This is a genomic window from Pseudoalteromonas sp. Of11M-6 (assembly GCF_022347905.1).
Taxonomy (GTDB): Bacteria; Pseudomonadota; Gammaproteobacteria; order Enterobacterales; family Alteromonadaceae; genus Pseudoalteromonas.
This window is the reverse complement of sequence record NZ_JAKRFW010000010.1, coordinates 1-115,343: the sequence shown is the minus strand read 5'-3', so window position 1 is coordinate 115,343 and position 115,343 is coordinate 1. Positions and strand designations below refer to the sequence as shown.

93 protein-coding genes and 1 pseudogene (1 of these 94 running past the window's edge) are annotated in these 115,343 nt (G+C 43.6%); 38 read left to right on the top strand and 56 right to left on the bottom strand.

Features of this window, described 5'->3' with window-relative positions:
- The 6 genes from MHN32_RS07395 to mtnA form a co-directional block, all read right to left on the bottom strand.
- On the bottom strand, positions 1–524 hold the 5' portion of the coding sequence (locus MHN32_RS07395) for a serine hydrolase (protein WP_239421404.1). Its footprint begins 118 nt before the window's first position; the window shows 524 of its 642 coding nt (coding positions 1–524); it begins with the start codon at positions 522–524; its stop codon lies off the left edge, out of view.
- 42 nt (positions 525–566) lie between these two features.
- Positions 567–995 (bottom strand): GNAT family N-acetyltransferase, encoded by a 429-nt coding sequence (locus tag MHN32_RS07390; protein ID WP_227386750.1) that lies wholly within the window; start codon positions 993–995, stop codon positions 567–569.
- Positions 996–1,159: 164 nt separating this feature from the next.
- Positions 1,160–2,653: a hypothetical protein gene (locus MHN32_RS07385; protein ID WP_239421403.1), complete on the bottom strand. Its 1,494-nt coding sequence runs from the start codon at positions 2,651–2,653 to the stop codon at positions 1,160–1,162.
- Positions 2,654–2,824: 171 nt separating this feature from the next.
- A complete protein-coding gene (locus MHN32_RS07380; protein ID WP_239421402.1) occupies positions 2,825–3,880 on the bottom strand; it encodes a helix-turn-helix transcriptional regulator in 1,056 nt (351 codons plus the stop codon).
- A gap of 277 nt (positions 3,881–4,157) precedes the next feature.
- On the bottom strand, positions 4,158–6,101 hold the full coding sequence (locus MHN32_RS07375; RefSeq protein ID WP_239421401.1) for a S9 family peptidase: 1,944 nt from the start codon (positions 6,099–6,101) through the stop codon (positions 4,158–4,160).
- A 91-nt stretch (positions 6,102–6,192) separates the two neighbouring features.
- A complete protein-coding gene (mtnA, locus tag MHN32_RS07370; RefSeq protein WP_239421400.1) occupies positions 6,193–7,224 on the bottom strand; it encodes an S-methyl-5-thioribose-1-phosphate isomerase in 1,032 nt (343 codons plus the stop codon).
- A 120-nt stretch (positions 7,225–7,344) separates the two neighbouring features.
- On the opposite strand from mtnA, the gene mtnK reads away from it, so the two are divergent.
- A complete protein-coding gene (mtnK, locus tag MHN32_RS07365) occupies positions 7,345–8,547 on the top strand; it encodes an S-methyl-5-thioribose kinase (protein WP_239421399.1) in 1,203 nt (400 codons plus the stop codon).
- A gap of 74 nt (positions 8,548–8,621) precedes the next feature.
- Here mtnK and MHN32_RS07360 read toward each other — a convergent pair whose 3' ends face one another.
- Complete coding sequence (locus tag MHN32_RS07360) at positions 8,622–10,403, bottom strand: DUF885 domain-containing protein (protein WP_010606875.1); 1,782 nt, start codon at positions 10,401–10,403, stop codon at positions 8,622–8,624.
- Between the two features lie 384 nt (positions 10,404–10,787).
- Here MHN32_RS07360 and MHN32_RS07355 point away from each other — a divergent pair, with 384 nt between their 5' ends.
- The 11 genes from MHN32_RS07355 (at position 10,788) to hemB (ending at position 20,493) form a co-directional block, all read left to right on the top strand.
- A complete protein-coding gene (locus tag MHN32_RS07355) occupies positions 10,788–11,789 on the top strand; it encodes a GGDEF domain-containing protein (RefSeq protein WP_239421398.1) in 1,002 nt (333 codons plus the stop codon).
- Positions 11,790–11,907: 118 nt separating this feature from the next.
- Positions 11,908–12,663 carry a bifunctional demethylmenaquinone methyltransferase/2-methoxy-6-polyprenyl-1,4-benzoquinol methylase UbiE gene (ubiE, locus tag MHN32_RS07350; RefSeq protein WP_010376465.1) on the top strand — a complete coding sequence of 252 codons (756 nt, stop codon included), beginning with the start codon at positions 11,908–11,910 and terminating at the stop codon, positions 12,661–12,663.
- A gap of 8 nt (positions 12,664–12,671) precedes the next feature.
- A complete protein-coding gene (locus MHN32_RS07345; protein ID WP_206473458.1) occupies positions 12,672–13,286 on the top strand; it encodes an SCP2 sterol-binding domain-containing protein in 615 nt (204 codons plus the stop codon).
- Position 13,287: 1 nt separating this feature from the next.
- On the top strand, positions 13,288–14,892 hold the full coding sequence (gene ubiB, locus MHN32_RS07340) for a ubiquinone biosynthesis regulatory protein kinase UbiB (RefSeq protein ID WP_211867286.1): 1,605 nt from the start codon (positions 13,288–13,290) through the stop codon (positions 14,890–14,892).
- A gap of 60 nt (positions 14,893–14,952) precedes the next feature.
- On the top strand, positions 14,953–15,189 hold the full coding sequence (tatA, locus tag MHN32_RS07335) for a Sec-independent protein translocase subunit TatA (RefSeq protein ID WP_010376470.1): 237 nt from the start codon (positions 14,953–14,955) through the stop codon (positions 15,187–15,189).
- A gap of 6 nt (positions 15,190–15,195) precedes the next feature.
- Positions 15,196–15,507, top strand: coding sequence for a Sec-independent protein translocase protein TatB (gene tatB / locus MHN32_RS07330; RefSeq protein ID WP_010606879.1), 312 nt, complete (start codon positions 15,196–15,198; stop codon positions 15,505–15,507).
- A 110-nt stretch (positions 15,508–15,617) separates the two neighbouring features.
- A complete protein-coding gene (tatC, locus tag MHN32_RS07325) occupies positions 15,618–16,361 on the top strand; it encodes a twin-arginine translocase subunit TatC (RefSeq protein ID WP_010606880.1) in 744 nt (247 codons plus the stop codon).
- A complete protein-coding gene (locus MHN32_RS07320; RefSeq protein ID WP_239421397.1) occupies positions 16,358–16,858 on the top strand; it encodes a hypothetical protein in 501 nt (166 codons plus the stop codon). The genes tatC and MHN32_RS07320 overlap by 4 nt, the downstream gene beginning before the upstream one ends.
- Positions 16,858–17,634: a TatD family hydrolase gene (locus tag MHN32_RS07315; RefSeq protein ID WP_235368364.1), complete on the top strand. Its 777-nt coding sequence runs from the start codon at positions 16,858–16,860 to the stop codon at positions 17,632–17,634. Before MHN32_RS07320 ends, MHN32_RS07315 begins: the two co-directional genes overlap by 1 nt.
- Positions 17,635–17,642: 8 nt before the next feature.
- Positions 17,643–19,481, top strand: a complete 1,839-nt coding sequence (locus tag MHN32_RS07310; protein WP_235368363.1) for a diguanylate cyclase — start codon at positions 17,643–17,645, stop codon at positions 19,479–19,481.
- Between the two features lies 1 nt (position 19,482).
- Entirely contained in the window at positions 19,483–20,493 is a 1,011-nt protein-coding gene (gene hemB / locus MHN32_RS07305) for a porphobilinogen synthase (protein ID WP_235368362.1), read from the top strand.
- Between the two features lie 47 nt (positions 20,494–20,540).
- On the opposite strand, the gene MHN32_RS07300 is transcribed toward hemB, so the two are convergent.
- From MHN32_RS07300 to agaR, 7 genes are all read right to left on the bottom strand, one after another.
- The gene (locus tag MHN32_RS07300) at positions 20,541–20,930 is read right to left on the bottom strand and encodes a hypothetical protein (RefSeq protein ID WP_235368361.1); all 390 of its coding nucleotides are present in this window, start codon (positions 20,928–20,930) and stop codon (positions 20,541–20,543) included.
- A gap of 244 nt (positions 20,931–21,174) precedes the next feature.
- Positions 21,175–23,262: an elongation factor G gene (fusA, locus tag MHN32_RS07295; protein WP_095728810.1), complete on the bottom strand. Its 2,088-nt coding sequence runs from the start codon at positions 23,260–23,262 to the stop codon at positions 21,175–21,177.
- Between the two features lie 224 nt (positions 23,263–23,486).
- Positions 23,487–24,638 carry an N-acetylglucosamine-6-phosphate deacetylase gene (nagA, locus tag MHN32_RS07290; RefSeq protein ID WP_235368360.1) on the bottom strand — a complete coding sequence of 384 codons (1,152 nt, stop codon included), beginning with the start codon at positions 24,636–24,638 and terminating at the stop codon, positions 23,487–23,489.
- Positions 24,631–25,539 carry an ROK family protein gene (locus MHN32_RS07285; RefSeq protein ID WP_239421396.1) on the bottom strand — a complete coding sequence of 303 codons (909 nt, stop codon included), beginning with the start codon at positions 25,537–25,539 and terminating at the stop codon, positions 24,631–24,633. The genes nagA and MHN32_RS07285 overlap by 8 nt, the downstream gene beginning before the upstream one ends.
- Positions 25,536–26,654: an SIS domain-containing protein gene (locus MHN32_RS07280; protein ID WP_045987836.1), complete on the bottom strand. Its 1,119-nt coding sequence runs from the start codon at positions 26,652–26,654 to the stop codon at positions 25,536–25,538. Before MHN32_RS07280 ends, MHN32_RS07285 begins: the two co-directional genes overlap by 4 nt.
- Positions 26,651–27,940 (bottom strand): D-tagatose-bisphosphate aldolase, class II, non-catalytic subunit, encoded by a 1,290-nt coding sequence (locus MHN32_RS07275; RefSeq protein ID WP_239421395.1) that lies wholly within the window; start codon positions 27,938–27,940, stop codon positions 26,651–26,653. The genes MHN32_RS07280 and MHN32_RS07275 overlap by 4 nt, the downstream gene beginning before the upstream one ends.
- A gap of 11 nt (positions 27,941–27,951) precedes the next feature.
- Positions 27,952–28,722, bottom strand: a complete 771-nt coding sequence (agaR, locus tag MHN32_RS07270) for a transcriptional repressor AgaR (RefSeq protein ID WP_235368357.1) — start codon at positions 28,720–28,722, stop codon at positions 27,952–27,954.
- Positions 28,723–28,977: 255 nt separating this feature from the next.
- On the opposite strand from agaR, the gene MHN32_RS07265 reads away from it, so the two are divergent.
- From MHN32_RS07265 to MHN32_RS07255, 3 genes are all read left to right on the top strand, one after another.
- Positions 28,978–30,348, top strand: a complete 1,371-nt coding sequence (locus tag MHN32_RS07265) for a Gfo/Idh/MocA family oxidoreductase (RefSeq protein WP_174170234.1) — start codon at positions 28,978–28,980, stop codon at positions 30,346–30,348.
- A 103-nt stretch (positions 30,349–30,451) separates the two neighbouring features.
- The gene (locus MHN32_RS07260) at positions 30,452–33,301 is read left to right on the top strand and encodes a TonB-dependent receptor (protein WP_239421394.1); all 2,850 of its coding nucleotides are present in this window, start codon (positions 30,452–30,454) and stop codon (positions 33,299–33,301) included.
- Positions 33,302–33,339: 38 nt separating this feature from the next.
- Entirely contained in the window at positions 33,340–34,629 is a 1,290-nt protein-coding gene (locus MHN32_RS07255; RefSeq protein ID WP_239421393.1) for a DUF3472 domain-containing protein, read from the top strand.
- Here MHN32_RS07255 and MHN32_RS07250 read toward each other — a convergent pair.
- Genes MHN32_RS07250 through MHN32_RS07225 form a run of 6 tightly spaced genes read right to left on the bottom strand, consistent with a single transcriptional unit; the run spans position 34,626 to position 41,236 of the window.
- Positions 34,626–35,330 (bottom strand): response regulator, encoded by a 705-nt coding sequence (locus MHN32_RS07250; RefSeq protein ID WP_174170232.1) that lies wholly within the window; start codon positions 35,328–35,330, stop codon positions 34,626–34,628. The two genes, MHN32_RS07255 and MHN32_RS07250, sit on opposite strands and share 4 nt — an antisense overlap.
- A gap of 2 nt (positions 35,331–35,332) precedes the next feature.
- Positions 35,333–36,961 (bottom strand): sensor histidine kinase, encoded by a 1,629-nt coding sequence (locus tag MHN32_RS07245; RefSeq protein ID WP_239421392.1) that lies wholly within the window; start codon positions 36,959–36,961, stop codon positions 35,333–35,335.
- A 21-nt stretch (positions 36,962–36,982) separates the two neighbouring features.
- Positions 36,983–38,491 (bottom strand): tripartite tricarboxylate transporter permease, encoded by a 1,509-nt coding sequence (locus MHN32_RS07240; RefSeq protein ID WP_010606897.1) that lies wholly within the window; start codon positions 38,489–38,491, stop codon positions 36,983–36,985.
- A gap of 3 nt (positions 38,492–38,494) precedes the next feature.
- The gene (locus MHN32_RS07235; protein ID WP_239421391.1) at positions 38,495–38,971 is read right to left on the bottom strand and encodes a tripartite tricarboxylate transporter TctB family protein; all 477 of its coding nucleotides are present in this window, start codon (positions 38,969–38,971) and stop codon (positions 38,495–38,497) included.
- A gap of 60 nt (positions 38,972–39,031) precedes the next feature.
- Positions 39,032–39,994: a tripartite tricarboxylate transporter substrate-binding protein gene (locus MHN32_RS07230; RefSeq protein ID WP_239421390.1), complete on the bottom strand. Its 963-nt coding sequence runs from the start codon at positions 39,992–39,994 to the stop codon at positions 39,032–39,034.
- Positions 39,995–40,006: 12 nt separating this feature from the next.
- Complete coding sequence (locus tag MHN32_RS07225) at positions 40,007–41,236, bottom strand: porin (protein WP_239421405.1); 1,230 nt, start codon at positions 41,234–41,236, stop codon at positions 40,007–40,009.
- 1,489 nt (positions 41,237–42,725) lie between these two features.
- Here MHN32_RS07225 and MHN32_RS07220 point away from each other — a divergent pair.
- The gene (locus MHN32_RS07220) at positions 42,726–44,135 is read left to right on the top strand and encodes a sensor domain-containing diguanylate cyclase (RefSeq protein WP_239421389.1); all 1,410 of its coding nucleotides are present in this window, start codon (positions 42,726–42,728) and stop codon (positions 44,133–44,135) included.
- On the opposite strand, the gene ylqF is transcribed toward MHN32_RS07220, so the two are convergent.
- The 5 genes from ylqF to MHN32_RS07195 form a co-directional block, all read right to left on the bottom strand.
- Complete coding sequence (gene ylqF / locus MHN32_RS07215; RefSeq protein WP_239421388.1) at positions 44,132–45,076, bottom strand: ribosome biogenesis GTPase YlqF; 945 nt, start codon at positions 45,074–45,076, stop codon at positions 44,132–44,134. The two genes, MHN32_RS07220 and ylqF, sit on opposite strands and share 4 nt — an antisense overlap.
- 685 nt (positions 45,077–45,761) lie before the next feature.
- The gene (locus MHN32_RS07210; RefSeq protein WP_239421387.1) at positions 45,762–47,162 is read right to left on the bottom strand and encodes a hypothetical protein; all 1,401 of its coding nucleotides are present in this window, start codon (positions 47,160–47,162) and stop codon (positions 45,762–45,764) included.
- A 204-nt stretch (positions 47,163–47,366) separates the two neighbouring features.
- Positions 47,367–47,930 (bottom strand): phospholipase, encoded by a 564-nt coding sequence (locus MHN32_RS07205; RefSeq protein ID WP_239421386.1) that lies wholly within the window; start codon positions 47,928–47,930, stop codon positions 47,367–47,369.
- Positions 47,927–48,706 carry a Fic family protein gene (locus MHN32_RS07200; RefSeq protein WP_239421385.1) on the bottom strand — a complete coding sequence of 260 codons (780 nt, stop codon included), beginning with the start codon at positions 48,704–48,706 and terminating at the stop codon, positions 47,927–47,929. The genes MHN32_RS07205 and MHN32_RS07200 overlap by 4 nt, the downstream gene beginning before the upstream one ends.
- Positions 48,707–49,168: 462 nt before the next feature.
- Positions 49,169–51,052: a methyl-accepting chemotaxis protein gene (locus MHN32_RS07195; RefSeq protein ID WP_239421384.1), complete on the bottom strand. Its 1,884-nt coding sequence runs from the start codon at positions 51,050–51,052 to the stop codon at positions 49,169–49,171.
- A gap of 84 nt (positions 51,053–51,136) precedes the next feature.
- Between MHN32_RS07195 and MHN32_RS07190 the strand changes: the two genes are divergently transcribed.
- Together MHN32_RS07190 and MHN32_RS07185 are read left to right on the top strand one after the other, a co-directional pair.
- Positions 51,137–52,297 carry a porin gene (locus MHN32_RS07190; RefSeq protein ID WP_239421383.1) on the top strand — a complete coding sequence of 387 codons (1,161 nt, stop codon included), beginning with the start codon at positions 51,137–51,139 and terminating at the stop codon, positions 52,295–52,297.
- A 104-nt stretch (positions 52,298–52,401) separates the two neighbouring features.
- On the top strand, positions 52,402–53,043 hold the full coding sequence (locus MHN32_RS07185; protein ID WP_010606909.1) for an alpha/beta fold hydrolase: 642 nt from the start codon (positions 52,402–52,404) through the stop codon (positions 53,041–53,043).
- Here MHN32_RS07185 and MHN32_RS07180 read toward each other — a convergent pair.
- On the bottom strand, positions 53,040–53,249 hold the full coding sequence (locus MHN32_RS07180) for a hypothetical protein (RefSeq protein WP_010376516.1): 210 nt from the start codon (positions 53,247–53,249) through the stop codon (positions 53,040–53,042). The two genes, MHN32_RS07185 and MHN32_RS07180, sit on opposite strands and share 4 nt — an antisense overlap.
- Before the next feature lie 403 nt (positions 53,250–53,652).
- Between MHN32_RS07180 and MHN32_RS07175 the strand changes: the two genes are divergently transcribed.
- Positions 53,653–54,126 carry a Dps family protein gene (locus MHN32_RS07175; RefSeq protein ID WP_010376518.1) on the top strand — a complete coding sequence of 158 codons (474 nt, stop codon included), beginning with the start codon at positions 53,653–53,655 and terminating at the stop codon, positions 54,124–54,126.
- 252 nt (positions 54,127–54,378) lie between these two features.
- On the opposite strand, the gene MHN32_RS07170 is transcribed toward MHN32_RS07175, so the two are convergent.
- The 7 genes from MHN32_RS07170 to MHN32_RS07140 form a co-directional block, all read right to left on the bottom strand.
- Positions 54,379–56,436 (bottom strand): S9 family peptidase, encoded by a 2,058-nt coding sequence (locus tag MHN32_RS07170; RefSeq protein ID WP_174170219.1) that lies wholly within the window; start codon positions 56,434–56,436, stop codon positions 54,379–54,381.
- A gap of 130 nt (positions 56,437–56,566) precedes the next feature.
- Positions 56,567–59,719 carry an efflux RND transporter permease subunit gene (locus MHN32_RS07165; protein ID WP_174170218.1) on the bottom strand — a complete coding sequence of 1,051 codons (3,153 nt, stop codon included), beginning with the start codon at positions 59,717–59,719 and terminating at the stop codon, positions 56,567–56,569.
- Positions 59,720–59,734: 15 nt separating this feature from the next.
- Entirely contained in the window at positions 59,735–60,901 is a 1,167-nt protein-coding gene (locus MHN32_RS07160; protein ID WP_010606916.1) for an efflux RND transporter periplasmic adaptor subunit, read from the bottom strand.
- Positions 60,902–61,144: 243 nt separating this feature from the next.
- Positions 61,145–63,520 (bottom strand): ABC transporter permease, encoded by a 2,376-nt coding sequence (locus MHN32_RS07155; protein ID WP_239421382.1) that lies wholly within the window; start codon positions 63,518–63,520, stop codon positions 61,145–61,147.
- Positions 63,521–63,522: 2 nt separating this feature from the next.
- On the bottom strand, positions 63,523–65,907 hold the full coding sequence (locus MHN32_RS07150) for an ABC transporter permease (protein ID WP_239421381.1): 2,385 nt from the start codon (positions 65,905–65,907) through the stop codon (positions 63,523–63,525).
- A gap of 10 nt (positions 65,908–65,917) precedes the next feature.
- Positions 65,918–66,622 carry an ABC transporter ATP-binding protein gene (locus tag MHN32_RS07145; protein WP_010606919.1) on the bottom strand — a complete coding sequence of 235 codons (705 nt, stop codon included), beginning with the start codon at positions 66,620–66,622 and terminating at the stop codon, positions 65,918–65,920.
- Positions 66,623–66,632: 10 nt separating this feature from the next.
- Positions 66,633–67,874, bottom strand: coding sequence for an HlyD family efflux transporter periplasmic adaptor subunit (locus MHN32_RS07140; RefSeq protein WP_239421380.1), 1,242 nt, complete (start codon positions 67,872–67,874; stop codon positions 66,633–66,635).
- A 263-nt stretch (positions 67,875–68,137) separates the two neighbouring features.
- On the opposite strand from MHN32_RS07140, the gene MHN32_RS07135 reads away from it, so the two are divergent.
- Complete coding sequence (locus tag MHN32_RS07135) at positions 68,138–70,642, top strand: zinc-dependent metalloprotease (protein WP_239421379.1); 2,505 nt, start codon at positions 68,138–68,140, stop codon at positions 70,640–70,642.
- Between the two features lie 88 nt (positions 70,643–70,730).
- Here the strand turns inward: MHN32_RS07135 and MHN32_RS07130 are convergent, their stop codons facing one another.
- Complete coding sequence (locus tag MHN32_RS07130) at positions 70,731–71,345, bottom strand: PQ-loop repeat-containing protein (protein ID WP_239421378.1); 615 nt, start codon at positions 71,343–71,345, stop codon at positions 70,731–70,733.
- Between the two features lie 462 nt (positions 71,346–71,807).
- Here MHN32_RS07130 and MHN32_RS07125 point away from each other — a divergent pair, with 462 nt between their 5' ends.
- Positions 71,808–73,610: a PKD domain-containing protein gene (locus MHN32_RS07125; protein ID WP_174170213.1), complete on the top strand. Its 1,803-nt coding sequence runs from the start codon at positions 71,808–71,810 to the stop codon at positions 73,608–73,610.
- 78 nt (positions 73,611–73,688) lie between these two features.
- Here the strand turns inward: MHN32_RS07125 and MHN32_RS07120 are convergent, their stop codons facing one another.
- The 6 genes from MHN32_RS07120 to MHN32_RS07095 form a co-directional block, all read right to left on the bottom strand.
- Entirely contained in the window at positions 73,689–76,502 is a 2,814-nt protein-coding gene (locus tag MHN32_RS07120) for a hypothetical protein (RefSeq protein WP_239421377.1), read from the bottom strand.
- A 151-nt stretch (positions 76,503–76,653) separates the two neighbouring features.
- Positions 76,654–76,890 (bottom strand): hypothetical protein, encoded by a 237-nt coding sequence (locus tag MHN32_RS07115; RefSeq protein ID WP_010606925.1) that lies wholly within the window; start codon positions 76,888–76,890, stop codon positions 76,654–76,656.
- Between the two features lie 58 nt (positions 76,891–76,948).
- Positions 76,949–78,220, bottom strand: a complete 1,272-nt coding sequence (locus tag MHN32_RS07110) for an ATP-binding protein (protein ID WP_239421376.1) — start codon at positions 78,218–78,220, stop codon at positions 76,949–76,951.
- Positions 78,198–79,547: a sigma-54 dependent transcriptional regulator gene (locus tag MHN32_RS07105; protein ID WP_010606927.1), complete on the bottom strand. Its 1,350-nt coding sequence runs from the start codon at positions 79,545–79,547 to the stop codon at positions 78,198–78,200. Before MHN32_RS07105 ends, MHN32_RS07110 begins: the two co-directional genes overlap by 23 nt.
- 61 nt (positions 79,548–79,608) lie before the next feature.
- The gene (locus MHN32_RS07100) at positions 79,609–80,460 is read right to left on the bottom strand and encodes a D-hexose-6-phosphate mutarotase (RefSeq protein WP_239421375.1); all 852 of its coding nucleotides are present in this window, start codon (positions 80,458–80,460) and stop codon (positions 79,609–79,611) included.
- 161 nt (positions 80,461–80,621) lie between these two features.
- A complete protein-coding gene (locus MHN32_RS07095; protein WP_174170207.1) occupies positions 80,622–82,580 on the bottom strand; it encodes a methyl-accepting chemotaxis protein in 1,959 nt (652 codons plus the stop codon).
- 267 nt (positions 82,581–82,847) lie between these two features.
- On the opposite strand from MHN32_RS07095, the gene MHN32_RS07090 reads away from it, so the two are divergent.
- Positions 82,848–84,143: a porin gene (locus tag MHN32_RS07090; protein WP_239421374.1), complete on the top strand. Its 1,296-nt coding sequence runs from the start codon at positions 82,848–82,850 to the stop codon at positions 84,141–84,143.
- A 101-nt stretch (positions 84,144–84,244) separates the two neighbouring features.
- Here MHN32_RS07090 and asnB read toward each other — a convergent pair whose 3' ends face one another.
- From asnB to MHN32_RS07065, 5 genes are all read right to left on the bottom strand, one after another.
- Entirely contained in the window at positions 84,245–86,260 is a 2,016-nt protein-coding gene (gene asnB, locus MHN32_RS07085; protein ID WP_235368336.1) for an asparagine synthase (glutamine-hydrolyzing), read from the bottom strand.
- A gap of 9 nt (positions 86,261–86,269) precedes the next feature.
- On the bottom strand, positions 86,270–87,340 hold the full coding sequence (locus MHN32_RS07080; protein WP_010376561.1) for an aspartate carbamoyltransferase: 1,071 nt from the start codon (positions 87,338–87,340) through the stop codon (positions 86,270–86,272).
- A 109-nt stretch (positions 87,341–87,449) separates the two neighbouring features.
- Positions 87,450–88,871: a sodium:solute symporter family protein gene (locus MHN32_RS07075; protein WP_239421373.1), complete on the bottom strand. Its 1,422-nt coding sequence runs from the start codon at positions 88,869–88,871 to the stop codon at positions 87,450–87,452.
- Entirely contained in the window at positions 88,868–89,299 is a 432-nt protein-coding gene (locus tag MHN32_RS07070; protein WP_174170203.1) for a hypothetical protein, read from the bottom strand. Before MHN32_RS07070 ends, MHN32_RS07075 begins: the two co-directional genes overlap by 4 nt.
- 142 nt (positions 89,300–89,441) lie before the next feature.
- Positions 89,442–90,689, bottom strand: a complete 1,248-nt coding sequence (locus MHN32_RS07065; protein ID WP_235368335.1) for a Zn-dependent hydrolase — start codon at positions 90,687–90,689, stop codon at positions 89,442–89,444.
- 233 nt (positions 90,690–90,922) lie between these two features.
- Here MHN32_RS07065 and MHN32_RS07060 point away from each other — a divergent pair, with 233 nt between their 5' ends.
- The 9 genes from MHN32_RS07060 to MHN32_RS07020 all read left to right on the top strand — a co-directional run bounded on the left by MHN32_RS07060 (position 90,923) and on the right by MHN32_RS07020 (position 101,046).
- Positions 90,923–91,321: a YbaN family protein gene (locus MHN32_RS07060; protein WP_010606936.1), complete on the top strand. Its 399-nt coding sequence runs from the start codon at positions 90,923–90,925 to the stop codon at positions 91,319–91,321.
- 123 nt (positions 91,322–91,444) lie between these two features.
- Positions 91,445–93,241 carry a S8 family serine peptidase gene (locus tag MHN32_RS07055; RefSeq protein ID WP_239421372.1) on the top strand — a complete coding sequence of 599 codons (1,797 nt, stop codon included), beginning with the start codon at positions 91,445–91,447 and terminating at the stop codon, positions 93,239–93,241.
- 11 nt (positions 93,242–93,252) lie between these two features.
- Positions 93,253–93,675, top strand: a complete 423-nt coding sequence (locus MHN32_RS07050) for a hypothetical protein (protein WP_239421371.1) — start codon at positions 93,253–93,255, stop codon at positions 93,673–93,675.
- A gap of 452 nt (positions 93,676–94,127) precedes the next feature.
- Positions 94,128–95,564, top strand: coding sequence for a lipopolysaccharide biosynthesis protein (locus MHN32_RS07045; RefSeq protein WP_010606939.1), 1,437 nt, complete (start codon positions 94,128–94,130; stop codon positions 95,562–95,564).
- Positions 95,565–95,577: 13 nt separating this feature from the next.
- Complete coding sequence (locus MHN32_RS07040; protein WP_010606940.1) at positions 95,578–96,645, top strand: polysaccharide pyruvyl transferase family protein; 1,068 nt, start codon at positions 95,578–95,580, stop codon at positions 96,643–96,645.
- Positions 96,635–97,693, top strand: a complete 1,059-nt coding sequence (locus MHN32_RS07035) for a glycosyltransferase family 4 protein (RefSeq protein ID WP_239421370.1) — start codon at positions 96,635–96,637, stop codon at positions 97,691–97,693. Before MHN32_RS07040 ends, MHN32_RS07035 begins: the two co-directional genes overlap by 11 nt.
- Positions 97,694–98,806: a glycosyltransferase gene (locus MHN32_RS07030; protein WP_239421369.1), complete on the top strand. Its 1,113-nt coding sequence runs from the start codon at positions 97,694–97,696 to the stop codon at positions 98,804–98,806. It begins immediately after the preceding gene.
- Between the two features lie 57 nt (positions 98,807–98,863).
- The gene (locus MHN32_RS07025) at positions 98,864–100,030 is read left to right on the top strand and encodes a nucleotide sugar dehydrogenase (RefSeq protein ID WP_010606943.1); all 1,167 of its coding nucleotides are present in this window, start codon (positions 98,864–98,866) and stop codon (positions 100,028–100,030) included.
- 11 nt (positions 100,031–100,041) lie between these two features.
- Positions 100,042–101,046 (top strand): NAD-dependent epimerase, encoded by a 1,005-nt coding sequence (locus MHN32_RS07020; protein WP_010606944.1) that lies wholly within the window; start codon positions 100,042–100,044, stop codon positions 101,044–101,046.
- 181 nt (positions 101,047–101,227) lie between these two features.
- Here the strand turns inward: MHN32_RS07020 and MHN32_RS07015 are convergent, their stop codons facing one another.
- The 4 genes from MHN32_RS07015 to MHN32_RS07000 all read right to left on the bottom strand — a co-directional run bounded on the left by MHN32_RS07015 (position 101,228) and on the right by MHN32_RS07000 (position 105,233).
- A complete protein-coding gene (locus MHN32_RS07015) occupies positions 101,228–101,767 on the bottom strand; it encodes a carboxymuconolactone decarboxylase family protein (protein WP_239421368.1) in 540 nt (179 codons plus the stop codon).
- Between the two features lie 452 nt (positions 101,768–102,219).
- The gene (locus tag MHN32_RS07010; protein ID WP_010606946.1) at positions 102,220–103,095 is read right to left on the bottom strand and encodes a retropepsin-like aspartic protease; all 876 of its coding nucleotides are present in this window, start codon (positions 103,093–103,095) and stop codon (positions 102,220–102,222) included.
- A gap of 66 nt (positions 103,096–103,161) precedes the next feature.
- Complete coding sequence (locus MHN32_RS07005) at positions 103,162–104,541, bottom strand: HAMP domain-containing sensor histidine kinase (protein ID WP_237116730.1); 1,380 nt, start codon at positions 104,539–104,541, stop codon at positions 103,162–103,164.
- Positions 104,538–105,233: a response regulator transcription factor gene (locus MHN32_RS07000; RefSeq protein ID WP_235368327.1), complete on the bottom strand. Its 696-nt coding sequence runs from the start codon at positions 105,231–105,233 to the stop codon at positions 104,538–104,540. Before MHN32_RS07000 ends, MHN32_RS07005 begins: the two co-directional genes overlap by 4 nt.
- A 475-nt stretch (positions 105,234–105,708) precedes the next feature.
- Here MHN32_RS07000 and MHN32_RS06995 point away from each other — a divergent pair, with 475 nt between their 5' ends.
- Entirely contained in the window at positions 105,709–106,410 is a 702-nt protein-coding gene (locus MHN32_RS06995; RefSeq protein ID WP_010606949.1) for an NUDIX domain-containing protein, read from the top strand.
- A gap of 21 nt (positions 106,411–106,431) precedes the next feature.
- On the opposite strand, the gene MHN32_RS06990 is transcribed toward MHN32_RS06995, so the two are convergent.
- Positions 106,432–107,289 (bottom strand): LysR family transcriptional regulator, encoded by an 858-nt coding sequence (locus tag MHN32_RS06990; protein ID WP_010606950.1) that lies wholly within the window; start codon positions 107,287–107,289, stop codon positions 106,432–106,434.
- Between the two features lie 89 nt (positions 107,290–107,378).
- Between MHN32_RS06990 and MHN32_RS06985 the strand changes: the two genes are divergently transcribed.
- From MHN32_RS06985 to MHN32_RS06970, 4 genes are all read left to right on the top strand, one after another.
- Positions 107,379–107,609 carry a DUF2798 domain-containing protein gene (locus tag MHN32_RS06985; RefSeq protein ID WP_010606951.1) on the top strand — a complete coding sequence of 77 codons (231 nt, stop codon included), beginning with the start codon at positions 107,379–107,381 and terminating at the stop codon, positions 107,607–107,609.
- Entirely contained in the window at positions 107,590–107,889 is a 300-nt protein-coding gene (locus MHN32_RS06980; RefSeq protein WP_010606952.1) for an antibiotic biosynthesis monooxygenase, read from the top strand. The genes MHN32_RS06985 and MHN32_RS06980 overlap by 20 nt, the downstream gene beginning before the upstream one ends.
- A gap of 180 nt (positions 107,890–108,069) precedes the next feature.
- Positions 108,070–108,465, top strand: a complete 396-nt coding sequence (locus MHN32_RS06975) for a hypothetical protein (protein ID WP_130165171.1) — start codon at positions 108,070–108,072, stop codon at positions 108,463–108,465.
- A gap of 156 nt (positions 108,466–108,621) precedes the next feature.
- Positions 108,622–108,870, top strand: coding sequence for a hypothetical protein (locus MHN32_RS06970; protein ID WP_239421367.1), 249 nt, complete (start codon positions 108,622–108,624; stop codon positions 108,868–108,870).
- 29 nt (positions 108,871–108,899) lie between these two features.
- Here the strand turns inward: MHN32_RS06970 and MHN32_RS06965 are convergent, their stop codons facing one another.
- The 5 genes from MHN32_RS06965 to MHN32_RS06945 form a co-directional block, all read right to left on the bottom strand.
- Complete coding sequence (locus tag MHN32_RS06965; protein ID WP_239421366.1) at positions 108,900–110,168, bottom strand: AAA family ATPase; 1,269 nt, start codon at positions 110,166–110,168, stop codon at positions 108,900–108,902.
- A gap of 6 nt (positions 110,169–110,174) precedes the next feature.
- Positions 110,175–110,798, bottom strand: a complete 624-nt coding sequence (locus MHN32_RS06960; RefSeq protein WP_239421365.1) for an RNA ligase family protein — start codon at positions 110,796–110,798, stop codon at positions 110,175–110,177.
- Between the two features lie 169 nt (positions 110,799–110,967).
- Positions 110,968–111,297, bottom strand: coding sequence for a phosphotyrosine protein phosphatase (locus MHN32_RS06955; RefSeq protein ID WP_237116724.1), 330 nt, complete (start codon positions 111,295–111,297; stop codon positions 110,968–110,970).
- A complete protein-coding gene (prfH, locus tag MHN32_RS06950) occupies positions 111,287–111,931 on the bottom strand; it encodes a peptide chain release factor H (RefSeq protein WP_239421364.1) in 645 nt (214 codons plus the stop codon). Before prfH ends, MHN32_RS06955 begins: the two co-directional genes overlap by 11 nt.
- A complete protein-coding gene (locus MHN32_RS06945; RefSeq protein ID WP_239421363.1) occupies positions 111,928–113,100 on the bottom strand; it encodes an RNA ligase RtcB family protein in 1,173 nt (390 codons plus the stop codon). The genes prfH and MHN32_RS06945 overlap by 4 nt, the downstream gene beginning before the upstream one ends.
- 412 nt (positions 113,101–113,512) lie before the next feature.
- Here MHN32_RS06945 and MHN32_RS06940 point away from each other — a divergent pair, with 412 nt between their 5' ends.
- Complete coding sequence (locus MHN32_RS06940) at positions 113,513–114,403, top strand: hypothetical protein (RefSeq protein ID WP_239421362.1); 891 nt, start codon at positions 113,513–113,515, stop codon at positions 114,401–114,403.
- 71 nt (positions 114,404–114,474) lie between these two features.
- Here MHN32_RS06940 and MHN32_RS06935 read toward each other — a convergent pair whose 3' ends face one another.
- Positions 114,475–114,861, bottom strand: a complete 387-nt coding sequence (locus tag MHN32_RS06935; RefSeq protein WP_010606954.1) for a hypothetical protein — start codon at positions 114,859–114,861, stop codon at positions 114,475–114,477.
- A 384-nt stretch (positions 114,862–115,245) separates the two neighbouring features.
- Here MHN32_RS06935 and MHN32_RS23835 point away from each other — a divergent pair.
- Positions 115,246–115,343: pseudogene (locus tag MHN32_RS23835) on the top strand (transposase); the annotation flags it as partial.

The window sequence follows — 115,343 nt, the reverse complement described above, 5'->3', positions numbered from 1 at the left end:
ACATTAAAATCCCAATTGTTATACCACCAATACTTGCTTGGCTTATAACTACCTCTAGCTGGCTTGTTTAATCTCATTTCATTATTTTCGGCGGCTGCAGGAAGGTAGACTCCAGACCGAGACGATATAACATCAAAAACCTTTGCTGATAGTTCTTGATCAGTCAGCAATGAGTTATCATTACAGTTTAGATCTGCAAGGCTTGCTTGAAAGTTGATAGAACTAGAGTGAATCCCATATAGTGCACTCAATAAGCTCTTTCTAATCGAATGTATAGGAAACCTTCGGTCATTCTCCCCCCAATCTATAGCAATGGCGCCATCTTTAACTACTAAAAGCGCTGAGAAGGACTTCTTATTGTAAAACTTTTTAATTTTATCTAATCGCTCTAAAGTAAAGCCAGCCTGTTCTGGAGATTTGTAATGAAGCCAAGTAACATCTGGGTATATTTCAGCAGCAAACAAATAACTTGAAACAAAAAAGTTAATAAAAACAAAAAAAATAAATATTTTAATTTCAAACATTGCACAAGCCACCATTAAAACCCCAAATAAAAAACATTTTTATTATAAAAACTTGCACATACCAAAACCTAACTGACTACCATCCCTTTCTAAATATCCATATTTTTTGTAGAATGTTTCTTTACCATTTGCGGAAAAAAGTCCTACTGTAGCTCCAGCGTTTGCATTTTCTGATAAATACATCTCAATTTTTTCCATTAACAAATTTCCAACTCCCATACTTTGATATTTAGGGTCGACAATTACGTCTTGAATGTAATAAAACATAGCTCCATCACCAATCACTCTTCCCATTCCTATAAGCTTTGAATCTAATCTTGCAACGACATGAAACAAGGTGTTTGCCAATGCTTTTGAAGCTGTCTTTGTATCTTGTTTTTCCCAACCTACGATACATCGTAAATCAATAAACTCCTTTACTTTTGGCGCGTTATGTTGAATTTTCACATCTAAAATCGATCTTTCTTTCATAAAAATATAATCGCTCACTTAATTTTATAAAACCAAACACAAAAGCAGAATTTTAAATTCATGACGAGCCACCTACTTCACTTAAAAAGGACTAACACATTTAAAAATCAACTTATCTCAACACCACACTAAAAATAAAAATTATAAATTCAACAAAGTTAGATCTATAAACTACTTCCTTTCCCTAAAACAAATTCTTCCCATAACAATTTCTGACTTTTAGTAGCTAAGCTATCTCTGAGCAGTTTCCTACCATTATATTTCAGCCCCATTAATTTCGCGGCGTCATAAAATGGAATAACATTAGGAACTGTTACATAATCCTTAAACTCTAAGGCTATTGATTCTCCATATAATTTACTTACTGATTTATATAGCTCATTCAAATTCATCTCTTTTCCACCTCTTGGATAGTTTTGTAGTAAATATCTCCACAGCTCATCTAAATTTCGTCTCCCTTCACTTTTGGCTCGGATTTTGAAATCAAGAGTAAGAGCTGCAATCATGCCTCCCCAATAAACAGTGGTAGATTTATCAGACTTATCAGCACCAGCACTAATCAGAGTTAACTTTCCATCGGCTTCAGCTTCATATTCTTTCATTCTATATAAAATACCATCTAAAAATTCAGACTCATTTTTTATACCTATTCTTAATAGTGCAAGTTGAGAAGCATACTCAGCTCCAAACCCCTCATTAAACCATTCATATAATGCGGACTTATCACCTTTATCATCAACTTCTAACTGATTGAATGCGAAACCGTGAAACAGCTCATGAGCAACTAGCCGTGAAATACCCAAGGGGATTTTGCTACTTTTATCTAAAAGTTTTTTGTCAGCTGGACCTACCGATATTGATATTGCTTTGCCCATGACTTCCCCTCCTCCATCATTACGATCTGAAACTATAAGAACCATTCTAGATTTTAAAGGTGATTGATATTGAGCTCCGTAATATTGAAAAAATTGGTCAACTTTCTGATTTATATCGTCAACCATTTTACGAGTATATTCACCTGAAAAAGCCGTTCTTAGTTGTACATTTCCTACTTTAAAAGAACCTTGAGTATGCTCACCCGCAAAGAATGCTGAGTTTTGCAGATCACTCGTCCCCTCCACGTAGAATTCAGTTGTACTATCATTAACACTTTCCCAAGGAGTAGTAATGGCCCAAGAATTGGGGGTTTCAAATTTTATATTTACTTTTTTACTTGGCTTCCCTGCAATAAATAGAGCACGTCCAGCCCACATTACACCATCTTCTGTTGCATAAGCAGCTCCATTATCACCAAATTTTATCTTAGGAATTACTGTGTCGTGTCCTAAAACGACATCATATGACAAAGTAATCTTTCCATTTTCGTATCCAATTAGTTCCCATTTACTATTTTCAACCTCAGAAATCTGAATAGTTTCTCCATCTGAATTTAATACTGTGAGGTTTCTTACAAATCCTCCCCAGCCATTTTTCAAACCATGAACATTTTGCTCATTCATGGAAATAACATGACCATGTGGGAAAAGAACTGCTTTAACTTTCGCTATTCTGGGGTTGTTCTTAGTGATAAAAACAGTGTAATGATCAGCTAATGCTGGAGGTGAAAAAAGCAAGGTGTAAAAAGCAAAGGAAAGTGTAACGGCTATAGTTTTGAACATATAAAACCTACAAAATAGTGTTTATCTTACGACTAGCATTGAAGCAGCCTTCAATTAGCATTGGAGACGGCTGGTGCACTTGGTAGTCAAATCGAATTTACAACACTATCCGTTTTTTAATTAGTTCTGTCTTCCCAAATCATGATTTGGGACTAAATAGGACCGGTTAACTTACTGTTTTTGTGAACTTCGGTATTTACTAGGAGTCATTCCTACCGTAGATTTGAATGTACTATAGAAAACAGATTTTGAGTTAAAACCTGAATCAAAAGCTATTTCTAAGATACTTTTGTGAGATTCTTGTGGCAGAACAATTTGTTTCTTAACTTCATTGACTCTCATGTTGTTAATGAATTCACAAAAGTTATAACCTGTGGCAAAATTTATAGACCAAGAAACGTCTTTCAACTTAAAACCTGTTTCATTCGCAACTTCTATTAGTGATAACCTTGGCTTTTTATAAAGCTCTTTTTCTAATACTACTTTTGTAATATCCTCACATAATTGTTGTGCTAATTTTAAGTTAGATTGTTGTTCACATTCTAAAACTTTCACCTTCAAGTCTTCATAGGGAACCATATCATCAAATAGCTCAGGTTGATGAGCAGTTTTAACTACTAGAAAACACATCAAAAGCAGCGCCACCAATACATCAATAAAATACCAACCAGCCTTTATCTCAATGGCGTTAAATGGCTGCAAATTTAACCTTAAAAGATCTACTAGAGCAAAGATAAAGAAAACATAAATTATCTTGTTAACCCAATCTAACTTTAAGGACAGTGCGTCAGAGCGGACGGCCATTGATATGGAGTGATATCGCTTTATTAGCTTTAAAGAAGCAATTAAGTAGATAATTTGACTAAAGGTAGCAATCAAAATAATAAGCTGGACATGTTGCGTGAAGGGTAATGCTAAAATTGCAGGTGCCACATGCAGAAACTTTAATTTAGAAGCTATAGGCTTTTCATTAATTATCCATCTAACTAAAAAGTAGACTATTGGCCCTTTAATTAGTGTAAAAATGGGAGTTACTATATACCCATCTTGACCTCGTGTTTCTTCATATAAATTAAATATCATTAAGATAGAATAATATATGAAAAGAAATAAGACGCCTCGATATCTATCCATTTTCCAGACTAAAATCACTCCTAACACCGAAACCACTGTAAAAACTATTTGCAAGATGTTTACTGGCTGCAACTGAACGGTTTGTGAAAACATCGATTCCCTTATTAATTTATATAATCGGTAGTGCCTATTGCGCTCTATTGCAAGAAAATTAATCTGCATCGTGAGCATTTGAAGCTGTCATAATGAATGGCTAAGCTTTGGATAAAGCATAACCGATTATGTGTGATTTCACCTAGCATGTGGCGTGATTTTGAACTGTTCTTGAATTTAAAAAGCTTTGCTCAGTTCGAATAAGATAAGTATTGAAGGTGTTAGTTGAGAAATATAATAGCCAGCATCAATTGCTGGCTATTATTGTACTTTATTACTATAACTGCATGGGCTTTTCTAAGAATGCCAGCACTTTCTTAAAGTATTTCAGACGATGTTCCGGTTTATAGAAACCATGCCCTTCATCTTCAAGTAAGTAATACTGATAAGGCTTATCAGCCTTTTTCAGTGCATCAATTAAAGATTCCGCTTGTTCAATTGGCGCTCTTTGGTCCTCACCACCATGTACGATAAGGACTGGAACCTTAAGCTTCTCGACATTATAGCTTGGAGAAAATTCCTTTAACTGCTTTTCATCGGTGCCAAGTACACGTTCTAAATATGCGACCCCTGAACTACGCTGAGCAATATCACCTTCTTCAAACATCAGTGGTAAATCATATACGCCAACCACACCTACAGCACATTGGAATAAGTCTGGTTCTAATATTGCGCTTTGCAATGCCGAATAACCACCGAAGCTCGCTCCCATAATACAAATCCGATTTTTATCAGCGATACCTTTAGAGATTAAGTCACGGGTTCCATCAATGATGTCATATTGAATTTCTTTGCCCCACTTTCTATAGCCAAGCTCTTCAAATGCATCTCCATAACCACCTGACCCTCGAAAGTTAATTTGTAATACAGCCATACCTCTGCTCGCGAGCATTTGCACTTCAGGGTCAAACTGCCAATAATCTCTTGGTCCGTGAGGTCCACCATGCGGCATAACAATCAAAGGAAGGTTTTGCTTTTCTTTACCTTGTGGTGTGGTGAGGTACCCGTGAATAGTAATTCCATCACGTCCTTTAAAACTGATGGCTTCCATCGTTGACATACTATTAGGATCAATCCAACTACGGTTTGCGACTAATAACCCAAGTTGATTTTTCTTGCTATCAAATAGATAGTAATTTCCAGGATTAATATCACTACCAGCAAAAACGATAACTCTGCTGCCATCTCGAGTACCACTTACTATGCGGATCTGATTCCCCGGTATTGAAGCTATAAGCGACTTTAGTCGTTGGCTCCATATTGAATCTTGATCTACGAACGCATACGTCGGATAATCCGGATCGAGCTCAATTGCGAAAGGAGTTTGATTAACTGGATCACGCCATATTTTAGATGGATCAACTAATTTGTCTTGGAAAAAATGCTTGAGCTTGCCAGTTTCCAGTGTCAGTTGATAAACCCCTCGCGGCTCTCCTGCTTTTGCAGCGGATAGATACGCCAATTTACCCGATTCATCAAAACCATGTAGCCAATAGTCATCAAGATCTTGTGCTAGTGTTAACTCTTTCCAGTCACTATCTTTTGTATTTTTTATAAATACAGATGTGTTACCATTATCATCAGTCGAAGCAACAGCTCTCACCTCCCCTTGATGATCTGTCAAAAAACGCCCCATCCTACGCGGAGATATAGAGACTTTTCGTCTAACACCTGAATGGACGTTGACTTCGTATACCACAGTTACTGGCTCCTTAGAGCCTGACCACGGATAAGTCACGATCAGCATTTTATCTTCATCATTGACCAAAGGGTCAAGGATGTAGGAAGTGCCATACAGAGGTGTCGCTTTTTTCAGTCGTGATCCGGTTTGAATTTCACCTTGATATCCAACTAAGTATCTCCCTCGGCTACCGTCAACATTTACACCAAATAATTCGCCATGATACTCAGGGTGATCTCGCCACCCTCGGATATACTCTTTCTCAAGTACTACACGGTTGTCGTTAACCCACTCATAACGACCGACTTGGGCATTACCGTTGAATCTCACGGCATGAATAACCTTAAATCCATCAAGCTCTAGAAAACCCAAGATACTTTTTCCTTCAGCTTTAGTGATAAAGCCTAGGTATTCACCGTTTGGTGATATTTTTACACTTGAAAACTCACTACCTTTGCTAAACGCCTCCAACGGTATGTCTTGCTGAGCAAACACAGCTGTCGCCATCAAGGAAAGAATTAAAATAAGTAACCTTTTCATCCTGTTATAACTTCTCCATTATTATTAAAAATAGTCATCACTTTAATGGGTACATTGTAACAAGAGTTTAGTCACTTCGGTAGTGTATAATTTACAAATGTTTAACTTTGTAAAACTCTCCCTTGGCAACATCCTCAGCCGTAAATAATCCAGTATCCAACACCCATCCGGTGATCAAACTCGCTGGTGTAACATCGAATGCTGGGTTATATACCTCAGCATTGTTGGGTGCCCATTGGCAATCACCAAAGCTGCCACTGACACCAGTTACTTCGCTTTTGGCACGTTGTTCAATTGGAATGGCTGCGCCATTTGGACAGCTGCTATCTAATGTTGTGATCGGGGCAACCACATAAAAAGGAATATTATGGAAATGGGCTAACACTGCTAGATTATAAGTGCCGACTTTATTCGCAAAATCACCGTTTGCCGCAATCCTATCTGCCCCCACAAAGATTCTATCGACTTTACCCGCCGCCATTAAACTCGCAGCCATATTGTCACAGATTAGCGTGTATGGGATTTGCCATGCATCTAGTTCAAACGCGGTGAGCCTACCACCTTGTAACAGTGGCCTAGTTTCATCAACCCAAACATGAATGTCACCATGTTGTTTTGCAGCATGATGAATTACGCCAAGTGCGGTGCCTACACCTGCCGTTGCCAGTGCGCCAGTATTGCAGTGGGTAAGAATATTGTCTCCCGCATTCACAAGCTCTGCACCTATGCTTGCCATACGGTCGCATAGCGCAGTGTCTTCTTCAAATAACTGTTCAGCGGTTGTGATCACTTGTTGTTGCCAATCATTCGCTTGTAACGCTTCACGCAATCTCGCCATGCAGTGCATTAAATTCACCGCTGTAGGACGCGTTGCTTCAAGTTCATCTATCGAACGAGCAATTGTGTCTTTACCTTCTCCCTGTTCGGCAAGATAACCAATTAACAAACTTGCCGCTAAACCAATAAGCGGAGCACCGCGAACCTTAAGTGTCAGAATTAGCTCGCTCATCGTCGCAACGTCGCGGCATTCATGCCACACCTGTTGATGTGGCAGTAAGTATTGATCCAATACCTGTACCACGCCCGATTCGAATTTAAGACTACGTGCAATTAAGGTTTTCATGACATCCCGCTCTTTCAAAGTGTACTAATGATATTTTACATCAAGATCTAAAGAAGTATAGACATCTAAACATTTAAAAATATAGAATGCCAATAGCAAATATCCACAAGGTGCAGAAACATGTCGAGCTACATTGCATTTGATGCAGAAAAAGTTATTGATTACATTACTAATTTAGGAAGTTTCTTTGATAAAGATGCAACCTTATCTTGTTATGAGTTTGGTGATGGCAATCTGAATTTGGTTTTCCGCGTGCAAGATACGCAAGAAAATAGCATCATCGTCAAGCAAGCTTTGCCTTACGCTCGATGTGTGGGTGAGAGCTGGCCACTGACGTTAGACAGAGCCAGAATTGAAGCTAGTGTGTTACAACGCCATGGTGAGATCTGCCCAGATACCACAGCAAAAGTGCTGCACCACAATACAGAGCTTGCGGTAACTGTGTTGGAAGATCTTGGTCATCTACGCATTTTGCGCGGTGAATTAAACCAAGCGAACACCTTTGCAAGACTCAGCAAAGACGTCGCAAATTACCTAGCAAAAACCAGCTTTTATCACTCAAGTTTTTACTTAACACCGAGTGAAAAGAAAGCCCTAGTCACCGAGTTTACTAATCCTGAGCTGTGCGCAATCACTGAAGATTTGTTCTTCGACGACCCATACCGCGATGCTGAAAGAAACAACTTTCCAGCCGCATTGCAATCGTCTGTGGAAATGCTAAGAAACAATAAGACGTTATTAGTTGAAGTGGCAAAGCTCAAAGCCCAGTTTCTCAATGCTCCAGAAACCTTGCTCCACGGTGATGTCCATACTGGTAGTATTTTCGTCGATGCCAAGCACACTAAGCTAATCGATCCTGAGTTTGGCTTTTTTGGCCCCATTGGCTTTGATTTAGGCTCATTTATCGGCAATTTATTGCTCAACTACTGTGCCCAACATGCTCGTATTAACGCTCTGCCAAAACGTCGAAATATGCAAGTGTATTTACTCGATAGTATCGCCACCACCCTATCTAACTTCTATGTAACTTGGCTTGAACTGGCAAAAACACAAACACGCGACCTGTCATTGCAAGCAGATGGCTACGCGGAATACTTCCTCACTAAGGTATTGCAAGACGCGGTTGGTTATTGTGGGTGTGAATTGATCCGCCGCACCATTGGTCTCGCACATGTTGCGGACATAGATGCGATTGAAGATGAAGATGCACGCTTAGCGGCACAACAGCGAGCGCTGCACTTAGGTGAACAGCTCATCATTAATGCCAATAAATGCCGAACGACTGATGATGTGTATCAGCTAATTATTAGTTTTGTAAACTAAACTAGCTTAGGCTAATAAAACAAAAAAGCCCAACGTCTTTACTTTGGGCTTTTTTATTAAATGGATAATCTCGATTACTTACGTGCTTGATTCATCGTGGTTTCAATATATTTGTCGATTTGATCTTCAAGCACAAACAATGGTACAGAACCATGACGTAAGATTTGATGGTGGAACTCACGGATATCAAACTGATCGCCCAGTGCTTTTTCTGCTTTGCGACGTAGCCGCTTAATGGTTAGTTCACCAATTTTGTATGACAGCGCTTGAGCCGGCCAAGAGATATAACGATCAGTCTCCGTTTTAACATTATGTAAGGACAATGCAGTGTTGTCTTTCATAAAGTTCATCGCTCGCTCGCGGCTCCAACCAAACATATGCATGCCAGTGTCTACAACCAAACGAGCCGCTCGCCACATCTCGTAGGTTAAGCGACCAAAATCACTGTAAGGATCTTGATAAAACCCGGCTTCGATACCCAAAAACTCAGAATATAGCCCCCATCCCTCACCAAAAGCAGAAATATATTCGTTACGACGATATTCCGGTAGATAATCAAGCTCGGCATTCAAGGAGATCTGCAAATGGTGACCAGGCACGGCCTCATGTAGAGTCAATGCTTCTAATACATACAACGGGCGCTTATCCAGAGCGTAGGTATTTACCCAATAATAGCCAGCATCAGTATCGCTACGTGCACCAGAGTAACGCCCGGTTGTATATTTAGGTGCAATGCTCGCAGGCACTGGAGCGACACCGTATGGCTTTCTTGGTAATGTATGGAATAGCTTAGGTAGCTGGGCATCCATCTTCTTTGCTATATATGCAGCTTCTTTAAGCAGCGCTTCGGGGGTTTTAGCATAAAACTGTGGATCGGTTCTTAAGAACTGCACAAAGTCGGCAAAAGACCCCTTAAAGCCCACTTTTTTAATGATTTTTTCCATTTCTGCACGGATCCGAGCCACTTCTTTAAGACCAAGCTCGTGGATCTCTTTTGGCGTCATATTCGTGGTGGTGTAGTATTTAGCACGATTCGCATAAAACGCTTCACCATTTGGTGTCGAAGAAATTCCAATTTCAGTTCTAGCCGCAGGACGATACTCATTGACAAAGAAATTAAGGTAATTTTGATATGCAGCGATCACATCACCTTGAATAATCTTTTTGGCACGCTGTTGCAGCGCTTTAAATTCAGCATCAGGTAAACCCGCTTGGTTTTGTGTAAACGGGCCATAAAACTCAGATTTTGTCACATCATCAACGATATAGGCTTCGATAGAACTTTCATAACCTTCAAGCACAGCTTTCGGCTGAGTCAGACCAATCGCCATACCTTCTTTCATCCAGTCGATATTTTGCTTGAAATAACGAGGAACTTGCTGCAAACGTGCTAAATATAGCTCGTAACCAGCACGTTTCTTAAAGTCATGACTCGAGATCATAAAAGACAGACCGGAATGAAAACCATATTCAGAGGTGAGCGGCATATAGTGACTATGAAAACGATACTCATCGACGCTATTCTGCACTTGTGCACGCAAAATAGTGAGATTGATTTGATTTTCCTCACTTAGCGCTGAAGTGTCGATATTGTCGAGCTGAGCCAAGAACTGTAGACGCTGCTGATTTGTGGTCGCCAACTTTTCTGCACTGAGGTTTGGTAGCAGAAACTCTACTTTTGTATCACTGCGACCATAGGCATTGTTATCACTTCTAAATTTCATAACGCTGCCAGCTATTTGAGTAAACTCAGCGTTATTGTCACTTCCGGTAATAGCACAACCTGATAAGGCGACAGTTAAATAAACGGCGACGCTTGAACGCTTAGTCCACAGCTTTAATTTTGGTGATAACACGCTGACTTCCTCGATACGTTGTTGTTACTCAGCTCGCGATAAAATAGCCAAAAAATAATGATTATCCATCGCTCTGAGCTTTGTTATGGTGAAATGAACTTTCTGCTAGTCAAAGTAGGAGAGTCCCGTAACAGATGCAACTTAATTCGACAGAATCACGAATATCTCAGATCGAATACAATTTACTCAACCTAGTAAAAATTGATGAGAAAATCAGCAATTCAACAAAAAAATGTAAATTTTCTATTTCAAAGACAAATTTTTTACTTTTAAATTCGGACGATACAGATTAATGTAGGTCTAGTGCAATTAGGACAAGAGTTACACCGATGGAGTTGGTGGTAGTTCATTAACGTTTGATAATTAATTGTTGTGGTAAATGAAATGATGTTCCATGATCCCATGGCTGTTGCCCAAGAAAAAATGACACAGGTGTGCCTGTTTTTAGAGCAACATCATTTGCCGCCCACGCCTTTAAATTATCAGGTTGCTTATACCCATATTAGCGCCACGAACAAAGATCTCGACTGTGCCATCAACAAAGCCGTCAAAGCGCACACAAAAATAGACTGTGTATTCATTGAGCAACTCTACTATCAGTTTCTAGATCAAGGACAAAAAACACAATCTGAATTGCTTGAAGGTGTTGATTCTTTGGTGACTGAATTACACGAAAATGCAGAAACCTCTCAAAAGCAGGTTATTCGCTTTGCCCAACAAGTCAGTCAATGTGTGCATAATTTAGATGAACACAACATTCAAAAGAGTAAGCGCGCACTATCAACACTCACCAAACAAACTGAGCTATTGCTAAAACAGCACAAACAATTTAAACAAGCGTTAATAAAATCGCGTTTAGATTATGAACGTAATCAAAAGTTACTACTCGACTTACGTAAACAACACTTGTTAGACCCACAAACGGGTCTTTATAAGCGTCACTATCTTCATCAAAAAGTGTCCCTATGGCAATCGCAGCAAAAATCCGTCTGTGCGCTTTCTATCCAAGTTGATAACCTTGACGAGTTTTCAACGCGGTTTGGTGATGTTGTGGGTGAAGTTGTGCTTAATCGTATCGCCAATAATATCAAACGTTATGTCGTTGAAAGCGGCTTACCTGGTCGCACAGGAAAAAAAGAATTCACGGTTATCCTTGCCGATGTAGATTTAGATACCGCGAGTGTTATCGCGGAAAAAGTGCGTAAAGGTGTTGAGCGATTAAAGTTTGTCAGCGCGAAAGGGAAAATTCCATTACCTAATGTGTCTCTGGCCCTTGGGATAGCCCAACTTGCACCAGAGCAAGACTTTAATATGTTGGCAAAACGCGCAGGTTACGCTGCACAGAAGGCACATTCTCTCGGCCAACACTGTTATATTAGTCACTGATCCGCAATATCCTCTTTTGTTTGCATTTTCAACAATACAACACGGATAAGAAATTGCACCTACGGCTACCAATCAAGTACACTAGCAAGCATAGTTGCAGAGTAATGATGGAACCCACATGAAAGAGTCACAAGACAATACTACCCACTTTGGATACAAAACAGTCGAGACCGACAAAAAAGCCTCTATGGTTGCAGACGTATTTCATTCTGTAGCTGCAAAATACGACATCATGAATGATCTGATGTCATTCGGTATCCATCGTTTGTGGAAGCGTCAAACTATTGCCTGCTCAGGTGTACGCGCTGGTCACAAAGTACTTGATCTTGCTGGCGGTACGGGTGATTTAACCGCAAGATTTAGCGAATTAGTTGGTGATAAAGGACAAGTTGTTTTAGGTGATATTAACGACTCAATGCTTAAAGTCGGCCGCGAAAAATTACGCGACTCGGGACTTGTTGGCAATATTGAATACGTTCAAATGAACGCAGAAATGCTACCATTTGACGATAATACTTTTGATGTCATCACTATTGCCTTTGGTTTACGTAACGTAACTGATAAAGATAAAGCATTGCGCTCAATGTACAGAGTACTAAAGCCAGGTGGACGCTTACTGGTACTTGAATTTTCAAAGACAGATAATGAAGCGCTGGCAAAGCTGTATGATATGTATTCATTTACACTATTACCTGCAATGGGCAAATTAGTTGCAAATGACAGTGAGTCTTATCGCTACCTTGCAGAATCTATTCGCATGCACCCAGATCAAGAAACGCTAAAATCCATGATGGATGAAGCCGGTTTTGAACAAACTGACTACCAAAATATGACCGGAGGCATCGTCGCCCTTCATCGCGGCTTTAAATTCTAGGAGTTGCTGTGTTAGCTTCATTACTTGGCGCCGTACTTGAGACGGCTTTAAACAAAGGCCTTAAACTCTCACCTGAGCTAAAGCATGTGCTAAGTAAAGGCCAACACAAAGTACTCAGTGTTGATATTCGAGATCAAAATACTTGTTTAGCTGTGACTTACACAGGCATTAACATTCACGTACTATGCCCTTTTGATGGCGAAGCCGATTGTTCAATTAGTGCCGATTTACCAACCTTGCTTGAACTCAAAGACCCAAGCCAACTCACTGCGCTTATTCGTCAAGATAAGCTCGACCTTGAAGGGGATTTGGCACTAGCACAACTATATAGTAGTGCGTTGGCAACACTTGATATTGATTGGGCGGAGCACCTCGCCAAATATGTCGGTGATGCACCCGCACAAGTTGCCGTAGATACCTTTCATAAGTTAGCACATCGCGCAAAGCAAGATGGGCAGGTAGCCAAGGCAACACTAACTGGGTTATTTCAAGATGAGTTGAAAGTTGCACCCCATCCGCTCGAGTTTCAACAGTTTAAGCAGCAAGTGAGAACCCTAAACAATCAAGTCGAAAGTTTAAATCAACGCCTCAGCGCATTACTTCAGCAAAACAAAGGAAATTAGGTTGTCTTTACTTCGCTTGCATCAGATCACCAAAACATTTTTAACCTATGGTTTAGACGAAATCGTCCCTGCGCATAAGCAGCCTTGGTACGGTAAACTCGCTCGAGCGAGTTTGTTTTGGCTGCGCAACAAACATAAAGACAAACCAGTAGGCACACGTCTGCGCCTGGCGCTACAAACATTGGGACCGGTATGGATCAAGTTCGGCCAGATGCTTTCGACCCGTCGAGATTTACTGCCACCAGATATTGCCGAAGAACTTGCATTTTTGCAGGATCAAGTTCAACCATTTGACCCCGCGATGGCACAAAAGCTCATTGAACAAGCGCTAGAAATCGACGATATTCATGAATACTTTGCTGAATTTGAATCAAAACCGCTGGCTTCAGCCTCAATAGCGCAAGTGCATGCTGCCAAGCTACAACACAAAGAAGATCTGAAGGATGTCGTGATCAAAGTTATTCGTCCCGATATCGAAAAACAAATCCATGCCGATCTCTCTTTAATGGAGCGTTTCGCTAAAATCGTTGTCAATTTACTCAGCGAAGGAAAACGTCTGCGCCCAGTGGAAGTTGTTAGGGAATACAAAAAAACCTTACTCGACGAGCTAGACTTGATGCGAGAAGGCGCGAACGCAATTCAACTCAGACGCAACTTTGAAGACTCAGATTCACTGTATATCCCTGAGGTATATAGTGATTATTCACGTAAAAACGTGCTGGTGATGGAACGCATCTACGGTATTCCGGTTTCAGACACCGAAGCCTTGTTAGCGCAAGGCACCAATATGAAATTGCTGGCCGAGCGCGGCGTGGAAGTCTTTTTCACACAGGTCTTCCGTGACAGTTTTTTCCATGCAGATATGCATCCTGGCAATATTTTTGTCGCTCGTGAAAATCCTCATAACCCTAAGTACATTGGCATAGATTGCGGCATAGTCGGCACCTTAAACCGTGAAGATAAAAGGTATTTGGCCGAAAACTTTATCGCCTTTTTTAATCGTGATTATCGTCAGGTGGCACAGCTTCATGTGGACTCTGGCTGGGTTCCTGCAGATACCTGCGTAGAAGAGTTTGAGTTTGCCATTCGCACCGTATGCGAACCTATTTTTAACAAGCCGCTTGCAGAAATCTCTTTTGGCCATGTGCTAGTGAATTTGTTTAACACGGCAAGGCGCTTCAACATGGAAGTGCAACCACAATTAGTATTATTGCAAAAAACCCTGCTGTATGTAGAAGGTCTAGGGCGTCAGCTTTATCCGCAGTTAGATCTGTGGAAAACAGCAAAACCATTTTTAGAGCATTGGGTACAAGAGCAAGTAGGCCCTTTCGCGGTGGCGAAAAAGCTATATGCAAACTTACCATTTTGGGCTGAAAAAATGCCTGAACTGCCAGATTTGATTTATCAAAATCTCAAGCGCCGCCCACCTCCACCTGTCACACAAAAAGCAGATACTGCTACAAAGCCGCTGTTGTTAGGCTTAGCAGCGAGTAGTTTTGCAATAATATCGGGATTGAGCTTTATTTTTGACAAACCTGTCGCAAGTAGCCTACTTGCGATTATTGCCGTGCTAGTATTTATTGGCGCATGGCGTAAAACAGGGTGATTTTTTGCTCGCTAGGCGTATAATCATTATTCATAAGCAGTAAGTATCAATGGAGTTATTATGGGATTCGGTGGGATCAGTATTTGGCAATTACTTATTATTTTAGCCATCATTGTTTTGTTATTTGGAACTAAAAAACTACGCGGTATTGGTAGTGATTTAGGCGGTGCAGTTAAAGGCTTTAAAAAGGCGGTATCGGATGAGCAAACTGCGACCGACTCTGAGCCAGAAAAGTTAAAAAATACAACAACTGAGCAAGCACAACCTGTATCAGAGAAAGAAAAAGATAAGGTGTAATTCAACATGGGTATGTGGGAGTTAGTGGTCGTTCTTATCGTCGGTCTAATTGTACTTGGCCCTGAACGTCTTCCCGTTGCAATCCGCACCGTAGCGAGATGGATAAAAACGGTAAAGTCTGTCGCTAATTCAGTCAAAGCTGAAGTAAGTGAAGAGTTACGCGTTCACGAGCTACATAATAATTTAAAGAAAGCGGAACAACAGGGAATGCAAGATTTGGCCCCCGAACTCAAGCAATCCGTTCAAGAATTACAGGAAGCGGCTGAATCAGTCAGACATTCTTATAAATCAACCGAAAATAATAAAAATAAAGACTAATCAATCTACCAGTTAGATAGTTAGAATGGGTTCTAGTTTTGGATATTTAGACATCCAGCAGTACCTTTTCTCTTATCCAATTGACATTATATTCGTACGAGTCAAGTTACATGACAGAATCAGCCCAGAGTGGATTTATAGCTCACCTTGTTGAGTTAAGAAACCGCTTAATGAGAGCGTTAATGAGCGTTTTCGTTATCTTTGTTTCCTTGGTGTATTTCGCCAATGATATCTATGCGTTTGTTGCGGCGCCGCTAGTAAATAGCTTGCCTAGCAATACAACAATGATCGCAACAGATGTTACAGCACCGTTTTTTGCCCCCTTTAAACTAACATTATTCGTGTCGTTATTCGCTGCAGTGCCATTTATTTTACATCAAGTGTGGGGCTTCATCGCACCAGGCTTATATAAGCATGAAAAGCGGATGCTTATACCGATATTACTTTCTAGTGTACTACTATTTTATGGCGGGATTGCCTTTTGCTACTTTGTTGTCATGCCTATCATTCTCGGTTTTTTTACCAGTGTGGGACCGGAGATGATGACATTATCACCAGATATTAGCAGTTATCTTGGCTTTATCCTGAAGCTATTTTTTGCTTTTGGCATCGCCTTTGAAATTCCCGTTGCCATCATGCTTATATGTTGGAGTGGTATGACAACCCCTGCGAGTTTAAAAGAGAAACGGCCTTATGTTGTCGTTGGTGCTTTTGTCATCGCAATGTTTTTAACCCCCCCTGATGTTCTATCTCAAACTTTATTGGCACTACCTATGCTACTCTTGTTTGAGTTGGGGCTCATTCTAGCCAGATTTTATAGCACTAAACCACAACAACAGGAGTCAGAAGAATGAAAAAAACCATGATACTGTTTGCAGTTGGCTTTACCTCTCTTTGCGCTGCAAAGCCGAACAATACACAGGCTCTACAAGCTTGTACCCTGATTGAGAATGATTTTAAGCGGCTCATGTGCTATGACAATGTGATTGCAAATAAACCAATCACTGAAGCGCAGTCTGGCAAAGCAATCACAAGTAAAAATAAGGTAAGTGAAGCGCGAAGCGTAGAAAAAATAGAGTCGAAAGAAGATGGTTTTGGCTTAGAGCATAAAGTTAAAGCAGCAAGCGAAGAAATCGAAGAAATTACGGCTAAACTAGTTAAAACCTCTACCCAAGGCCGTAATAAAATGGTCTTCACTCTAGACAATGGCCAAGTATGGCGACAAGTTTCATCAGAGACCTTTTTTGCCAACGAGGGCGACACATTAATTATTGAGCGTGCTTCTTTCGGCTCATTTTTGATGAAAAAAGCGGGTTCAAACCGCACAACGCGAGTTAAACGAGTTAACTAATGGACAAGATGATCGATGCTGGTGTAAACCTCACCAGCTCGCAATTTTCATCCGACTTGGCCGAGGTAATTACTAGAGCCAAAGAAGCAGGCATAGAATCTATGCTAGCAATTGGCTGCGATTTAACAAGCAGCGAGCAAAGTATTTCACTCGCTGAGCAATACCAACTTTATTGTACAGCAGGTGTCCACCCACACGATGCCAAAGATGCACCTGACACGCTCTACGATGACCTCCTCACTCTTTTAAAAAGTAGCAACAAGGCTATTGCTGTTGGTGAATGTGGCTTGGACTTTAATCGCGACTTTTCACCAAGGCCAATACAACAAAACGTGTGCTTGACGCAACTGCAGCTAGCAGAAGCTATTAACTACCCAGTGTATCTACATGAAAGAGATGCGCACGATGCGCTATTTGCGCTACTGCAAGAAGTTAAAGTTCAAGGAGTACTACACTGTTTTACTGGTGACCGTACCGCACTGCGCCATTACTTAGATTACGGACTAATGATTGGCATCACAGGCTGGGTTTGCGATGAACGTAGAGGCACAACGCTGCAAGAGCTCATTCAATACATACCTCTTGACCGTTTACTTTTGGAAACAGACGCGCCGTACCTACTACCAAGAACAATTAGCCCAAAACCTAAATCTCGCCGCAATGAACCAATGTACTTATCCTATGTAGCTGAGCAAATTGCACGCTTAAAACAATGTCCCATTTCAGAAGTTATATCCACAACCACTACCAATTTTAAACAATTGTTTGTGAGGTAAAACCAATAATGCGCATTGTGTTATCTTTACTTTTATTGTTATTCAGCTCCGCCGCATTTTCTACTGTGACTATTTCTGAGTCATTTAAGGTAGAGCACCAAATAAAGTTAAGTTATACACTGAGTGAAGACGCCTCTTTAGCTAAATTGCTTGCAGCCCCAGCCGAATGGCATGAAAGCATTCAAGTTCCAAAAGGCCTCCGGCCTGTTGAGAAATTTTTATGGTTAAAGATTACAATACACAACGCGAATAACGCTCTCACACCGGTGTTAGTCAGTATAAACAATAACCTCATTGATGCGGTGACTGCTTATCATGTTAAACCAAACCATCCTATATTTACTCTTGATATGGGTGATGCGCTACCACTGATAAGACGACCACTTAAATATGAGTCGTTAGTCATTCCACTTGAGCTACAGCCACAAACGCAAAGCCATTTATATTTGCAAATCAATGATGATGGTGTGTTCAATGCACCTATTGCTATCTGGGAGCCTAACGAATACCTTCAATTTAAGAGTAAATTTAATCTTATTTTTGGGATTTTAGCAGGCTTTGTATTAGCACTCGCTTTAACTAATGCCACACTTTATTTTGTTACCAAAAGAAGTTACTTTCTATGCGCAACTTTATTCATCGCTATAATCTGGCTATTTAACGCTCATATTTATGGCTTTGGCTACCGCTACTTGTATTCTACTTGGCAGTGGTTCCAGCAGTATGGCCAAGGTGTCATGACTTTGCTGCTCAGTATACTACTGTTGCCTACTGCTAGTTATTGCGCAGAAAGAAGGTTACTCGCTCACCCTCTGCTTACACGTAAAAGAATCATTGCGGTCATAGTGAGTTTGTTCGTAATAACCGCTTTTCTGCCAGTTTCTCAGTCACTTTTATTAGCTCAAAGTATCAGTTTTATTATCGCACTAATACTTATCTACATACTTACCCGATTTAGCGATAAAAACCGCAATATCTTAATTGCGATTGCACTTTGCCACTTTATTGTGATCAGCTACCCATTTACAGTTGAACTCGGTGTTCAGTCTGGAAGCTTTTTAAATCACTTGGGGTACTTTGGTATTTTTGCGATAGAAGCGACTTTACTCAGCTATTTACTAGTACGCCTTTACATTTTTCAAAGAGACGAAAAACTGGTTAAGCAACAACAACGATTGGCGCATACCCAAGCTGAAGATGCCTTATTAAAAGAGAAGCTCAAACTCCAAGAACAAGCACAATATGATTTAGAATCCAATATTGAGGAGCGCACTTTTGAGCTACAAGTCACGTTACGAGAACTCGAAGATAAAAATCGAGAACTAGAACGGATGAACATGGAAGACCCACTCACTAAAGTGAAAAATCGTCGTTACTTCGATAAGCGCTTACAAATGGAAGTACGACGCTCAAGACGGGAGCAGACAGTACTGAGCCTCGTCATTTTTGATATCGATCACTTCAAAAAAATTAACGATAAATATGGCCACTTGGCTGGTGATCAGGCTATTTGCGAATTTGCCAATTTAATTAAGTCACACTTACGGCGACCGCATGACGAAGTGTTCCGTTATGGCGGTGAAGAGTTCATTTTACTTCTCCCAAATACAGCTGAAGATGGCGCACGTGAAGTAGCTGAGCGATTAAGAATCGCAACCCAAGAGCTCAATATCAAACTTGGGGAAAACACATTAAATATGACCACTAGCGCTGGTATATACAGCGCTGTGGTTTGCGATCCGCATAACCCACAACTTTATACGGACAATGCAGACAAAGCCTTGTATCAAGCAAAACAACAAGGCCGTAATCGCGTTGTTACTTTCAAACCTAACCAGGAGAACTAACGTGGCTCAATCAGGACTCGATCTTTTCCCCCTTACTCGTATGCGTAGAATGCGCCGCGATGATTTTTCAAGACGTCTAATGAGCGAAAGTACGCTAACGGTTAACGATTTAATCTATCCAGTGTTTGTGCTTGATGGTGAGTCTAAACGTGAAGCGATCCCATCTATGCCAGGTATTGAGCGTTTATCTATTGATCTATTAGTTGAGGAAGCCAAACAATTAGTAGAGCTAGGTATTCCTGCTGTCGCCTTGTTCCCGGTAACACCAGCAGAGCAAAAAACATTGCTCGCTGAAGAGGCATACAATCCAGAAGGAATTGCACAAAAAGCCATCCGTGCAATCAAAGCAGCATGTCCCGAGCTCGGTGTGATCACTGATGTTGCACTAGACCCATTCACAGTGCACGGTCAAGACGGTATCTTAGATGAAGATGGTTATGTCATGAATGAAGAAACCGTGGAAGTACTAGTCAAACAAGCGCTTTCGCATGCAGAGGCAGGTGCCGATATCGTCGCCCCTTCCGATATGATGGATGGCCGAATTGGCGCTGTTCGTGAAGCACTTGAAGAGTGCGGCTTTATCCATACTCGTATTATGGCCTACTCTGCCAAGTATGCATCGAGTTATTATGGCCCTTTCCGCGACGCGATTGGCTCTGCGGGCAACCTTAAAGGTGCAGACAAGAAAACCTATCAAATGGATCCTGCTAATTCTGACGAAGCATTACGTGAAGTGGCTTTGGACTTACAAGAAGGTGCTGATATGGTGATGGTAAAACCAGGTATGCCATATCTAGATGTTGTCAGACGCGTTAAAGATGAGTTTGGAGTACCAACATTCGCTTATCAAGTCAGTGGTGAATATGCGATGCATAAGGCTGCAATTGATAACGGCTGGTTGGCTGAGAAGCCTGTTGTACTGGAGTCTCTCCTAGCATTTAAGCGTGCTGGTGCAGATGGTATTTTGACTTACTTTGCAAAGCAAGCTGCTATTTGGCTTAACGAGAAGTAAGCGTCATTATTTGGAGCAGGTGAAATTTTCACCTGCACAGCTTCAACTTACCTAATCAAGCTTTCTGCTTTTAAAAGCTCATCACCATTCATTTTCCAACTAAAGAAGCGAATAATACGACCGTCATCAAGATACACTTCTGGGATACTTAAAACACCTAAGGAGCGTAACCTAATCGCCTGAATATGTTCCGCATGGATATAATGAGTCTTACCAAAAAAGTTATAGCTAACTCCCACTTTATCTATATGAAGAAAACGCTTTCCAGTTAATGATAGTGCCAATGTTGTTAGAGTAAACAACAGTAAAATTAATGTAACTATTTGCAATAATGATGAGGGAATAGCCAAGATAGAAAACAGCTCATTACCAAGCCAGATCAACGACAAAGTAAGCACGTAGAAAAGCCAGTTTATTTCCAACTCTAGGGTTCTCATTGAGTATCTCCTTTATTTACCCAACCACAATCAAATTTGAGCCCTCGACGCAATAACGTGACCCAATTTATTGAAGAAAAGCTAATGATAAAGTGCCAATGTTCCTAAAGCAAGAACTTTAAAATTAATAAAACATGAAATAATCGTGACGACTTTTAGATAGGGCATTAACGCAGTAATGCATTGAATTTAAAAATAAAAAAGGCCGCCAAAGGCGACCTTTTTATGCAAAATAAGTAGTTAATTACTTAGCTGCTTTTTTCTCTTTCTCAGCTGCGATTACCGCGTCAGCAACGTTTGCTGGACATGGTGCATAGTGTGAGAATTCCATTGAGAACTGACCACGACCAGACGTGATAGTACGTAGGTGACCGATGTATCCGAACATTTCAGATAGTGGTACTTCACCCTTGATACGAACGCCCATTGCGCCAGCTTCTTGGTCTTTGATCATACCGCGACGACGGTTAAGGTCACCAATTACGTCACCTACGTTGTCTTCTGGCGTGAACACGTCAACTTTCATGATTGGCTCAAGAAGTTGTGCACCCGCTTTAGGGATAGACTGACGGAATGCGCCTTTAGCAGCGATTTCGAACGCGATTGCTGACGAGTCAACTGCGTGGAAACCACCGTCGAATAGCTCAACTTCAACGTCTAGTACTGGGAAGCCCGCTAGTACACCTTCGTCCATCATTGACTTGAAGCCTTTCTCAACTGCTGGCCAGAATTCCTTAGGAACGTTACCACCAACAACTGTAGACTTGAATGTAAAGCCAGAACCAACTTCACCAGGCTTGATACGGTAGTCAATCTTACCGAACTGACCAGAACCACCAGACTGTTTCTTATGCGTGTAGCTATCTTCAACTTCTTGTGTGATAGTTTCACGGTAAGCAACCTGAGGCTGACCAACGATTAGGTCTACACCGTATGTACGCTTAAGGATATCTACCTTAATGTCTAGGTGAAGCTCACCCATACCTTTAAGGATAGTTTCACCTGAATCTTCATCAGTCTCAACTTGGAATGAAGGATCTTCTGCAACCATCTTACCGATCGCGATACCCATCTTCTCGTTACCACCTTTATCTTTAGGTGCAACAGCGATTGAGATTACTGGATCAGGGAAGATCATCGCTTCAAGTGTACACTCGTGCTTAGGATCACATAGCGTGTGACCTGTTTGAACGTTCTTCATACCAACAACAGCGATGATGTCACCCGCTTGTGCTTCAGTAAGTTCAGTACGCTCGTCCGCTTGCATCTCAACCATACGGCCGATACGCTCTGTTTTACCAGTTGCAGAGTTAAGGATAGTGTCACCTTTCTTCATGCGACCAGCGTAGATACGGATGAACGTAAGCGCACCGAAACGGTCGTCCATGATTTTGAACGCAAGCGCTTTAAGTGGCGCATCAGCGTCAACAGTTGCTACTTCACCAGTAGGCTCACCTGTTTCAGGATCTGTTAGTGGCTGAGGCTCAACTTCTGTAGGAGAAGGTAGGTAATCTACAACAGCGTCTAGTACAAGTTGCATACCTTTGTTTTTGAACGCTGAACCACAGAAAGTTGGGAAGAACGCAAGATCACGAGTACCTTTACGGATACACGCTTTGATTTGTTCGATAGAAGGTACTTCACCTTCCATGTATGCTTCCATTAGGTCGTCGTCTTGCTCAACAGCAGACTCAACTAGCATTTCATGGTATTCTTCAACTTTGTCCACCATGTCTGCAGGAACGTCTTGTACTTCGTAGTTTTCAGGAAGACCTGTGTCATCCCAAACGTATGCTTTCTTCTCAAGTACGTCTACAACACCACAGAATTGGTCTTCGATACCAATTGGAAGCGTCATCACTAGTGGGTTAGCACCAAGTACTTTCTCAACTTGATCAACTACGCGGTAGAAGTCTGCACCCATACGGTCTAGTTTGTTTACGAAGATACAACGAGCAACTTCTGATTCGTTCGCATAACGCCAGTTAGTTTCTGATTGTGGTTCAACACCACCAGAACCACAGAATACACCGATACCACCATCAAGTACTTTTAGTGAACGGTATACTTCTACTGTGAAGTCAACGTGTCCAGGAGTATCGATAACGTTTAAACGGTGGCCTTTCCACTCACAAGTTACCGCTGCTGATTGGATTGTAATACCACGCTCAGCTTCCTGCTCCATGAAGTCAGTAGTAGACTCACCGTCGTGTACTTCACCAGTTTTGTGGATTTTACCAGTAAGCTTTAGAATACGCTCAGTGGTGGTAGTTTTACCCGCATCAACGTGCGCGAAAATACCAATGTTTCTGTATTTCGATAAATCTGCCATTGTTTTACTCTATTTAAAGTAGAAAAATTATTCGGCGGGAGTATATCACCTCTTGTAGCGAACATCATCCTTGAAGTCGTCTAAAATGCAATCAATTCGCGAAAAAGTTTCTAATGCGAAACTTTGTGACCCATTTTTACCGTATCGCTTACTGCTAGGCCGCTGTATTTAAGAAAATTCCATTGTATTTTGTCAATTTCAGGGCGGTGAGCTTGGGTTTTTGTTTAAAATATCTGCTTTCCGAACAAGTTGGCATGCTGGACTTGGAAGGCATCATCTAGCAAAGAAAAATGCGCTATTTTACCCACTTCAATGCTACCAAGTTCGTTGTCCATATTTAAATAAGTTGCGGGTACTAAACTTGCCATATTGATGGCTTCTAGAAGCGGAATATTGGCCAATTCGGCTAAATTCTTCACTGCTTTTTCAAGTGTTAGTGTACTGCCGGCCAAACTGCCGCTGTGAGTTTTCGCCACGCCATCCTTAACCACAACTGGCATTTCACCCAATTGATATTCACCATCCTTAAGGCCACCAGCATTAATACAATCACTGATCAAGGCCACCTTATGCTGACCTTTGAGGCGGTAGATCAACTGTAAAATCGCAGGGTGTAAATGAATACCATCGGCAATCACTTCCACCAAAGCTTGGCTATCAAGTAACAACGCACCAGCACAGCCCGGCTCACGGTGATGAATGCCGCGCATGCCGTTAAACACGTGGACCCCGCCGCAGGCCCCATGTGCCAAAGCGGCATTGGTTTGCGCAAAATCCGCATCACAATGACCTAACATCACTCGCACCCCATGTTTACTTAGGTACTGTGTCATCTTAACGCCATTAGCCTTTTCGGGCGCGAGTGCCACCGCTTTAAGCGCACCATCAGCCGCGCTAATCATTTCATCAATTAAGGCTTCATCTAGCGGCTTAAAGAAAGCTTCGTTATGGGCACCTTTGTGTTTCTCGCTAAAAAACAAGCCCTCACTATACCCGCCTAGCACCTGAGCACCTGGCATCTTTTGCTTATAGGCGGCTCCAATAACCTTCATCGCTGCAATAGTTTGTGGCCACGTAGTCGTCACCGTGGTAGCCAAAAAGCCAGTGACGCCATGTTTGAGCAACGAGGTGCTAATAGTTTCTATACTGGAGAGTTTGCCATCAATAACATCGCACCCCTCTCGGCCATGGATATGCAAATCAATTAACCCAGGCCACATATCTAAATTAGAATAACATTCGGTATTATCAGGCGCTTCCGCCGCTGGAATAATCGCGTGAAAACGCTCACCTTTTATTACCGCAACGCGCGCTTCAAGGACGCTGGTAGGGGTATAGATACGACGGGGCCGAATATAACGAAGCTGTTCAAGCATGCACTTTGCTCCCTAATAGGGCCGCGCCTAATGCACCACTTGCATCACCATGCTTGGCTCTAACAATATCTGGTACTGACACCGCTGAAAATACATGAGGTTCGATGGCTTTTGGGAGCGTCTCTACAAGTTCATCGATAAGCGACATGCCACCGCCAAGCACGATAACTTCAGGGTCATATGCTTTGATTAAATTTGCAAACGCCGAGCCCAACAGATCCATATAGCAATTAAACGCATGGATTGCTTCACTTTCTCCAGCCCGCATCGCTGTGATAACTTGTTCTGAGGAACGCTTCCGCGTAGTGAAATGTTGATACAAACCGGCAAGCCCTGGACCTGCGACATAGCGCTCTAAACACCCTTGCAACCCACAGCCACACGCTAAAATAGGCAGGTGATATTTTTGCTGTAACACCGCAGAAAGCGGATGGTGGCCATATTCACCGGCGATCCCTTGGGCACTTTTATACAACGCACCATCAATGCAAAACCCGCCTCCAGCACCGGTGCCTATTATTGCCCCAAAGACCTTTTGATATTGCTTACCGGCTCCAAGACTGGCCTCTGATAACGCAAAGCAACGGCAGTCATTTTCGACCGCGATGGGCCGTACCAGTTTTGCAACGAGATCAGCCTTAACTTCTTTGCCATTGGCGCAAGGGACATTTGCTGATAGCACGCGCTGCTGCGCATTTACTATCCCCGGCATACCAATACCAACCTGTCCTTTACAACCATATTTGTCATCGGCTTGCTGCACCAAAGTGACGATTTGCGCCAAAAACGCCTCATAACTGTGCTTTGGTGTCGCCACACGCCAAGACTCTAAGCGTTGTAGCTTTTCATCAAACACCGCAATTTCAATTTTGCTCCCGCCAACATCCACTCCATAAATCATACTTCACTCCCAAATGGATGAATGACTACGCCCTGCACGACTCTATTCACTTCCCCCGACGGGCAAGGATTGTCCGGTGAAATACCGAGATTCAGCGCTTTATAGAAACTTAACTGCTGTGCAAACAACATATACAGTAATCCTTGCCACACATCTTCTAGTGGTGGCACTTTAGGACAAAGTGAATGCACCGTCATGGCTGTACCGTCACGCTGCAATTCAGCAACTAAATCCTGATCGTACAAGCTGGTATAACCATCACTTGAGATAAAACATACCACGACAGTTTTGCTATTGATAAGTGATTTTGGACCATGACGGAACCCAAGCGGTGACTCGCTCACGCTCATTACTTGGCCTGCCGATAACTCAAGCATTTTTAGCGCAGCTTCCTTTGCAAATCCCAGTAAGCAACCTGAGCCTAGATACACCAAACGCTCAAATGGTTGTTGTGCAAATGCACGGATATTTTGCTGCTCTGTCGCAGCTAACATGCTTTGCGCTGCATTGATCAACTTATCCACGGAGCCGTCATCCGCCGCAAAAAATTGTAGCGCTGCAACCATCATTGACGAATAGCTACTCGTCATTGCAAAACTTTGGTCAAGCGTAGGCTCTGGTAGCAATATACTTGTTGCATTGCTTGCCTGCTGCGCTGCTTGATGCAACTTTCCATCACGGTTGCAGGTGATAAAAAGGTGCTGGCTGTTACTAACCAGCTGTGTTACCAACTCTACGGCCGCCACACTTTCTGGACTGTTGCCAGAGCGAGCAAAAGATACTAATAAACAAGGTTTATCCGTCGCTAGGTATTGTCGTGGTGCAGCAACTAAGTCAGTTGTGCTCACAGCCCGCACACTTTGGCGCATGTGTGCATTAAGATGAGTGGCGATAGCGTCACCGATATAAGCGGATGTACCCGCCCCCGTCAAAATAACCTGAGTATCTGGGTCATCTAGAAAAGGAGCTAACTCCACCAAAAGCCTAGGCTTTATGCTCGCGACTAATTGAGCGGTTTCTTGCCACATCTGTGGCTGCTGGGTGATCTCTTTTGCTGTCCAATAGGCATTTCGTGTTTTTAATTGCGCAATTTCGTGTCCTAGCAAAGTGTTCATGACGCTTTCTCCATGGCAAAACACGCATTTGAATAGCGAGCCACAACACGCTGAATTTTGGCAATCACCAACGCTTTGGCGTCCCTTTCTATTTCACCACGGCGTACTTGTTGATATAGCTCTGGAAAATATTGGCTGATAAGCGGCAATGATAAAGTCTGCTGCGCTAGGTTTTCGAGCATAGTTGCTAACGCCTTTTGCACCGCGTCTTGATGCCAGTAATAGCGAATACGGTCGCTAAAGCTAAATTGACGCAAGAAACGGAGTTGCTGTGACTCGCCGTGATAAAAACGCTGCCAACTCGTAGGCTCTGCCAGCATGACCTCGTCCACCACCTCAACAAACTGACTATGAACATAGGGTAGTAATTGCTTTTCAATATGGTGAAGCGCGAATAATCCTTCGCGCAGCGCAAAGGTCAATTCAGGCCCGACTTTCAAAATGGCAAAGTGGTCAGCAACCAACGACTGATAAGCGCCTGCAGTTTGATAATCTGTCGAATGCGCTTCGAAAGCGATACGGTCAACGGTACGAATAAAATCTTTTAATGCACTCGCTTCATTCGATTTGTAGTCAAAAACTTGGGTGTTATCAAACTCGACACCCGGCTGCACCACCATTGCAACCACGCGTTGCCAAGCATCCGCTAATCCTTTATTTGCAAAGAGTTCACGATGGCAAGCTAGGGTTTCTTGCGCAGCAACTTGGCTGGTCGGTTGTAGACTGTCAATCTGTTCATCAGCGCCACCAGGAGGGGGAACTTCAGTACCAATCACATAAACAATATCACTACGACCAAACGTCGCAATCGCGGCTGCTTCCGCTGTTTGACACAACAAGGCAGCGCGATTAGCTACAATATCATCGCTTAACACGTCAGGATCGTCAGCACAGGGCATGCTGGCATCTAAGTGAATTTTCTTAAAACCAGCCTTCACGTATTCAGCGACTAAGTCACACGCTTTGGCCATTGCGGCTTGGCTATTTTCACTCGTCCAACAGACTGGTCCCAAATGATCACCGCCAAAAATCAGTAACTGCTTATCAAAACCAAGCTCGTCGGCCATCTCTTCGACTTTGACAATAAAATCCGCGGGACGCATCCCGGTGTAACCGCCAAATTGATTAACCTGATTGGCCGTGGCTTCAATTAATAGCAGCGTATTTTCCTGCTTGGCATATCTTATCGACGCTTCTAGCACCCAAGGGTGAGCTGAGCAAATGGCATAAATGCCTGAGTTTTTCCCTGATTTATTGGCTTCGATTAGGGCTTGAAAACGCCGCATATGATCACCTCTTAAGACGTTATTAAATGTACCTCAATTCCGGCGGCAACCAATTGCTGATGAACATCAGCTGGAATACCACTGTCCGTTACCAAAACGTCAATTTCTTCGCAGGCGATAATACGGTGTACACCTTTACGATCGAATTTACTGGAGTCCGTCACCACTATGACTTGCTTTGCAACCTTACACATCTCGCGGTTAAGCGCAGCTTCCGGTTCAAAGTGTGTTGTTACACCAACATCAACGGAGAACCCATCAACACCGAGCACCAGACGGTCAAAGTGATATTGCTTTAGCTGATCTTCTGCATGGCTGCCATAAAACGACAGCGACTTTTTACGCAGTGAGCCTCCAGTCATCAACACTTCAACGCCATCGGCTGCAACGAGCGCTTGCGCCACGTTAAGACCATTGGTCATCACCACTAGCTGTTGATGCGCGGTAAGTTGCTTCGCAACCTCTTCAGTGGTGGTTCCAGAGTCCAGAATTATAGACTCATCATTGCCTATAAGGCCCGCCACCAACTTTGCAAGCTCGACTTTCATTTGGTGATGATGATCGTGCTTTTCCGTTATGGTGAGCTCTTTGGTTAACCTAGAACTCGCAACGGCACCACCATGAGAGCGAACCAACAAACCTTTTTCATGCAGGGCATTGAGATCATTTCTGATCGTCACGGTTGATACACCAAATTGTTCTGCCAGCTCAGATACTTCTACTCGTTCCGTTTGACCAACGAGTTGAACGATTTCGTGGCGTCTTTCGATGGTGTTCAGCATGACACCTCCTTTCGTTTTGGTTGAATTTAGTCTACACAGCTTTCACTTGCTTTCAATTTATTTTTTTAACTTTAAACAAAAACAAACATAAACACCTGTTTTATAAGGATTTAAAGTTAAATTAGAAACACATTGAAAACAAACCGAAAGAATATGAAAGATATTTTTCTTGCGTTCAAAATAAAACTGCCGTAATAATAACCAAAAAATAACATTTCGTTTTTAACAACAAGAGTGAACAACTAAGAGGTTATTATGGGTGATCTAAACCGCCGGCGATTTCTTCAATCAATGGCTGCTATCGCAGCAACAAGCGCAGTGGTTGGCTGCGCGAGTAACAATAATAAGACGCCGCTTACACCAAAGCCACAAGGAAATTCAGTTCAAGGTCTAGTCGTACCGAAACTGGATGTCGTGCGAGTGGGCTTTATTGGTGTAGGTCAACGTGGTGTTGGCGCGGTAAAGCACTTTTGCCATCTTGACGGTGTCGAGATCAAGGCCATCTGCGATACGCACCAAGCAGTCGTCGATAGAGCCGTTAAAATTGTTGTCGACAAGGGTTTACCAAAACCTGCGACTTACGGCAAGAGTGATATGGACTATCGCCGCATGTTGGCGCGCGATGACATTGATATTGTGATCATCTCTACGCCTTGGAAATGGCATACGCCTATGGCGGTAGACACAATGGAAAGTGGCAAACACGCTTTGGTCGAAGTGCCAGCAGCAGTAACCATAGAAGAAGCGTGGCAATTGGTAAATACCGCAGAGCGCACGCAAAAGAACTGCATGATGTTGGAAAACGTTTGCTATGGTCGCGACGAGCTGATGGTATTAAACATGGTTCGCCAAGGGCTATTCGGTGAGTTACTGCACGGTGAAGCAGCTTATATCCATGAACTTCGTTGGCAAATGAAAGAAATTGAGCATAAAACTGGCTCATGGCGCACACATTGGCATACCAAACGTAACGGTAACCTCTACCCAACCCATGGTCTAGGCCCGGTTTCTCAATATATGAATATCAACCGTGGCGATCGCTTCGACTATATCTCCTCCATGAGTTCACCAGCGCTTGGTCGTGCAGCCTATGCTAAACGTGAATTTCCAGCAAATCATGAACGAAACCAACTTAGCTATATTGCTGGAGATATGAACACCAGCATCATTAAAACCATCAAAGGTCGTTCGATTATGGTACAGCACGATACCACTACCCCACGCCCTTACTCCCGCCATAATTTAATTCAAGGTACTAACGGCGTATTTGCAGGATTCCCCAACCGCATCGCGCTTGAAAACGGCGGGAGTAAGAGCTTTCACGAGTGGGATTACGACATGAATGATTGGTACGGTAAATATGACCATCCACTTTGGCAAAAAATGGGAGCTGAAGCAGAGCGCAATGGCGGCCATGGTGGCATGGATTTCTTAATGTTCTGGCGCATTATTTACTGCCTTCGTAATGGCGAGCCGCTAGATCAGGATGTTTACGACGCAGCTGCTTGGTCAGCGGTCTTCCCTCTTTCAATGGACTCAGTTGCAGACAGAAGTAATAGCAAGGACTTCCCGGATTTCACCAGGGGCACATGGCGCACTGCAGCACCACTAGGCATTGTCACATAACTAACCAGAGGTTAAATACGCTATCTATAGCAAGTACTAACAATGCCTGAATAAGCGCCCATAAAGCGGGCGCAATAATAACAACACTCAACAGGACAACAAGATGAAACACACTCTAAAACTGTGTGCTGTGGGATTGGCCGTGAGCTGTGCCCTGTCCCAATACGCGCACGCACAGGAAACAGAACAAAACAGCGGATCTGACGAGCAAGATAAAGCCAAGCAACAAGTCGAGAAAATTGAAGTACGTGGCGTACGTTCCAGTATCAAAGAGTCACTCTTTCTCAAGAAAAACGCCGTCGGCGTAATGGATGCCATCGTTGCCGAAGACATTGGCAAGTTCCCAGATCAAAACCTAGCTGAAGCGCTACAACGAATGACAGGTATCGCCATTACCCGTAACGCAGGTGAAGGACAAAACGTCACAGTACGGGGCCTTGGCGGGGACTTTAACGTTACCACCATCAATGGTCGTAGAATGGCATCTGAACACACAAGCCGTGACTTTAACTTCGATTTAATTGCGCCTGAAATGGTTCAAGCATTAGAAGTATACAAGTCACCACAAGCACAAACACAAGAAGGGGGGATTGGTTCGGTCATCAATATAAAAACCCGCCGACCGTTAGATATGGATGGCTTTACCCTCGCCGGAAGTGCCAAAGCCATTTACGAAGAACGTACCGGCGATACCAACCCTCAAGCCTCCTTTCTAATCAGTGATACCTTTTTTGACAATACCTTTGGCGCCCTATTTACCGCTGTTTATTCCGAGCGAACACAACGCGAAGACTCCTACGAGGGACAAGGGTTTTACGATCCAGAAGAAAATACCGACGTGCGAGTCCCTGTTGATAGTAACCGAAATGGCGAGTTAGATGAGGGCGAGAAAGTACACCCATCAATGATCCCTGGATATGTGCGCTACTCGAACTGGCAAGATAAACGTGAGCGCATTGGTGCGAGCCTAGCGTTACAATGGCGTCCAACGAATGATATTGATGTCACCTTTGATAGCTTATACTCAAGCTACAAAACCGACGGTGAAAAATATCAAATCTCTTTCGTCACCTATGATGAACCTTGGACACCGGGGATCCCAGCGGTAGGTGAATTAAAATTTAATGAAGATGGCAACGTCAACTACATTGAGTTAGTCGACGGCGCGATGGCTGAGCTACTAAATGTCTCTGAGCCTCGCAATACCGACACTTGGCAGGCCGGTCTTAACTTCAAGTGGTATGCTACCAACGATCTAACGCTTGAATTTGACGTGTCTAAGTCGCGTGCCGAGCGGATCAATGATGGCGACAACCGCTACATCGTGGCACGTGGCTTTGTGGATACTATCACTATAGATCAAACAGGCGACAACCTCCTGCCAGATGTGACCATGTCACCAGCACTTAATGCCGATCAACCCTTTGGAGCTCACTACAGCTACAACTATGGCACGGAAGTGATAAGCGATGTTGAAGAGTTAAGGCTTGAAGGGACATTTATTCCTGAATGGGAGTTTGTCAAAGACATCAAGTTTGGTTTTCATTACGGAAAGCAAACTAAAGGCAGAGACGTAAGTAAATCAGATGATCCGTCAATGTTTAGTAATGGTGGGGCTTATTTTAAAAACTCAGATTACGACAGCTTTGATAACTCAAGCGTAGAAAAGCTCGGTGGTCTTAACTTATTTAGACTACCCGCAGATGTACTTGTACCCGCCAACTTTGATAACTTCCTAGATGGTGAGCCGGGCATGCACCCTGCGCCGTGGGCAAGCTTTGACTACGACAAACTCTATGCATTTTATCAATCCATCAATGCCCAAGCCGCAGATGAAAAAATTAGAGCCACCAAGAGCCCTAAAGATTCCTACGAGCTTTCTGAGTCAACGTTTGCACTTTATTTAGAGACCAACCTAGTCGGCGAGCTGTCGGAAATGCCTTACAACCTAAACCTAGGCGTAAGAGCAATCAAAACCGAGATCACCTCTGATGGCTACGTTTTTGATTACCCAAGTCTGGTATACAACGTAGAAGAAGACGAAGATGGCGATATTATCTATCGTATAGAAGGGGATATTGCCGATTATTACTCCGATTCTTACGTAGAAGATGACTACACTGATGTACTGCCTAGCATGAACTTTAAGTTAGAAATAACAGACTCACTGTTATTTAGAACCAGCGCGGCTAAAGTTATCACCAGACCTAGCATCGATTTTCTAACCCCATATAGCTCAATTAATTTCAGTAAGTTTGAGCTTAATCTTGCCAACCCTGGGATCAAACCACTTAGAGCAGACCAACTTGATTTGGGACTAGAGTGGTACTTCTCTGATTATGGTGCGCTCACCTTTGCAACCTATTACAAAGACATTAAATCTGTTATCGCTCAGGGGCGTGTCGGTACGATAAAAGTGGGTAAATTCATAAAAGACGGCGTTGAAGTTGACGGCCCGGAATTTACCCAAGTATCTCCACGTTCGGAAGCGGGGGCAGAGATCAAAGGTTTCGAAATTGCTTATCAACAGTCGTTTGAGGAATTGCTACCGGCACCTTTTGATGGCCTAGGTATGCAAATCAACTATACATTTACGGATAGTAAATACGACGACCCCGAAAAAGATGAGCTACCGTTCGTTGGAATGTCTGAGCATTCTTACAATGCAGTTATCTATTATGAAAAGGATGACTACCAAGCGCGTATCGCTTACAACTGGCGAGATGATTATCTGAAGTATCCAGATGCATGGGGCGGCCCGGAATGGGCAGCGGATTATGGTCAGTTTGATTTCAGTGCCAGCTATAATCTTACAGCAAAGACACGAATTGACCTAAACGTGACCAACCTCACCAATGAGCGTCAATGGTCATACATTAAAACCCAAGAGCAAGTGAGCCACTTGAGCCGTTACGGCCGCAGTATCAGTTTAGGCATTAACACTTCTTTCTAATCAACATGGGGCAACGCGCCCCATTCAAGGAGCTTAAGATGAAGAATACAATAATGACACCGATACTGCTGTGCGCCTCGCTATTTGCCTCAGCGCAAGAGGCTTATATCAGCAGTTACGGCAACGCTTGGGTCAACAACGATATTGACGCCAGCAAGCAATATATAACTCAAGCAGGAATTGCCCCATGGCAGGATAAGCACCTTAGATTTAATCACTATTTTTATGCCAATAACGTTGGCACCTATACCCTCTATTTACACCTTGAGAAACCAAGTGCACCAAGTACATTGCTGGTAACGCATAACAATAAACAAGTGACGCTTAACCTCGATAGACAAAGCCCAACTAAGGTTAAAGTCGGTGACTTTGCTGTGACACAAGTTGGTTATCAAACGGTCCAAATAGCCGGTGACACATTAGCCAAAGGGCGAAACAGTACCTTCCCCGCCATTACCGGGCTCAGTCTCGATGGCGAGGCCATGACCCCTGCACCTAACTATGTCAAAGAAGACTTTTACTGGGGTCGTCGCGGCCCTTCAGTACACCTTTCCTATACCGTACCTGACAAAAAGGACTATAACTGGTTTTACAACGAAGTAACGGTGCCATCTGGCTATGATCCACAAGGTTCGTATTTTATGGCGAATGGTTTTGGCGAAGGGTACTTTGGTATTCAGGTAAACTCACCCAGCGAGCGCCGCGTGCTGTTTTCGGTTTGGAGCCCATATCAAACGGATGATCCGAGCACGATTCCTGACAATCTTAAAATCAAATTACTCGCTAAAGGCGACGGCGTTTACGTCGGTGAATTTGGCAATGAAGGTTCTGGAGGACAAAGCTATTTACGTTATAACTGGCAGCCAGATACGACATATCGCTTTTTAGTCAATATCGAGCCCAGTACGACTTATGAAGGCCATACTGAATATCGCGGCTATTTTTATGCGCCGGAAACCGGCCAATGGAAGCTAATCGCAGCCTTTAGCCGCCCAGAAACCAACACCTATGTTGCAAGACCGCATAGCTTTTTGGAAAACTTTTTACCCGAAGCTGGACAGTTTGAGCGTAAGGCATTTTATAATCGCCAGTTTTTGCGTGACACCCAAGGTAACTGGGTTGAGTTAAATCAGGCTAAATTCACTTATGACGCCACCGCCAGAAAAGGGTCGCGTTTGGATTATCAAGGTGGTGAGGAGCAAAACCGTTTTTACTTACGTAACACCGGTTTCTTCACGGGACCCACACCTTATCTCAGCGAATTCACTCGCCCTAGCAGCAATGATGCGCCAGTGATCCCATGGCAGTCACTACAGGCACACCCTTAATTTAGATGATAGCTTCTCTCTGGTCGGCCAATGCTACCGTAGCTTTGGTCGGCTTTTACTTCTTCTATACTAACCAAAAACTCTAAATAGCGCCGAGCGGTTGAGCGGCTCACCCCCACCAATTCTCCCATTTGGGTTGCTGTAAACACCTGCTTGGGCTGACTTTGAAATGCCGTACGAATTTTTTCCAAAGTAAGTGGGTCAACGCCTTTAGGTAGTCTAGCTGTACTTTGTATGCTCGCCTGTTCACTACCAAATAAGGTGTCGACCATAGATTGCGTCACTTCATTGGCACCATCCAAACACTGCTGACGCGCCTCAAAGCGAGCGAGTGCGAGGTCGAGCCGTTCCAAGATCAGCGGTTTAACTAAAAAATCACAGACTCCCAGACGGATCGCTTTTTCTAGCGTCGCCACTTCTTTTGCTGCGGTGATCAGCATCACTTCGCTTTTACAGCCTTGCTCGCGTAGCATCTTTAAAAACTCAAGACCGTTACCATCGGGTAGATAAATATCCAATAAAATTAAGTCGGCTTGTATCGCACTCAACAGTACCGTCGCGGTAGAAACATTGTCGCTACTGGCCACCACCCGATATTGCCCTTGCCTTGCGCTACTTGGTGTTGCTGGTGTCACTAGGTATTGCGCTAATAATTGTGCCACAGCTACTTCATCTTCGATGATCACCACAGAATAAGTCATTGTTATTGCTCTTTTACTTGCTTGGGAATAAAGACCGTGATCCTTGCACCAAGTAATTCAGACTCCCCAACCTCTAAAGTTCCGTGGCAGGAATCAAGATTTGTTTTTACGAGATATAAACCAACACCATGTTGGTCGCCGGACTTAGTACTAAACTGCGGCGTAAACGCCTCTTCGACATTACCAATCAGTCCAGTGCCGCTATCTTCAACATCAAAGATAATATCCTGAACCGTTTCATCCACTGTTACGACCACTTTGGCAGGCCGTAACTGTGCCGTCGTTCTCGCCGCTTCGATGGCATTATCGATGAGATTACCTAATATTGAAACTATTCGTTCCAACATCTCTTTTTGATGGATAGCGCACAGCGCACTGTCGGAACTCACCTCTAGTGCCACATTATGCTCTCGCGCTTTATGGTATTTACCGAGTAATAAGCCCGCGATCACTGGCTCTTGTATATAGGTGAGGAGGTTTTCAATTTGCGCTTGTGAGCCTTGGCTTTCTTGACCTATCAGCTCAATCGCTTTGTCATATTGTGCCATTTGGATAAGCGCGCCAATGGTATTTAACTTGTTTGAATAGTCGTGCGTTTGCACTCTCAACAGTTCTGCAAAAGCCTGTACTTTAGTGAGCTGCTTTGACACATACTCTAGTTCATCGGAGGGTCGCATACTCAGTAAAATACCTTCGTGTTGACCTTGCACTTGCAGCGCAAACCGCGATAACACCAAACGCTTGTCAGCAACAAATAGCTCAAAACCAACTAAAGGGCGATTGGGATTATGCAACAGGAAGTCGCTATGCTCTGGCAACAGATCGCTCAGGTGCAAACCTTGCTTACTCAAGCCGCGAGGCTTTTCGAGAATTTCGCACGCACGTTGATTCAAACGGCGCACGCTGCCATCAGGGTCGAGCGCGATAATCCCCGTCCGTACGGTATTCAGTATGGCCTCTTGCTCTGCAAATAAGCGCCCGATTTCATCTGGTTGCAGGCCAAAAATGGCTTGGCGGACACGTCGACCAATCCAAATTGCGGCAATGACACTGAGCAGTAACACCGCTGCAGCTCCGATAAAAACGGCAATGCTGCGCTGCAACACCAACGACTCGACGGATTGCACTAAAAAGCCTACCGAGACTAAACCAATCACCTCACCAGCGGGAGAATACACAGGCACTTTTCCCCGAATAGACTCACCTAAACTGCCCTGTGCCGTCGAGATATAACTCTCTCCAGACAGTGCGGCTTGGCTATCCCCTCCGACCATAGTGCGACCAATTTTTTGCTCATCTGGGTGGGCGATACGTCGCGTTTCGGTGTCACCAATGACGATAAAATCTGCGCCAGTTGCCTGGCGCAGCAGCTCAACATTAGTATTGAGGCGTTGGATCTGTGAGCTATCCCTATCTGTTATGAGTGCCGCCATAACATCTTCACGAACCGCCACCGCCTTAGCCAAAGCCAAGGCTTTTTCTCCCACTTCCTGGTGTAAGCTTTGCGTAATAACCTGATACACCAGCGCGGTAAATAAGCATGCTTGGATCACACACAAGCCCACAACCCAAGTGATCAGTCGCGTTTCTAAGCGTTTTGGTCTGCGTGCTAATTTTTGTGATTGCGACACACCTATTTCCTCACTGCTGGGTTACTGCGCAACTTTTCGTTGCTGGAAGTACTCTTTTAATGGGATCAACAACACTAACATGGCAAGCGCAAATATGCCTAAAGTTAGTGGCCTCTCCCAAATAAAGCTAATAGAGCCATCCGAAATCATCATGGCGCGGCGGTAATTGCGTTCGATCATATCGCCGAGAATAAACCCAAGGAGCAAAGGTGCCATCGGGAAACTCAATAATCTCAGCACCACCGCCACCAAGGCAAAACCTACCATCATAAACAAATCAAAGGTATTAAATGACACCAGATACACGCCAATCAAGCTAAAGAATAAAATCATCACCGTGAGAACTGAGCGTGGCAGAGTCAAAGCCTTTGCAAAATAAGGGATCAGTGGCAAATTTAAAATCAGCAGCACAATGTTGCCAAAATACATGCTTACAATTACCGACCAAAACACCGTAGGATTGTCCTGCATTAACGTAGGACCCGGCTGAATACCATAAGCAATCAGCGCCCCTAACATAATCGCAGTGGTGCCAGACCCTGGGATCCCAAGCGTTAACAAGGGCACAAACGACCCAGTACAAGCGGCATTGTTTGCCGACTCAGGTGCCGCTAAGCCGCGAATTTCACCACGCCCAAAACGCTCACGAATGGCTTTGGGTGCCAAATTTCGCTCTGTCGCATAAGCCATAAAACTTGCTATCGTTGCGCCAGCCCCCGGCAATACGCCAATGATAAATCCTAAAATTGAAGAGCGCCCCACAACTGGCGCCATTTCTTTCACCTCAGCGCCAGATAGTTTTGTTGAGCCAATAACGGGGGTGTCATCATCATTCGAACCTTGATTAGCTTTTTCAGGACGGATCACGTTGATCAGCGCCTCAGACAATGCAAAGGTTGCCATTGCGACCAACAAAAAGCTTACGCCGTCTAGCAAGTCCGCCTGACCAAAGGTAAAACGCTCAGTTCCAGATGAAGGGTCTATTCCCACCGTTGACAGCATCAAGCCAAATACGGTCATCATCATGGCTTTTAAAAATTGCCCTTTTGCAGAAAAAGCAGCAATCGCAGTCAAGCCCAAAAACATCAACATCACATAGTCTGGAGACTGAAAGCTTAAGCTCACTTTTGCAAGTAGTGGTGCGGCTATCATAAGCATCAACGCACCAATCGTTCCGCCAGTAAATGAAGCATAAGCGGCAATAGCCAAAGCCTTACCCGCATGTCCTTGTTTTGCCATTGGATAACCGTCAAATGACGATGCCACAGTACCAGCTACACCGGGAGCATTAATCAAAATAGAGGAAGTCGAGCCACCAAAAATTGCGCCGTAATATACGCCCGCCATTAAGATCATACCGGAGTCGGCACCGATGTTGTAAGTGATAGGGATCATCAACGCAATCGCCGTGATTGGCCCTAAGCCGGGCAACATGCCGATAAAAGTACCGACAAAGCAGCCAACAATTACGTACAGTAAGTTTTGCCACATAAAGGCCGTGGACAGGCCAACTAAAATACCGTCTAACATGGCTTAACTCCAAAACTCACCTGGAACCAGATAGATCCCAAGTAGCTGCGTCATAATGGCCCAAAACACGATAACCACAGGTACTGACGCCAATAACAAAATTTGTTTACGTCGCTCACCCATAATTAAAAAGCCACAGCCTAAAAACAAAATGGTCGAAACAATAAACCCGAGTTCCTCAAGCACACTGCTGTAAATAAGCATCAATACAATCAGTGCTGCACATTGAGCTATGGTTGCCTTGGAGATAGTCTCCGCTTCTTCACGTTTATCAAGCGCAGGGACGCCTTTAAACAGTGTTGCGGCAATCGACAAAAGACAAACAATAATGCCAATCAGCGCGTATACCTTAGGCAAAGTTGCTGAGTTTACCGCCTCGTATTCTTCAAAAGGCATAATCGGGATTTGCCAAGCAGATACCGCATAGAGTGAAAACAGAATTAAAAACAGCACTGGGCCTAACAATTCTCGGTTTAACATAGTGAATTACCCACTTTTAGGTGATGCAGTAACCTCACTGCAACCACCTATTTAATTTAATCAGCGTCTAACGAAACCCAATTCTTCCATCACCACTTTCAGCTGTGCTTCTTGTGCCTCTAGCGCCTCAATAAACTCGTGCTGTGGCTTAAATAGATTCAACCAACCGTTGCGTGCGCGTACCGCTTCCCACTCTTTGCTTTGCACCAGTTTTTGTAATCTCACGGTATATTCGTCGAGTTTTGCTTGAGGGAGATCCGGAGCCGCAAAAAAACCACGCCAGTTAACAAATTCCATGTCATAGCCTAAAGACTTCAGGGTTGGGATCTCTGGATAGTCCGCGATAGGCTCTGGCGCAGTAACAGCAAGAATGCGCGCCTGACCACTTTTTGCCATGTCGAGCGCTTCACTTAATCCGGTCGAGAGCATCTTCACCTCGCCAGACAATAAACCGGCCTTAGCTTTGCCACCGGCATCGTAAGGAATGTAACGCAGCTTACGACCATCAACGCCTGCTGCTTTTACAGCTTGTGCTGCAACGAGATGATCCATACTGCCGCGAGCAGAACCACCCGCGACTGTCACAGAGCCCGGGTTTACTTCTAGACGAGCAATCACCTCCTGCCAGCTCTTAAAAGGCGAATCATCACGCACCACGAATGCACCATAATCGGCAATTACGCTGGCAACGGGCGTTAAATCACGATAACTATAGGGGATCTTACCCGACAACGCGCGCAGCACGATTGGCGTTGAATTAACCATCAACATATCGCCTTTTTTATTGCCCGATTCAATCAAATAAGCAATAGCACGGCCGCCACCACCGCCTGACATATTCTGAAACGATGCATTGGACTCAAGCCCTGATTTCACTAACGCCTCGCCCACAGCTCGAGCCGTGGTATCCCAGCCACCACCTGGACCACCGGGAATTAAAAAGTGGGTATCCGCTAATACCTGAGTAGACATCATCGCCACGCCAGCCATTGCTAACTTGAGATGCTTTAATGCAAACTTCATAACCTGCTCCCGTTAAAATAGATACTGCAAGCGTGCAGCAAAGCCAAATCCTGAATCTTCGTCACCAACCAACGCGGTACTTCCAGCGCCTGAAACATCCGCATAGACAAGGTTAGCCATGAACTTTAAGCTGCTGGAATGGTAATAGGTACCGCCCAGTGTGTAGGCGTCGACTTGCGTGCCTTGGTTGGCGTTTTCAGCATCCATGCTGGAAATACGTGCAACCAACTCCCACGCATTTTTTACCCCTTTAGGCTGCTTAAATACCGCAGAGCTTGCGGAATATTGTTTGTGTTCACCGGTCAGGAAATAGCTCAAAGACAAGTGATAACCCGAAATATCTCCCCCATCTAATGCAGAAGTAGGGTCGAGGGTATCTAAGTTGCGTGTGGCATATTCGGCCTCAAGCATAAAGGCATTATGTTGATAAGCGAGTTCTAACCCGGCTTGTGACATGCTATCAAGGGCAACGACATCACCGCCTGCAGCATAATCCACGAGGCGCACTTTGGCTTCGCGTACTTCACCGCGAGCAAGGCGATTACCCAGCGTAGCACCGCCCATATCACGGTACGAACCCCAACCACCTAAATGCAGGGTTTTACCGGGAGTGTGTTGCGACCAAGTCAAACGCCCCGAATAGGCAAGTGCCAGACGGTCATCTTGGTCACGCCCAGATGCACCAAAGGCGTCGTTTTTATATACCCCTAACGCATAGCGAAAACCGGAATCTTTAAAATATTGATAAGCTGATGCGCCCCATCGAAAGTAAGGAGAAAACGTATCAGCGATAGAGCTGCGCTCTATGGTATTGATGTGTTTGCTGCTGGTGAGCGCATTCAGGGTGATATCTTCTCTTAATTTACCAAACTGAAAGCGCGGGCCGTTGTTCCAGCCGGTATAACGCACTCTTACAGTGACTATCTCGGCATCGCCTTCAGCAAAATCGAGTAGTAACTTGTGTTCCCAGTCGCCTTGCTCACTCTCTACATAGGTGCGGATCCGGCGCGGAAAAAAGTCGCTGGCGGCATTACCCTCATTATCGGCGCTGTATGCACCACTAAAATGGTTAAAATCGAGTTGTACACGCCCACCAAACTCAAGGTTCAGTGATTTATTGGACTGTAATTCCTTTAATTGCGCTTCTAGCTTTGCAATCTTGCTGGCTAGTGCTTCATCTTGTTGTGCCAAAACGGGGCAAGCAGTTACTGCAATTAATGACATTGCTGCAACTGGCTTCATTATTGTTGTTCTCATTGCTCTGTACTCATTTGTCTTAAACGTATTGTGACTAGCGACTACAACCTGCTATCAAGTACGAGCTTATTGTTAACCCTCAATTAACCATAGATTGCGGAAATAAGTTGATTAAGTTGAGTAAAACGCGTTTTGTGCATAAAAATCATGAGCAATATGCACAAAACCCAAAGTAGTGTGGAAATAAATAACGAGTGAAGCGAAAGTATGACTACTGCGTTAATCAAAATATCTAAGATGTGGATGATGAATTAACCTAGCTTTTCTCTGAAGCTCTGGAAACGGTGAGCCTACAAAGCTCAATATAGAATAATACTTTGCCCCCTAGAATAAGCAGAAATAAGACACACAACACACCAAAAACCATCACATTAATAAAACAATACACTCAATAAATTTAAATTTGGTGTAATTCCAATCACTTAGATCTAAATAAGAATTATTTTCAAAAAGAACGTTGACAGCCCTTCAAATCTAATTGATAATCACTATCAACAAGGCGAGAGTGACGGCTCAACTTGTTATCACAATAGTTTCTTGACCCGAAACAAGGCTGGTATCCACAACTACCAAGGACGTTAGCAGGCACTTGCATTGCTCCTCGTATTTAGACGCTAACTCCACTTTTTACTTGCTACATTGCTCATATCGGTGACGGTAGATATGAAATCAAAAAGCCCTGCTCAGGGCTTTTTTTATGCCCAAAATTTATTTTCACTTCGGTATTTCCTAGAAAAACAGCCACACTAATATTAATGAGAATTATTTTCAAAAAAGTATTGACTCATTGTTAAATCTAACTGATAATCACTATCAACAAGACGGCAACGTGTTGTTTCGCCAACTCAGTTAGTAAGGTTGATAGTTGTAAAGCCCTGTCTACCTGATGTACTCACTACCTTGAGATTGGCATTAGTACTCTAGTTTGTTTCTCGACCCTGAAACACGGCTGGCCAACGTTAATGGCTTGAATGAACTTAACTCAGTCGCCCCTAAACCTGACTAAGTTTATTCTCACAATTTACTTGCTACATTGCTCATATCGGTGACGGTAGATATGAACGTAAAAAGCCCTGCTCAGGGCTTTTTTTATGCCTAAAATTTATACCAATTTTCAACGCTTACCGAAAAACAGCTGCACAAATATTAATGAGAATTATTTTCAAAAAGGTATTGACCTAGCGGCTAATCTAATTGATAATCAATATCAACAAGAGAACATGCTCTTGCTGATTCGACCCTGAATCGTGTTGTCGGTGATGTGCTACAACGCCCCTTGATGTGTATCACTGGCAACCACTTTTTACTTGCTACATTGCTCATATCGGTGACGGTAGATATGAATCAAAAGGCCCTGCTCAGGGCTTTTTTTATGCCTACATTTTCTATCAGCGTTTGTTCAGCTGTAATGTCGTGTAATCGTTTTCTTTTACTAGAATCCGTATCATTCCATTTTTCCAAAAATAACAATAATATGAACGCTCGACGCTACCGTTATAACATGTTGTTAAGCCTGCTGCTGCTGGTAGGGTTTATTTTCACCAGCTGGATAAGTATCGAGCATGCTAAACAATCGTTGTATAAAGGGGTGAGCGATGATGCTCTGCCACTCACCAGCCATCTGATTGATTTAGATATACAAAAACGGCTTCAAGCTCCAATTATTGTTTCTCAGCAAATGGCAAATAACGTCTTTATTAAACGTTGGCTAACGTCTTCACAGCAAGACCCTGCGCTTATTTTCACCTACTTAGAAGATACTCGAGTATTACATCACGCAAAAACGAGCTTTTTAGTGGATGACAAGAACCTCACTTATTACCACTTTGATGGTAACACCCAGCAGTTAGACATCCGTGCCAAACAAAATGATTGGTACCGAGAAAGCCTGCATAGCGATGCTGACTATGCGCTCAATGTTGATATAGACCAAAGAGATAACAACGAAGCCATTGTTTACGTCAATCATAAAATAAGGCAAAACAACGATGTAATTGGCGTTGTTGGGGTTGGCATCTTATTGGCTGATTTACATAATTTAATCGAACAATACGAAGCCAGCTACGCACGAAAACTGTACTTTATTGACCACAAAGGCAGGCTATTATTTTTTAACGATCAGACTCTATCTGGCACCAGTATTCATGATCGTTTTCCAACCCAAGCAACGGCGCTGCTCAATCAATCCGAATATCAATTTCGGTTGGAAACTGACGACCATGCCGAGTTTGTCCATTCGCGCTATTTGGACTCTATAGGCTGGTATTTAATTGTTGAGCAAACAATAGATAAATCCAGTGGAATAAGCGACATACTCACAACCAATTTATGGGTAGGGAGCCTAGTCACCTTATTAATATTGGCCGTAGCGCAGTTGACGTTTAACCATTATCAAAAACGCTTAGAAAAAATGGCGAAGTACGACAAACTCACCGATACCTTTAATCGCCAAGCCTTTGAGCCACAGCTTCAGCACCATTTAGCGAAAGCGCGTACCCAATCAACTCCAGTAGTGATGCTGATGATGGACATTGACCACTTCAAACAAGTGAACGACCAACATGGCCATGTGGTTGGCGACAGAGTGCTGCAATGCTTCTCGAACGTATGTAAACGCCAGATAGAAAACAACGGTTTGTTGTGCCGCTGGGGAGGTGAAGAATTTATGGTATTGCTACCCAAAGCGACGTTAGAACAAGGAATTGCGATTGCTGAGAAGATCCATGTTGCTCTAGAGCAGGCGGAATGTGAGGTCAAAGTGACTGTCAGTATTGGCGTTGCACAATACCATATTGATGAATCAGAAGATGGTTTTATAAAGCGCGCCGATGCCGCGCTCTATTGCGCCAAACAAGGCCGGAATCAAACCAAATTCGCCGCTTAGCGGCGATTCTTACGCGCTCTTGCGCGGCGCTGACGTTTTTCGTCTTCACGCGCGGCCTTTTTAGCCTCAGCTTGTGCTCGTAACTCAGCAACCATTTCTTCTTCCGACTCTCGCATTTCCGGCGTTTCCATCGTGATCTGCCCGATAACAGCATCACGCAGTTCGTTGATTAAAATCTCCGACATCTTATGCGTATCGACCTGATTGCCGCCCTTTACACAACCACGCTTGCGGCCAGCCATCTCGATAAATGTCCAATCACAGTCCGGTAATTCGTCGAGCTTGTAACGTGCTTTTAAAAGCTCTGGATATGCACCTAGCAGATATTCAGCGGTGTAACTCGCCACTTCTTCATAATTGATAGCCGTATCGCGAATAGCACCCGTTGCCGCCAAACGATAGCCCGAGTTTTCATTCTCAACCTTTGGCCACAACATACCCGGCGTATCGTAAAGCATAATGCCGTCTTCAAGCTTAATACGCTGTTGCGCTTTAGTTACCGCTGGTTCATTACCTGTTTTTGCAACAACTCTGCCAGCAAGGGTATTGATAAGCGTCGATTTACCCACATTTGGAATACCCATGATCATGGCTTTTAGCTGCTTATCTTGACCCACTTTATGAGGTGCAAGCTTTTTGCAAAGCGCATTAATACGCTGTACTTCATTCGCCTTATCATGACCAAACGCCAGCGCTTTTACACCGCTCTCGCGTTCAAAATACTCCATCCACTGCTTGGTCAGTTCAGGATCAGCAAGGTCCGCTTTGTTCATGATTTTGATAACCGGCTTGTCACCGCGTAACTGCCCTACCATAGGATTTTCGCTACTATAAGGAATACGAGCATCCAGCACTTCAATAATGACATCCATCTGCGGCATGATCTCTTTGATCTCATTGCGCGCTTTATTCATATGCCCTGGGAACCACTGTATTGCCATTATAACCACCTGTATTAATTAACTTTAAAAGCTCATATGTTGAACACCTTGCCAAGCTCACACCTACCATATCGCCATTCGTACGAAGCAAGAGATAAGTAAAGGATACAACATAGGGTACTAAACGCTTTTAATACAGCCGCAGTACCTCATCACTAAGTTGGTTATTCTACTATAAATTGACAGTATTGGGTTAATGGCTTTGTTAGTACGACGATTCAAAGCCGCCTCATCCATATTCACCCAATCATTTTGCTAACGTATGTTCCCCATTAGGGCTGCCCTTCAGCCCTCTGATTTTTTCTAATACGTCGGGTGAGTATACAGCTCATAATCAGTGCAGGGACTGTAATTAAAATGACATAAGGTGTTACCAAGATAAGAACTGCCAAGTTTGATTCCGAAAAGTATATAATCCAAACATACATACTAAAAATCAGCATAATGCTGCCGTACAAGTAGTTTCTTACTATTTCACGAATCAACCTTATACCTTTAAAACTCAACATCAATTTGGAAAAAGCAAGTGGAGTTGACTTTGCGACTAGGTCCACCATTAATAAGTACAAAAAAGATGACAATGAAAAGTACGTACCATTAAAGGCTAAATTGACAAATTCTAAAAGTGGCAAGCTAACGAAAACAAATAGAAAAGTTAATATATTGTTATGGTTAAATTTATCATTCATAAATTTATTTCTTTTTGAATCCTAACAACATAACTATAATTATTTTTAACGTAGTTCTTAATTTTTTCATACTTTTTATTCTGCATCGACTTTACCGAGTACCACTCCAAAATATTGATACCAAACTCAGACTTTGGAGCACCGAAAACGGTTACAGCCTTTTTAAATTCCTCTACATCAGTCTCACCTTGTAAATAATAGAAACTAAAATTCTTACCATAAAGATATAAACCACTTAGGGAATCTAATTTATTTTTTGACAAGCGAGAGATAAGCCATTTATTTTCTGACAAATAACCAGCAACTCTAGTTATGTTAAACAATTGTTTTTGCTCTTTCCAAGACCCATTTCTATGTAGAAAATAGAACTCATTAACACTTATCCCATTCCTTGAATAGTATGCATGCTCTTGATCATTAACATAACCATACAACTCTTCAGAAGGGACTCTCTTAAAATCATCTAAGAATACTGACGGCTTATCATCTATATTATCTATTGAAGAAAGATAATATACATAATCTTGATAAATAGGCTGACCTTGAAATAACTTTAACGAACCATCTAAGTCAAGACCTTTTATTTTTTCTTTAAGCTCACCAAACCCTACTGCACCTATAAACTTTGCCTTTGTAAAGTCTACATCTTGATACCTACACCTATTATAAAAGTTATAATGTTTATAATTATCAAAAGCTAACTTGATCTTTTTCAATCTATCTTTTCGTTGCAATTCCTTTCTGTTAAAAACCTCGCCATAAACGCGCAAATCTATAAAATCAGAAATCACCAACCTTTCATTTATACTATAACCATCCAAGTTAACCATATCCCCTCGCAAGGAATTTGAACTGGCATCAACATTTAATTCATCTTGCAACTTTTTTATTAATTCAAACCTCTTCTTCGACAACAAGTAATTGGTCAAAGAAAAACTTCTCCCTGAAATGTATATTAACAACTCATGTTTATTACCATCATAGTATTTTTTCAATAAATCTATAAATGCTTCATCACTTTTATTCTCCAGCAAGATAGTAAGAGATGATTTTGAAACTCGATAACCTAAAGTAGCCAAGCTTTCTACATAATCATCACCAACATCATAAATCAAGGCTAATTCTAGAGTATTAAAGTCCCATCCAGTTACAATATTGTGGTGACTAGCTTCCCCTGATATTACCTTTACCACAGCATCAACAACTAAAGATTTTGTGATCTCAACTTCATCTGACTCAATATCAATATCGTTGAACCAATCCCTTTCGTAATAAACATAGGGCCTCTCAACATTTCCACCAAACCCATCAAAATAAAAGTAATTACAATTAGAAGAAAAGGAGAATGGTGAAAAAAATAAACCTATTAAAAAAATATTTTTTGATAAGTGATTCATTTTCTCGTTCCTAGATAGCCCCAAAAATAGGGGCCGTGAGTTAGCTTTTAAAATATTCGTGAATTATAGGTTTGCAAATTTGTAAATTATCGTGCCATTCATAACATGCAGATTCTTCTTGGTCCGAGTTATAATAGGACTTCCCAAAACCCTTTACTCCTCTAGCAAAAAGCGTCGCTGTTTTATTACATCTATAATTAAACTCTATATCTTTTTTCCCTTCGCAGACTTTTCCCATTTTACTTTACATGTCGCAGCCATATCTGCGTGAAATTGATCGTCACAATTCTTTTGTCCTGAATCAAGAGTAGAATAACACTTATCATGGCTGTTGCAGCTATCTCTAAAAACTCCATCCCAGCTATTAAGTATATCAATAGAACCTATTTCTGAGCTACAACCATCGACTGATATTGTTGGTTTTAACAATGGATCACAAGAGTCTGGTTTTTGATCTGCATAATTACCACAGAGCCATCGAACCTCAGCATCAAATGCTCTTGCTTCTTTTTCTCTTTGCTCAGAGCTAGAGTTATCGTACCCATAACGATCACCCAAAGTTTCAAATGTACGACTTAAATTACTAACAGAATGCCGAAATCGGCTCTTCGGAATAGCAACGCCATTTACTTGTATCCTCTCAATAGCATATGCACTTTTAAAGCCGACTGATAGCGAGTTACTATTTGATAGTTCGTAAGCATCGATATCAACATTTAATAAAGCAGCCCCTATCAGACTAAAGATCAAACTCTTTTTTATATTCATTTCATTCCTTTTATTAACTTTTCATGTAACTTATTGTGGTAATTGAAAATATGCTTTGAAATTATAACGTTACCGACTCTTCCAAATATTGGTAAGACTTCAACAACACCTTTTTTCTTAAGGTTAATATAAAAATCATCTTTTACTCCCTCTACACTTTCTATAAAAACCCCTTTATCAACCAGAACATTAAATAATTTATAAAACCTTTCTTCATCCGTCACCCTATAATCTCGCACCACATTAAAAACCAAGGATTCCTTTTCATTGTTAAAGTAATTGGTCAACTCCTTTCCCATTTCTAATAGTGTTCTTAACTCTGGAGAGTTAGCAAAACTCTCATAGGATGAAAGAGATTTAAAACATAGTTCGTTGTAAATTTCTTCAGTTTTCTTTGAAAGATGAAGTCTAGGACAATATAAGCTATACTTTTCTTCGACTAAGCTTAGAAATAAAGAGCGAGCGGTCCTTCCATTCGCGTCAATAAATGGGTTTATAGCTACAATTCTAAAATATAAAAAAAGGTTACAAGTTAAATTATTCCCAACTCTTTCCTTGTTAAATATTTTTATCGTATCGTTAATTAAAATTTTAATTTTACTGGGTTCAGGTGGTATATAAATTTTATCATTTTCACTCCTACCAACCCATGACTTATGAGTCCTATAGCCTGGAAGCTCTAAACTGAGGCTTTTATTAATTAAATAAATTTCACTTTCCTCAAGTTCCCTTCCCCTCAAACCAAAATCAATAGTTTTATAGAACTTCCCTCTCAATCTCAATATATTTTCAATTTTTATTTTTTTAATGAATAACTATAATAATCATGTAAAACCAACTCCATTGGTAGTATATTTTTTAATTGTCTAACACAGAAACTCGAAGATACATATCTGTAAATAAAGTTCTTATAATTATGATCGATCTTGCGTAGACCTAGTTGCATTAAATACCACCATTTTGTAATTACTTTACTGCTAAAGGACTCAATACAGGTACATCATCATACTTTTAACATATGTCAATTATAATTTATTTTTTGAGTTATTACTCAAATAACACTTGGATCTAGCTTTGCTCCATCCTCACCCCAAACAATTAACATTTAATTAACCTTATAATGTAATTAGAACAGAATACTGATGGATTGATAGGAAAAGACTTATAGTAGGGATACCAACGCCACAATTAAGTAATAATCCACTCAAAAGTTGAGTGGATTATTCAAACTCAAGAACTCACAACGTAAACTTAGACAGTAGCGCTTCTTGTTCATGGGCGTTTTTAGCGAGTTCTTCGCTGGCGCTGTATTGTTTGTCAGAAAAGCTGCCGACTTCGACACTAATATCGTTGATATGTATTGTATTTTTATTGATTTCTTCAATCACCACACTTTGCTCTTCTATGGCTGTTGCGATTTGAATATTGCGATCCATAAGCTCTTTTACTGCCTCTGAGATTTCTTCTAGCATATGTGTCGCTTGCTCGGTTTGTGACACACATTGCTGGGTTTTATCTCGGCTACTTCCCATAGATTGCTGAACTTGAATGGACGAGGCTTGGATCTGGTCGATCATGGACTTAATTTCGGTGGTGGATTCCTGTGTTTTTGATGCTAGAGAACGCACTTCATCGGCCACAACCGCAAAACCACGACCTTGCTCTCCGGCACGTGCGGCTTCAATTGCAGCATTAAGTGCCAGTAGATTGGTTTGTTCTGCAATGCCATTGATGACCGAAAGAATATTCTCAATATTTTGGCTGTATTCTGCAAGTTGCGTACTCAACTCGTACGATGCAGTAATATCGTCAGCCAAAGCATTAATTTGGCTTCGCGCTTTAAAGAATATTTCTTGCCCTTCGGAGGTCTTTTCATTTACAGAGGTGATAGAGCTTGCGGCTTGCTGCGCGTTACCTGCGATTTCGGTCGAGGTAGTACTCATTTCATTCATCGCGGTAGCGAGGTTTTCAATTAGGCTAACTTGTTGATCAAGTTTCTGTGAAGAATGCGTCGACAGCTCTTTGGCGGCATCACTGCTTATCACCACGTCGTCTGCACGTTCTTTTACATTACTTACTAACCCATGCAAAAAGCCCAAGAACAAATTAAATTGTCGCGCTACCGTGCCGCACTCATCTTCGTTAACAATTTTTAAGCGCTGAGTTAAGTCACCGCCCCCACTTGCCATGCCGGTGATTGCAGATTCCAAATCCCGTAATGGTTGGAGTAAGTGAATTGCTAACGTCCGTACGCAGAATACTCCAATAGCCACGGCTAAAATAGCAATGATCAGGGAGTTTATTGTAATTTCAGTCAGTGTTTTGTAGGCTTTTGATTTATCGATTAATACCGCCAAATACCAGTCCGTACCAAAGGTGTTATCAAGCGAATGTAAGTAAAACAACCTTTTGCCTTCTTTGGTATCCACTTCTTGCAACTTATCTACGCTATCTAAGCGTAAAGCTGGATATACCTGTTGCAATTTTTTGCCGTTAAATTCGGCATGTTGATGAGAAATTACATTACCAGACTTGTCGACCAAAAAGGCATAGCCCGTGTTATCAAAGTTAACCTGATTGACACTATTAGCGATGGTTTTTAGGCTTAAATCTCCCCCAATTACCCCTTTAAAATTACCGTTCACCATGATGGGAGACACCACCGACAGCAATAATTCACCTGTCGCCGCGTCTGTATATGGACTGGTATAAACGGTTTTATTTTGGTTTTTTCCAAGCTGATACCAAGCTCGCTCTCTAAAATCTACGCCCGGAGGATTTTTGCGAGCGGGGTTGTTCGATCTGAGCCCTTCCTCATTAGCCAAAGTGCCAAAAGCCAGCAAAAATTCGTTTTTAAACACTGGTGTATTCAGTGCTTGTTGAAAGTTATCATCGCTAAAGTTTTGCTCTAACTGACTTTTTATCACATTAATTTGCGTTGCTTTACCGGCCAGCCAATTCTCTATGCTCACGGCCAGCAATTGCGTGCTATCTGTTACATAGGCATGGGTTTTGGTTTTCACCGAATCGCTAACAAACCAGTAAGTAGAAAGCGTCGTCGTCGTGATGATCAATAAGATCACTATGGCAGAAGTCACAGAGAACTTAGTGCGGATCTTCATATTCAACAGCCTGAATAAAAAGTGCTCGAATATCAAAAGTGTTGTCTATAATTCGATTATTGGCAACTGAGCGATGTAAAAACCATGAATTTTACTTTGAGCAACTCAACCGCACTGATTGGCCTAGCCTGTTTACTGACTTCTTCAGTAGCTTTAGCAACCGATCGACCTGTCACCATGGCCGACATTGAAAATCTTGAGCGGCAATTAGCTGAGCTTAAAGCTCGGTTTATGACGCAAAATAGCGAACTAAAGGCCGCAGCTCCAATGGCAAAATCAACACCACAAAGTGACCCGGTAAAACCACCTAGCGAGCCCTCAACCACGCTCAAAACCTATGCCACAATACGCCCGACATTTGGCGTAATCAATCAAGATGACGCAAGTAACTGGGATGTTCGTGACGCCTTATCCCACGCAGGGATTAAAGTAACTCATGAATTTATGCCGGGCTGGCAGGCCGAACTTCATGGTGAATGGGGCATCGATCTCGCCAATGAAGGAAATTTTGGCAAGTCACGCCGTGCTTATACTGCGCTAGGTACACCGTATGGTCGATTTGGCATTGGCAAACAAAGGCCTGCACAGTATCTGTTTATTGCCGAATACGTTGATATTTTTAATCACGCCAGTAGCCCATTTGCTTACGATCCAGAGAGTATTTTTTTCGTTGATAATTTAGTCACTTACCGCTACGAATTGGGGCCAATGACGTTTATCGCCGCAGGCCAATTTAATGGTGATAAGGGCGATAATCAAACGGATTTATTCAACACTGGGTTAAGTTACGATAACGCAGGTTTACACGCGGCGATTACTTATCAACAAAACGATGTGTACGATAACGAGCAACATATTGGCGAAAACCAACTTTGGTCTGGTGCGCTGGCTTACCAATTTACCTCCCGCTTTTACGCTGCAATGGCATATCAGGACAAAGACTATCAACGCGTGGAAGCTCTTGATTCTCGACAAGGCCACACCTTTGATCTTTCGTTGGCCTATCAACTCGCAAAACACTATAAACTCAAAACCGGATATTTTGATTTTGATGACGGTTACGGCAGTCATGATCCGCTTAATCAAAGCTTCGATGGCTACAATGTTACACTTGAGTGGCTACCAACACCGCCCCTCAGAGTGCACTTGGAGTATTTGAACAAGTCCTTCGACAACCAAATCGATATGGACTCCATCTCCATTGGCTTTAGGTACGATTACAAGCAAGAGTGGCAATTTGATTAGTTAGAATAATAATTTCTAATTTGGATTGATTTATACATCAAGTATTCAAGTGAGGGTGGTACACTCGCGCAAGGCTTAGAAGTATTCAAGTTTAAAGAGGCGGTATGAACCACGCTCCTATTCCACTCAATATTACCGCGAGCGCCAAAATCGAGAGCATTGTGGTGCTACACGGCTTGTACATGTCTGGCTTTGTGATGCGGCCGCTTAGCGCTCGCTTAGGTAAATCGGGCTACCGTATTCTCAATTTAAGCTATAACACATTAACGCCAGATATTGATGAGATCTGCGCCGCTATTGATACTTTTGTTGGCGATCGCCCCGCCGCCCTCGTTTGCCACTCCATGGGAGGCTTAGTTGCAAGAGCATATTTAGAACGAGGTTCTGCCGCGAGCAAGCAAGTAAAAAAAGTGGTAACCTTGGGGACACCACATAAAGGCAGTGCCATTGCCAAGCATATGCACGACAAAGGACTGGAGCTACTGTTAAAAAACAGTGTGGAGTTTTTATTATCTAACAATCAAGATTGGCCTTTCGACGCCAAGCTTTACAGTATTGCCGGTGACTTACCCATTGGACTAATGCCACTGCTACAAAAAGGTAGCCAGTCGGATGGCACTGTGCTGTTAGAAGAAACCAAGCTCAGTGGCATGGCCGAGCACAAAGTATTTCATCTCAGCCATACCAGCTTAATATATTCCCGTGCGGTAATGGACTATATCTGCGAGCTGTTAGGGAGGCCTTAGTGCTCTGCGCTTGCAGCTACTTTGTAAGCAATCACTGCGATCAAGCCAACTAATAACGGTACTGGCGCTGCAATATAGCCAAAGGTATCTGAGTTTGCGATGCTTGCGCCAGCTAAGTGACCTACGAGCCCAACAACAAAAGCCACTAAAGCGATAACAACGACGACGAGTTCCATTTTATGTTCTGATTTTGTTTTGCCTTTCATACTCATTTCCTCAAGTAGTAGACACCGCGTTTTTTGTGTCTTGATGAAATGATTATGCGCTTATGATGCGGCGATATTTTGACCTAAATCAAGTTTAAAACCGCCAAAATACGAACGAGATTAAACACTTGTCTTAGATCAAAAACTACGCGCTCTGGTAAGGCTTTGGGAAAAGTTGGCAAGCTTTATTCCCGCCAAGTATTCATGTCACCTTGTTATTGTTGAGCGCTTTTTGGGGTTTCATCTTGTTTTTTACCACGCTCATCCCAACGTCATATTGTATTAATATTTAATATGTTTTTATTTTATTAATTGATTTTTCCGATTAAACACTTTGATTTTAATCATTGGGCAATCACCCAAGGTTGCGCCATACTGACTGTGAATCAACAAGGAGCATCGCATGACAAACATTAATTCTATCGGTTTAGACAAAGCAAAGAGCCAAGCGCTAGTAACGTCACTTAATACGCTACTAAGCAGCTACCAAATTCAATATATGAATGCCCGTGGTTTTCACTGGAATATCAAAGGTCGTGAGTTTTTTGAACTACACCTAAAATTTGAAGAAATTTATACGCTATTACTTGAGAAAGTCGATGAAATCGCAGAGCGTATTTTGACAATTGAAGGCAACCCATTGCATGCGTTTTCTGATTATTTGGAAACCAGCAAAATTCAAGAAGCAAAAGGGATCAGCAATGGTACGCAAGCACTAGAAACCCTGCTTGATGGCTACACAACGCTTATTTCTATGCAGCGTGAGATTCTAGCGCAGGCGGGCGAAGCCGAAGATGAAGGGACAGCTGCGCTAATGAGCGACTACATCAAAGAGCAAGAGAAGCTGGTGTGGATGCTTAAAGCATATTTAAACTAAGATTAAGGCTAGGGTGTACAAGTCGAGCTAAAAGCTACGACCTACAAGCGAGCCAGCTCCTACCTTGATTCTCCTCTGGTAGGAGCGAGTTTACCTCGCGATCTTTTATCTCGCTGTTGTCGAGTTAGAGCTAGGGTGTACAAGTCGAGCTAAAGCTACGACTTACAAGCAGAGCCAGCTCCTACCTAGGTTTTCCTCTGGTAGGAGCGAGTTTACCTCGCGATCTTTTATCTCGCTGTTGTCGAGTCAGAACTACGACCTACCATTCAATAAGCTGATAAAGAATGCCATTTCTAGCGCTCTTTCATGTAAGCTTTTAAATCGGCCTGAGGCACCACCGTGACCCGCTTCCAAGTCGGTTTTAAAGATCAGCACATTATCATCCGTTTTATATTCTCTAAGCTTAGCAACCCACTTCATTGGCTCCCAATACTGCACTTGCGAGTCGTGCAGACCTGTGGTGACTAGAATATTTGGATAGGCTTTGGCTTCAATATTGTCATACGGCGAATACGCTAAAATATTCTGGTAGTCCGCTTCATTATTCGGATTACCCCATTCATCATACTCGTTTGTGGTCAATGGGATTGACTCATCCAACATGGTAGTTAACACATCCAAGAAAGGCACATGGCAGCCTAACCCTAAATACAGCTCTGGAGCTTGGTTTGCAATTGCACCCATTAACAGGCCGCCTGCACTTCCGCCTGATGCAAACACTTTGTCTTTATGGCCGTAGCCCTGCTCAACCAAGGCCTTGGTAACATCAATAAAGTCGTTAAAGGTATTTTGCTTATGCGCTTTTTTGCCTTGCTCATACCATTCACGACCAAGCATCTCAGAACCTCGAATATGCGCAATCGCGTATACAAACCCTCTATCTAACAGGCTTAGAATTTGACTAGAGAAGTTAGGGTCGATAGTAATACCATAAGAACCATAGCCATACTGCAATAGTGGATTGCTACCGTCTTGATTAAACTTATCTTTTCGATACACCAAAGACACAGGGACTTTAACACCATCTCTTGCGGTTATATGCAAACGTTCAGAGTGATAATATTCAGGTTTAAAATCACCTAACACTTGCTGTTGCTTTTTCAGCGTCTTCTTACCAGTGGTTAAATCACAATCGTACACTGAGCTGGGAGTTGTCATACTCGAGTAGTGGATACGAATATTACTTGAACTTGGCTCAGGGTTATTTCCTACCGTAGCAAAATAACAAGCATCATCAAATCCAAGGTGATAGCTCTGCCCTTGATAATCATGGACAACAAAACGGATCTGCCCTTGTTCACGCTCAGTCAGCACAAAGTGACTATGGAACAGCTCCAAGCCTTCTAATAGTACATGGTCGCGATGGGCAACCAACTCTTCCCATTGCTCGACATCACCAACGGTTGCCGCTGTTGCACGCATTAAACGGAAGTTTTTAGCGTTCTTATTACTAAGGATGTAAAAGAACTCTCCCATTTTTTCAAGACCATATTCATGGCCAATTTCTCTTGGAATAAGAGTGCTAAACTCACCGCAAGGATCGTTTGCATCCAGTATTAACTGATCGCTCGTTTCCGTTGCTGCGAGATAGATATAAATAGCGCTTTCGTCACGACTTTTACCCAATCCCATATAAAATTGGCGATCTTGTTCTTCAAACACCAAAATATCATCGCTTTGTGGCGTTCCCAACACATGGCGATACACTTGGAAGCCGAGCAACGTTTGTTCGTCTTTTTTGACATAAAATACGGTTTTATTGTCGTTCGCCCAAATTACCTGACCTTCCGTGTTATACAGCACGTCTTGTAGTAGCGTATTGGTGTTTAAATCAAGAAACTTGATGGTATAAATTCGACGCCCGTCGGTATCTTCACTATAGGCAAGCAGTTGCTCGTCTGGGCTTACAGTAATATCACCGATGTCATAAAACTCGTTGCCAGCGGCTAACTGATTAATGTCTAACAGCAGTTTTTTATCCGACAAATCTTCTTGTGATGCACGATAATACTTAGCATATTCCTCATCACCACTCACTTCACTCACATACCAATAGTTGCCATCTTTTGCGGGCACTGAGCTATCGTCTTTTACGATACGACCTTTCATTTCTTCAAACAGCTGGGTTTGCAGTGCTTGGTGAGGCGCCATTTGCGCTTCACAGTAATCATTCTCTGCTTTGAGGTGTGCCAACACATCAGCATTTTTACGCTCGTCATCACGCATCCAGTAGTAGTTGTCGATACGCTCATGATTATGGTGCAGCAAGGATTTCGGCTGCTTTTTGGCTAGCGGTTTAGTTTTTTCCATCACCAAGTTGTCATCCTAAATTCGTTATTTTTCGCCAGTGTATCATGATTCAAGAGCCATACCAGCGCGCAAAGAAAAAGGCCGAGCATCACTGCGCGGCCTTTATATTATTGAGTGGAAACGAGAGTTTCTAAGCTTCTGCTTTCTCTAGTTGGTTATCGTCAGATTTAGGCTTGCGTCTGATCTTCGCTTTTAAGCGTGAACCCGCACCCTGCACATCCGTTAAGATGATATATAAGGCCGGCACTAACACCAGCGTGATAAGCGTTGCGAATAGCACTGCAAACCCAAGTGATACCGCCATCGGAATAACAAATCTTGCTTGTAGACTCGTTTCAAAGATGATTGGCATTACACCAGCAAACGTCGTGATAGAGGTTAGCGTGATTGCCCTAAAGCGTGCACACCCCGCTTCAATAACCGCCTCTTTAAGCTTAACGCCCTCAGCACGTGCTTGGTTGATATAGTCCGTCATTACCAAGGAGTCGTTGATCACAACCCCTGCAGCGGCTACTAGTCCAAACATAGACATAGTACTCATATCTAAGCCAAACACTAAGTGACCCCATAGCGCGCCCACTAAGCTAAACGGAATTACCGACATCACGATAAGCGGTTGTGCGTAACTCTTCAGCGGTACAGCCAATAGGATATAAACCATCAACATACCAGCGGCAAAGAATAAGATCTGCTCACTGGTTTGCGCTTGACGCTCTTCCACACTACCACCTAGCTTAGTTTTGACGCCTGGGAACTGTTTCAGTAGCTCTGGTAAGATATTTTCTTCGATATTCTTAACCACGGCATCTGGCTCAATCAGCTCTTCATCGATGCTACCGTATACATATACCGTTCTAAACCCATCTTCACGACGAATATAATTGATACCCGGCTTCTCGGTAAACTCTACGACATCGCCTAGCATCACTTCTTTACCTTTTGGCGTTGTGATGATAGTACGCTTAAGTGAAGCCAAAGCTTTACGATCTAGTTCAGGATAACGCACCATCACTTTGATTTCTTCGCCATCACGAATAACACGCTGTGCTTCGCCACCGTAGAAGCTATTGCCAACCTGAATCGCAACATCAGCAAGTTGCAAGCCAAGCTCATAAGCCACTGGCTTAAGCGCGATCTGCATTTCTTTACTCGCAGGGTCAATACTTGAGCTGATATCAAATAGTCCAGGTTGCTGCTGCAACATTGAAATAAGCTGCCTACCCGCCGCGTTGAGGGTCTCGATGTCAGAACCTAGCAAGCGATAGCCAAATTCGCCCTCACCACCACTTTGATCGCCAACACTGTCATACACGATGATTGATTTCACTGCGGTGATCTCTGGCATTGCCTCGCGCCAACGGCGTGCAAGTTCAAAAGCCGTAAATGGTCTTAGCTCTTCGTCAACTAACGTCGATAACACTGAGCCCTTAGCGCGGCTTTGGTTCCAAGAATATACATCCTTAACCATACCTTGACCGAACTCTTGGGCAATCTCTTTATCGACATTACGCACCATTAACTCAATAGACTGCATTGCCGCAATGGTTTGCTCGTCCGAGACATTGTCGTTCATGGTAATTTCGATCTTTGGATAATCCTCTGGCACTTTCGGGAATGGAATAAAGCGCACTAAATTCGAAGTCACTAAGCTAAAGCTAAATACCAGCATCGCCACAAAAGTTAATAATACGGTCCAGCGCCAATCAACACAGCGCTGAATAAAGCGTCTGTATGGTCCGTTTACAAATGCGAAGAACTTCTTGTTAAATGCAGCACGACGACTGTTTGGACGCAGTGGTTTAATCTTAGTATGAGCAATATGTGCTGGCAAAATCCATTTGGATTCAATCAAACTGAATACCAAGCACAGAATAATAACGCCCGAAATTGACTTAAAGAATGCACTTTCAGGACCAGATGAGAACAACATAGGTGCAAACACAGCAATGGTTGTTAGTACGCCGAAGGTTGCTGGTGTTGCAACACGCTTAGCACCAATCACCACATTCTTAACGCTGTGGCCTTTGCGTTCAATTTCGGAGTAGGCGGACTCCCCTATGACAATGGCGTCATCCACCACGATCCCAAGTACCATAATAAAGGCAAATAGCGATACGATATTAATACTGATCCCAAGAGCTGGCATAAATAGGAATGCACCAAGGAAACACACCGGCAAGCCAATCATTACCCAGAGCGCTAATTTGAAGCGTAGGAAAATAGTCAGCATGATTGCGACGAGTAACGCACCCTGTAACATATTGCTCTTCATCATCTCGAGTCGAGCGTTCAGGTAGTACGTCATATCAACGATTGGTTCTAATCTTAAGCCTGCGGGTAACTTAGCGTTTTTCTCTTCGATATATTTATGTACCGCTTTCGCGATTGGGATCATATTTTGGTCTTTGGTCGCTTTAACCGACAGAAATACCGCATTTTCACCATTCAAACGGAAGTAATATTCACCTTCAGTCAGGCCATCTTTAATTTCTGCGATGTCTTGAAGATAAATTTTGGCGCCGTTATCACCGACCTTAACAGGGATGTTTCTAAACTCATTACCGCGGTACATTTGGTTTTCAACACGCACTGCAATGATGCCTGATTCAGTTCTGATTTGACCTGCTGAAATGTTGGTTGAATAACGTCTAATTGCGCTACTAACATCACTAATCGTTAGGTTGTAACGGCGCAGAGCATCTGGATCAACTTCAATACCAATCTCATAGTTTGGGGTTGAACGGTCAACCAATGAAATCGTTGGAATTTCGAGTAATTCATCTTCGATCTCTTTGGCGATTGGCTTGAGTGCATTCAACGGTAGATTACCAGCCAGTGCGACGTTCACCACGTCTTGACGAAATTCTATAAGCTGAACCTGCACAGGCTCCATGGATGCTGGGAAGGTCGCGATACTATTCACACGCGAGCGAATTTTATCTTCTACTTCCGTTAAGTCTTCATCTTTATAGATTTCAAGTTGCGCACTACCGCTACCTCTAGCGGCACGGTAAACCCCTTTTTTGATTTCTGTAACGTCTTTTAATGCTTCTTCAATTTTGATCAAAATCCCCTCTTCAATTTCTTGAGGAGACGCGCCAGGATACACAGCTGACACCGTCACATAATTGATTTCAAAGTTTGGAAACATTTGTCTTTGGATAGTCATATAACTGATAAAACCCATTATCAGTATGAAGACCATCAACAAGTTCGCCGCTACCGTATTATTCGCAAAATAAGCGATAATACCGCGCTGCGATGTTTTTTCTATATCACTCATGGTCGCTCCTTGCTGTTACAGCTTTTCCGGCTGACTACTAGGCTTTGATGAGGAGTCCGTGCCAGCAACTTTAACTTCCATGCCTTTTTGTGGATATTCAGGTGGTGTCATGACCACTTTATCGCGACTTGTGATGCCATCGCCGATTAAGAAGAACTCACCCTCTTCACGAATAACTTGCACTTTACGTGGCTCAAGCTGGTTATCTTGATTAAGTAACCAAACCGACTGATTATTCACGATATCTTGTGGTAGACGATAGATTTGTTTTAACGTTTTACCCGCAAAGCTAACTTGTACATACGTGCCGTATTTTATCGCTGGCTGGCGCGTTGTGAGACCATACGGGTCATTGATACGTACCACCAGGTTGTTCATACGCGTTTGTTGGTCAACAGTACCTAAATCTCTATCAATCTCAGCTTCACGAGTGAAGGCATTCACACCACGCTGATAAACCGTAGCGGCAAGCCCTGACACTCGCTCAGGTAAAAACACAGAATCAAAACCCGCGATAGGAATAATCACTTCCGCCGTTTCGATATTATTGACAGTACCAACTGAACTCCCCATAGAAACGAACTGGCCAAGACCAACGTCTTTTTTCACCACTAGTGCGTTATAAGGCGCGATAACTTCGCAGTTTTCTAGGTCTCGCTTTGCACGCTGCAGTGCAGCTTTTGCCGATTTTACTGAGGCTTTGGCACTCATGACCTGCGGTTTACGTAAAAATAGGTCGGTATGCTTTTTATTTGGAAATCTTCTTGCTTCATCAGCAGCTACATCAGCTTGTGCTTGCTCTTCGATAAGCTGCGCCTGAGCTCTGGCAAGTTCTGCTTCTGCTTGTAGTAACGCGGCTTCGTAGTTATCTTGCTCAATACGCAGTAACACTTCGCCTTTTTGTACCACACCGCCTTCAACAAAGTTAGGGTGCCAGTATTCAACTTCGCCCGATACTTGAATAGAAAGTTGTGTACTTTCTAGCGGTTTTACTTCGCCATAGCTTTGGATCACAACTTGGTGATCTTGCGCAGCGAGAGTTTCAACTTCAACAACAGGACGAGAATCGACTTCTTGCTTCTCAGGTTCACTCTTAGCAACGGCATTGACGAACATAAATCCGACAACACCCACTATAAGCACGGTAAAGGGTAGAATCCATTTTAAAGTTTTAGCTTGCATGACAGTACCTATTGATAATTTCCTGACCGTATAGTACCAAGTTTAGCGCGTTCTCGGATGTGACATTTGTAAGAATCTGTTACACCTTTAGAACAACTTTTTATAACTATCGAAAAACAGCAAAAATTATAAAGTTATTTCAAACAATCAAGTACCAAAGCCATTGATTTAAAAAGGCCTTTTCAAGTACGTTTTTTGTGATTTATATAACAGTTTTTTCGGCTTTTTGTCACATTTTTCACCCTAGATCTGCTTAGTGACATGATGAAGCTCAAGCACTAGAACTATACTGCCTACCAATACGATAGCGAACAACAGATAGATCCCAAGCAGTGGACTCAAAATACCAAACGTACTCGCCACGACTAAAGACAAGAAAACTGCAATAACAACTGCGACTAACACGAGAGAAGCCCGACTCCAACACTGCTCAATAAGAACATCACGTACCTTAGCACCGACTAAACGCTTGATATAGAAGACTGGCGTACTCAATATGGCGAGGTAGCCGAGCAAACCATACATACCTGCCACTACCTGTATTAACATCATCAGTGCGATCACCAGCCCAGCTAAAAAGCTCAGCATGGCTGTTTTATTGAGTTGCTGCATCCGCGATTTGATATCGACGAGCTTTAAAATAGATTGGCTTGGGTTTTGTTGTTTGTACAAGGCGGTAACCGTATGCAAGTCTAATTTCTCTCCTGCTTTGGCTCGCACCAGAATATTTCCACTAATAAAATTAAAAGGTAGATAAGCTAAGGCTTGTGCTTGAGACGTATGGCTAAAGGTATTTTCGACAATACCCACAAGGGTAACGGGGCGCTGATTTCTGTCGTAGATGGTCATGCCGATATCTGCTGCTGTTACGCCAAGGCGCTGTGCTAAAAGCTGATTGAGCACCACTTTTTTCCCTGAACTATTGATAGCTAGGTCATCCTCAGAGAATCCGCCACCAGCAATAAACCTTAGGCCTGAGGTGATAAAGTAATTTGGCCCGCTGAGCTGTAAATAAGCGACGACTGAGTCGCTGCCATCATCAACTAAGCTTAGCGGCTCCAGAAATACAAACTCGTGGGGTAATACGCCAGCCAGAGCAGCACTCTCGACGCTTGGGTGCTGTCTAAGCGCCGACAAGTTTATCATCGCTTGATTATATCTTGCTTGAATAGCATCTGAGCTGCGATCGTAGTTACTTTGCTGTAACTCAGCAAAATAAAGATTATTTGAGTTAAAACCACTTGAGGTATTCAACTGCCCGCCAAAATAGCTCAATAGCCAAAATGCAAAACTCATTGTGACTATGCCCACACCGATTTGCAATCCGAGTAAGGCTTGACTCATTGACTTAGGCAATTGTTTGACCTGCCCCTTCCCTGAGCCACTTAGTTGACTACGAATATCCTTAAATGACACCTGAGACATTGCCAGTTTTACAAACACCAGTGCACAGAGTTGAGCAAAAGCACCTACCAATAAAAAGCTCCACCAAGGTAGTTTGAGCCAAACTGCATGGGCTAGGGTCTCCTTCGACCAAAACTGCATTAGCCAAACGCCAGCATTCGCTATCCCTATAGCAAGCAATGACGCAAACAAAAAAATCAAGGCAATATAACGCCACTGTTCGAGTTGTAGATTGCCGCGCTTAGCACCGAGTACAATCGCCAGTGCCAGCTGGTTTTGTTTGGCTTTAAAGTCTAGCAAGTAGAGCGAAAATGCATTCACTAAGGTGATGACAAGCAGCCCAACGCCTGCAAATGCTAACCATTGCGTCGTTGTTCTTAGCTGCCCTTTTAATTTATCAGCAAGTGGTGACAACGAAAATCTGAGCGTCGCACGACCAGATATCCCTTGTTCTAATTGAGCTTGCTCAAATGCAGTTTGAAACTGCGCCTGCAAAAGCGTTAATTGCAGCTGCGCATTTTCTTGTTTTATGCGACCCACAAGAAATAAGTCGCTTCTTACCGCCAAGTGGTCCATACCCGTAATACGGTCACCCATCATAAGTGTGAATGGCAAAAATACCTCACTCATCCGGTTAGATTGATATAACTGCGGTTCGGACTCATCGCACGCGGCCACTCCCACCACGATATAACGACGGTCATCAAGTTGAATGCTCTGTCCTATAATATTTTCATCAGGAAAATATTGCTGCACAAAGCACTCTGTCACAACGACTTCGTTAGGTGCTGTACCAAGCTCATTACTTTGGGAAAGCCACCTCCCTTCTTTTAAAGCAATATTAAAGAGCGAAAAAAAATCATCACTGACGTAAGTTGTCTCAATCCTTGGCTCAACCACTGAACCACGTAATAAGCTGTGGCTATACAATACTGCGGAGGCTTTATCAAACAATTGCTGATCTTGAGCAAGCTGCCACGCAACAGGCGTAGAGATAGCATTTTCCATGATCGTCTTGTCATGTTCATCTAACATATCCCCTTGCAGCCAAACGAGTTTATCGCTTTGCGGATAAGGTAGCGACTGATAAGCTTGCCATGATAAGCCAATACTCATCATCATAGCGGCGAAAGCGCCGCTCAATAACACGACTAACATCAGACTTAGCCTAAGCCTATACCTCAATCGCCTCAATAGCTTACGCCATAATGTCATGCTTATCCCTTCACTAATTCAGATGGGTTGATTAATGAATTGAGTGGCCTGCGCAGTAGTTGTTGTAGTGAAAAGTACAAACACGAGCTCGACACTAACACTATCCCCACAGCCGCAATCGAAAACTCTGCCACATTAAATGTTTGCTGAAAGTATGGCGACAATAATAAACACCCGGTCAGGGAAATCATTAACGCAATACCTATGTGCTTAAAGTGGGTGATAAGATCCTCTTGAGTTAGATCGCTATGCTTAGCACCCAGCACCATTTTCGTACCGTAATAAGAAGCTTTAAGTGATTGGCTATAACGAAAGACACCAAACAGGCCAATAATCACGAGCAGCAACGCCAACGCGAAGATAAACAGTGCTCCATAGGTAACCAAGGTATCAGTCAACAGGTATTGCTCACGCTGCGCAGTAAGTGATTTAAAACTAAAGATTTTCAATGCTGGATGAACTTGCAACAGCAGCGCTGCAAAATGGGATTTAGTGACAGGCTGCTGAGTCTTAATTAACACCGTATTACTTCCTTGTACTGCTCGATACACATGGGGCAGTACGGGTTCGCCAGGCACGGCTAAATCAGCAACGACACCAATAATTTCAAACGCCGCATCTTCGTCTGTAATGTTAAAACTCAAGCGCTTGCCTAGCGCCTTTTCCTCTCCACCTAGTTGCTCTGCAAAGGTTTTATTGATAATTAACTGCTGCTCACCGCGGCGCACCGCTTCACTATCGAAAAACTGACCTTGTAGTAACGGCAAAGAAAAAAACTCAAGATAACCACTATCCACAACTCGGCCAACCGGATGCACGCGTTCGAGCGTCTCGACTTCTTGCAATGACCAAGTGCCAACGCCTTGTCCGATCGGTGAACGGCTTCGACTCACCGCGATTACTTCTGCGGTATTCGCAAGGACTTCACTGGCTTGACGCATTACCTCTGTGTATTCATCTCTTGGCATAGTATCAGGGGCATAAAACGTCACTTCGTATTTATTCTTGAGATCTACCGCATAAGCATTTTTGAGATGAGATAAGGCAGCAACGCCGACACTGAAGCAGAAGAAGAGCAAGATAATAGAAATACTTAACTGACTCACCGCCATGAACCGTTGCACTCGCGCACTCACAACAACGGCATTCCCCTTACCGCTTTGTTTTAGCATGTGCGTTAAGTGACGAAAGCGTATTGCAGACATTCCTGCGAACAACAATAACCAGCTCGTCAATAAAGCGACCAATCCCAGTGCAAGTATACTTTGCCAGGTTAGCGCTATCAGCTGCGCTTGCGGCAACAGCCCCACTAGTTCTTTTTGTAGCCACTGGCAGATAACATAAGACGCTCCAATTGCAACCACGAGTGATACTAAGCAAAGTGCTAGCAGCGGTAACCACTGCATCAGCGCAATATCTCTTATTTTTGCTCCCACCACCGCTTGAATTGCCAGCGTGCGCTGGATCTGACTGAGTCTTGCAAGGTATAAGTTACTGATATTTAATAGCGCGATACCAAGTAAACCGAGCGATACCACAAACATTCCAAATAACAATAAGGGAGACTTACCGAGCATAATTGATTTCAACGACACCGCACGAATGCCAATATACCACTTCGCAAAATACTCACTGTCGCTCACTTTGCTGCGCCAAAGTGTGTTCATTTCGTTCGATAGCGAGAGGCTGACTTGTTCATGCTCCACCCCTGTAGCCAGCTTACCCACCATCAAGTTAAGCGCATATCGGTTCCACCAGTAAGGTTTAGCTTCCTCTGAAGTTAGGTTGTATTGCCAAGGTAGCCATACCGCAGTGTTGTGTGTCAGCTTTTTTAAGTTAGGTTCATAAAACTGCTCTGCAGCAACTCCGACAATCGTAAACTCTCGCCCATCCAGTCGCAGCGTTTTATTTAAAATATCAGGATCACCATTGAAGTAACTTTGCCAAGCTTGAAAGCTCAGCACTGCGACAGGGCTGCTCTCATCTACAGATTCAGTAATAACCCGCCCCATCGCAAGCGGCACATCAAAAATACTAAACCACTGTGGCGAGACATAAGCTGATTCAACTTGTGGCGCATCGGCATCCGAAGTAAGCAATTGCTCAGCATAATGCACCATCGCCAGCTGCTCCATTTCGGCAGGTTTATGCTCGTATAAATGCATCAATGATGGGTAATTAAAGGCTTCGCTACTCTCGTTACCATTTTCATCAAACATCGGGTATTCAAGCTTCACAATACGTTCTGAATCTGGATATGTTAAAGGTGAAAAATACAGGCTATGTAACATCCCCATTGCGACCAGCATCACAACGAATACACAGCTCAGCGTAGTCACCACACTAACATGATAAATATTTGCACGGCCTAAGTTGAACACTTGCATGGTGCCCTCTCTATGCTCGTTGACTAACAGGTTGAGCAGAAGCGACGGTGCCTAACAGCTCACCATCGAACAATTTCACCTGCCTTGGAGCCATATCGGCATAACGTGGATCGTGCGTCACCATACAAACTGTGGTGCCTTGCTGATGCAATTCAGCGATTAATTGCATCACCTGATCGCCACTTTTCGAATCTAAGTTACCCGTCGGTTCGTCCACCAGTAGAATGCTTGGTTCGGTCACCAAAGCACGAGCAATCGCGACACGCTGCTGCTGCCCGCCTGATAACTGATTTGGCTTATGTTGAACGCGATGCGACAGCCCAACCTTTTGTAAACAAGACTCGACTCGGAGCTTTACTTCAGCCTTACTCAACTTCTCAGGACGATACTTTAGGGGTAAAGCGACGTTATCGAATACCGAAATTTCATCAATGAGATTAAAAGCCTGAAAGACAAACCCAATATGCTCATTGCGAAGCTCAGCGGCCTGATCAAGCGTCAGAGTTGTCACATCATGAGCACCAATCGTATAGCTACCACTTGTTGCTTGGTCAATTAAACCGATGATGGATAGCAAAGTAGATTTACCGCATCCTGATGGGCCAGAGATCGAAATAAAATCGCCTTTTGCTATTTCCAGTGAAATATTTCTCAGTGCGTGCGTTTGTAGTTCTTCGGTTTCGAACACTTTATTGATATTTTTAAGCACTATCATTTTGATATTCCTACTTTAATAAGATTGTCTCATCTAGACTGGCAAGATAGGCTAGATCAGAAATGATTAATCGTTTCCCGGCTTCAACGCCAGAATCTATAACAATATATTTCCCCGTTGAAGCACCAAAGGTGATTGCTAGCGGCTTTGCGGTGTCATCACTAGTCAGTGCAAATAAGGTCTGCGTTTGATTGTCTTTGGCATTGGCAGGGCGCTGAACATAGGTGGCATTGGCAAGATGCTTAATGGCGATGCTGGCAGAGATACTCAGCTGCGCTCGCGCCTGCTTCGGTAAGGTATTTGGTAAACTCACCTCTACTTCCACGCTATTGTTTGTCACCACGGGGTCAACTCGGAGCACTTTGCCTTTTACTTTGTTGGCCTGCATGTTCACCATCACGTCTTGCCCAGTTTCAACCCAGCGCACTTGGGATTGTGGCACAGACAATACCGCCATCAACGACTGGTTAGAGCTAATCAATGCTAATTCGTCACCAACATTGACTCGTTGCCCAAGCGCCAGAGGCATGCGCTCAATGATCCCTGAAGTGCTGGCTTTAATCTCCAGTTGTTGTTGTTTTTCTAGTAAGTTATTGAGTTCTTGTTCACGAATATTGATTTCCTCGTTAGCAAGAATAAGCGCCGAGCCATGTAGTGCTTGCAACTGTTTAGCTTGCTGTTCTAGCATGCTAATTTCATGCTGCAAGGTACTCAAACTGGTTTCAGTTTGGGCAAAGTTCAGCGCGGAAATAATGCCTTGTAGTGCAAGGTTTTGCTCCGCGCGGTGGCGCAATACTAAGGTTTTAAGCGCGCCTTGTTTTTGCATCAGCTGTGTTTGTTCGTTTAACAGCTCCCTTTGTTGAGTGAGTAGCAGCTGTTCTTTTATTGTCCGCGACTGGCGCAGAGCTTGTTTGGCTTGTTGAACCTGTAACGCCAGATCTGGGCTCACAAGCTCGGCGATCGCTTCACCTTTGTGCACAATTGCGCCCGCTTTATGGTGGATAGTTTTAACGATAGCCGAACTTTGCGCGTTTAATAAAAACTGCTCAGCACTACGTAACTCCCCAAAGCTATCTACTGATAAAGTAAGCGGACCTTGTTTCACTTCCGCCACCAGTATCTCTGCGCGTATCACACTAGAATGAGACGCCCATTGTTGCCACAGTAAATAAACAATTATCACCACCATTAAACAGACAGCAACGATGTAATGTTTGGTTTTTCTTGGCTTTGCCGGTTTGACTAGATCCATGTTCCCTCCTCACTGACTGTCGACTGATAGCGAGAACCATGCCAAATAAAAATAAACAACCATTTCAATAAATTAACTTAATTTCAGATATCAAAACCGGCTGATATTTCGAAATCGAACACAACTTTTCGGAATTGGAAAGAGATCTTAACTTTGTTTGCCAATATGTCGTTTATCTTTTGTTACATTCATTTTACCTTGAGTTTCTGACAGGCTCTGATGTTTTGGGTACACTCAGATTTTTACAATTTCGAGTCAACATTATGAAGAAAACGGCATTAAGCATTGCCCTCGCGCTCACCTTCGCAAGCGCCCCAAGCTTTGCAAAAAAAGACAAAAAAGAAGAAGAAAAAACAATCGCTTCACTAGTCGAAAATAAAACCAGTATTGATGGCCTGTTTCCGCTTTATCAGGATAAAGAAAGCGGAGAATACCTAATGCAACTCAATGAGACGCAACTTGATACTCCATTCTTATACTTCGCGCATACTGTTGATGGCGTTACCGATGTCGGCCATTTTCGAGGTAACTACCGAGAAACGAAACTGATTGAGTTTAGAAAACACTTTAACCGCATTGATATTATCAGCAAAACGCCGCGTTTTATCTTTGATGAAAACTCAGCTATTGCGAACGCGAGCGATGCCAACATCAGTGAAGCCGTACTCGCCAGTATCGAAATTGAAAAAGCTGAAGACGGTAAAATTTTATTCAAAGCAAATAAGCTATTTTTAAGTGAGTCACTGCATAAAGTATCTCCTTGGAAACGTGCAGATGACAAGAACGCAAGCAAGCGCTTTGCCCTTGGCAAATTAGACGACAAGAAATCTCGAATCGTTAAGCACCGTCCATATAGCAACAACTTAGATATCGTTGTTGATTATGTCTTTAGTAACCCAAACCCAAAAGTTGCAGGTTCAAATGCAGTGACAGACTCACGTTTTGTCTCGCTAAAAGTACAACATAGTTTTGTCGCACTGCCAGACAATGACTACCAACCTCGCTACGATGATGCACGTATCGGTTACTTCACCAATCAGTTTGACGTGCAAACTTCACCAGATTGGGCGCCGTATAAAGACGTTATTAAGCGTTGGAACTTAGTGAAGAAAGATCCAAGCGCGGCGCTTTCTGAACCTGTTGAACCTATCGTGTGGTGGATTGAAAACACCACACCAGTCGAATGGCGTGACACGGTTCGTGATGGTGTACTAGGATGGAATAGTGCGTTTGAGAAAATCGGCTTTAAGAATGCCATTGTTGTAAAAGTACAACCTGACGATGCCACTTGGGATGCGGGTGATATCAACTACAATGTTCTGCGCTGGACTTCTTCACCTCGCCCACCGTTTGGCGGCTATGGTCCAGCAACTGCCAACCCGCTTACTGGCCAAATTCTTGGTTCCGACATCATGCTAGAGTATGTATTTATGCGTAACCGCTGGATGTATGACTCGCTCTACTCACAAGGTCAAATGAGCCATGGTGCAGAGGCATCAAGCGATACACTACACTGTTCGCTTGGACATGAAATGCAAGGTCAATTGATGACGGCAAGCCTTGCAACAGGTGCTGACATCGAACGCAAAGAAATGCTACGACAGGGCTTAGTACAGTTGGTTCTTCATGAAGTAGGACACACCTTAGGCCTAAACCACAACATGAAGTCTTCTATTTTGTGGGGTCCTAAAGAAGTACACGACAAGTCAAAAACACAAGGTATCGTAACCGGCTCTGTGATGGACTACGCGCCAGCTAACATTGCCCCTCTAGGCGTTGACCAAGGTGATATCTTCCAAACCAAACCAGGTCCGTATGATGATTGGGCGATAGAATTTGGTTACAGCACAGCACTTAACGATGACACCCAAGAGCAACAGCGCCTTGAAAAGATCTTATCTCGTTCTGGCGAACATGGCTTAGCTTTTGGCAACGATGCCGACGATATGCGTGCGCCGGGGCGTCATATTGATCCTCGCGTGATGATTGGCGACTTATCATCCGATCCGGTGACATACGGGGTTGACCGCATGACTCTGGTCAACCATTTATTCACCGAACTAAAAGACAAAGCGCGTGTTGAAGGTCAGTCTAACCAACAGTTATTAACCTCTGCGAATATGCTGTTTGGTCAATACCGTGCTCAAGCAACTGTGATTTCACGCCAAATTGGCGGTATATACGTTGAGCGCAGCGTAGTAGGCACAGAAGGTGAAACAAAACCATTTACACCAGTACCACTTGCGCGCCAAAAAGCGGCTATGACCGCGCTTAAGGAAATGGTTTTCGCACCGACCGTGCTTGAAAATATGCAGCCTCTTTACAACTACATGCAAGCGCAGCGCCGTGGCTTTAACCATTATGGTAAGAACGAAGATCCTAAAGTCCATAAGATGGTACTTGGCATGCAAAAGTCGGTACTAGACCAAGTACTACACGCGAATGTATTACAACGTATCAGCGACTCTACGTACTATGGTAACGAATACAGCCTAAACGAGGTGATGAACGACCTGACTGCCGCTATTTTCGTTGCTGATAAGAATGCAACTACCTTAAGCCAGAACCTACAAATTGAGTACGTTTCTCGCTTAATTAATGTTGCAGGATTGAGCAAAGCGAGCAAATACGACAATTTGGCAAAAGCCGCTGCACTATTCCAACTGCAGAGTATTTTGGATAAGAGCACAGCTTGGGGTGCCGATCAGGCAACTAAGGCACATAAAGCGTATATTGATCGTATGATCACAAAAGCGTTAGAAGCGTAACTCGAAAATTTTTGTATTACGCGAGTGAAATGAGCGAAAACGTTAAGGGCTAGCAATTTGCTAGCCCTTGTTTTGTCTGTTTATATCACTAAGCTAAAGCGGGTTTAGAGCGATAGTACTGAATACAGCCTAATTGTGCGGCATTAGTCAGTAAAATCATCACAAACATCAACACGTGAGCGACACTCACATGAGCTAAGCTCAGTTCAGCTGCCAATCCAATTCCGCCCGCTAGAAACTGCAGTGAGAAATACCTAGCGCTTAAGTTAGAAACATCACCGCTTTTAATTGTTTTATAGGTCTGCGGCATAACGCGAATTGAGCTCATCACTAGCCCTAAGTAAGTTAACGCATTTAGCAACGCAGCAGCTTCAATGTTCTTTGCCAATAAAAACCCAAATGGCAGCGTCGACAAACCAAGTAAGAGTGCTAATTGATTACACTGTTTCGAGCTTGCGTTGTAGCGAATAAAATAATATAAAATAAGTGCACTTAAAGAACCTGTAACAACAAAAGGCAACACCATAAAAAAACGTTCAAAGAAAACGTTGTAGGCAATAAAGTAAGAGCTTTGTGCAACACCAAAACTCATCATTAACAGTGAGACACCTGATACACTGCGATTTTTACGGATCTTCCTAATCAAAGGAACAAAGCTTAAAACCAAAACGAAAGAAGAAACGATCGGTAAATATTCGCTCAATGCCAACTCCAAATGTCTAAATTGTTGCTAAGTTAAAGTGCTGTAAAACCCTTAAAAACACTTTGTAAAATTATGATTTTTAAGGTTTTTATTTTTGAAGGCGCGCATTTTAAGAACTAAACATAAAAATACAACATAACCTATAGAATCTATTTCCCACCCCTTGGCAAGGCTCAAATACAACCGTATAAAAATAAGTACACTTTAGAAGGCTTAGAAGTGCGGCGGCATGAAAACATCTAACTATCGCCGGCATGGAATTAATAAAGTAAAACTTATGTTAAAATAATATATATAAAACTTTACAAAACGAATTATTGTTTCTATTTTGGTGTGTGGATGTTCAAAAAACATACCACCAACTGGTCGTGCTCTACAGTGCACCCAAGGCTTGGTTCGGTATTGAACGACGCCCAACTTTTTATCTCAAGTTGGATAACCACACACTCAAAAGGAATAACAATGAAACGACACATTCTTGTCACAGCATTAGGTTTAGCATCAGGTATCGCGATGGCACAAGCGCCACTAACGGAAGCTCAGATGATGGAATATACCAGCAAAGCTAGCAAAGCAATGATTGGTAAAAAGTACGATCTAAACCTTCCACTTATTACTCAAAACAGTGCTACAAGCACTTCAACGTCTACACAAACTATTGTGCAAACAGTTTCACACCCAGATGCAAGCTACATCAAACTACACTTTAAAAACCTCACCCTTGCAAACGGCGGTAAGCTCGTTGTGCGCTCGGAGGATAGTGGCGAGCGCTATGAATACACCCAAGCAAACCTCCGCGCAGCAACAGTTGATCCAAGCCTCGGCGATGACGGCGTTAAACAGTTTTCTGCTATGTCAGTCTCTGCTGATAAAGTCATCATTGAATATACTCCAGGCCAAGGTAATGCAGGCAAAACACCCGAAGTCGATTTTTACTATCATGGTACTGAAGGGCAAGCAACTGTTGAGGGCTTGACCGATGTGACGCCCATGTCAACTTGTGGCGCAATGGAACGCAAAGACGTGCAGTGCTGGGCGCAATCGCACCCGGTGGAATTCGAGCGCTCGCGTCCAGTCGCCAGACTGCTCATGAACGGCAGTGGTTTATGTACGGGTTGGCGTGTTGGTGCAGATAACCGTATGTTTACCAATAATCACTGTGTGGGATCAGCATCAGAGCTGGCGAATACTGAGGTATGGTTTAACTATCAAAGTACGAGCTGTAACGGCAGCCAGCGCGAGACTGTGGTTAAGGTCACAGGTAAAGACTTCCTTAAAACAGATTACACACTAGATTATACGCTGTTTACCATCAATGATTTCGCTAAGGCCCAGCCGTTTGGTTATTTTGGCTTAGACGTGCGTAATCCATCGCAAGGCGAGCGTATTTACATTCCTCAACATGGTTCAGGTAATCCTAAAGAGCTGTCGATTGAGTCTGATCAAGACACCAATGGACTGTGCTCTGTTAACCAAGCAACGGCGAATGGTCGAGGTACCGGTACAGATATAGGCTATTACTGCGACACTATTGGCGGCTCGTCAGGTTCGCCTGTACTTGCAGCCTCAACCAATAATGTTGTTGCGCTACACCACTTAGGTGGCTGTACCAATAAAGGCGCTAAAATCAGCTTAATTTGGCCTCAGGTTTCTAGTCACTTTGGTGGCCAAATTCCTGTTGGCGATAACGGCACTACCGATCCATTGCCCGTTGCATTATTTACTTACAGCTGTAATGACCTAAGCTGCAGCTTCGATGGTTCAGGCTCTAGTTCACCAAATGGTTCTATTACACAGCACAGCTGGCAGTTTGGTGATGGCGCATCCGCTTCAGGCGCGCAAACGTCATATAGCTTCACAAACTCTGGCAGCTATACCGTAGAACTCACCGTGACAGATAGTAATGGTGACACTGCGTCAACAACACAACAAGTCACCGTGACGCTGCCAGGTGAAGAGCAAAAACTTATCAAGGGAGTAGCCAAAACAGGGCTTGCTGGTGCTAGCGGCAGTGAAACCTTCTTCTATTACGATGCCCCTGCAGGCACGAATACAGTGACATTCAATACAAGTGGTGGCACTGGTGATGCTGATATGTACGTACTTAAAGGTGCAGAACCAACAACCAGCAATTGGACTTGTCGCCCTTACCGTTATGGTAACAGCGAATCTTGTACCCTAAATGAAGGTGCAGGTCGTTATTGGGTGATGATCCGCGGGTATAATGCTTACTCCGGCTTGCAGATTATAGCGAACCATAATTAATCTCAGCACTTTATAACACACCAAACAATGTGCGGGGCTAGCCTCGCACATCGTTTGATAGCAGTCCGCAACGATTACCTACAACTCATACCAAACACTAAACCAAACACGGTTTTCATTGGTCATGTTACGCCCCTCTATACGACCAACTCCAGCACTAAACTGTAGATCGGTTAATCCGGCAGGAGCAAAATCAGCGGCCTTATCTAATATCACTCGAGACAAAGGTAAGCGCATCTTAATACCGTAATTTTGCCCAATCACTTCTCCATCTAACTGATGCTGCTTATAAAATAACTTAGGTTTGCCCTGCTGCCATGAAGTTGCAAATTCATAGCCTAAATAGCGGCTTCCCGTTGCAAATAGATGCGGCAACATAGGTTCGCTGACAGCGTGTAAACTGTTACTAGTACTAGTGCTGGTAAACGCTCCACCACCCACAGATAGAGGCAATTCGCTGCTGTAGCGGCTATCGACCGATGCATAGAATGGAATTTGCCATGCTTTAGCAAACAAGCTCAGCTGATAATCAAAACCATTTAATTCACCTAGCCACTGAGCTGCAGAGACTTGCAGTGCTACACCATGCTGCTGCGTATCCCACATTGCACGACCGTTAAAGCCGTAACGCCCGCCGCTCCATGCTTTTTCACCATGTTGCACACGAATAACGCCCAATTCGGGAGCGAGGAAATTCAATGCTTCACCAAAACGATAGCTAGATGACAAGGCAAATTGCTTAAAGCTGCTTTTATTCGGGGTCTTTACTTGTGGCGAGCGAGACTGCTTATCCGCTTCTAGCTCTTGATATCCAGCATCAAACGTCGTTTTCCAGTTTTCATGACGATATTCAAGTTGGGCAAATGCGCCCATCAACGCACCATTATTGATGCTTTTCTCGGCTCCAAGCTGCCAAGCAAGTTGGCGCAGCACATCCTGCCCTTTTAATGCCACGCCCAAACTATCAAAAGAGGCGCTATTTAATGCGCCTGATAAGGCGACAGAATAAGACTGTTCGAACACAGAATAATCAGAACTGGGCAGCGCGGTATGATCTATCTTAGCCGCAGGTAATTGATGGGGATGCAGTTCTTTTTGTTCCGCCTCATCCACTTGCTCCAACACGCTCACGGTGCGCCAAGCCGGAAAAACTATTTTGTTAACCTTGACCCCTTCAGGGGTCGCATAGCTCACCAGTAACTGCTGTGAATGGGTAATAATTTGCTCAAGCGGTTTAGCACTCGCAGGTAAGGTTTCAAGTATTTTACTCGCCATGTCATAACGCATCACCGCTAAGTGGCCTGCGACTCCAGAGATAAAGTACAGCTTGTCATCATCATGAGACCAAGTTAACCCCGAGAGGTATTGATGTGACTTGGGTAAGTAGACGATTTCGGTTGTATCGTGGCTAAGATCTTTAACAACAAGTTGCCAGCGTTTGTTAGGAGTAACATGCACATAGGCTAATGTCGTCTTTTTATTAGAGAGCACAGGAAAGTCATGGACATCCCCAAGCTTGCTTGTGGTGATTGGCGTTTGCTTGCCTGAGTCCAGCTCTATGGTCACCAGCTGTGAGTAACCCAAACGGGACACCTCCGCAATAACGGTATTGGCATCAACAATACTAAAGCGACGAATACCCGCGCCTTCGGTCAGTTGCTTTGGCTTTCCAGTACCAACTTTCCAGACAAACAAATCATTGATAAAGGTATTGTCTGTAGCCGGCGTTTTTGCAACGAAGTAAATATGGCTGTCATTCAGCCATTGGGGGTAATAGATACCAGCAAAATTGTGAGCATCAAGCTGCGCAAGTCGCTTTTTTGGAAAGACTTCAGGTGCGATATCCACAATATCTTTAGGATCGGCATTTAGTATTGCTTCATTGCGCTTATTAAATTGCTCAATGGCTTCTACATTTTCTTTGTTTTCGTAGATATTGAGTGTGACTTGGCGTTTACGATTTTGCTCTACCACCAAAAACTGACTGCCATCTGGAGAGAATGCAATATCTCGAGCAGCATATGAGAACCGCTGCCAAAGCTCACTCTGTGTCGGAACCAAGGCCAGCTCCTGCTGCATGGCCTGATAGCTATATTCAACAATAAAGCGACGATATAACTGGCTTGCTGGCGCTCCAAAAGCACCACTAAATGCGGTTTCAAAACTGCGAGATTCCACCGCCTGCACTCTTGTCCACACTGCATCTAACGTCTGTGCGCCATAATTATCCTCAAGCCATGCTAGAAAACGTACGCCTACTAAGTATGCCATGGAATTGGAAAGGTAAGACTTGTCGCCATTATCTAAAGCGCTATAGGTCGGTAATGCACCTTGCTGCGCGTAATAACGCACAATGCTCTCACTGTAGTTGTCGTATAAACGTCCTCGTCCCGTTAATCTAGACTCCAGCAAGGTAGCATAGCCTTCGCTGACCCAGCGCGGTAATACCGCATCGAGCAAGTCAGTAATATCGTGCCAATCTCTGAGATGTTGTCGCCATTGATTACGGCTCGGCTGTGATAGATGAACGAGATGAATATATTCGTGCAAAATGAGCAACTGCTGCCAACTGGTGTTATTTGCGATGACGGAATCAGCTTGAGGCGGCGTCGCTTGCAGTGCCATCATTGGTTTATCTGTGCTGGGTAATGCAAAGCCATTGGCCGCATTTTCTGGATCGTAAATAATCACATCAGCACGTTCACTCAAGGCTCTACCTTGTTGTGCCAGCACTTTATCTCGCACCACCTCCAGCTCATTTGCTGCAGAATACGCCCATTGCTGAAGCGCCTGAGGATAATGCACATTAAAGTTTTCGGTTTTGATGGTTTGCCACTTAGCCTGTAAACCAAAGCTAGTTAAAGCAACAAAAATTATCAGTAGCGCTCGCATTACCTTTCCTAAATAAATCCGGTGGCGCTAGCTTAACAAGAGATGTAAAGAAAAAGTGTGCTTTTTAGTAACAATTTCTTGCGCACGCTACGCCTTAAAACGCCTATTTCGGGCAAGCAAGATGTGAGTTGCTCTAAATGCGCGTAATTTTTCAGTGATTTTGTGGCTGTGCAAGGGTGATAAACAAGCTAAGTACCGCAAGAGACACTGCAAAAACAAAAAATACCACGGTTGAACTCAACCCCGCCTGCCATTTTGCCGCGGCGATTAAACCCGCGCTCAATAACACCGCCAACTTTGCCTTGGTATGTGCATGTGGTTTGAATGATTTGGAGTAGCTATACGCCATAAAGATAAAGCCGCAGGCCAACAGATAAGTGACTAACATGGTAGCTCCTTGCCAAGGTTTTGAAGGAATTTTAATTATATGCTAATGATAATTATTATCAACAAGGCAAAGTAATTTTTATTAATCCACCTGAGTCTGTGTTGTGACAACTCAGTTGTCCATCATGTAACTCCACAATGGTACGGCTAAAGGTTAAACCTATTCCCTGCCCACTTTCTTTGGTGGAATAGAAAGGAGTAAGCATGTTATCTAGGTTGGCAAAGCCCGGGCCATTGTCTTGTACATCAATCACCGCTTGTTGCTGCTGATAATAAGCATGTAGCGTCAACTTGGCACTTTCACCACTGGCCTCAATGGCATTTTTAACTAAGTTAATCAGCACTTGCTCAATTAAGGCTTTATCGAGATTGAGCGTATTCACAGTGCAATTTACTTGGATGTCGGTATCCTCAAATAACGCAGCAACAGAAGACAGTAACAGCATGATAGAGACTGACTCCCGATCTAGCCTTGGGGTTTGCGTAACTTTGGCGTATTGGCTCACAAATTGTTGTAAATGCTGGCAACGCTGACCTATTACACTTAGCGCATGCTGCTCTTTTTCGTCCTTTGCTCTTGCTAATAAGGTTTGCGCTAGGGAGCTGACGGGCGTCAAACTGTTGTGGATCTCATGACTTATTACTCGGATTAAATGTTGCCAAGCAGCCAGCTCCTTTTTACGTAATGCCTTAGTAATATCGAGTGCGACAAGTAAAGAAAACTGCTTACCCTCTTGAAAGAATTCACTACTTTGCAGCTGCCACCGAGATTGCTGCGCTGTATCTGCAAAATGCCAGTGATTATCTTGTTGCACCAGCCCAAACTGAGCCGCGCTTATTCCCTTACACTCTAACCAAGGGCGATGATAAAGCGACTCAAATGCACCATTGGCATAGGCAAGTTTGAGTTTTTCGTCAAACATCATAATAGGCGTATTAAGGCTGTCTATTAGCTGATAAATGATAAACTGCTGACTATGATAGCGGCGCTTTTGACTGTGTAGCTGTGCACTTAAGGCCAGTAAGCGCTGTTCAAATTCGGCTACCACGCCCGCTGTATAATGTGGCTTAATAGTTTGCGTAAAATCACTTTGTGCAATCGCTTCCAGCTGCCAATTAGCACGCATGGCAATGCGTTTAAGGTGAGACAACAGTATTTTTTGTAACCCGCCCAACAGCCCCAACACACTCACCGATACGGCAGCTACCCACGTTATCTCTAGCTGTAATTGCAGAAGCAGCAAAGTCAGTAAAACCGTACAGCTAATGGTTAACAGCGTACAGTAGGCCCCAAGCCGCCACTCAGCGCTAGCCAGATGTTTTAAGGCCATATTTTTCCAAACGCCGATAAAGAGAAGAGGCCGTGAGTCCAAGTATTTTAGCGGCTTCTGCGACATTGCCTTGAGCGCGTTGCATCGCTTGCTCCACCATTTCTTGCTCCACTTGTTGCAAAGTCTTGCTTGGCATATCACTGATCACTTTAGGTGCGGCGGTAAAGCGTAGTTGGCAATCACTGAGCTCAATCTGCAAGCCTTCCGCCATTAACACGGCACGCTCCATGACGTGACTTAACTCACGCACATTGCCGGGCCAATTGTGTTCAATCAACACAGCTTTAACCGCAGGGCTAAGTTCACGAATTGGCTCACCATACTGCGCACAGAATTTAGCGACAAAATACTCAGCCAACGGCACGATATCGCCAAACCGCTCGGCGAGCCTCGGCACTTCAATCACAATTGTATTGATGCGATATAACAAGTCTTCTCGGAACTCACCGGCTTTCACTAAGTCGTCAAGATTGGTGTTGGTTGCGCAAATAAGTCGACAATCCGCTTGTTGCGTCTGACTGCTACCCACAACTTCATAACTGCCATTTTCCAGCACCCGCAGTAATTTTGCTTGTAAAGGAAGTGGAATAGTCGCAACTTCATCCAAAAATAATGTGCCCTGCTTTGCCATTGCAAAACGACCAACACGATGCTGCTTTGCATCTGTAAACGCCCCTTTGCTATGACCAAACATCTCACTTTCGAATAATGATTCTGGCACCGCGCCCATATTCACCTCAACCCAAGGTCCTGCTGAACGATTAGATTGTTGGTGTAACCACTGAGCTAAATGACTTTTCCCCGCGCCACTTGGGCCGGTAAGTAGCACCCTAGCGTCGGTTTTTGCTACTTTGGCAAGCTGCTTATATAAAGATTGCATCGCCTGAGAGCGCCATTGAAACGCGCCGCGCTCGCTGTGTTTTGCTACGATATTCGCTTGCTTTAATGATATTTTGAGTTGTTGCTGCACGGCTTGCAGCAGCTGCTGATTGTCCCATGGCTTTTCGATGAAGTCGCTCGCACCAAGCTGCATTGCAGACACCGCTAACGCGACATTTCCCCAACCGGTAATACAGATCACAGGCACATTAAGATTGGAGTCACGTAGCCAGCGCAAAAAGTCCAGCCCTTCATTGCCTGAGGTGGTATCTCGGGAGAAGTTCATATCGAGCAAGGCTAATGACACTTGCTTAGCGGTGAGCAGTGGCTTGGCAAGTTCAAGGGTTGCCGCCTCAATTACATTGAAACCTTGATCTTCTAAAAAGAATACGGCGCTGAGGCGTACTTCGGCGTTATCGTCGATAACCAGTATTGTGGGCTTTTCCATAGGGGGAATTTTTATTGTTATAGGGTTTCAGCGGAGCATAGTGTGCTCCGCGAATATAAAATTATAACCAACGGATGATTGTACTTAAGGTATGGCTTTCACCTGGTGCAAGTTGCACGGCATCGTCCATTACGTTACAAGCTTCTAAGCACAACATCTTGTGGTATTCATCATCATTAAAGTTGCTTAAACGCTGTGACTTTTCAAGCCATGGGTTCCAAAGCACACAAGAAGTTGAGTTTTCACGTTTTACTTCAATAATGCCCGCAGGCGTGTTGATGGTTTGCACTGGGCTTGCTTGGGTGTACACCATATCGGTTTCGCGGGCAAAGCTAACCACTTCGGTTTGCTCAAATGGACCTTCACCAAATTCGATATATTTCGCGCCTTGTAACCCGTCTACTGTGGTATTACTGACTTCTGGCGTTGGGAAATACGTATGTAAGGCTTGCGTTAACGTAAATGGCGCATCACCAGTATTGATATTGGTCAGTCGCACTTCAAGCTTGTCTGATAACACAAACTCGACCTCTAATTGTGACGTGTGTGGCCAGTATTGCGCTTCAACTAAGGTCATCGGTAGTGTGAGTTTAACGGTAATTTCATCGCTTTTTTCTTCAACACTGTGTGCGCGCCAAAGTAGCTTGCGAGCAACCCCATGAATTGGCCAATCCGCTTTGCTATGGACACCAAACCAAGGCCAACAGATTGGAATACCACCGCGTACTGGTTTGCCTTCAAGGTAATCTTCCGCCTCAGAAACCCAAATTAAATTGCCTTTTCCTGCTGGTGTAAACTCGGTTAGTTGCGCACCCTGTAAAAAGATCTTCGCTTGGCAAAATGCACTGTCGACCCAAATATACTCAAGTCCGGACTCGGTGCGCTCGATTGAAACTGAAGGTGATAATTCCATGGTGATTCCTACGTCAACTCAATGATATGCCTACCTTACCACTTAAATACTACGAGTAAACTGTTATCCATCCAATTTGAAAGTTATTCAATTATACCAATGCGGTAGCACCGTGAGAGTATTACTCTCACGGTTTATGGAACTTGAGGATTGGGCTAAAGCTATACTTTAAATTTGCCCACCAGCTCTGTGAGCGTGCTCGACAATGAATGTAATCTCACGCCATTTTGATTGGTATTCACAGCGATATCACTCACGCTATCCGCAGCATTTTTAATTTCCACCACGTTGCGATTAATGTCTTCAGCAACATGTTGCTGCTCTTCAGCTGCGGTGGCGATTTGCGTGTTAAGGTCGCTAATATTGACAATCGCTTGGGTAATTTCACTAAATTGTTGTTGCGCTGAGTTTGTCAGTTCAACCGTTTGCTCCGTACGTGTTAGGCTGCGCTTCATTTCTCCCGACACCATTTCTGTCATTTTTCTAAGCTTATCAAGCTGAGAAGCAATTTCTTCCGTCGATTCAGAAGTACGCTGCGACAACGCACGTACTTCATCAGCCACTACAGCAAAACCACGGCCATGTTCACCTGCCCGTGCCGCCTCTATTGCCGCATTTAACGCTAAAAGATTAGTTTGCTCCGCTATGCCTCGGATCACGCTGAGTATCGACATAATATTTTCGCTTTCGGTGTCGAGCTGCATAATATCTGCGGTTGCCTTGTTGATCACTTCAGATAATGTTGTGACGCTCTCGACAGACTCTGTGATCACCCTTTGGCCCAGCTCAGATGCTTGCTGAGTTTGTCCGGCCAGCTCAGCCGCATTGGCGCAGCTTGCCGCCACTTCGTTTGCGGTTGCCGCCATCTCATTAATTGCGGTGGCAGCCATTTCAAGCGCTTGCTGTTGTTGACTGGTAGCGCCCGTGAGCTGATCAGATTGTGAAGCGGTTTGTCGTGAGGTTTCATTAACTTGCTGTGCACACTCATTGATTTGCGTCACCAACTCAGCAATGAGATTTAAAAACAAATTAAAGCTCGTCGCCAGTTTGCCTGTTTCATCCTGAGCTTTAATGTCTAAACGCTGCGTTAAATCACCACCGCCTTGCGAAATTTCAGTTAAACCGTCACTCACTTCTACAATGGGCGCTGAAATCAACTTAGAAATATAACTTGCTAGCAACAAAAATACGGTGATCAGGACAGCACTTAGAATCAATATCGTCAGCGTCATCGCATTGGCTGCAGCCATTACCTCACTTTTTTCAACTAAACCAATAAACTTCCAGCCTAATTTGGGTGCTGTATAGATGTTGGCAAAGTAGTCTTGCCCGTTAATTTCGAGCTCAAATAGCCCATCTTTATTTTGAGCCAATTCACGATAGCGGCCGTTCGCAATGTCTGCCAACTTTTTAAATCTATGTTCGGAGAACTTGGCATCGACCAGCACATTTCCAGTGTCTTCCACTAGCATTAAGTAGCCAGTCTCGCCCAATTTGATATTGCGGATGATTTTGGTCAGCCCTTGCAGTGACACATCCATACCTTGGACACCCACGGTTTGACCATTGGCAGTAACCGCTTTTACCGTCGACACAATCACCATATCATCCGGCGCCCAATAATAGGCGCTAGTGCGGATCGTCTCACCATTTCCCGATTGCCCTGTTTGATACCAAGGACGCTGTCTAGGATCGTAGTTTGCATTCACTTCACCTAGAGGCCATTGAATATAACCACCTTGCTGATTCCCCATGTAAATATAGGCAATGCCGGGGTGCGTGTTACCAAAGTGCTCAAATAACGAATATGCTGCTTGCTCTGTTTTACTTCCTACTTTGGAATTAAGTCGAGTGGTGCTGGTTGAATCCATATAAGTTTTCACGTCTTGCTGCGCGCTCAAGACTTGTGCATGGGTTGCCAAATAGTCTACGTTTTTTGCAATTTCATCAAAAAACATCTGTATGCCATTCTCAACCTGTAGCGCCTCTCGATCACTGAGCTCCGAGAAGGTCTCTATTCCCTGCTGCCTAGTTTGACTGATAATAAGCCCCGCGATGATTAACAAAGGAAGCGCGATTGCCGTTGCGAAAGACAGCTTTAATTTTTGCGATATATTCATGAATAAACACCATTTCACAGATAGTAAAAATATAGTGAGGGATAGGCTATTGGGCAAGAATTACATACAAATGTGATCACTTGTTCGTCTTACATTCATCTTAGGTATGGTTAAATGCTGGGTAACTTTGAGGTCAGATAGGCCGCAGTGTTACTATGGATAATTCAATCAAGGACCATAAATTTATTTGCTTTCTGCAAGGATAGCTTTGGTGGTCTACAATTTGTAAGAGGTTTTTGCGCTCAACCATTTAACAACGGGACAACTATGTTAAAACTTTCAACCATCTCACTCGGATTAGGTCTAGCACTTTGCTCTAATTCAGTGCTTGCCGAAAACTCAGAAATTGACGCGCTAAAGCGCCAATTGGCTGAACTTCAGAAGAAACTCACGCAGCTAGAACAAAAAGAGCAGGCGCGAGCACAACAGGAAAAAGTCGCTAAGGCTGAAAAAGCCGAAGCAAAAGCTGAAATTAAAACTCAAGTTGCAGCAGCTGAAACAAAACCGACCATCAAAGTCGGCGGCGCGATCAGAACAAACTACAGCCATACGTCTTATGACGATGACAACAAGAACCGTGGTGGCGATTTTGACTTCGATATTTTCAGGTTGAACTTCTCTGGCAATGTCGGTGGCTTTGGCTTAAATGCCGAAATCCGCTTTTTCGACTATATGACTGCGGTAAAATACGCTTACCTAGACTATGACTTTGCCGACCATTGGCAAGCTCAGGTTGGTATGACTAAAGTACCTTTTGGTAACTCACCTTACAATTCACACAACTGGTTCTTTAACACTACCTATTATATTGGTCTTGAAGACGACCACGACATGGGGGTGGTATTTAAACGTAAAGTGGCGGACAACTGGCAGCTTGACCTTGGCTTTTTCAAAAACGATGAGCTAGGTGGTGTGGACGGTTACGTGGATGACCGCAGTGATCGCTACTCTTATGACGTAGTGGGTTTCCGTAAAGCGGGCGATGGCGTTTATGACGACCCAACGCAACCAATCGGCGAATATAACACCTTTGTTGGTCGTTACGCGTACCATATTGAACACAACGGTGGCACAACTGAAATCGGCGTCTCTGGCCTTGCCGGTGGCCTTCACGATGGTAATGACCGAGCAGGTGATTACAACGCGTGGGCACTACATTTAAATAGCAACATAGGCCCTTGGAACTTACAGTTACAACACGGTGAATACCATTACGATATTGATGATGTAAACCGTATGGCAGTAGGTGCTTATGCATTTTATGATTCCATCGCAGCAGAAGCCACCATGTCGAACTTTAATGTAGCGTACAACCTGCCAGTTGAGTTCGGTCCAATTACCGATCTGCAATTTTATAACGACTTCGGTATTATTTACGACAAATCCGATAACACTGAAGACACTTGGATGAATGTCACAGGTGTGTCACTCGCTGCGGGTGCATTCTTCACCTATGTTGATTTAGTTCACGCGAAAAACCAGCCGTTTATTGGTGGTTCAATCGCAGGCGATAGTGACGAAAGCGAGCGTCGCTTCAACATTAACTTCGGTTATTACTTTTAATCTTTGGGATTAATTTTAGATATTAAATGAAAAAGGCGATGCACTAGTTGGCGCATCGCCTTTTTATTTCCTTGTTTTCTGTCATACCAATAAGACCAACGTTAGTTTGTGGCTGCCCTCCAACCAAGGCGTTCCGCTTCAGCGGCGGCAAATTGAGGTAAGTCTGCGGCGATAAATTGTTTGTGCAGTATTTGCACACCAAGCAAGTGATTGATCACGGCATCTAGTTGCACTTTGAGTGAATCATCTGCGTCTGGCGATTCATGTAACTCAAATAGCGCATTTACCGCTTCAAAGTCTAATAAGCCTGCGGCTTCTACAGCTTGTCTAGATAAGTATTTATCGGCCAGCACGCGCATTGCCGCCCATTTTTTCTCATCCGAGTGCGCCGGTGGTGCCATAAAAGCAAACTTTTCTCGTTCATACAGTACTTCTGGCAGCAGCCCTTTCATCGCTTCACGTAACACATACTTTTCTTTACGATCTTTAATGCGATATTGCGGGGGAATGGTAAAGGCAAACTCTGCGAGGTGATGATCCAAAAAGGCAGGCCTTGCCTCCATCGAATTGGCCATATCGACCCTATCTCCACCCCAAGTTAATATTTGCCCTTCAAGCATGGTTTTAATCCACACATACTGGGCTTTATCGAGTGGATGGCGAGACTCTAACATGGCATCATCTAAAGTCTCAGCGATTGCTTTGCCTGCGTCATAACCCGTGAGTATTTCTCTGTGTTCGGCGGCAACGAGTTGATGGGCAAAGTGACTGCATGACAGCCAAGGCTGCAAACAACTTGGTGTGAAACCAACCACCTCATCTAATGCTGCACTATCGTATTGCTCACGGGAAAGCATAGCCCCCTTAAACAACTTATTGCTGTCTTCCAGCATGGTTTGCCACTGGGCTTTTTCGGTGTCATCAAGTTCATCTAAGCCATATAAAAACAGGTCTTTTCTAAATGCTGGATAACCCGCAAAAAGCTCATCGGAGCCTTCTCCGGTCATCACAACTTTATAATTAGACTCGTTAACTTGCTGGCTCATCAAATACTTAGCAACACCAAGCGTGTTATAAATAGTTCGTTCGGTATGCCATAAGGTTCGCTCGAAATGGCCATATAGCTCGTCACCGCTTAACGACATAATATGATGATCGGCCTTGGTGGCTTGCGCCATTTGCTTTGCAATCGGCGTTTCGTCGTACTCAGCACTATCAAAGCCTATGGTAAAGGCCTTAATTGGTGCTTGTGCCGCAGCTGAAGACAAACCCAAAATAGCGCACGAGTCTATGCCACCACTTAAGTAACAACCTACCGGAACGTCCGCCGTGAGTCTCAACTGCACCGCCTCTAGCAGCTGTTTGCGCACGCCATCAATGTAATATTCTTCATCTTTGCTGTTCAAATACGATTGCGCCGTTGGAAAGTTAACATCCCAATAAGGTCTATCTTCAATGCTAAAACCTTGTTCGCTTCTGGTGATGCTAACAACATGTCCAGGTTTGATTTGATGTACATTCGCAAATGCCGTGCTGCCAGGCACCATGACTTGGATCAGTTGATGAAATAGACCTTCACTTGAGAATCGACGCTTAACTTTAGGATTGGCAAACAGCACTTTCAGTTCTGAGCCAAACACAATTTCGTCGTCTGCTTGAGTGTAGTACAAAGGTTTAATACCAAAGCGGTCTCTCACCAAGTGCAACGTATCGGTTTGCTGGTCATACAACGCAAACGCGAACTCACCGCGCAGATGCGTCAGCATCTCATCGAGACCAAGCTGCTGATATAAGTGCATAGCAATTTCTGAGTCGCTTTTACTTTGGAACCTTGCCCCTTTTGCTACCAGCTCAGCTCGGATCCGCGCGTAATCGTAAAACTCACCGTTGTGAGCCAACATTAGACGCTTGTCAGAACTAATAAAGGGCTGCCGCCCTCGCTGCTCGTCGAGGTCGATTATCGACAGTCTGGCGTGACTAAATCCCACGCCAGCCATTTGTTTATAGCCAAAACCGTCGGGGCCACGATGATGTTGAATGGCTGCCATGTTTACTAATAATTGATTATCTACTTGTGTTTGCGCTTGCGTTGAAAAAATACCAGCAATTCCGCACATAATATCTCCCTAAATCACATCCATCACAGTACTGGCGCGCTGCACCATACAGGTCAATAAGGCTTGGCGTAAAAAGACGGCACCACGTGCCTGACTAAAATACCAATTGTGTGGCGTGGCATCTAAACTGGTGCACAGCTCTTCACCTCGAGCCAGAGGATGAAGCACTATCGCATCGGGCTTAAAGGGGGAATCTGCGCTCAATTTAAACGACTTTCCATAGGTTTCGAAGCTTTCACCAACCCATGCAATGGAATTGATATACACCACATCAAGCTCAGGTAAAACGGCGTTCAAGTCATGGCCGATAGACACTTTGACCCCCGCTTCCTCTAACTGGGCTAATTGCTCGCTCGACACCGCTTCCTCGACACTCTCGTCGTAGAGCAGGAATATTTCGTCCACAATACGCGGAAAATGTGTAAACATTTTCAGCAGGCTACGCACCGTACGCATTTGGCTCGGCACGCCAATCACGCCAATTTTTATAGGGCTAAAGGCTTCGCTGTCAGGGAGTAATAACGACGGCCGCCATTTGAAGATAGTGTATAGATCAGACATCGCTTGTGTTGGGTGCTCATCAATGCCATTACCAGCGTTGATAATTGGGATCCGTAGGCTGTGGATCATCTCTTCAATAGACTCCACAGAGGTGTCACGTAAAACGACACAATCGCCATAATTATTGAACATCTCGGCGACATCTTGCAGCGACTCCCCTTTCGCAATGCCTGTTGAGGAGCGATCGGTGATCGACATAATATCGCCCCCCAAGCGGTGCCATGCACTTTCAAACGACAGACGGGTGCGAGTGCTGGGTTCATAAAACGCACTGATCAAAATTTTGCCACTAAGCGGCGAGCTGAACCTTGCAGGGTTACTTTCATATTTCGCGGCGAGGCGGAATAACTGGATCAGCACGTCTCGGTCAAGGTGGTCGACACTGATAATGTGCTTATTCTCCAAACAATGCAGCCTGTCCCCGTCTTCTTGTATCGCTCTGAGTAATGCTTTGGGATGTGCATCCCCGTAAACATCCGGCTGCGCTCGATTAAACTCTACTTGCTGCGCACTTACCATAACTGCCTCTTTTTAAAATCAATAAGGAACATAACGACAAGGACAACAGGACATAAACAACTGAGCACTATGGCCAGCCAAATTAAACTAGAAAATGCGCCCAATGAGATCATACATCCTCCACTTTGCTTTGTGTGCCCAACGCTTGCCAATGGAATGATTGCTGACTAAAACGCCAAGCAATCACACAAATTAATAACGACACCGCACAAGAAACTAATGCGGCGACATAAAAGCCAATATAAAAATACCCAATCAAGCCAGATAGCGTGCCAAGCAACATAGCCCAGCCAGCGCTATTTCCCGTCATTCGCGCAAAGTACAAACCAAATACGATAGGCCAAATGGTGCTGGCGACGAAGGCACCAGCGAAGTTCAACAAGGCACCCAGCGTGGCGATTTTTGGTAAACACAAAAGCCAAGTTACTACACCTAAGGTGACAATGATCCACTTAGCACTTTTTAAGCGTTCGCTATCGCTCGCCTTTGGTTTGATGTATTGCAGGTAAATATCTTGATTGATGAGATCTGACGTTGCGGCGAGCAAAGAGTCCAAACTCGATGCTAGCGCTGAGAACACCACAATGAACAGAATGATCGAGCCGGTATAGCCGAGCACTTGGCTTGCAACCAAGGGTCCCACCATATCGGCGCTAGCGGGATACAAACCTAAACTCGGCGCTGCCAGCGCAATAAACCCAGTTACGATGGGGATCGGTAGCCACAGTAGTCCTGCGATAAAATACGCCTTTTTGCCCACCCCACCTTTAAATGCAAACGCCCTTGACCACCATACGTTGCTGTGAAAAATTTCTCCTAAACCAAAAAAGATATTGTTGAATAAAAACATCACAGCGGCAGGAAAAAGCAGGTCGAGTAGCTTGGGGTGGTCGCTACTGAGTTTTTGGTGAATTGGTTCAAGCCCAACATTCATCGCCACGACAATGGCAATTCCGACGACACCTGCCAAAATAATAATGGCCTGTAGAAAGTCCGTGGCGATCACCGCTTTTAGACCGCCAAAGAGCGTGTAGACCACACACATCAGCAGAATAATCGACATACCAAGGTGATAATCTAAGCCACTTAGGGTGTGTAGCAAAATGCCACCGGCCATGCCTAGGCTAACGAGCCAACTCATGGCATACACGAAAGAGATCAGCAAAAAGACCCACCAAGAGAAACGCCCAAACCGCAACCGCATGAAGTCGCCACTGGTGTAGCCGTGGGGTAGTAAAGTTTTGATGCGTTGGCTTAGCGGCGCAAATAGCAGCAATCCGAATGCGGCACAGGCGTAGCCTATCATGCCCCAAATACCAAACTGATAAGTGAGCTGTGGGGCAACTAAAGTGGTATTACTGGTGACCCAAGTTGCCATCGCAGTGGCACAAGCAAAGGCCAACCCAACATTTCTACCGGCCAGCGCAAATTCATTATGTGACTGCACGCGCCTGCCAATCCACCAGCCAAAAAATACCCATAGCAAAGCAAACGCTAGGGCAAGACCGAGCGCCAATGAAGCATTTATCATACGCTTTCCTTATCGTGCGTTTGCTTATTACCCACCATAATCATCCCTACAAGTAGCACAAATAAGCACAAGCCCAGTACAAACAGCGCAAGCGCCAGCGTTAACTGATGATGTTTGACTGAAAATGAGACCGACGTTTGTGCCGAGTTAGCAGAGGGACTACCTAAGGTTGCGAGATAATCACCATCAGCCAAGCCACTAATGGTTACCGCTTGTTGAGTCGGCTGAAGCGAAAGGGAGAGGGAGTAAGGTTCCGAAAGATGTTGAATGGATAGCTGTGTTGGTTGTTGTAGAGGGGGACCTGTACGCTCAATGTGTAGCGTAATAAACCCAGCAGTCACGACCTCATCGCTCACCCTCAGCGAGGCGGCAAGCCCATTAAAGCTCGCAGCAAGTAAGACCAAGGTTACTACTCGGGCGATCCACATCCTCATAATCCCTAACTGCGGTTATCCAAGTCCGAATTCGCCGCAAGTTTTGCTATCCACATTATTCTAGTAGTAACAAAGACTAGCCCAAGGATCAAATTTGTCTAGTAAAGCCTCACCCAATTTCACCCCAGCCTTACATTTATTCTTTTGTTTTTATTGCTCTTTTTTGAACACATTGCAGCAGTAAATTACTCCCAGCTTCAACATCATGCCAATGACTCCATTCGTCTGGCGCATGGCTAACGCCGTTGAGTGATGGAATAAATATCAGCCCCGTGGGACACACTTCTGAAAAAAACTGGCTATCGTGACCAGCACCACTTGGCATGATTTGATAATTCAGCGACAAGGTCTCTGCCTGTTGACTAATAAATTCCACCATCTCAGGTGTACACTTCATTGGAGACAACCAACTCACCTGCTCGTATTCAAACATTAAATGGTGTTTTCGAGCGATGGCTGAAAGCGCTTTACGACAGGCAATTTCAAGGTTCTCCATCACCGTTTCGTCCATATCACGCGCGACGATGGTGAAATCCACCTCTCCAGCAATCGTATGTGCAAAACCCGGCTTTAATTCTGCCTTACCGACGGTGATCCTCGTGGTATCTGTGCCGTCCTCTGCAATAATACGGTCTAACTGGTAGGCAAAGTCAGCCAACCCCATAAAGGCGTCGCTGCGCATCTCCATGGGGGCTGTGCCTGCGTGGTCGGCCTTTCCAATTAATTTCACCATCCATTTAAATACCCCCGAAATCCCCTCCACCACACCAATTTGAATGCCTTTTTGATCAAGCACGGGCCCTTGCTCTATATGTAATTCAAAAAAACTATTTATTTGCTCAGGTTCTAGCCTCGCATTCAGTGCATCCATAGGGTCTAACCCTTGCGCGCGCATGGCATCACTAAGCATACAGCCATCCGCATCATGACTTGTGAGTAATTGGTGAGGCGTTAACTTCCCGGTGAGCGCTTGTGCCCCGATCATGCCGCCAAAGCGCCCTTCTTCTTCACTGGTACCGATGACCCAAATCGGCCTATCCAATTGCACATTGTGCTCTTTTAAAATACGAATACACTCAAACCCCGCAATGACGCCCAAAGTACCATCAAACATGCCACCTGCTGGCACACTGTCGAGATGGGAGCCGATGATCACTGCGGGTTTCGCTGCGATATCCGGACAGGTCATTTCAATAATCACATTGCCAGCGCCATCCATACGACTCACAAATCCTTCGCTTTGTGCGCATTCCATCAGCCATTTACGCGCTGCAAAATCCTCATTGCTAAAACCTTGGCGATAAATTCCCTTATCTTCATGGTTATAGCCGAACTCCGCGAGCGCAAATAAGGTAGACTTTAGACGTTCTAAATTTACTTGCATACTTTGCCCCTCAACGTTTCAGTCGCACCACTTCCCTGTATTTAACCTGAGATCAGATTCGCTATTTCAAACACTGATGTCCGACTGATAATCTCTTTGCTTTAGCTTAGTTGAAAATTCGCGAATTTCAGTCGCTGTGATATGCTTTTAATAATTGGCTTCTGGTTAACAATGTTGGCTCAGGTCACCGTGATGCGCTGCCAGTTCAGCACTCCCGAAATATGAGGATGCCTATGCGTAAGAAAATCCCCCTATTCAATCGTTGTTTTTGGCTGCATGTTGCTGGCATCGTCTTTGTTGGTCTCGGCTTTATCGGCATGGCACTGCCTGTTATGCCTACCACCATCTTTTTTATTCTTGCCCTTGCTTGCTTTACCCGCTCTTCTCCTAAGTTAGAAAACTGGCTGCTTACCCACCCCAAATTTGGCCCGAGTCTGCTTGCATGGCGACAACATCAGGTGATCCCCATAAAAGGCAAGATTGGCGCGGCGGTTGGCATGAGTGTTGGCTTACTGGCACTGAGCTTTAGTGGCGCACCTGTTTGGGTGGTGTGGTCTGTCGCTATAACCGAAGCCGGAGTGCTCAGCTATATTCTAACGCGTCCGTCCATAATTCCTGTAAGCACAAAGTAGTCCCACTTATAACAAACAAAATAAAAACAACAAAAATACATATATAACCCACTATTTACATTAAGTCCCTTTTTAGGGTATATAGTTTGTTCTTGTAAAAGAAACAATAAAAACTGAGATACCATGAAAATAAAAATAACTTATCTAGCTACTTTGCTAGGCATACTTCATGGCACTGCTAGTGCCCAACAAGAATACCCATTATTTCCAGGTGATCCCCTTGTCAACCAACAATGGCATTTGAAAAATACAGGGCAAAATGCTTTTTCTGAGCGAGGTGGTGTTGCAGGAGAAGATCTAAACCTTAGCCTTACTCATGCGCTTGGTATTATGGGAACAGGCGTAACCACCGCAGTCATAGACGGTGGCGTTGAACTTACTCACCCTGATCTTATAAACAATGTAAAACCAGGCTCATGGGATTTCCTTACGAATTCTGCTGATTTAAAACCAGCCAACAGCGGCGATGGTCACGGTACAGGTGTCGCAGGTATCATTGCTGCCAGTGCATTTAATGGCATTGGCGGTCGTGGTGTCGCACCTAGAGCCGGGCTCGTTGGCTTTAACTATCTTAAAAACGGAAGTATGGAAAATTGGTTACAGTCTCACGGCATGTATTCTGATGGTTTCAACAAAGCTTCTTTTGATTTTCCTAGAGTATTTAACCAAAGCTATGGCCGAACCCTTTCATCACCGCAAACATTTAACTACGACTTCTCTCCATGGCTACAGACCTATGAAGATGCTCAAGAAGAGATCACGACTACAAGTCACAGCGGCCGCGGTGCAATTTTCGTAAAATCTGCAGGTAATGGTTACCAAGCTCAAAGCTTTAATGCCAGTGGTTTAGGGCCTGGGTATCTATGGTTTGCAAATCGTAACCATGGCTTACCAATGCAAGATGTTAACTTAGAGCGTATTGATACCAGCTATTGGAATTTGGTTGTGTCTGCTTATAATGCTGACGGTAAACGCTCGTCATACTCTACGGTTGGTTCAAGCGTCTTTGTCAGTGCGCCTGGCGGTGAGTACGGCTCAACCACTCCCGCTATAATCTCTACGGACATCAGTGGCTGTGACTGGGGAAGCAACCCGACCAATCTGCGTAACACCTTACATGGAAGCCATCCACTGGATCCTAATTGTGATTATAATGCAACGATGAATGGCACTTCTTCCGCTGCACCAAACACAACAGGGGCAATTGCACTTATCATGTCAGCAAACCCGGCATTAACTTGGCGCGATGTGAGACATATCTTAGCCTCTACAGCGCGTAAAATTGATGCGGACAATCCTGGCGTTACATTGACCTTTAATAATGCGGCTGGAGAAGCACAACAATATGATGCGATCCCCGCATGGCAGCGCAATGCTGCAGGTTATAACTACCATGGCTTCTACGGCTTTGGTGCAATTGATGTTGATGCTGCAGTAAATATGGCTCGTTTCTATAATGAAGATAGAGGTAATTTCACTGTCACCCCTTGGCAGCAAGTTAATGCTAATGTCACCATTCCTGACGGTAGCCTTGCTGGCGCAGAAAGTTCGGTACAAATTGACAACGATGTCACCGTAGAAGCCGTACAGATCCGTGTAACCGGTGAGCATACCAGTACCCGTGACGTTGCAATTGAGCTTATTTCTCCATCAGGTACTCGCAGCGTATTAATGACGCCAAGAACAGGAACTATTTCTGGACGCAACGGCTTTAATGATATGCAAATGCTATCGCATCACTTCTATGGCGAACCTGCGCAAGGCCAATGGACCATTCGGTTAATTGATACACAAAGTGAGGACGAAGCCTTTATCTTTGATCCAGTAAGTGGCGCACCGGACATTCGTGCTGTACACAGAAATAATGCGCAAGATGGCCAGCTTACCTCTTGGCAAATTCGTTTTATTGGTCATAACTAAGGAGAACCATTATGAAAGCACTCTTTTTATCAGTCATACTACTTAGTGGCCAAGCTCTTGCGACCGACAATGTGTTGATAGAATTAACTGAGGCGCCACACGGTACTGAAATAAGTATTAATAACCACGCTTTTGTTTCTCTTGAGGGAGATAACACCACGCTAGTTAAGGGATTGAAACTACAATCTCCTTCTACAGGAGAAATCTACACAGTAACGGGTGAAATCATTGTTGAACACTTGCCTCTCGTCAATGCGCATTCTTTTGCTCGCGATAATAGCCTAGTTCTCAGCTATGTTCGTGGTAGTCGTGCTATCTACAGACACACAGACGCACAAACAGATCTCACAACCTTGAATGCACAATTGCGTACACAAGCGGGGGTTTTAAGCACTCAGATAGGCTTACAGCTTGAAGGATTAGAAAGCGAGTGATATTAACGAATGAGAGGCCTACCTCTCATTCTCCTCTAGACATATAATGCGATTCAAGTTGGTTTTGTTACGCCTACGCCAAACCCACTTTCGTTCTGCCTGCCCCAAACTAGCGCCATTTCTTTTATGATTTTATGTTTCTGATAAAGCAGTGGTAAAAAGGGATATTTAAAGCTTTCTACGATACACACTTATACACTTTATGAATTCCCCCTATTTAAGGAACAGATTACACTTAGATCCCGTGATTCGATAACGCGCGACGTCAACATGTTGCAACTGGAGTAATGAGGCTGAATACTATAAAATATTGGGTTTCGAATATTTACTTTATAGTCTTAATAAGAAACCTTCTTCATATGAACTGTTAAGTAGCTCAACTTTACTCACTTGGAATACCGCATACATCTGAAAGACTCATGTATGTTTCGAACTATTGGTAAACGAACTAGATGTTAGAGAAAAAGACGCTTTTTAGCGTGATTTATAGTTTTATTGAGCAACTTGCAAGACGAGGGATCACGGTATTAGTCACCTTAGTGTTGGCTTACTTCCTGACACCTGATGAATATGGCTTGGTTGCCATGATGGCATTGTTTTTAACTTTGGGTCAAACATTGATGGAATCGGGCTTTCGCTCTGCATTGATCCGAAAAGAAAATCTCTCTCAGGTAGATACCAATACTGCATTTTTTGCCAACATTGCCATCGCTGTTTTAGCCGTCGCTATACTATTTTTCAGTGCTCCTTTTGTCGCCGACTTTTACCAGCGCGCGGAACTCACACTGATGATTAGAGTGAGCGCTCTGTCTTTGATTTTTAACTCTCTACATGTCGTTCAAATGGCAATGCTATCACGTGAAATGCAGTTTAATCGGATTTTACGAGCGAACTTTCCAGCAGTTTTTATATCTGGTATCAGCGCGGTTTTTCTCGCCTATCTAGGATTTGGTGTATGGGCGTTAATTATCCAGATCCAGATTACAGCAATCCTAATTGCAGCATTTCTTTGGTGGCAAAGTGATTGGCGACCTACCCTCAGCGTTTCGATGGAATCTTTAAAAGAAATCTATAATTATGGCTATAAAATCCTACTTTCGAGTTTCCTAGATACCTTTTATAAAAACTTTACAGTTATGGTAGTCGCAAAAGTCTTAAGCGCGTCGGTTGCAGGGTTGTATTTTTTTGCGGATCGGATCCGCGAGTTATTGGTTTCACAACTCATAACTTCAATTCAAACGGTTACGTTCCCTGCACTTTCTTCTATTCAAAGTGATAGTGCGCGGCTTAAAAATGGCTACCAACGTGTGATGTCTATCATGACTTTTTTAGTCTTTCCTGTTCTGATTACACTTTGCGCGTTATCTAACCTTATTTTTCAAGCATTACTCCCTGAGAAATGGTTACCAGCGGTACCCTATTTGCAGATTATGTGTCTAACTAGCATGGCTATGCCTTTAGCTTCGATCAATATAAATATTATGAAAGTAAAAGGTCGTAGCGATTGGTTTTTGTATTTAGAGCTGTGCAAAGCAGCCTTGGGTCTAATCGCATTATTTTTTACCTATGAGCACGGCGTAACCGCAATCCTATTCGGGCAATTAGCCAGCCAATATTTAGTTTACTTTCCGAGTGTTATCTTTGCTAATCGACTCGTGGATTATCCACTTAAAGAACAACTTTCAGACTTCATACCGAGTCTACTTATCGCGGCATTCACTGGAATATCAGTGTGGTTGGCGCAACAATACTTAGCTTTAAATGTTTGGGTCGAGCTAATTTTACTCGGCAGTGTAGCTGTCGCCATGTACCTAGCTCTCGCTTTACTTCTAAAGCTAGAAGCAGGAAAACACACTCTTCAAATGCTCAAGAAAGCAAAAAAGAATTAATAGGGGTTATAGATTGAAAACGTTTCTGCTCGTTAATGAGAATGGCTCAGACAATATTGGCGATCATGCTATCAATGAAGGCTTAAAAGCACTATTGAGTGAGGCGGGTTGCAACTATGTCAGTGAACCCTACTCTACCACGCATACTGCCCCCGAAGGTAGTAATGCTGATGAAAGCGTGTCTCCAACATTAAGCCAAAAGTTGCGTAAAACTCTATTTAAATTCAAACCATTTTATCTGCTGATGTGGTTGCTAAAACATAAAGGCAGAATAAAACAAAGCTGCAGCGGTAATTACGATGGCATAATTATTGGTGGTGGACAGCTCATTTTATCTGGCGCTGCATTTCCGCCAGCGTTGTATGCCTGGGCACGTTATGCGAAAAAAAATAAAATCCCACTATATTTATTGGGTGTAGGATGCGGCGAGCATTTTCATCGCAGTGAAACTTGGCTGATCAGCAAAGCCTTAACAACAACCACCCGAATTTGTGTGAGAGAGCATGAGTCTGTCGTTAAGTTAGATAATTACTTTACCGCTAACGCTGAGTTTTGTCCTGATTTAGCATTTGGCTTACAGCCGATTGTAGGTCAAGAAACCCGCAAGGGACTCATGGTTGGAATGACAGATTACGCAGTATTTAAACGTTATCGTCATGAAGTGTCAGCGCCAAAGGTAGAAAGCTACCAAGAATATCTCACGGTCTGGTACGACAAAGTATTAGCAATGCACACGCCTGGTACTCCTATTGTGCTTGCCTCCACAACGCATACTGATGCGCAGTGTAACCGTGACTTATATCAGCGATTAAGTGCTAGTGCAGTGAGCGCTGACGTAAGGTTGATTGATGGCGTGTTACCACTAGAAGCGTACCGCCGCGAGTTATCGGTTATTGATACCGTTTTTTCGGGTCGAATGCACTCCCTCATACTTGGCAAAATAGAAGGCGCGGCCATACAACCATGGGTTATCTCTAAAAAGATTGAAAACTTTTTAGGATTATACGCAGATAAGGACATTATAGAGCTCAAAACGCAGCTACAAGGTATTGTTCGCGAGATTGGAGCACATGGTGAGTAAACCTAAAACGGTGTATTTACTCAGCCACGAACAGCCACCAATGCTTGGTGGCGCAGGCGTCGTTGCGCAAACGATATTTACGGGGTTGCGCGCATTGGGGTTGAACATCACCAAAAGCGTTGCCGCGACACACTTTGCATCCCCTTTTGCTCGCGTTGCTGGCTTCTTTTTTGCTTTTCGCGCTTTGCTATCAGATGTAATCATTATAAATGACCTGTATTACAAGAAGCTGTGGTTAACGCTTTTTCGCGGCTATTGTTGTAGCCGCTGCATCATCTATTTACATGGTTCAGAACCTGAATTTCTTATTCAGGATGCACGCTACCGAGATACCTTTCTAAATATGTGTATCAAGGCACAAAAAGTTGTTGCTGTGTCTGATTACATGAAGCAAAAATTATTAGACAGCATAGCTGATGAGAAAATAAAGACACTTGTTGCGCAGAATACTGTCGTAATACGCAATGGCATCGACACCGAGTGTTTTCAATTGCAGCCGGAAGTTGAGGTAGTCCGTCCTTTAACGCTCGTTACAGCTAGCCGCATTGTAGAAGAAAAAGGGTACATAGAGGTCGCTCAACAAATAGTGAAAATACGTGAGATATTGGATATACCTATTCGTTGGAATATCGTTGGTGATGGCCCATTTAGGGCTGAACTTGAGAGTTACATCAAAACGCTTGGGCTATCTGAGCAGGTTCACTTTCTCGGTCGCTTAAATCATCGCCAATTGGCCACAACATATAATCAAGCCGATATCTTTGTTTTACTCTCAAACTTGCAAGAGTCTCTTGGCTTAGTGTTTATGGAAGCAAGTAGTTGTGGTTGTTGGTCCATTGGCTACAACCGATTCGGTGCCAAAGAAGCCATTATTGCAGGGCAAACAGGCAATTTCATTGATTCGCCAGAAGCACTACCAAACGCTATCGCGAATTACTATCATGATTCGACTGTCACTAGGACACAAATCAGTGTTTGCGCACGTAGTCACTTTTCTGCTGTTCATGCCACTACGCAACTTAAGAACACCATTTTAGGAATAGAATAAATGAACGTAGTTTTTTACCTTGATGATTTATTTGGTGGTGGCGTGCAAAGGCGTACTATGCGCTTATTGCAAGGCATCAAAGATAACGATACAGAAAACGCGCTTAATGTTCACCTCATTGTCAATCAACCTGGAGGTGAAAATAAAGCCATGGTGCCAAAGCAAGTCACTTATCATACTTTGGGTGGCGTGTCAGGCAAACAACTTAAGAGCGAGTTAGGTGCGCAGCTGATATCTTTAAATCCAGATATTGTCGTATGTTGTATGGGTCAGCAGTTTATTCAAGCACTAAAACACAGAGCACATTTACCTAAAGATTGCAGATGGTATGTTATTCAAGCAGTGCCAGTAAAGCTTATTGCCTATAGCTGGCTCAAGAACAAGATAAGAACACTGGCTATCAAACTATTCTACCCACAAGCAGATAAAGTTCTTTGTGTGTCAGATGACGTACGTATCACCGTTGCAAATCTAAGCTCCGCGCTGCAAAAAAAGGCTCATACCATATATAATCCAGTGGTCTCAGAGAACCTCTTAACTCTTGCACAAGAGCATGTAGAACACCCATTCTTTGATTCCAATAACATTGTGTTAGTAGCAGCAGGTCGCCTAAATGTGCAAAAAGACTACGGTACGATGTTGCAAGCATTCGCTTTACTAACACAACAGCATCCCGATAAGCCTTTTAAACTGCTTATTTTAGGAAATGGTGAACTTGAAGAACAATTAAAGACCCATATTGAAGCACTAGGGATCGCAGATAAAGTAGACTTGTATGGCTTTACTGACAACCCATATAAATTTATTCGTAAAGCAGATCTGTTTGTAATGTCATCTTTGTGGGAAGGACTACCAAATGCAATGGTAGAGTCGCTAGCCATAGGTAAACCTGTCGTTTCCTGTGACTGTGTTGCAGGTCCTCGGGAAATTCTAAAAGATGGTCAATTGGGTACACTTGTACCTATGCAAAACCCACAAGCATTTGCTGACGGGATCATAGCTGAACTACAACAAAACCGAGACACTCAAGCGTTGCAAGCTCGAGGTTGGGAATTCAGCGTAAATAATGCAGCGAAAAAGTATATTGCACTCTTTAAAAATGCTGAGTTATAAATTTTTGAGGCAATCAAAGTCACAACCGTCTCATATCAAAAGGTAGAGATATAGATTATGAAAATAACAGTAGTAGGGGCAGGATACGTAGGTATCTCAAATGCTGTGTTACTCGCTCAACACAATGATGTTATCGCTTTTGATGTGGATGAGCACAAAGTATCAATGCTTAACCAGCGCCAGTCACCAATTGAAGATGATTGCGTAACTCAGTTTCTACAAGAGAGGGAGCTGAGTCTAATCGCGACATCTGATAAGCAAATAGCTTATGAACATGCAGACTACGTAATTATCGCCACTCCCACGGATTACGATCCTCAAACTAACTACTTTAATACTCAGACCGTAGAAAGCGTGATTCGCGAGGTTAAAGCCATTAACCCTACAGCTGTCATGGTGATAAAATCAACTGTCCCTGTGGGTTATACAACTCGAATTTCAGAGCAGCTAGATACTAGTAATCTTATATTTTCACCAGAGTTTTTAAGAGAGGGTAAAGCGCTTTATGACAACCTTCACCCCTCTCGCATTATTGTTGGTGAGCGCAGTGAACGAGCTGAAAAGTTTGCCCAACTATTAGCAAACGGTGCCGAAAAGCGCGATATTGCAGTACTTTTCACCGATGCAACCGAAGCCGAAGCTATCAAGCTATTTTCTAACACCTATTTAGCAATGCGTGTTGCCTATTTCAATGAGCTCGATTCTTATGCTGAAATCCATGGCCTAAACACCAGACAAATCATTGAAGGCGTGGGACTAGATCCTCGTATCGGCGCGCATTACAATAATCCATCCTTTGGTTACGGTGGCTACTGTTTACCGAAAGACACTAAGCAGCTATTAGCCAACTACAAAGATGTACCAAACAACCTTATCCGAGCCATTGTTGATGCAAATACCACAAGAAAAGACTTTATTTCTGATGCGATCTTAAGTCGAAATCCTAAAACAGTGGGGATCTATCGTTTAATCATGAAATCAGGATCTGATAACTTTCGAGCATCCTCTATTCAGGGCATCATGAAACGCCTCAAAGCGAAAGGCATCACAGTGATAGTTTACGAACCGGTGCTAGAGGAAGCTGAGTTTTTTGGTTCAACGGTTTACCGTGATTTAGGTGAATTCAAAGCACATAGTGATGTTGTTGTTGCCAACCGAGTTGTTGATGAGATCAGGGACGTCGCTGAAAAAATTTACACTCGGGATCTATTCGGTTCTGATTGAGGAGAACAACAATGAACTATTTAGTAACTGGTGCGGCTGGCTTTATCGGTAGTGCAGTGGTGAAAAAGCTAACAAACCAAGGGCACCGAGTTGTTGGCATTGATAACCTCAATGACTATTACGAAGTTAGTCTTAAAGAAGCGCGTCTTGCACGTATAGAACACCCATTATTTCAGTTTATCAAACTCGATATTAGTGATCGTGAGCAAACATTAGCGCTCTTTGAAAGCCACCAGTTTCACCGCGTTATTCATCTAGCTGCTCAAGCCGGTGTACGCTATTCGATTGAAAATCCTCATGCTTACGCCGACTCAAACTTGGTGGGCCACTTAAACATTTTAGAAGGATGCAGAGCAACTAATGTAGGCCATCTTATCTATGCATCTTCAAGCTCTGTTTATGGTCTCAACCAGAAAGTGCCTTTTTCGACCTCAGACTCAGTAGATCATCCCATATCGCTTTACGCAGCAACTAAGAAATCTAACGAGTTAATGGCGCATAGTTACTCTCATCTGTATCAAATTCCCACCACCGGTTTACGCTTTTTTACTGTTTATGGCTCCTGGGGTCGACCGGATATGGCACCGCATATATTCACCAAGAAGATTCTCTCAGGTGAGACTATCGACATTAACAATCATGGTGATATGTGGCGAGACTTTACCCATGTTGATGATATAGTCGAAGGGGTCGTTAGGATTGCCGATGTTTTGCCATCTGCGAATAGCGAATGGACTGTAGAGCAAGGCTCACCAGCTTCCAGCTCAGCGCCTTACGCTGTTTATAACATTGGTCACGGACACCCAATTAACTTGATGGAATTTGTACAAGCCATTGAATCTGAATTAGGTATCGAAGCGAAAAAGAATTTCCGTGGCATGCAACCTGGAGATGTCTATCGTACATATGCAGACACTGCTGATTTATTTGAAGCCACAGGCTATAAACCGAAAGTATCGGTGGCTGAAGGTGTAAGCGAGCTTGTGAGTTGGTTCAAGGAATACTACAAGGGGTAACAACCCACTAGTACCGAGAATTGCTTAAGTCATTAGACCAGTTCTTTGTAAAATGCGCCTGACGTTTTTATCTGCTATGCTAAAGGACGTCTAAAGACACTTTTTTCAGTTTCCAATGCCCGATAACCATTATCGGGCATTTCGTATCAATAACTTATATTCGCGTGATAACTTATCTGGATCATTTAAACGTTTTAAATGCATCATCCAGTGGAGTATGTGCGATATGATTCACGTAGTTACTCATCACTTTTTGACTTAGTGCTAAGATGATTTCCAGCAAATTTTGTTTAGTATAACCTGCTGCAAAAAACGCTTTCGTTTGTGCATCACTCAGTTTGCCACGCTCACGCAGCATTTCAAGTGTAGTGGCACGCAGCACTTCTAGCTTCTCATCGCCCAGCGGTGCTTGCTCACGCAGTGCTTTGACCAATTCATCACTCACTTTCATTGATTTTGCGATGGCAGAGTGAGCTGGCACACAGTAGTGACATTCATGTTCTACATTAATCGCTTGCCACACCACAGTTTTTTCATCGTTATTGAACGAGCTATTTAAAAAAGCCTCATGTAACACTTGATAGCCATGCAGATGCTCTGGTGATTCCGCCATTACACCATGAAGGTTCGGAATACGTCCAAACGCTTGCTGGGACTTCTCAAGTAATGGTTTACCTTTTTGCGGTGCAGATTCTACGGTATGGATTGTAAAGTCAGTCATCAGTTGCTCCTCTTGGTGCATTTTGTATTGGTATAACCTGAGATCTAACTAACCTCAGGTTAACTAACCTGAGCTGCGGATAATTAATGCCTTTCTAGCAGCCAGTTTTAGCGCTAACTGCGTTGAATTCACTTCCAATAGCCAGCTATTGGGGCGTAAATTCGCCTTGCCTACAGGATGTAGGTACCTTAGCGAGAGCAGGACGCGGAAGCGGTGTTATCCCCAAAAACTTTCTGGCTAGATAAGGAAAAAATTTAATGTGAGCTTAAGAATAAAGAGTTAGCTCATTCCTTATCCAAACCTCAGGTTAACTACTCATTGGGTGCTAGACTAACCTTACTTGAATGATCATTCAAATAATTATTCGCTATAGTAAACACCATAACTGTCTAAATTAATATGAAATTTAATTAGCTACTGACTGGTCGAGCGTCAAGCCAGCAGCGTTGGGATCAAAAGTAAATTTTGTTCTCAGCGTAGTCGATAATGAGCTTATCATCGTTAAAGTTACTTAAACCCAGCAGGATAAACGGCTCATCTTTATATCCAAGCACCTCAAACACAGGCATATCCGATAAGTGACTTTCAGTATTGATGATTTCCTTGTCACCTAAGCTAAAACGCAGTGATTCTATGGCCACCTTTTTGGTCGCTTGGTCGTTTAACCCTCGACTGATGTCTTCTTCACCCAGCGTTAATGTTAGTTTATTGGCCAGGTGTGAGTTGATGTAGTTGGTTGGAGCGCCGGTATCAAGCACGGCGTCCACCTCTTCGCCATTAAAACTTGCAGTTAGCTTGATGAAATTGTTATCTATTTTAAAACTTTCACTCTCCAATCCCTGTGTCACGCTACTTGGGCAAGCCCCTTGATACAAACTCAGCTCATTATTTTTAAAATCAAACACATTACAATATTGCGACATGTATCCATGTCCCAAAATTCCAGGCAAGACGCCTTCCACATCTAAGCGGGTCATATCTTTAAATACATAAGGAAGCGAGTCTGCTGCTAAGTGACCGACGCTGGTGTGGTCTATCGTTGCCAATACTAGCTCTGAGCTGCCACTTGCGCCTTGCACGTCCATTTTGCTTAGCTTATCTTCTGGCAAGGCAAGTGCTGCTTTCAGATTAACCGGTAAAATACCAACATTCGCAGCACTATCTAAAATCATAGGATGTATAACCGTATGGTTAAGCGTTGCCATCACATAAGCATGACCTTTCTCGGTGTACTTCATCGGTAAAGTGAGCGATTGTGGCGCGGTAGACGCGGTGATCCCACAGCCAACGGTGGTACATGCTAATGCTGATAAAATAATTGCTCTCATAATCTTGCTCTCAAACTGTTGATGTCGTTGTTGAGCTAACTATGCCGAGCAATTGTCAAGCAATTATCAAGTTAGTCGAGAAAACCTCAGCGAAAAGCTTGCGCCTTGATTTTCAGTACTGGTCGCGGTCAATGTCGCGCCCATTAATTCGGCAAGTTGACGGCAAATTGGTAAACCGAGCCCCAAACTGGATGTATCGTGGCGCGACCCCTGCGCACGATAAAAGCGCTCAAACACCTGTTCGAGTTGATTAGGCGACATACCTTGGCCGCAGTCAGCAACCGTAATCACCAGTTCATTATCTTGATAACTGAGCTTTAACGTCACAACGCCACCATCAGCGCCATATTTAAAGGCATTATCTAATAAGTTCACCACTATCTGTCTGACTCTTCCGGCATCAAGCGTCACGGTCACATCTTCTAGAATATCTGCGTTCAATTTCACGCCTCGCGCTTCGGCCTGTGCTTGGTAACGCACTAAGGTCGATGTTAACAGCTCAGAGAGATTTACTCGTGTTGATGACAAGGTCAGCTGCTTTGACTCGGTTAATGACAACAAACACAGGTCGTCGATAATACGGTTAACGTTGTGAAGGTCTTGGGTTATCACCGCTAACTGAGCCTTATCCATCGGGACTATGCCATCTTCCATCGCCTCCAAACGCGAACGAATGCCGTTAAGTGGTGTTCTAAGCTCATGAGATAAGTCGGAATTCATTTGTTTATACTGCTGATGCAAACCTTGTAGCCAAGCCGCAAGATTATTAAAACTATTGATGATTTCACCTACTTCATCATGGCGTTTTAGCGCTAAGCGGGTGTCTAACTCGCCCGACTCTATCGCCTTAAAGCTACGTTTGAGCTGTTTAAGTGGCGACAAAAAGTACCACGACCCCAACCAAGCAAGTAATGCAGCAATAATCGATAAGATGACCAAAGTAAGCATAAAATCATCCAACATCGCTTGCTGCAGCGCTTCCTTTTCAAACGACCTATCTAGCAATACCTCAGGCAACCAAAACAACTCACCCTGTGGTGATAACACATATTGCGCCTCATTAAATTGCACCACAAACGCCGCAACACCGGGATGATGAATTGAAAATTGATGACCGGATTTGACCTGCTCATAGTCTATGCTGAGATCGGGGTTGAGGATCTTTACATCCGCTGTTGAGTTAGCATCTCGCCAAATAAATAGCTGCTCAGGAAAGGTTGATGCTAAAAACGTTAACGTCGCTTCTGGGCTCGCAAAGGTTTTACCAGTCAATGCTTCTTCCACTAAGTCATCATCAAGCAATGAATGACCAAACGTTACCGCACTTTGCTTATTAAATGCTAAAAAAGTGCGCTCGGCTGAGTTTTTAGATAGTTGATAAAAGCTTCCGAGTAGCGCAAAGGTACAAAGCGCCACGAGTAAGGTAAATTTGGTTTTTAGCTTCATGAAGACACCTTACGCGCGATAAATTGATAGCCTTGCCCGTAACGAGTGGCGATAAACTTGGGCTCAGCCTTACTGTCACCTAGTTTTTTACGCAAGTTAGCCAAATGAGTATCGACTGCCCGATCCGTAATAGGCGCATCACTTCCCCATACTTGTTCAATTAATTGCGCGCGGCTAAATACTTGTTGCGGCTGCTTGGCCATGGTCAGTAATAACTCGAACTCCACCGCCGTTAACGCTGGCGTTTGCTGAATTACCGTCACCGATTTGCTCTCAAGGTTGATACTTAAGCCATCAAACAACAAATCGGCACTCTGCTGACCGCGATAGCTACGCTTACATAGTGCCTTTGCTCGTGAGATCACTTCTCGTGGGCTATAAGGCTTACACACATAATCGTCCGCACCTAGCTCAAACCCCTCAAGACGGTCGGTTTCAGACACTTTGGCGGTCACCATAATGGTAGGAATGTTGCGTGCAACGGCTTCTTTAAGTAACTCACGGCCATCACCACCGGGTAGCATGACATCTAAAATAGCGAGTTGAAATGTTAGGTTTTGTAGGGCTCGGTGGGCATCTGGGGCGTTATCGAAATGGACAACCTGCATATCCGCTTGTGCCAGATATAAATTTAATATCTCAGCACTACTTGGGTCATCTTCTACATATAAAACAGTATATTGGTCAGACATTGTTGAGATTAATTTAACGAGTTAATGCTGAGATTCTTAAAGCCGCTTTATAACCACAGCACCTCCGCATGACGAGGGATATTTGTAGCCACGTTGCAGGGTGATCTTTCAGCTAATAATTTAAGTGACTTTACTATGCCACAGCCTTACTCGTTAAGGAACGTCATACTTACCTCTACTGATACCGCTTTTAACTATCGCATAATAAAACAACATCCGCTTCCATCCCTTCCAGCTACTATAACCATTTAAAATAAAAGGACTTTTACATTACTTACAAGCTCAAAATAGCAACCTTTGCAACTCAAAATTAATAGTGTCATAAAGACACAAATTCACAACAACACAAATTTTGATCAAACGCCAAGATAGAGTCACAGGGACAATATACTCCGCTTTTTAACATTGAAACCTTTGTTTTGCTTTAACCTAAACAATCGTTTATTGTGTCCAAAAGACATTAACTAAAAAATCAATGAGCTCAGAACACAATTTATCCCAGTTTCACCCGCCTCTTTTTTCAGTAGACAGTGTGTTATTTACAATTTGGCAAGGTAGCTTAAAAGTCCTCCTCACCAAACGCGCCCATGCGCCGTTCAAAGGCCGCTGGGGATTACCTGGAGGGTTTGTTGATGTTGAGCTGGATGACAACACGGATATGAGCGCGCTGCGTAAGATCAAAGAGAAAACCAGTGTTGCCCCACAATACCTTGAACAACTTCAGGCGTTTTCTGGGATCAACCGTGATCCGCGAGGCTTTAGTGTCACCTTGGTTTATTACGCCTTGATTTCACCTCAGCAAGTGGCAACCCAAATTGACTCAGTAGATGATGTGAGATGGGTGGATCTTAGCGAGATCCCAGATCTTGCAGTGGCTTTTGATCATAAGCATATTATTGAAAAGGCCAAGGCAAGGCTGCAGCAAAAGGCGTTATATTCCATGATCCCGGTTTATTGTTTGCCAGATCAATTTACCATTGGACAACTCAAAACCGCCATCGAAGCCATTATCGCCAAACCCATTCAGCGCAAGAGCTTGGTAAGACGAATTGAAGCCTCAAACATGTTTGAAGCACTGGATGAAAAGGTCAAGTCAGGCGGACGGTTAGCACAGCTCTATAAGCTAAAGCCTGATGTCGATATCGTGCATTTTGAGCGCAATCTGAGCCTAGGATAAAATGCGATTGTGCGGTGTTTATTACAGAGCTATCACTGCCCCTTGCAGATAATCAAGCTCCTGACACCGCATTTGCAGTAACTCAATAAAGTCTCTGGTGTAAGTCGGTGGAGTTCGTTGATTTGGCCAAAGTGCGTAGATGCTGCGAATAAATTGGTAGTCACCGATATAGCTAAATGCGGTTTGAGATTGCGCTGCCAACGCTGCAATTTCTGTCATCGGCAATACGCCAGCACCGTTAGCCGAGCCTACCAATTTACGCACTAAGGTAATATCACCCACATAAGAGACGTGACTAAACTGCGCCAGCAGTGCTCGCCACGCATCGGTTGCGGGCAGTTGCGATGCTTTAAAGGGCAAAAACAGGGTTTGTGTAGTCGCAATTTCCTTGGCGACCACCACCCTTACCGCGATTTGCCCCAGCCGTTTTTGATAGACGCTTGAATCATCCAGCTCCCCGACTCGCACGGTTAAATCAAACCGCTTTTGGCTGAGTAAGGCCACACTATTGGCAGGCTCCACATGCAATTGGATCTCTGGATACTGGGCCTGAAACGATTGCAGCGCATTATACAAAGGACCAATCATTAGGTTTTGCGGGCATAACAGGTGGAAAGTGGACGCTTCTAGTGTTGATAGCGCCTCACTTTGCGCTTGCAAGGCGAGCAAAGACTCCGCCATTTTATCCACCACCGCCTGACCATGATTCGTTAATGTAAGTCCTCTGGCGCTGCGCAGTAAGAGCGGATAACCAAGTTTGTCTTCCAGCGCTAACATCCGCTTAGATAAGGTCGGCGCGCCTATGCCAAGGTCTTCTGCCGCCTTGGCAAAACTTCCTCGGCGGCTTACCTCAACAAAGAGTCGTAAGTCATCTAGCATGGTTATCTCCGCAATCTTAGCTTTCCATTTTTGCCATTCTGATCGGCTGGCAACTCCCTACAATCATACCAACAGCCAGAGGAGGAAACATGCAAAAACTCATTTTTACATTACTGCTGTCATTGTGTCTGTCTTTTATGGTGTCTGGATGGGTTACATACATCAACTTGGGATTAGTGGCGGACTTTACCACGCGATGGGCGCATGCCTTTGCTAATGCTTGGCCAGCCTCGTTCATCGCCGCCTATGTTTTATCAGCCCCAGTTACCGCCGTTACTAAACGCATTATGGAGAAATACCATGGCCAACAGCCACAATAACGTCAACTTTATTGCCCATATCACACCTAAAACCGAGCACTATCAAAATTGTATTAACGCAATCCAGGAGATCTTGCCAGCCACTCGAGCAGAAGTCGGATGTTTACGCTTTGAACTTTATGAAAGTGAAGACCGCACCCAGCTTACCTTAGTCGAACGCTTTGTCGACCATGCCGCGTTTGATTTTCATCACCAGCAAGCCTACACCAAACAGGTATTTACACTGTATCAAGGATGGCTGGCAAAAGCGGTTGATATTATTGCCATCAAACCGCTTTAATTTGCACTTTTAACAAGTTAAGCGCTTCTTCACAAGCAATGATAGAAGCGTTTTAAAGCGCTACGTTAGCGAGGCACTTTGCAGCACAGTGGAGTTATTGAAAAAGCCGTTGCGTTATCGAACAAGTTCGGATGTAATTGCTGAACAAATATACACCACCACAGTCACTAAGGAACGTAAATGGCTACTGGAAGTCAGGGAATAAAATCACACTTTTTGCACACATCTACTATTTCCTTGTTAGCCGTGACCCTGTGGCTTTGTAACACACTCAGCACCAACCTAAACTACGGCTACCTGATGATATTTTTTGCAACTTTCCCTATTGCCTACTTCCTAAAATTAGACCATTTTCTAGCCACCTTTTTATCATGGTTATTGATTCTCTTAGCGGATAAATTCCTCAGTATCCATATGCTGCTGCCGCAAAAAGCTTATGATGGATTAATATTTATAGTCTTAAACGCATTAATATTGAGCGCACCTGTGCTCATTCTAAAAGTATCTATGTGTGTATTTCCGCGCCTCCGCCCTATATTCCACAAACAAAATCCTAAAAACCACCACACAAAATAATTGTATTTGGCGTATCGAGAGTGAAGTATAGCTATGTCTGACAGTGGGTCTACCGTCATTTCTTTAAGGTATATAAGTTTTATATAAAAGCGCTTAAAATTTATACATATAACCTTAATACTCTCATTGATATTGGTAAAAGTGGTATGAGGGAGTATGACCAACAACACTAGTGCAGTTGCTCCTTGGCTAGGCTATACAACACAAGAATATAAACTGGTGCAACGATTGTTAAATGCAAAGAAAGGGAGCGTTTTAGGCTTCGAAATTTTGGATGATGTTCAGGAGCAGTCCGACAAAAGAACTGTTCTTGAGCAAGATAAAATTAGCATAGCTCGTAGGATAGCGCTCTGCCACTATTCACACTTCTATATTGGCTACTTGTCAGCTATCAAAATTAGCTGACAAGTAAAGCTAATCTCACTGAACGGTGGCTAAAACGCCCCCTTTTGCCAAAGCACTTGCCCTTGTTCGCCAATCACCTGTATCCGATGCGCTTCTGTCACCGATGGCCACTCCAACCTTTTCAGCTGCTGAGCTATCACTTCATCTGGGACGACTCGTGCTCTTGCTCGGTTATTTTGCCGAAGTTGTACTTCACCTTGTTGAAATACAACTAACGTCACGAGCGCACCGTAGTCACACCCTAAATCGCAAAGTATCTTACGAAAATCTTTTCGCAGGTTTGTCGCATCCCACACAACATTTTCCTTCGCTGCTAATGCTTTTTTCAGCTTTTGCTTGGCGGCTTGTAGAACCTGACCACGGTTTTTTTGACTCGCGGAACGACCATTAATCTCGCCTCTTAGTTCATCCAAAGAGACCAGTGTAAATCCTTGAAGATGCTTTGCTATCCAACTGGATTTACCGCTCCCACTAGCTCCACACATAATATAAAAATGACCATAGTGCTTTGCCTGTTGGTAAAATTTGATAGGAGCTTCTTCTGGAACTGTGATTTCGCCAAAAGCCATTTGCCTAACTGTATAAGCAGCAATGAAGCACTGTTCTTCAACAGTTGGGTATCGCGATATATTAGCAAGTAGTGATTCAGCCGGATCTGCAACCGACCAAAGCTTATATTCTTGAGCAAACATTTTAAACAAGCTCAGCAGTTCAATTTGCATATCCTGATCTGGGCAGATACGACCTCGCATATCTGCAACTTCGAGCCAGTAGAGCATCTCGAGATCAGCATTTAGCGCTAAATTAAGATATTCACTGAAGCCTTTGTTTTTAACTACCAATAATTTGGGCATTTGATGAAAACCGACTAATGCTAAAATCGTTTGAATAGTCTGCATTGGCAACGGTAAGCCAACGAGTCTACTTGCTAGGTAACTCATCCCGATCGCCTCATGCCGCGGTGCAACAATCCGCCGTTGACCATCAATCTCCTTCGCTCTAGTCACGACAGGCTTGGCAATATCATGCAACAGCGCAGAGAGTATCAGCACCTGCCTTCGCTCCCCCTTTATATGAGAGGCAGAACTCTGCAGCAATGCATAAAGTGCTTCCAATACCATATTGGTATGAATGGCAACATTACCTTCCTCATGCCAAATAGTATCTTGTGGTGTTGCTTCAAGTTCGTGCAAAAGGGGAAAGGTTTCCCCCAACATGGCTAAGCACTCTGTAAAATCAGGCTGATGTTGCTCTGCAAGCAAAGGCAACCAATCCGCTACTTTTTTCTTCGCTAACATACAGTGTTACTCCTCCATGAGTTTGTTTGGTGTAATAACGCTATGCATCCAATGCTTATCCGACACAATATGATCTGAGCGCACCCATTTGGCAACACAATTAACAAACTCATCATAATGGAAGGCATCAGCCACTCTGACCACATAGCCTTCTTGTAAGTTTGTATCTACAACAATACTTTTGATGGTTTTTTCGCACCATGCCCCACGATAGAGCACCTTTGGATTATGCAGACCAAGCTCATTAAAAATAGCTTGGCTATCATCCCAACTTAAACACTCGTTACTCGCGTTCCACACAGAAAAAGCGAGGAAGTAGCTAGGCAACTTCTGATAATGAATGGCGTGCTTTGCATACAAGTTTTCACCACAGATACGCCATCCTTTTGGAATCTTTAGACCTATTTGAGCCTGTAGTGCTTTTACCCAAGAGCGAGATGGATGAAAACGACTGTCGAGTGAACGTGCATGCATATAATCAGCATACAAAGTGGTATTTTCACCATCCATTTTTTCGGTCACGACTACTTGTTTGTTTTTAAAGTGTTCCGTATTGGCACACCTTACATCATCACTTGTGATCCCTTTTGACCACACCAAGTGCGGAGTTCGAGGATATTTAATTCTCATCTTAGTTGCTCCATTTTTAAAATTAAAAAGCCAAGTTGGTACTTGGCCGCAAAATCAGCAATTAATAGCGACAACACGACTTATTGTGTTCTCAATTGCTTGTTCCCGATGGAATTACATTGCTCTATCCTCTTCCTTACAATCTTATTAACACCCGAAATGGGCAGAGCTAAATCACTAAGATACTCGCGACGCTGTCATGTAGTAGCGTCACTAGCTCGTCATCCATAAATTGATATTCGTCAGGAATATCCAACACTTGAACATTTTTATAGCGCAATAAATTGGCGTATTGCGCGCGCAGCCGCGATTTATGCTTTTCTTCCATGACTAAAATAGTATCGGCCCACTCAATATCACTCGCATTTACGCTGCGACGTGCTCTTGGGCTAGTGCCTGCCGATCTCACGCTAATACCTGGATCGTTTTTCCAGATACGCTCAGCGGTTGGACTGCGCCATTGGTTGCGACTACAGATGAATAACACATTAGTTGTCACGCGGAGTGCCTTTATTAAATGGCATCGTTGGACTGAACTGGTTTCCTTTAAAAGTATTTTTAGGATTACCGCGTTGTAGCGCCTGATGCTGCTGCCACCTTGCTTTATCACGAGCCATTTCCTCAGCATCTGCCTGCGCGGCCAATTTCTGTAGCAATAACGCCTTTGCAACGCGCTTATTGGCGTGCTGACTGCGCTCACTCTCCACTCGCACACTCAATCCTGATGCTATATGCGTCGCTCGTACCGCTGAGTCTGTGGTATTAACATGCTGCCCACCAGCTCCTGACGCGCGACAAGTTTGATAGCGAATATCGGATGCCATTGCGACTTCATCTATCTCGGCCATGCTGCCGCTAAAGAACCAATTTTTCCGTTTATGTTTGGCACGAAATGGGCTCTGGCACACCCACAACTGTGGGCCATGCCAATACTCGGCAAGCGCTTTTGCGTCACTCGAAAGCTGTAGCAATACGGATTTCATGCAGCCTTTGTGTTCATGCATTTCTTGCGCTAACACAGTACATTCTGCGCCTATTGCTTTAGCTTGTTTATCGACTAAGTTGAGCGCCAATGCAACGGCTTTCCCGCACTCTGCTGGGCCTTGACCGGCTGAAAGTTGCAACAAGATCATGACGAACAGCTCCCGTTGGTTTTAAATGTCAGCACCGGACGCAATATGGCGATCACTTCTATCAATCCAGCGTCAACCAAATCACTGACGATGGTTTCACACTTTTTATAAGCCTGCGGCGCTTCATCGTACAGCAACTCCTTATTGCCACAGATCACACGACTCCCCAATGCTGTGCGATAAAGGTCTTCGCGTTTATATTTGTGACTCAAGCGGCTTTGGCAGTCACCTCGCTTCCACTTTCGACCAGCGCCATGAGCCAAAGAATATAAACTGGCCGTTAACGCAGGCGCATTGTTTACAGGCTGAACCAAATAGCTATAGTCTCCTCGTGAGCCGGGGATCACGACTGCACCTTTGTCACTTGGGGTCGCACCTTTACGGTGCAGCCAACCTGCGCGGCCATCAATAACTTTTGGACACACGAGGTTGTGATTAACATCTAGCGTACATTCGCCATCGCTACGAATGGCTGCGAGAAATCTTTTTGCAATCAAAAAGCGGTTTAACTCAGCCCAGCGCACCGCTTCATCATGGCGTGCCAAATAGCGTGCGCTTTCACTCTCCGAGCCCGCTTCAGCCACTAAGCCATCATGATTAAAACGCGCAATATGGTCGACCAAAATGGCTTGCCCAAGCCCACGCGAGCCGGAGTGAACCAGCAGCTGTAAATACTTTTTATCAAGGCCAAGCGCAGTAAACGCGGCTTCATTGTAAACACGTTCCACCGCTTGAAACTCGGCGAAATGATTACCGCCGCCAATCGTACCCAGTGCACTTTCAAATAATCCAGCTGAAATATCACGATGTGTCATTTCAGCTTGAATCGTCTCTTGCCAACTGGCATCGAGCGGTTGCTCGATATCTTCTAGCCGTTTAGCAAACTTATCCAAATTAACTTTGGCAACCTTTGTAGTGGTCTGCCACAGCGCCATGCCACAGCCAATATCGTTTCCGACTAACGCGGGATACAGCCGGTCTAGGCTAAAAAATGCCGCGCCGATTGGATAACCACGTCCCGGGTGCAAGTCAGGCATACCTGCAACACGATGCATACTGGCTAGTTCAGCGGTTTTTGTAAGTTGTTGGATCGCAGCGCCTTCAATCCAAGTGTCTTGAGATGCAAATAGACACACGCGATCAGAAATTTGTTGGACGGATCTGCCCATAGTCACCAATACCTTTCAATGAGGTTTAAAAATAATTGTGTATTGGCAGGTCTAGAATGGCTTAGTTATAGCAATCAAATGTTAGGTTGCATAGGCAACACAAAATCGCTAAATACAGCTTTCGCAAGCTAGGAAATATTTATTCGCGCTCGCGAATTACAGAGAAAGACCTGCAAAGGATAAAATTGTATGTGTCATGTTTTTCTCTCCTCTACAGTGAATGAATGGTTAGAATCGCGGCAAGTGTAAACAGTTTGGGAACACAATGCAACCTTGGATTGCCTGTGCGCTGAATGATAAGAATTGCAACTTGTGATATTAACCTAAACAAAGCAAGGATAGCAGCTAGATATTCAGCAACAAGCGCTTAATCACTTACTCCTGCGACTATTATCGATTAAGGAAAACAAATATGACGCAATTCTATTTTGGAGATTGGTACAACGAGGACACTCCAACTCGCCTCGACACCTTAAAACAAGTTTTATCTCAACAAGATAAGGCAACGGTAGAAACCTTATCGGAAGCCCTGTTTGAAAGTTATTTGGATGTCACCGCAGCACTCACGAAAGCACAAGTCATTCAGTATGCCGACTTGATGGGTGATGAGTTAAGTGCGGTAGAGCTCGATATTTGTATGGGAGAATTAGTTGATCATCACCACCCAGATGATATCGAAACGGCCTGTCTTCATTGCCTCGAACTTGGCATTGATTTTCCATTCGCCGACTACTTTTTGATGGAAATGACGGCGAATCGCTCAGAGTTCGACATTGAGTTTTTTGAGCGCACCGTAGCCCCTTCTTTTGTGGAGCTGCGCAAAGCAGGCAAAATGTCTATCACAGACTACTTTGCACTGATGTGCGAAATTATTTGTCGCCTTGATAAGTGTGAATATGGCGCGAATTGTTTAGAAAAGTTACTTAAAGACCCAGAACTCGATTTAAGTCAGCTAACCGAAAACGACTATACTGCGTGTTTAGATACCTGCCACTACGGCTACTTTCTCAAACCTGAACTGTTTCGCTTATTTGTGAAGAAAGCGAATGGTCGTCAAGTAACTGAATCCACAACAGAATGGCAAGAATCGGGGGAGTATTTTCTTATCACCTATCAATTTAAGTCCATTTTCGGTGAAGCCAATGCATATTGTGGCGGTTGGGAAGAATATAAAGACAGTTTTACCGATGCCTTTATCGAACTAAAGCGCAGTAACTTAGTTACTCAAGTAGAACAACAAGTTATCGATTGCTTAGAAAGAGATGGTCACCATGATCTTGCCCAAGCTTTTATCACTGCGTAGTCAAGCTAGCTAAATAGAAGTACTTAAAGCAATGGAAGGTGCGCACACTTTCCATTGCGAAATAGCAAAGCTTAGAAGCTTAGCATTTTTTTAACATGACAAACTTGAGGTAATACATTTTTTTGCACCTCAAATTGTACTCTGTCGCCTTCAGAGATTGTCGCTGCGATGTTCGTTACTCTTTCAAGAATAGTAGGATCGCTGTAGCTTACAGTGCCATTCATTACGCAGCGGAACTTACGTCCATTAGAGTCTTGAGCATTTACAGTTAAATGGTTTTCGCTCACATTCATAGAGAAAGTCCCTGCTTGGCTGTGGTTTAACACAACATCAGCAGTTTGGATGATCACACTACCATAATCTACTTCTGTGATTTTTACTTCAGCAGCAGAAGCCGACCCTGCAGATACACCTAGCGCTAAAACGGTTGCACCAAAAACTTTGTTCAATACTTTCATTGTATATTATTCCTTTATACATTTATTAAGTTCATTTATTAGAAAAGCCCTTGAAATTTAAGGCATTGCAAACCTAACACATAACAAATTCAAATAAAACAAAACAAGTTTAAATATTTTTTAACACGCCACGTAGTTAGTTTAAGATTCAATTTGAACAAGCACATGCAGACACCATTACCGCATTAATAGCCTAGGGCGCAGTATTCCCCGTTGCCGTGCGCGATACACTAGTTTTAGTGTCGAGAAATACGTAAACACCAACAGCTACCTTATTTTAGAAGCGCTTTTGATACGAATAATGAACAATTTTGTGCAATGCTAAGTCGAAACTGTCATAACCATGGTGAGCAGATAACTGTGGATGTCAGTGCTGCTCCTCTGTTGATACTCAGTGAATATGTTACCAAATACAGACAAAGACTGGCTGATATTAGTTGGTTTATGCGGGTACTCAACGAGGATATTGCCCGTAGAGCAAA

Coding starts and splice junctions, on each gene's coding strand:
- MHN32_RS07220 (WP_239421389.1), top strand. CDS start 42,726: ATGAACGCTCGACGCTACCGTTATAACATGTTGTTAAGCCTGCTGCTG.
- MHN32_RS06960 (WP_239421365.1), bottom strand. CDS start 110,798: ATGAGAATTAAATATCCTCGAACTCCGCACTTGGTGTGGTCAAAAGGG.
- MHN32_RS07190 (WP_239421383.1), top strand. CDS start 51,137: ATGAATTTTACTTTGAGCAACTCAACCGCACTGATTGGCCTAGCCTGT.
- MHN32_RS07180 (WP_010376516.1), bottom strand. CDS start 53,249: ATGAAAGGCAAAACAAAATCAGAACATAAAATGGAACTCGTCGTCGTT.
- MHN32_RS07265 (WP_174170234.1), top strand. CDS start 28,978: ATGGGTGATCTAAACCGCCGGCGATTTCTTCAATCAATGGCTGCTATC.
- MHN32_RS07380 (WP_239421402.1), bottom strand. CDS start 3,880: ATGTTTTCACAAACCGTTCAGTTGCAGCCAGTAAACATCTTGCAAATA.
- MHN32_RS06980 (WP_010606952.1), top strand. CDS start 107,590: ATGGCCAACAGCCACAATAACGTCAACTTTATTGCCCATATCACACCT.
- MHN32_RS07150 (WP_239421381.1), bottom strand. CDS start 65,907: ATGCAAGTGTTCAACTTAGGCCGTGCAAATATTTATCATGTTAGTGTG.
- MHN32_RS07315 (WP_235368364.1), top strand. CDS start 16,858: ATGGACAAGATGATCGATGCTGGTGTAAACCTCACCAGCTCGCAATTT.
- MHN32_RS07010 (WP_010606946.1), bottom strand. CDS start 103,095: ATGAGAGCAATTATTTTATCAGCATTAGCATGTACCACCGTTGGCTGT.
- MHN32_RS07230 (WP_239421390.1), bottom strand. CDS start 39,994: ATGAAGTTTGCATTAAAGCATCTCAAGTTAGCAATGGCTGGCGTGGCG.
- MHN32_RS07375 (WP_239421401.1), bottom strand. CDS start 6,101: ATGAAAAGGTTACTTATTTTAATTCTTTCCTTGATGGCGACAGCTGTG.
- MHN32_RS07260 (WP_239421394.1), top strand. CDS start 30,452: ATGAAACACACTCTAAAACTGTGTGCTGTGGGATTGGCCGTGAGCTGT.
- MHN32_RS07240 (WP_010606897.1), bottom strand. CDS start 38,491: ATGTTAGACGGTATTTTAGTTGGCCTGTCCACGGCCTTTATGTGGCAA.
- MHN32_RS07355 (WP_239421398.1), top strand. CDS start 10,788: ATGATGTTCCATGATCCCATGGCTGTTGCCCAAGAAAAAATGACACAG.
- MHN32_RS07000 (WP_235368327.1), bottom strand. CDS start 105,233: ATGTCTGACCAATATACTGTTTTATATGTAGAAGATGACCCAAGTAGT.
- MHN32_RS07115 (WP_010606925.1), bottom strand. CDS start 76,890: ATGTTAGTCACTTATCTGTTGGCCTGCGGCTTTATCTTTATGGCGTAT.
- MHN32_RS07035 (WP_239421370.1), top strand. CDS start 96,635: ATGGTGAGTAAACCTAAAACGGTGTATTTACTCAGCCACGAACAGCCA.
- agaR (WP_235368357.1), bottom strand. CDS start 28,722: ATGCTGAACACCATCGAAAGACGCCACGAAATCGTTCAACTCGTTGGT.
- MHN32_RS07135 (WP_239421379.1), top strand. CDS start 68,138: ATGAAGAAAACGGCATTAAGCATTGCCCTCGCGCTCACCTTCGCAAGC.
- MHN32_RS06995 (WP_010606949.1), top strand. CDS start 105,709: ATGAGCTCAGAACACAATTTATCCCAGTTTCACCCGCCTCTTTTTTCA.
- MHN32_RS07080 (WP_010376561.1), bottom strand. CDS start 87,340: ATGGTAAGTGCGCAGCAAGTAGAGTTTAATCGAGCGCAGCCGGATGTT.
- asnB (WP_235368336.1), bottom strand. CDS start 86,260: ATGTGCGGAATTGCTGGTATTTTTTCAACGCAAGCGCAAACACAAGTA.
- MHN32_RS07275 (WP_239421395.1), bottom strand. CDS start 27,940: ATGCGGCGTTTTCAAGCCCTAATCGAAGCCAATAAATCAGGGAAAAAC.
- MHN32_RS07300 (WP_235368361.1), bottom strand. CDS start 20,930: ATGAGAACCCTAGAGTTGGAAATAAACTGGCTTTTCTACGTGCTTACT.
- MHN32_RS07140 (WP_239421380.1), bottom strand. CDS start 67,874: ATGGATCTAGTCAAACCGGCAAAGCCAAGAAAAACCAAACATTACATC.
- MHN32_RS06945 (WP_239421363.1), bottom strand. CDS start 113,100: ATGGGCAGATCCGTCCAACAAATTTCTGATCGCGTGTGTCTATTTGCA.
- MHN32_RS07185 (WP_010606909.1), top strand. CDS start 52,402: ATGAACCACGCTCCTATTCCACTCAATATTACCGCGAGCGCCAAAATC.
- MHN32_RS07155 (WP_239421382.1), bottom strand. CDS start 63,520: ATGACATTATGGCGTAAGCTATTGAGGCGATTGAGGTATAGGCTTAGG.
- MHN32_RS06975 (WP_130165171.1), top strand. CDS start 108,070: ATGGCTACTGGAAGTCAGGGAATAAAATCACACTTTTTGCACACATCT.
- MHN32_RS07285 (WP_239421396.1), bottom strand. CDS start 25,539: ATGATTTATGGAGTGGATGTTGGCGGGAGCAAAATTGAAATTGCGGTG.
- MHN32_RS06985 (WP_010606951.1), top strand. CDS start 107,379: ATGCAAAAACTCATTTTTACATTACTGCTGTCATTGTGTCTGTCTTTT.
- MHN32_RS07170 (WP_174170219.1), bottom strand. CDS start 56,436: ATGGAAAAAACTAAACCGCTAGCCAAAAAGCAGCCGAAATCCTTGCTG.
- MHN32_RS06940 (WP_239421362.1), top strand. CDS start 113,513: ATGACGCAATTCTATTTTGGAGATTGGTACAACGAGGACACTCCAACT.
- tatC (WP_010606880.1), top strand. CDS start 15,618: ATGACAGAATCAGCCCAGAGTGGATTTATAGCTCACCTTGTTGAGTTA.
- MHN32_RS07280 (WP_045987836.1), bottom strand. CDS start 26,654: ATGAACACTTTGCTAGGACACGAAATTGCGCAATTAAAAACACGAAAT.
- MHN32_RS07235 (WP_239421391.1), bottom strand. CDS start 38,971: ATGTTAAACCGAGAATTGTTAGGCCCAGTGCTGTTTTTAATTCTGTTT.
- MHN32_RS07100 (WP_239421375.1), bottom strand. CDS start 80,460: ATGGAATTATCACCTTCAGTTTCAATCGAGCGCACCGAGTCCGGACTT.
- fusA (WP_095728810.1), bottom strand. CDS start 23,262: ATGGCAGATTTATCGAAATACAGAAACATTGGTATTTTCGCGCACGTT.
- tatB (WP_010606879.1), top strand. CDS start 15,196: ATGGGTATGTGGGAGTTAGTGGTCGTTCTTATCGTCGGTCTAATTGTA.
- MHN32_RS07070 (WP_174170203.1), bottom strand. CDS start 89,299: ATGTGGATCGCCCGAGTAGTAACCTTGGTCTTACTTGCTGCGAGCTTT.
- mtnA (WP_239421400.1), bottom strand. CDS start 7,224: ATGAAAACCTTAATTGCACGTAGTCTTAAATTCGAATCGGGCGTGGTA.
- MHN32_RS07225 (WP_239421405.1), bottom strand. CDS start 41,236: ATGAAGCCAGTTGCAGCAATGTCATTAATTGCAGTAACTGCTTGCCCC.
- MHN32_RS07060 (WP_010606936.1), top strand. CDS start 90,923: ATGCGTAAGAAAATCCCCCTATTCAATCGTTGTTTTTGGCTGCATGTT.
- MHN32_RS07165 (WP_174170218.1), bottom strand. CDS start 59,719: ATGAGTGATATAGAAAAAACATCGCAGCGCGGTATTATCGCTTATTTT.
- MHN32_RS07055 (WP_239421372.1), top strand. CDS start 91,445: ATGAAAATAAAAATAACTTATCTAGCTACTTTGCTAGGCATACTTCAT.
- MHN32_RS07015 (WP_239421368.1), bottom strand. CDS start 101,767: ATGACTGACTTTACAATCCATACCGTAGAATCTGCACCGCAAAAAGGT.
- MHN32_RS07050 (WP_239421371.1), top strand. CDS start 93,253: ATGAAAGCACTCTTTTTATCAGTCATACTACTTAGTGGCCAAGCTCTT.
- MHN32_RS07250 (WP_174170232.1), bottom strand. CDS start 35,330: ATGACTTATTCTGTGGTGATCATCGAAGATGAAGTAGCTGTGGCACAA.
- MHN32_RS07120 (WP_239421377.1), bottom strand. CDS start 76,502: ATGCGAGCGCTACTGATAATTTTTGTTGCTTTAACTAGCTTTGGTTTA.
- MHN32_RS07065 (WP_235368335.1), bottom strand. CDS start 90,689: ATGCAAGTAAATTTAGAACGTCTAAAGTCTACCTTATTTGCGCTCGCG.
- MHN32_RS07045 (WP_010606939.1), top strand. CDS start 94,128: ATGTTAGAGAAAAAGACGCTTTTTAGCGTGATTTATAGTTTTATTGAG.
- MHN32_RS07385 (WP_239421403.1), bottom strand. CDS start 2,653: ATGTTCAAAACTATAGCCGTTACACTTTCCTTTGCTTTTTACACCTTG.
- MHN32_RS07175 (WP_010376518.1), top strand. CDS start 53,653: ATGACAAACATTAATTCTATCGGTTTAGACAAAGCAAAGAGCCAAGCG.
- MHN32_RS07090 (WP_239421374.1), top strand. CDS start 82,848: ATGTTAAAACTTTCAACCATCTCACTCGGATTAGGTCTAGCACTTTGC.
- MHN32_RS07105 (WP_010606927.1), bottom strand. CDS start 79,547: ATGGAAAAGCCCACAATACTGGTTATCGACGATAACGCCGAAGTACGC.
- MHN32_RS07145 (WP_010606919.1), bottom strand. CDS start 66,622: ATGATAGTGCTTAAAAATATCAATAAAGTGTTCGAAACCGAAGAACTA.
- MHN32_RS07310 (WP_235368363.1), top strand. CDS start 17,643: ATGCGCATTGTGTTATCTTTACTTTTATTGTTATTCAGCTCCGCCGCA.
- MHN32_RS07205 (WP_239421386.1), bottom strand. CDS start 47,930: ATGAATATAAAAAAGAGTTTGATCTTTAGTCTGATAGGGGCTGCTTTA.
- MHN32_RS07390 (WP_227386750.1), bottom strand. CDS start 995: ATGAAAGAAAGATCGATTTTAGATGTGAAAATTCAACATAACGCGCCA.
- MHN32_RS07210 (WP_239421387.1), bottom strand. CDS start 47,162: ATGAATCACTTATCAAAAAATATTTTTTTAATAGGTTTATTTTTTTCA.
- MHN32_RS06935 (WP_010606954.1), bottom strand. CDS start 114,861: ATGAAAGTATTGAACAAAGTTTTTGGTGCAACCGTTTTAGCGCTAGGT.
- tatA (WP_010376470.1), top strand. CDS start 14,953: ATGGGATTCGGTGGGATCAGTATTTGGCAATTACTTATTATTTTAGCC.
- MHN32_RS06990 (WP_010606950.1), bottom strand. CDS start 107,289: ATGCTAGATGACTTACGACTCTTTGTTGAGGTAAGCCGCCGAGGAAGT.
- mtnK (WP_239421399.1), top strand. CDS start 7,345: ATGTCGAGCTACATTGCATTTGATGCAGAAAAAGTTATTGATTACATT.
- MHN32_RS07160 (WP_010606916.1), bottom strand. CDS start 60,901: ATGCAAGCTAAAACTTTAAAATGGATTCTACCCTTTACCGTGCTTATA.
- MHN32_RS07320 (WP_239421397.1), top strand. CDS start 16,358: ATGAAAAAAACCATGATACTGTTTGCAGTTGGCTTTACCTCTCTTTGC.
- nagA (WP_235368360.1), bottom strand. CDS start 24,638: ATGCTTGAACAGCTTCGTTATATTCGGCCCCGTCGTATCTATACCCCT.
- ylqF (WP_239421388.1), bottom strand. CDS start 45,076: ATGGCAATACAGTGGTTCCCAGGGCATATGAATAAAGCGCGCAATGAG.
- MHN32_RS06970 (WP_239421367.1), top strand. CDS start 108,622: ATGACCAACAACACTAGTGCAGTTGCTCCTTGGCTAGGCTATACAACA.
- MHN32_RS07005 (WP_237116730.1), bottom strand. CDS start 104,541: ATGAAGCTAAAAACCAAATTTACCTTACTCGTGGCGCTTTGTACCTTT.
- MHN32_RS07095 (WP_174170207.1), bottom strand. CDS start 82,580: ATGAATATATCGCAAAAATTAAAGCTGTCTTTCGCAACGGCAATCGCG.
- MHN32_RS07195 (WP_239421384.1), bottom strand. CDS start 51,052: ATGAAGATCCGCACTAAGTTCTCTGTGACTTCTGCCATAGTGATCTTA.
- MHN32_RS07025 (WP_010606943.1), top strand. CDS start 98,864: ATGAAAATAACAGTAGTAGGGGCAGGATACGTAGGTATCTCAAATGCT.
- MHN32_RS07075 (WP_239421373.1), bottom strand. CDS start 88,871: ATGATAAATGCTTCATTGGCGCTCGGTCTTGCCCTAGCGTTTGCTTTG.
- ubiE (WP_010376465.1), top strand. CDS start 11,908: ATGAAAGAGTCACAAGACAATACTACCCACTTTGGATACAAAACAGTC.
- prfH (WP_239421364.1), bottom strand. CDS start 111,931: ATGATCTTGTTGCAACTTTCAGCCGGTCAAGGCCCAGCAGAGTGCGGG.
- MHN32_RS06965 (WP_239421366.1), bottom strand. CDS start 110,168: ATGTTAGCGAAGAAAAAAGTAGCGGATTGGTTGCCTTTGCTTGCAGAG.
- MHN32_RS07020 (WP_010606944.1), top strand. CDS start 100,042: ATGAACTATTTAGTAACTGGTGCGGCTGGCTTTATCGGTAGTGCAGTG.
- MHN32_RS07110 (WP_239421376.1), bottom strand. CDS start 78,220: ATGGCCTTAAAACATCTGGCTAGCGCTGAGTGGCGGCTTGGGGCCTAC.
- MHN32_RS07030 (WP_239421369.1), top strand. CDS start 97,694: ATGAACGTAGTTTTTTACCTTGATGATTTATTTGGTGGTGGCGTGCAA.
- MHN32_RS07125 (WP_174170213.1), top strand. CDS start 71,808: ATGAAACGACACATTCTTGTCACAGCATTAGGTTTAGCATCAGGTATC.
- MHN32_RS07255 (WP_239421393.1), top strand. CDS start 33,340: ATGAAGAATACAATAATGACACCGATACTGCTGTGCGCCTCGCTATTT.